Origin of the sequence: Kitasatospora sp. NPDC101447, assembly GCF_044767225.1 — a bacterium.
Lineage (GTDB): Bacteria > Actinomycetota > Actinomycetes > Streptomycetales > Streptomycetaceae > Kitasatospora.
Genome location: NZ_JBIWNL010000003.1, coordinates 1 through 112,649, shown reverse-complemented (window position 1 = coordinate 112,649; position 112,649 = coordinate 1). Strand labels below are relative to the sequence as shown.

The following is a 112,649-nucleotide window of genomic DNA, read 5'->3' as shown; positions in this document are numbered from 1 at the left end:
TCTACTGGCTGGTGATCGCCTCCACCCGCAAGGACACCGAGATCTTCGACTGGCCGCCCAAGCTGCTGCCCGGCGGGCACCTCGGTGAGAACCTCAGCCACCTCCAGCAGAAGATCGGCCTGCTCCGCGTGGTCGGCAACTCGCTGCTGGTGGCGGGGGTCCAGACGATCGGCGCCCTCGTCGTGGCGTTGCTGGCGGGGTACGCCTTCGCCAAGTTCCGTTTCCGCGGCCGGACCCTGCTCTTCGCACTGCTGCTGTCCACCCTCGTCGTGCCCGAACAGGTCATGCTGGTACCACTGTTCAAGATGATGATGGACTTCGGTCTGCTGGACACCTACCAGGCGCTGATCCTGCCCGGTCTGTGCGTGCCGTTCGCCGTGTTCCTGATGCGGCAGTCGCTGAGCAGTCTGCCGGACGAGCTCCTGGACGCCGCCCGGGTCGACGGCGCGGGCGAACTCCGGGTGCTGTTCAGCGTGGTCGTGCCGGTCATGCGGCCGGTGCTCGCGGCCCTGTCGATCTTCCTCTTCCTGGGGTCCTGGAACCAGTTCGTGTGGCCGCTGATCGCCCTGCGCAGTCCCGCGATGCACACCTTGCCCGTCGCGCTGGCGACCCTGCAGGGCAACAAGTCCAACACCGACTACGGCGCGATCCTCTCCGGCACCGCGCTGTCCACCCTGCCGATGATGGTCCTCTTCCTGGTCCTCCAACGGCAGTTCATCTCCGGCCTGCTGGCCGGCGCCACGAAGGGATGACGACCGTGACCGACATCTGGGAGCCGCACGCGCCCACCGCCGGCGGTCTGCGCCCGCTGCACGCCCAGGGCCTGGACCTGCGGGTCAGCGGCGCGGCCACGGCCCGGGAGATCGCCGACGGGGTGCTGGAGGTGAGCGCCGAGGGCGAGGGCGACGTCCGGATCGAGTGGCGGGTGCCCTGCGTGGACGCCAATGCGCTGTGGACGCCCGAGCCGCACGGCACCGGCCGGCTGCCCGCCGCCTGGAGCGCCCCGCAGCGCACCGGGCTGACCCGCGGCGCGCCGATCGCCGCACTCGTCGGCACCGGGGACGTCGCGCTGTGCGCCTTCGCCGCCGGACGCCCCGACGTGCTGGCCGGGGCCGGCGTGGTCGAGGAGAGCGGCGAGTTCCGGTTCTGGGCCCAGGCCACCGACCGGCTCACCGTCCGGATCGACACCTCGCGCCGGCACTACGCCCGCAGCCTGGCCGAACTCGCCGCCTGGTGGGGCGCCGACCACAAAGCCGACATCCCCGAGGCCGCCCGCCGCCCCGCCTACTCCACCTGGTACTCGATGCACCAGGACGTCTCGCCCGAAGGCGTCGAGACGCAGGCCGCGCTCGGCAAGGAACTCGGCCTGGACGTGATCATCGTGGACGACGGCTGGATGACCGCCGACCGCACCCGCGGCTACGCCCACTGCGGCGACTGGGAGCCCGTCTCGCTGCCCGACACCGCCGCCCACGTACGGCGCGTCCACGACCTCGGCGTGCGCTACCTGCTCTGGTACGCCCTGCCGTTCATCGGCAAGGACAGCGCCGCGTACCAGCGGATCGGCCGCCACGCGCTCGCCGACGCCGCCCACATGGGCGCGGTCGTCGCCGACCCGCGCTACCCCGAGGTCCGCGCCTTCCTCACCGACCGGCTCGCCCGCGCGGTCGAGGAGTGGGGCATGGACGGCCTCAAGGTCGACTTCGTCGACTGGTTCGCCCGGGACGCCGACGGCGCCCCGCCGGCCGGCCCCGAGGCGGACTGCGTGAGCGTGGACGAGGGCGTCGACCGGCTGCTCGCCGGGATCCGCCGCCGGATCACCGCCGCGAACCCCGACGCCATGATCGAGCACCGCCAGCCGTACGTCAGCCCGGGCCTGTGGCCGTACGTCACCATGATCCGCGCCACCGACTGCCCGCTCAGCCCGCAGGAGAACCGGCAGCGGACCATCGACGTGCGGCTCGCCGCCGGGCCCGTCCCCGTCCACGCCGACATGCTGATGTGGCACCCGGCCGAACCGCCGGAGCAGGTCGCCTGCCACCTGATCAACGTGCTGTTCTCCGTCCCGCAGATCTCCGTCGACCTCACCGCGCAGAGCGACGGGCAGCGCGAGGCGATCGCCTTCTGGCTCGGCGTGTTCCGCACACACACCGCGACCCTGCAACTCGGCGAACTGCTCCCGGCCCGCCCCGACCTCGGCTACCCGATGGTCACCGCGCGCGGCGCCGACACCGTCGCCGTCGCCCGCTACGCCGCACTGCCGGTGGACGCCTCCGGCGGCTGGCACACCCTGCTGGTGGCCAACGCCGACACCGACCCGGACGTCCGGCTCACCGGCGGCAGCGGGACGGCCACGATGACGGTGCAGGACGCCCGGGGGCGTATCGTCCGGCAGGGCGAGGTCGAGCTGGACCGTGCGGAACCGATCCCCGTGCCGCGCGGCGGACTGCTGACCCTGCACCGCAGCTGACCACGCCCGGAGCCACAGCCGACCACGCCCGGAGCCGCAGCCGACCACGCCTGGAGGAGACCGGATGCCCGAGGGACCGCAGCGACCGCGCCGCGGCGCCACCACGATCGAGGAGGTCGCCCGCGCGGCCGGGGTCTCCCGGCAGACCGTCTCCAACGCGCTCAACGCCCCGCAGCGGGTCCGCCCGGAGACCCTCGACCGGGTCACCACCGCGATCCGCGAACTCGGCTACCAGCCCGACCAGTCGGCGCGTTCGCTGCGCAGCGGCGCCCGGCGCACCCTCGGCTACCTCGCCCCGGTGGACGACCCGCTCGACCCCAACCCGCTGATGGCCGGCTTCCTGGAGGCCCTGGTCGACGCGGCCGGAGCCGAGGGGCAGCGGGTGCTGCTGTTCCGGCCCGCACCGCCGGCCGGGGACCCGGTGGCCGCGATCGACGAACTGGTGGCGGCCCGTCAGGTGGACGGGCTGGTCCTGGCGGACGTGCTGGCGCAGGACCCCCGGATCGCGCACGTCGCACGGCTCGGCGTCCCCTTCGTCAGCTTCGGCCGCACCGGCCCGGGGGAGCCGCAGCACTGGGTGGACATCGCCAACGACGCGGCGACGGCAGAGGTGGTGCGGCACCTCGCGGCGCTGGGCCACCGCCGGATCGGCTACCTCGGGGTCGACGAGCAGCTGCCCTGGATGGCGGCCCGCCGGGCGGGCTTCCTCGCCGAGGCCCGCCGGCTGGGCCTGTCCGCGGTGGCGCTCCCCGGGGCGGCGTTTCCCGGGGCGGCGGGGGAGAGACGGGAGGCGGCCGCGGCGCCTTCCGCGGTCGCCGCCGTCCGGGCGTTGCTGAGCGGGCCCGACCGGCCCACCGCCGTCGCGGCCGGCAGCGACCTGCTGGCGCTGGACGTGTACGAGGCGGTGCGGGCGGAGGGGCTGGCGGTCGGGCCCGGTGGGGTGGCCGTCACCGGCTTCCACGACACGCCGCTCTGCCGCCACCTCCACCCCGCCCTGACCTCCGTCCGGCTGCCGCTGCGCGCGATCGCCACGGCGCTGGTCGGCCGGCTGCTGGGCCGGGTGCGGGGGGAGGCGGTACCGGCGGCGGGCCTGGAGCTGCCCACCGAGCTGGTGGTGCGGGGGAGCAGCGCGTGACGACGGGACGACCGGCGCCCGTCTGACGCCCGGGCCGGTCAGCCCGAGGCCGTCGCCCGAGGCCGTTCAGCCGCGCCCGTTCGCCCGAGGCCGTCCGCCCGCGCCCGTCCGCCCGCCCCCGGCTCAGGCCCGGTGAGCCGCCGGGCGCTCCGGGGACGCCTCCGCGAGCGCCCGGGTCACGGCGTCGACGCCGGCCCGCAGCCCGTACACCGGGGTGGCCGGCTGCTGGCGCCAGGAGTCGTCGAGGCCGCCCGCGTCCACCGTGTCGAAGCCCAGCTCGTCGACCAGCGCCCGGACGACCTGCTTGGCCGCCTCGTCGTCCCCCGACACCGGTACGGCGAGGCGGTCCGGGTCGCCCGCCGGGAGCGGCCGCTCCAGCAGGTCCTGCGCGTAGGTGCCGTTGAACACCTTCACCACCGGGTGGCCGAGGTGCTGCTCCGTCCACCGGCTCTCGGTCAGCCCGCCGTCCTCGATCGCGTCGATCCGGCCGTCGCGCTCCTTCGGGTAGTAGTTGCCGGTGTCGATCACGACCACGCCGTCGGCGGCCTCGTCGAACAGCCCGGAGGGCAGGTCCGGCACGTTCTTCAACGGGACGGTCACGACCATCAGCTGCGCGCCCCGCGCCGCCTCGGCGACCGGCACCGCCGTCGCGCCCGTCTCCTCGACCAGGGCCTTCAGCGTCTCCGGGCCGCGCGAGTTGGCCACCGAGACGTCGTGCCCGAGCGCGGTCAGCCGCCGCGTCAGGTTGCCGCCGATGTTGCCCGCGCCGATGATGCCGATCTTCATGGGAAGCCCCTCGTCTGCGAGTTCTGCGATTCCTGCGAGTCCTGCGATTCCGCGAAGTCCGCGAGTTCCGTACTGGCTCGTCGCCTTGGCCCAACGACGTGCCGACCGCTCCGATTCCCCGCAACCGGGTGGTTTTCCGGAGGCCGGACCCGGCGGTCCCCGCGTGCCTGGTCCTGTCAGGGCCAGGCACGGGAGGGCGCGCCCGGGTGAGAATCACTCCCGTGAACCCGAGCAGCACCCTGAGCGAATTCCTGCGCACCCGCCGCGCCCGGCTGCGGCCCGAGGACGTCGACCTGCCCGACTACGGCGGCCGCCGCCGCGTCGCCGGGCTGCGCCGCGAGGAACTCGCCCACCTGGCGGGCGTCAGCGTGGACTACTACACCCGCCTGGAACAGGGCCGGGTCGGCAACCCCTCGCAAGCCGTCCTCGACGCCGTCGCCCGCGCCCTGCGCCTCGCCCCCGACGAGTCCGGCCACCTCCACCGGCTGGCCCGCCCCGTCACCCGACCCCGCCGGCCGACCGCCCGCCAGCAGCCCCGCCCCTCCCTGCTGCGCCTGCTGGAACAACTGGACCACACCCCGGCCGTCGTGATGGGCCACCGGATGGACGTCCTGGCCTGGAACCGGGCCGCCACCGCGCTGTTCGGCGACTACGGCGCCCTCCCGGTCGAGGAGCGCAACATCGCCCGCATCACCTTCCTGGACCCGGCCTCCCGCGAGCTCTACGGCGACTGGGCGACCTGCGCCCGGGAGAACGTCGCCTTCCTCCACCTGGAGGCCGGCCGCCGCCCCGACGACCCGCTGCTCGCCGAACTGGTCGGCCAACTCTGCCTCTCCAGCGAGGAGTTCCACCGCTTCTGGGCCGAACACCCGGTCGCCGACAAGACCTCGGGCCGCAAGCTCTTCCACCACCCCCTGGCCGGCGCCCTCGACCTCGCCTACGACACCCTCCGCCCCGCCGACGACCCCTCCCAGGCCCTCGTCACCTACACCGCCGACCCCGACACCCCCTCCGACGACGCCCTGCGGCTGCTGCTCTCCTGGGCGGCCTCCCGGTGAGTCCCGAGCGCCCGCCCGGCAGCCGGCTGCAGCACCTCCTCGCCGGCCTGCCCGCCGCCTTCGCGGCCGCGCCCCGGCCCGGCCGGATCGACGCCTGCCCCTGCTGCACCCCGCAGGCCGCCCTCGACACCCTGCTGCGCACACCCCGCGAACTGCTGGGGCCCGACGAACTGACGCGCTACGCCACGTCGGTGCTGAACACCGTCGGCTCCCCGGCGGATCTGCGGTACTTCACGCCCCGCATCCTCCGGCTCCTCCTCACCGGTGAACTCCTGCTCCCCGACCTGGAACCGTTCTGCGGCAAGCTCGACCGGGCGGCCTGGCGGGACTGGCCGGAGGCCCCGTACCTCGGCGAACTCCTCGACGCCCTCTGGACGGACGTCCTGACCGGCCCCGAGTGGTGGGACGCCGAAGCCGTCCTGTGCGCCCTCACCGCCGCTGACCCGGGGTGCGTCGACCGGCGGCTGGCGGAATGGGCCCGACTGGCGACACCGACCGCCGTCGAGCGCCTGCACGAGTTCCTCCTCGTCGGCCCCGGGCCCCGGAACGCCTTCTGGGACCGGACGAGCCCGTCCTACCGGGCCTTCACCGCATGGCTGCGCGGCCCCGTCCTGCTCGACGCCGTCGCCGACGCGTTCGACCGGACCGAGGAACCCGCTCACCTCGAACAACTCGCCACCGTCCATGACATCTTGGGGACTCTGCCGTACCGTCCGTCCATGTGACCCTCGACCAGGCGTACGTGAACCAGATCTTCCTCCCGGCGACCTACGCCGAGGGGGTTCCGTACGGGCTGTTCCGTGAGCTGCGCGCGTCCGCCCCGGTCTGCTGGGTGGAGGAGCCGGCCGTGGGGGAGTGGCCGGCCGGGCCGGGCTACTGGGCGGTGCTGCGGCACGCGGACGTGAAGCACGTGCTGCGCAGCCCGGAGGACTTCTCCTCGCACCTGGGCGCCACCCAGATCCGGGACCCGGACACCCCGGCCGACCTGGACTTCGCGCGGGCGATGATGCTCAACCAGGACCCGCCCGACCACTCCCGGCTGCGCCGGGCCGTCGCCGCCGCCTTCACCCCGCGGGCGCTCCGGGAGCTGACCGCCGCCATCGAGGCCCGCGCAGCCGAACTCGTCGCTGCCGTCCGCCCGCTGGGCGAAACCGACTTCGTGCCGCTCGCCGCCGACCTGCCGGTGTGGACGCTCGCCCGGATCCTCGGCGTGCCGGAGCGGGACCGGCAGTTGCTGGTCGACTGGTCGAACCGCGTCATCGGCTACCAGGACCCCGACCACGCCCACTCCAGCACCGCCGACCCGTCCCGGCTCACCGACCTGGGGCGTGCCGCGCTGGCCCACCGCCCGGAGGCCCGCACCACCCCCGACGGCCGGCCCGTCAACCCGCGCTCGCGGGCCGCACTCGCGGACATGTTCGCCTACGCGCACGCGCTGGCCGAGCAGCCGCCGCCCGGCAGCATCGTGGCCCGGATGCGGGAATCCGGGCTGAGCGTCGCGGAGTTCGAGACGATGTTCTTCCTCTTCGGAGTCGCCGGCAACGAGACTCTGCGCAACGGTCTGCCGGGTGGGCTGCATTCCCTGCTCACCCACGCCGACCAATATCGCCTGCTGTGCCGACGGCCGGATCTCGTCGCTTCGGCGGTGGACGAGCTGCTCCGATTCTGGCCGCCCGTACTGGAGTTCCGGCGCACGGCGACGCGGGACGTCGAGCTCGGTGGGCAGGTGATCCGCGGCGGCGACAAGGTGGTGGTGTACCACGCTTCCGCAAACCGCGACGAGTCGGTCTTCTCCGATCCGGATCGCCTGGACATCACCCGTACGCCGAACGATCACGTCAGCTTCGGTTTCGGCCCGCACTTCTGCGTCGGAGCGCAACTGGCCAGGATCCAGATGTCGGCGGTGCTCCGGCGGATCGTCACGGAGCTGCCGGAGCTGGAGCTCACTCCGGGCGCGCCGGCCACCCGGCTGGTCTCGAACTTCCAGAACGGCCTCAAGAGCCTGAGCGTCCGCTGGCGCTGACCCGCGCTGACCCGCGCTGACCCGCGAGCACCGGCCCGGCCCCGGCCGGCGCGAGGTCCGGTCGGCTCGCCGGAGAAGCCGAATGATCGTAAGCCCCGCACGGGACGGAAAGCCGGCGCACGCGGTTCTGCTCATGAACCCATAGGATTCCCCTAACCTTCCGTGAAGGTGAGGAAGCCTCCGATATCTCGTAATCCGGTGCCCCTTCTCCGCATTTCACCAAGGCCGCTACGGTGTGCGCCATGACGTCCGTCCTCGTCGTCGAAGACGACCCCGCAATCCGCGCTTCCCTCATAGAGGTGCTGACCAATCACCACCTCCTGGTGCGCAGTTCTCCGAACGGCTTCGGCGCGCTGCGCGAGATCACCCGGCGGCCGCCGGATGCGATCGTCCTCGACCTGGGACTGCCGGACCTGGACGGCGCCGACGCCCTGCGGATGATCCGCGGCCTGTCCCAGGTCCCCGTCCTGGTGGCGACGGCCCGGGACGACGAGCGGGAGATCATCAAGCTTCTCCATGCGGGAGCCGACGACTACCTGGTGAAGCCGTTCTCCGGTGGACAACTGGTGGCCCGCCTGATCGCCGTGCTGCGACGCTGCTCCGCTCCCGCCGCCTTCCCCGCGGCAGGTCCGGCGGCACCGGCGGGCCCGGTGCCCGGTGCGGACCGCGGTGCGATCGTCGTGGGCGACCTGTGCATCGAGCCGACGGCGCGGACGGCGCGTCTCGCCGGCGGGGATCTCCCCCTGACCAGGCGCGAGTTCGACCTCCTGGAGTTCCTCGCCCGGAACGCGGGACGGGTCGTCTCCCGGCAGGTGATCCTCGCCGAGGTCTGGCGCCAGCCGTACGTGGACGAGAAGACCGTCGACGTCCACCTGTCCTGTCTGCGCCGCAAGATGGGCGAGCGGGCCTCCCGGCCCCGCTACCTGCACACCGTCCGGGGAGTCGGCGTGAAGCTGGTGGCCCCCCAGTGAGATCCACCCTCGCCACCGTCGCCCTGGTGGCGACCTCCATGGTCGCCCTCTCCTTCCTGGTGCCGCTGGCCCTGCTCCTGCGCACCCAGGTGCAGACGCAGGCCATGCTGGCCGCCGAACAGCGGGCGGCCGCCCTGGTGCCCGCCACGGTGACCCTGGCGGCCCGGCCCGCGGACCTGGAGCTGGTGGTGGCCCGTCTGGAGCTGGCCGGTCGGCACAGCGTCCATCTGCCGGACGGCCGGACCGTCGGCACCGCGCACGCCCCCGCGGACCGGCTGGACCGGGTCGTGCGGGAGCGGCGGTCCTTCACCGGCGCGGTCCCCGGCGGCCGGGCCTACCTCCAGCCGGTGCCCCTGGAGGGGAGCCGGGTGGCCGTCGTGGAGGAGTTCGTACCGCAGGCCGAACTGAACCAGGGGGTGGCCCGGGCCTGGACGGTGATGGCCCTGCTCGCCGTGGGCCTCGTGATCGGCTCGGTCCTGCTGGCCGACCGTCTCGGCGCCCGCGTGGTGCGCGCCTCCCGCACCCTGTCCGACGCCTCGGCGGCGCTGGGCGCCGGCGACCTCGGGGCGCGGGTCGAACCGAGCGGGCCACCGGAGCTCCGGGCGGCCGGACTGGCGTTCAACAGCATGGCCGATCGCGTGACGCAGCTCCTCGAATCCGAGCGGGAGCTGGTCGCGGACCTCTCGCACCGGCTCAGGACCCCGCTGACGGCGTTGCGCCTCACCACCGAGCAGGTCGGCACGGTCGCGGGCTCCACGCGGGTGAGCGAGGCGATCGACCACCTCGAATCCGAACTGGACTCGATCATCGTCACGGCCCGCATGCCGCTGTCCGGCAGGCCGCTCGGTGCCAAGGACGGCACCGGTTCCCGTGCCCGGGGGGCCGGGCACCCCGGGCGGCGCTCCGCCGAACTGTGCCGGGTGTCGGAGCTGGCCGCGCACCGCGTCGGCTTCTGGTCGGTGCTCGCCGAGCAGGAGGGCCGGTGGTGCACCTTCGAGGCGACCGACGAACCCACGCCCGTGCTGCTGCCGGACGACCACCTGGCCGCCATGGTCGACGCCCTGGTCGGCAACGTCTTCCGGCACACCCCCGAGGGGACCGCCTTCGCGGTGAGCGTGCAGCGGACGGCCCAGAGCGTCGTGCTGGTCGTCGAGGACGGCGGCCCCGGCATCCAGGACCCGGGCAGTGCGCTGTCCCGGGGAGTCAGCAGCGGCGGGTCGACCGGCCTCGGGCTGGACATCGCCCGTACCGCAGCCGAGTCGACCCGGGGGCGCCTGTCGATCGGCCGCAGCACGCTGGGCGGGGCACGGGTGGAAGTGGCCCTCGGCCTCGCCCCGGACTCACGGTTCGCCCTCGGCCGGCCGTGGCGCCACCGCCGGCGGCGCGTCACGGAGGTCCTCCGGCGCAGCCGGCAGGACTGAGGCCCGTTCGCGGACGGGGCGTGTCCCGTCCGCCGTGCCGCCGTGCGCCGTGCCCGGTTCGTCGTGCCGCCGTGCGCCGTGCCGAGCAATTCGCAAAGGCGCCGGATCGTCGAGGACATGCAAATTCAGCGCGGATGTCGGTACGCCTTGTTGACGGATTGTCTTGCAAATATTTGAACGTTCTGAGTATTTGCGTGATCGGACCTTGACGTGGGAAGTTCCTCGCGGCCAAGATCCTCTACCGACGGGTAGGGAAGTCGCCACGGAATACCCAGGCGCCCGCCCGGCGAGCCGCCGAGCGCGATTCCGGCACTCACCACCGCCTCCGCAGCATTCATGTCCGTGGCGCTCCGGTCACGGCCTGCGATGCCCTCGCCCCGCCGACCGTCCGCGCGGTGACCGTTCGACGACAAACGCCCGCTGAGGCGCACGGAGGAGTAGAGATGTCGGATTCGGGGGCCGACGCGGCCGCGACGGACGCCGGACTGGCACGCCTGGTCCGCGACGGACAGGAACGGGACCGGTCCGCGGCGGAGGCGGACGCGTTCCTCCTGCGCGGGTTCCTCAGTCTGCCGGAGGACCGGCAGGCGGTGCTGTGGAGCTGCCTCGACGAGCCCGCCGGCCGATCGTCGACGCCCCTGCCGGAGCCGGACGCGCCGGGTCGTCAGATCCTGTACGACGCCTACCTCCAGACGTATGCCGCGCGGGTGCCCGATCGGTCGTGCCGTCACCTGATCGCCGCCCTGGCGGAGTTCGTCCGGCACGGCGCCACCGACGACACCGAGGGCCTCACCGGCCATCTCTCCCGATGCGACAGCTGTGGTCGCGCCCGGACGGAGCTGACCGCCATCGACCGCTGGCAGCGGCCGGTCCTGCGCCGGGGGTTGCTGCTGTGGACGGGAGAGCCCTCGGCCACCGCCTCGTCGGCGGCCGAGGCCGGCACCCCGTCGGCGGCCGAGGCCGGCATCCGCCCGGAGCCGGCAGCCGCACCGCGACCCGCCCCCCGCAGCCGCGCGCGCCCGCCGCACGACGGCGGCCGGCGCCCCGGCGGGCGGCGCGCGCTGACGTCCTTCGCCGCGGTCGGGGCCGGCGCGGTGTCGGCCCTGGCCCTCGCCGGGGTGGTGCTCACGATGGTGGACTCGGCAGGAACCCACCCCTCACCGGCCGGTGCGCTCACGCTGCCGGGCTCCGCCGAGCCGGCGTCCCCCGCGGGTTCCTGGAGCCCGGCTCCGTTGAGCGTCGCGGACTCGCCGTCGGCCACCGCACCGGTAAGCCCGTCGCCCACGGCCTCGACCGCCTCCGCCTCGGCCGGCCCGTCACGTGCCCGGCCGACCGAGTCGGCCGTCCCGTCCTCCACCCCGTCGAGCCCCGCACCGGCGACGGCGGCCGTGGCACCGCCCCCGAGCCGCCCGGTCGGCCTTCCGCTGGTGAACAGGGCCTCGGGGCTCTGCGTCGCTCCCACCGACCGGAGCGCCGAAAGCCCGCTGCAGCTCCAGCAGTGCACCGGCCAGGCCGCCCAGCGCTGGGAGCTCCTGGCGGCCGACCAGGGCGGCTACCAACTCCGCACCGCGGACACCGGACTGTGCCTGGACGGCACGACGTCGGGCGGGAACCTCGTCGCGGTCACCGTGCGGAGCTGCCGGTCCGACGCGCAACGCGCGGAGCAGCTGTGGAGGCTCGAACCGGACGCCAAGACCGGTGCCGTCCGTCTCTGGTTCGTACCGTCCGTCCCGTCGAGCGACGACGCCTCCCACCTGCTCGGCCCGGACAACTGGCCGAAGGCCGACCCGCCCCGGAGCGGATCGGCGCTCGTCCAGCTGCCCGACTACTACCACTCCGGCAGCTTCCTGTTCACCCTGGGATGACCGGCGAGCGGCCACCGGCGAGTGGCCACCGGCGACCGGCGATCCGCGGGCGTGGCCGAACGCTGCCCGGCCCGCGGCCAGGTCGAGGCGGGGCCCGGTCGGCGTGGTCATGGCCGACGTTCCGCCCGGCGCCGCCCCCGTCCCCGTGCCCGTCGTCGCCCCCGTCCCCGTGCCCGTCGCCGCCGGACCACCCGTCAGCCGGCCGCGCGGCACCGCCGGCCATGGGTTAAGCGGAACGTTAGGGCTTGGTTAACCGCGTCTTCGAGGACGGGTTTCGGCCACCGCACTGCTCCTACGATCAGCCGGGTACAGCGAGTGGTCCGCGAGTGCACCTCGGCCGTCCGCCCGTCACCGGAGCGGTACCGGTGGTGCCGAACTCCCGCTGTCCGCAGCGCTGTCCGAACCGCTGTCGGCCGCGACAGCGCTCGCCGTCCGGACCGGTCGGGGGGCCGTCCGGCGGCCTTCCGACAGCCGCCCGCACCGCATCCGCCCCACTGCCCGGGGCCGGGAACAAGCTGGCCCGACCCGGGCACGGAAGCAAGCCCGCCGCAGGCGCGGGCACCCCAGGGGGACACCCCCGGGCCCCGTACAAGGAAAGGAACGTGATGGGACACCGAAGCACCGAGCGTCGCCGTCGCCGGCAGAAGCGCTCGACCCGCACGACGGCACTCGTCAGCCTGGCGGTCGCCGCCGGGATGGTCGCCGGCGTCCTGGGCATCCAGACCGCGTTGGACGCGCCCTCGCGCGTCTCGGCCGCGGCGTCGGCCGACGATCTCGGCGCGAGCCAGACGGTCGGTCTGGTCACCGACGACGACGGCGAGACCGGCTCCGCCGAGAGCGGCACCAAGGCGCCGGCCGCGCCGAAGCGTGACGCCAAGGCGACGCCGCTCAAGGAGATACCCAAGGAGCAGCCTGACCGCGGTCTCGTCTACGCCGGTCTGAGCCTGCCCAGCGACGACCGCTGCGCCGGACAGCTGCAGGTCAGCGGCGGTACGCTCTGCAGCCACGGCCCCGACGCCCCGCCGCAGGGCGTCGACATCCACAAGGACGCCGCCCCGGTGGCCGCGGCCGCCGCCCAGCCGGCCGCGCTGACCCCGGCGGCGAACGCCCAGCCGCCGTCCGCCGCCGACCTGTTGAAGGGCGGCTCGCCGGTTCTGGACGCCGGGACCAAGGCCCTGGTCGGCGACGCGGCCGACGCCTCGCCGAAGAACCCGGCCGCCGGCGCGGCCGCGGGCGGCTCGGCCGTGGTCTGCGACGGCGACGGCACCAGCGGCAACCGCGTGCAGGTGGTGTACGTCCACGCCCCGGGCAAGGACCGGTTCGCCCAGTACCTGGCCTCGTTCAAGAAGTGGGCCGCGGACGTCGACACCATCTACGACGCCAGCGCCCAGGAGACCGGCGGCGACCGGCACGTCCGCTTCGTCACCGAGTCCGACTGCACCGCCGCGGTGCTGAACGTCCAGATCTCCGACGCGGACATCAGGGACTTCAACTCGCAGAACAACGCGCTGGCCAAGCAGGGGTTCAACCGCAAGGACCGCAAGTACATGATGTTCACCGACGCCCAGGTGTACTGCGGCATCGGGACCTTCGACGGTGACGAGCGCCCCGGCGCCGACAACCAGAGCAACTTCGGTCCCTCCTACGGCCGTTCCGACTCCGGCTGCTGGGACGGCGCCACCGCCGCGCACGAACTCGGCCACAACCTGGGCGCTGTCAACGACAGTGCGCCGAACTCCAGCAAGGCCGGCCACTGCGTCGACGAGTGGGACCTGATGTGCTACTCGGACGCCCCGAACTACCCGAAGATGAAGACCGTCTGCCCGGACAACAGTCACGACGACCGGCTGGACTGCCGCCACGACGACTACTACAACACCAACCCCGCGCCCGGCAGCTACCTGGCCACGCACTGGAACGTCGCCAACAACCGCTTCCTGATCGCGGGCGGCGGCACCGGCCCCAACCCGACCCCCACGCCGACCCCCACGCCGACCAAGACCGGCGGCCCGTCGCCCACGCCGACCAAGACCGGCGGTCCGTCGCCCACGCCGACCAGTACGGCGAGCCCGTCGCCCACGGCGACCGCCACGCCCACCAAGACCGCGTCCCCGAGCCCGACGGCCACCGGTACCTCCTCGCCCACCGCCACGCCGTCACCGACGGCCACCTCCACGACCGGCTCCACCGGTCCTGACGTGACGGTCAGTCAGGTCACCCAGAGCTCGGCCATGCTGAGCTGGCCGGCCGCCAACGGTGCCGCCGGCTACGACGTCCTGCTGAACGGACAGTCCGTCGGCACCGTCCACTCGACCGTGGTCGGCATGGTCCGGCTCGCCCCGGGCACCCAGTACAAGGTGGCCATCGCCTCCCGTGACGCCGCCGGCAAGGTCTCCAAGCCGGGTCGCACCGTGACCTTCAAGACCACCGCCGACTCCGGCACGCCGCAGCCCGGCACCCGCTACACCCTGGTGAACGGGCTCACCGGCCAGGCCGCCGACCTGTGGGGCAGCTCGATGAACGACGGCACCGTCGCCATCGCCTACCAGCGCACCGGCTACGCCAACCAGAAGTGGACCTTCGAGGACGCCGGGAACGGCACCCTGCGGATCAAGTCCGTGCGCTCCGACAAGTGCCTCCAGCTGGGCGGTGACGCGGTGGCCGGCCAGTACGTCGCCCAGCAGCCCTGCTCGGACGCGGCCGCACAGAAGTGGCAGGTGAACTCCGCCAACGGCGGCGTCACCATCACCGCCCAGGGCTCCTCGCTGGTCCTCGGCATCAGCAACCGCTGGTACTACGGCGGCTGGCTGCTGGAGCTCCAGCAGCCGAACGGCCAGGCCTTCCAGAACTGGTCGCTGCAGAAGACCTCCTGACCCCGGACCGGGCGGCCGGCCCCCCTCCGGCCGCCCGGGCAGGTCGGTCGGGCAGGCCGGTCGACCCCGGGCAGGACCGATCGGCCGGGTGCGGCCGCCGTGAACCGCGGCGGCCGCGCCCGGCCGTCCCACTCACCGTACGAGGAAGCAGCCCATGCGCATCCGTTCCATCGCCGCCGCCCTGGCCGTCGCCGGGGCGGCCGTTCTCGCGACTGCCTCAGTCCCCGCCTCCGCCCACGGCGACACCGTCCACCTGGAGATCACCGGCGCGGACAACGGTCACGTCGCCACCACTGCCACCTTCGAGAACGACCACGACCCGGTCACCGAGGGGTTCGCCGGCTCGCTCGCCGCGACCTCCTCCGACGGGCGCACGGTGGGCCCCTGGCGCCTGGTCGCCGTCCCGGGCCACCCCGGCAGCTACACCACCCGCGAGATCCTGCCGGCCGGCCACTGGAAGATCACCGTCGACTGCGCCTTCCCCGACCTCGGCCACGGCGAGCGCGAACTCGACGTGCAGGCCGCCGCCATCAGCGACCCGGTCGGCTCCGTGCCCACCACTGCGCCCACCTCCGGGCCGACCACTGCGCCCACCCCTGCCCCCACCTCCGGGCCGACCACCGTCCCGTCCCCGGTCGTCACCCTCGGCCCCACCGCCGACCCGACGGCCCCTGCCCCCACCGACCCGACCACCTCCGCTCCCGCAGGCACCTCCGCTCCCGCCACCGCTTCCGCCACCGCCTCCGCTTCCGCCACCGCGACGTCCGGTGCCCGGCCGAAGGACTCCGCGGACGACGACGGCTCGACCGCCGCCGCCTGGGCCGCCGTCGGCACCGCGGCCGTCGCCGTCGTGCTCGTCGTGCTCGGCTTCCGTCTGCGCCGCAAGGCCACCCGCGGTTGATCCACCCCCGGGGCGCGCCCTGCAGGCGGTGGTGCTGTCGGCCTGTCCGCGCAGTCGGAAGCGGACGGCCGGACCGCCGGGGGCCGCCGGAAGGATCAGCCCGCGCAGGTCGGGCAGAGGCCCCGGTAGGTGACCTCGGCCTGCGAGACGGTGAATCCGAAGCGCTGCTCCGTCGGGAGGTCGGCCAGCGGGTTGCCGAGCGGGTGGACGTCGCGGATGGCGCCGCAGCCGGTGCAGATCAGGTGCTGGTGCGGGCGGTGCGCGTTGGGGTCGTAGCGCTTGGCGCGCCCGTCGGTGGAGACCTCGATGACCTCGCCGAGGGTGACCAGCTCGCCGAGGGTGTTGTAGACCGTCGCCCGGGAGATCTCCGGGAGGCGCTCCGCCGCGCGGGCGTGCACCTCGTCCGCGGTCAGGTGCACGTGCTCGCCGTCCAGGACCTCGGCCACGACACGCCGCTGGGAGGTGAGGCGCCAGCCGCGCCCGCGCAGTCGCTCCAGCAGGTCACTCATATCGGTTCACCTATTCAGGTCAAGGGGAAGACCGGAGTTTACCAATACACATCCTGGGTCATCCGGATCCCGATCGGATATGGGTTTGGTGTCATTCTTGACTTGGATTCCGTCCATCGTAGGATCGGCTCCGGCGCTAGCCTAGGTACCAGCAGTAGATGTAGATGCCGTAGGTAGCACAGAAGACACCGTGATCCGCCTTGTGAGGGAAGGATTCCCATGTCTGACATCCACGATGCAACCGGCGTAGAGGCGAAGGCGGAGGGCTGCCCGGTGAACCACGGGCGCGCCGCGCACCCCACGCAGGGCGGTGGCAACCGCCAGTGGTGGCCGGAGCGGCTCAATCTCAAGATCCTCGCCAAGAACCCCGCCGTGGCCAATCCGCTCGGAGCGGAATTCGACTACCCGGCGGCTTTCGAGGCGCTCGACCTCCCGGCCGTCAAGCGGGACATCCAGGAGGTGCTCACCACCTCCCAGGACTGGTGGCCGGCCGACTACGGCAACTACGGCCCGTTCATGATCCGCATGGCCTGGCACAGCGCCGGCACCTACCGGATCAGCGACGGCCGCGGCGGCGCCGGCGGCGGCCAGCAGCGCTTCGCCCCGCTGAACAGCTGGCCCGACAACGCGAGCCTGGACAAGGCGCGCCGCCTGCTGTGGCCGGTGAAGAAGAAGTACGGCCGCAGCCTCTCCTGGGCCGACCTGATCGTCCTGGCCGGCAACGTCGCGCTGGAGGGCATGGGCTTCCGGACCTTCGGCTTCGGCGGCGGCCGGGTGGACGAGTGGGAGCCCGACGAGGACGTCTACTGGGGCCCGGAGACCACCTGGCTGGGCGACGAGCGCTACACCGGCGACCGCGAGCTGGAGAACCCGCTGGCCGCCGTCCAGATGGGCCTGATCTACGTCAACCCCGAGGGCCCCAACGGCAACCCGGACCCGATCGCCGCCGCCCGCGACATCCGCGAGACCTTCTACCGGATGGCGATGAACGACGAGGAGACCGTCGCGCTGATCGCCGGCGGCCACACCTTCGGCAAGACCCACGGCGCCGGCCCGGCGGACAACGTCGGCGCGGACCCCGAGGACGCGCCGATGGAGCAGCAGGGCATCGGCTGGAAGAGCGCCTTCCGCACCGGCGTCGGCGGGGACGCGATCACCAGCGGCCTGGAGGGCGCCTGGACGCCCACCCCGGTCACCTGGGACAACAGCTTCTTCGAGACGCTGTTCGGCTACGAGTGGGAGCTCACCAAGAGCCCGGCCGGCGCCCACCAGTGGAAGCCGAAGGACGGCGCGGGCGAGGGCACCGTCCCGGATGCCCACGACCCGAACAAGCGCCACGTCCCGATCATGCTCACCACCGACCTGTCGCTGCGCTTCGACCCGGTCTACGAGCCGATCTCCCGGCGCTTCCTGGAGGACCCGGCGGCGTTCGCCGACGCCTTCGCCCGCGCCTGGTACAAGCTGACCCACCGCGACATGGGCCCGGTCGTCCGCTACCGCGGCCCGGAGGTCCCGGCCGAGCACCTGCTCTGGCAGGACCCGCTGCCGACCGTCGACCACCGGCAGATCGGCGCGGCCGACGTGGCCGACCTCAAGCGGCGGATCAACGACACCGGCCTGTCGGTGGCCGAACTGGTCTCCACCGCCTGGGCGGCGGCCTCCTCCTTCCGCTCCAGCGACAAGCGCGGCGGTGCCAACGGCGGCCGGATCCGGCTGCAGCCGCAGATCGGCTGGGAGGTCAACGAGCCCGACCGGCTGGCCGCGGTGCTGCGCACCCTGGAGGGCGTGCAGCGGGACTTCAACGCGCAGGCGGGCGGCGGCACGCAGGTCTCGCTGGCCGACCTGGTGGTGCTGGCCGGCGGCGTCGGCGTCGAGCAGGCGGCCAAGGCGGCCGGCCTCGCCGTCGAGGTGCCGTTCGCGGCCGGCCGGGTGGACGCGCCGCAGGAGCTGACCGACACCGAGTCCTTCGCCGCGCTGGAGCCCAAGGCCGACGGCTTCCGCAACTGGGTCGGCAAGGGCAACCGCCTGCCGGCCGAGTACCTGCTGCTCGACAAGGCGAACCTGCTCGGCCTGAGCGCCCCGGAGCTGACCGTGCTGGTCGGCGGCCTGCGCGTGCTGGGCGCCAACCACGGGCAGTCCGCGCACGGCGTGCTCACCGAGACCCCCGGCGTGCTGACGAACGACTTCTTCGTCAACCTGCTGGACCTGGGCACCCGTTGGACGGCCACCTCGGAGGACTCGCACACCTTCGAGGGCCGGGACGCCTCCGGCAAGGTCAGGTGGAGCGGCACCCGGGCCGACCTGGTCTTCGGCTCGAACGCCGAACTCCGGGCCGTCGCCGAGGTGTACGCGAGCGACGACGCCAAGGAGAAGTTCGTGACGGACTTCGTCGCGGCCTGGGTCAAGGTCATGAACGCGGACCGCTTCGACCTCGTCTGATCCCCACGGCGGTGCGGGCGGGAGCCCGGGGCGATCGACCCCCGGGCTCCCGCCCGCGTCACGGCGCCCCGGCTCCCGCCCGCCTGCCGGGCCGCGTCGTCACGGCGCGTCGGGCGCGGCGCCCACGCTGACCAGCCCCGTCTCGTACGCCGCGACCACCACCTGTGCCCGGTCCCGCAGGCCCAGCTTGCCGAGGATCCGGGCCACGTGCGTCTTCACCGTCGCCTCCGACAGCTGCAGCCCGGCGGCGAGTTCGGCGTTGCTGAGGCCGCGCGCCAGCAGCGCCATCACCTCCAGCTCGCGCGGGGTGAGCGTGCCCAGCTCGCGGTGCGGCGCCGCGGTGGCGGCGCCGGCGTCCGGACGGGCGAAGCGCTCGACCAGCCGCCGGGTGATGGCGGGGGCAAGCAGCGCGTCCCCGGTGCGCACCAGCCGGACGGCGGCGGCCAGGTGCTCCGGGGTGACGTCCTTGAGCAGGAAGCCGCTCGCCCCGGCGGCCATCGCCGCGTAGACGTAGTGGTCGAGGTCGAAGGTGGTCAGCATGATGATCCGCGGCGGCTCCTGCGCCGGGGCGGCGAGGATCCGGCGGGTGGCCTCCAGGCCGTCCAGGCCGGGCATCCGGATGTCCATCAGGACCACGTCGGGCGCGGTCCGGCGGACGGCCGCGACGGCCTGCTCGCCGTCCTCGGCCTCCGCGACCACGTCGATCCCCTCGGACTCCAGGATCAGCCGGAACCCGGTGCGGACCAGGGCCTGGTCGTCGGCGACCACCACCCGCAGCGGCTGCGCGCTCATGAACTCTCCAAGGGGATCAGGGCCGTGACGCGGTAGCCGCCGCGCGGCCGGGGGCCGGTCTGCAGGGTGCCGCCGTAGACGGCGAGGCGTTCGCGCAGGCCGAGCAGGCCGCGCCCGTTGCCGGTGGAGGCGGCGCCGGTGGGGCGGCCGCCGGTGTCGGTGACCTGCACCTTCAGGTGGTCCGGGGCGTACTCGACGGCGACCGAGGCGTCGGCGCCGCCCGCGTGCTTGACGGTGTTGGTGAGGGCCTCCTGGACGACCCGGTAGGCGGCCAGTTCGATCCCGGGCGGGACGGCCCGGCGCTCGCCGGTGACGGTCAGCTCGACGGGCAGTCCGGCCTGCCGGACGCCGTCGACCAGGGCGTCCAGCCGGTCGAGGCCCGGCTGGGGGGCGAGGTCGGCGTCGGCGGCGGGATCGTCGCCGGCCGCCGAGTCGATGGTCAACAGGCCCATGACGTGCCGCAGTTCGGTCATCGCCGCGCGTCCGCCGGACTCCACGGCGGCCATCGCCTCGCGCGCCTTGTCCGGGGCGGTGTCCAGGATCTTGCGGGCGGCTCCGGCCTGGATCGTCATCATGCTCACGTTGTGGGTGACGACATCGTGCAACTCCCGCGCGATGCGGGCCCGTTCCAGTTCCACCGCGCGTCGCAGCGCGGCCAGCTGCTCGCCCTCCAGCGCGGAGAGCCGCTCCCGCCCCTCGTCCACCCGGTGGCGCCACATCCGCAGTTCGTAGGCGACCGCGAACACCGGCACCAGCACCAGGACGGCGATCACCCCGTTGGGGAAGTGCGGCAGCTTGGCGTCGTCGAAGAGCAGCACCAGCGCGGCGGTCGCGACCGGGAGGCTGAGCAGCACGGCCGGCGGACGGCGCTCGTACGCGGCCACGCTGTACGCGGCGACGATCACGACCACGCCCGCTGAGTACGCGATGTCCTGCGACTGGTGACGGACCAGCAGCGCGGTCGGCAGCACCGTCCAGAGCACAGCCAGCGGGAAGCGCCGGCGCAGCACCAGCGGCAGCGGCACCAGCGGGACCAGCAGCAACAGCCCGGTCACCGTGGTCACCTGCGGGTTGTCCGCGATGGTGGCGTAGCGACCGCTGCTGATGGCGAGGAAGAGGGCAAGGGCGACGTCGAAGGCCTGGCCGCGCCGGGTCGGCCGGGGCGGCGGGGCGTCCGGGCCGCCGGCCGGGCGGACCGCCGCGCGCAGCCGCCGCACCGTCGGATGGTTGATCACCGGGACATTGTGCGGGCCGGGGGCCGCCCGGCACAGCCCCGCGGGCGGCGGTGACCGGTACACCCGGCGACTACGTCGCAAGGATGACGCCGCGTCCGGTCCACCGGGCGCGGTACGGGAGTTGCCGCGGGCGGCGGACGCGACCGGGCGCCGCCCGTCCGTACCGTCGTGCCGACCACCAGGCACGACGTACGAGGAGCGGGGATGAGCGGAGTCCGAGGAGTGACCGGACCGGGGCCGGGCGGCGGCCCGGTGATCGAGCTGAACGGGGTGAGCCGCCACTACGCGGGAGCCCGGGCGGCGCTGGACGGAGTCACGCTGAGCGTGCGGGCAGGGGAGTCGGTGGCCGTGCTCGGGCCGTCCGGGAGCGGGAAGTCCACGCTGCTGAACCTGGTGGCCGGACTGGACCGGCCGAGCGCCGGGACGGTCACCGTGGCCGGGGTCCGCGTCGACCGGCTGGGCGAGGCGGCCTCGGCCCGCTACCGGCGCGCCACCGTCGGCATGGTGTTCCAGTTCTTCAACCTGCTGGACGACCTCACCGTCACCGACAACGTGGTGCTCGCCGGTGAACTGGCCGGCGTGCCGCGCGCCGAGGCCCGGCGCCGGGCCGGCGAGCTGCTGGAGTCGCTCGGCATCGACCGGCACGCCCGCGCCCACCCGGGCCGGCTCTCCGGCGGTGAGCGCCAACGCGTCGCGGTGGCCAGGGCGTTGATGAACCGGCCGACGCTGCTGCTCGCCGACGAGCCGACCGGTGCGCTGGACTCGGCTTCGGGCGAGGACGTCAAGGAGCTGTTCCGGGACCTGCACCAGGAGGGCCAGACCGTCCTGCTCGTCACCCACGATCTGGGCCTGGCCGAGGACTGCGCGACCCGCACGGTCCGGATGTGCGACGGCCGGGTCGAGGCGGACTCGGCGGTGACGGCGTGACCGCGCTCGGAGGGGTCGTGCGTGCCGGAGTCCGCAGGCGCCGGACCCAGTCGGTCGCGGTCGGGCTGGCCGCGATGGTGGCGACCACCTGTTCCGTCCTCGGCGGCTCGCTGCTGGTCGCCTCCCAGGCCCCCTTTGACCGGGCCTTCGACCGTCAGCACGGCGCCCACCTCACCGCGCGCTTCGACGGCACCAGGACGGACGCCGGGCAGCTCGCCGCCGCCGCGCACGCCGCCGGGGTGACGGTCGCCGCCGGGCCGTTCCGCACCGTCACCGTCGACCCCGAACCCGGCCCGGGGTCGAGCGTCCCGCCCGGGGTGACCATGGCGCCGATGACCGTCACGGGTCGCGCCTCCGCCACCGCGGACGTAGACAACGTGGAGATCCTGCAAGGCAGTTGGCCGAAGCGGTCGGGTGAGGTGGTGATCGACTCCGGGTACGGGAACCAGGAGGTGGACATCGGCGGCACGCTGCGCCTGCCCGGCCTGCCGGGAACACCGACGCTGAAGGTCGTCGGACTCGCCCGGTCCGTCAGCCGCACCTCCGACGCCTGGGTGACCCCCGACGCCGTCGCCGCCCTCACCGCGCCCGGCAGCACCCCCGGCTACGAACTGCTCTGCCGCTTCGCCCGGGCCGGCACCACCGGCGAGATGGCCGCCGACCGGGCCGCCGTGACCGCCGCCGCGCCCGCCGACTCGCTCACCGGCGCGCAGTCCTGGCTCACCGCCAAGCAGGGCTCCGACCGCAACACCGCGCTGTTCCTGCCCTTCATGGTCTCCTTCGGCCTGCTCGGCCTGGCGATGTCGGTGCTGGTGGCGGGCAACGTGGTGGCCGGCGCGGTCGGCACCGCGACCCGGCGGATCGGCGTCCTCAAGGCGCTCGGCTGCACCCCCGCCCAGGTGGTGCGGGCCTACGTCGCCCAGGCGCTGATCCCGGCCACGGCGGGCACCCTGCTCGGCGTGGCCGCCGGAAACCTGCTGACCGTCCCGGTGCTCGCCACCACCGGGCAGCTCTACGGCACCACCACCTCCGGCCTCGACCCCTGGGTCGACGCCGCGGTCGCGGGCGGCACCCTCGCCGCCGTCGCGCTGGTCGCCTGGGCCGCCGCCGCCCGCGCCGGACGGCTGCGCACGGTGGACGCACTCGCGGTCGGCCGCACGGCGGGCGGCACCCGGCGGGACGCCCTCGCCGCCCGCGCCGCCGCGCTGGCCGCCCGGCTGCCGCTGCCCCGGCCGCTGAGCCTCGGCCTCGCCCAGCCCTTCGCCCGCCCCGCCCGGGCCGCCGGAATGCTCGCGGCGGTGCTGTTCGGCACGACGGCGGCGGTCTTCGCGGTGGGCATGGGCGGGACGATGACCTGGGTGCAGCAGGCGAAGAACCACGACATCGCCGACATCCGGGTGCACCCCGAGCGGCCCGACGCCCCGGCCGCGGCCCGGTCGGCCCCCACGGCCGGTCCGGCCACGGCCGGTCCGGCCGCGGCCGATCCGGCCGCCGTCACCGCCGCCCTGACGGCCCAGCCGGGCACCGCGAGCCACTACGGCGCCGGCGTCGAGGACGTCACCGTGCCCGGGGTCGCCGGGAACACGACCGTGACCGCCTTCGCCGGCGACAGCAGCGGGGCCGGCTACCGGATGGTGTCAGGCCGTTGGTACCGGGGCCCGGGCGAGGCCGTCGCACCCGCCACCTTCCTGACCGAGGCCTCGGCGAAGATCGGCGACCCGGTGACCTTCACGACCCACGGCCGGGCGGTCACCGTCCGGATCGTCGGCGAGGTCTTCGACCCCCACGTGCAGACCAACGAGCTGTTCACCGACGCCGCCACCTTTCCCTCCGGGACGGACCCGAAGCCGGACGTCTGGTTCGTCACGCTGAAGCCCGGCACCGACCGCGTCGCCTACGCCACCGCCGTCGGCGCCGCGCTCGCCCCGGTCCACATGATCGCCGAGGCCGACGTGCCGCACGGCTCCAGCGACATGATCCTCACGATGCGATCCCTCACCGCGACACTGACCGCACTACTCGTCGCGGTCGCCGGGCTCGGCGTGTTCAACACCGTCGTCCTGGAAGCCCGGGACCGCCGGCGGGACACGGGCGTCACCAAGGCGATCGGCATGACCCCGGCGCAGACCGTGGGCGTGGTGCTCGCCCCGGTGCTCCTGGTCGGCGTCGTCGGCGGCGCGATCGGCCTGCCCGCCGGCCTCCTGCTGCACCGGGTCACGGTGCCCGCGATGGGCCACTCCGCCGGGCTGAACTTCCCGGACGCGGCACTGGACGTCCTCGGCACCCCGGTGCTGGTGCTGCTCGGGCTGGGCGGCGTACTCATCGCGGCGCTCGGCGCACTGCTCCCGGCCGTGCGGGCGGCCCGGGCGAGGACGGTGGATGCCCTGCGGGCGGAGTGACGGAGGGCGGCGGGGGTCCGGCGGGCGGGCGGTGGGCTCCGGGCGTGGGTGGCGCGGTCAGGCCTGGCCGGGCCTCCATCGTGATCCTGGGTGCAGGGCGCTGCCACAGGAAGGATGCGTTCAAACCTCGGCCGGGGTTCACAGCGTCGTAGTCGTCCGGCTTTCGGACAGGTGTGCGGCGGCCTGGGGGGCCCGGGCGCGCGAACGGGCCGGACGTGGCCTGGGGGAAAGGGGAGGAGAGCACCAGGTGGACGCTATTTCGATCCTGGCCGAAATCGGAACCGGCGATGCGTCGGCCCTGGTGTGACGGGTGGGCCGCTGTCAGGATCCCGACCCGGCACACCCCGTGCCAGACCGACCGCTTGGAGGAGGCACCATGCAGCCCACGGCTGAGCAGGTTCGCGCGCTCAAGGACGAGGACTTCCGGCTCACCCTCGGTCAGGGCCACCAGGTCCACCCGGCCGGCGAGCCGACGGACGAGCTCTACGTCACCGCCGCCGTGCAGGCGAGCACCTGCGGCGGCTGGTCGAGCTGCGGGCACGTCTGCAGCTTCTGACACCGGGGCCGACGCGGCCGCCGGTCGCACCGGCGGTCCGCGCCGGCCCGTGCCGCCCCCCCCCGGAGGCGGCCGTCCACCAGCGCAGCGCAGCGCAATGCAGCGCCGGGCAGTCCAGAGCAGAGAGGCGGCACCGCCCCGTGGCCGACGCGTCCGAACTCCTCCGGGCTGCCGCCCGAGCCGTCCCGCTGTCCGCCCGCGGCCCGGTGCCGGCGTGCGACGCCCCCGGACGGGAGGCCGTCGAACGCGCCGACCGGAAGCTGGAACGCTGGCGGGCCCAGGCGCCGTTCGACCGGGACGGCTGGTTCGAGCGCCGCCTCGCCGCCGACGGCCTCGACCCGGAGGCCCTGCGCGTTCTCCTGACCGAGCACCCGGACGCGCTCGCCGGGCGCCTCGGGGTGCCCCCGTGGGCCGAGCGGCTCGCCGCCGCGTTCCACCGCCAGGCCCCCGCCGCCGCCCCGGCTGTACCGGAGGCCCCGGTCGTACCGGACGTCCCGGCCGTCCCCGAGGACCACGCCTTCGCCCGGCTCGTCGCCCCCCTGCTCGCCGACGCCGGTGACCGGCTGCGCACCGGGATCGCCGCGCTGGACGCCCCCGCGCTCGGCACCCCCGAGGAGCTGGCCGCGCTCGCCCTCCCCGCGCTCACCGCGACCGTCCACGGCATGGCCACCCGGACCGTCATCACCGAACTCCATGTCGCCCGCCTCACCGGCGAGTTGACCGGCGACACCCCCGAACTGCGCTACCGCGACTTCCTCGACCGGCTCACCCGCCCCGAGCGGGCCCTGCACCTCCTGTCCGAGTACCCGGTCCTGGCGTTCCGCCTCGTCACCGCCGCCGAACAGTGGACGGACACCACCCTCACCCTGTTCCGCCGGCTCGCCGCCGACCTGCCCGCCCTCACCGCCACCTTCGCGGACGGCCGCCCGCTCGGCCGGCTCACCGCACTCACCACCGGTCTCGGCGACCCGCACCGGGGCGGCGCCACGGTCGGCTCCCTGCGCTTCGAGCACGACGTCCGGATCGTCCACAAGCCGCGCCCGTTCGGCGCCGAGACGCACTTCCAGCACCTCCTGCGGTGGCTCAACCCCCGGCTGCGGCTGCCCCTGCGCGACCTCGCCCACCTGCCCGGCGACGGTTACGGCTGGGTCGCCCACGTCACCGCCGAACCGGCGCGTGACGACACCGAGTTGAGCGACTTCTACCACCGGGCCGGAACCCTCGCGGCGCTGATGTACGTCCTGGACGCGGTCGACTGCCACGCCCAGAACCTGCTCGCCGTCCGCGACCAGCCCGTCCTCATCGACCTGGAGGCACTCCTCCACCCCGACCTGCACGAGCCGGCCAAGGACCTCTCCGAGTCCGAGCGCCTCGCCCGCCACCGGGCCCGGCACTCCGTCCTGCGCTCCGGCCTGCTCCCCGAACGCATGTGGGACGAGGGCAACGGCGGCACCGACCTCTCCGCCCTCGGCTGGGACCCGGCCAGCCTCCCGCCCCGGCCCGCCCCCGTCCTCGTCGGCCAGGGCACGGACGAACTGCGCCTGGAGTACCGGAGGCTGCCCGTCGAAGCGCCCGGAAGCCGCCCGGTCCCCGCCGGGCAGCCGCTGCGACTCGCCGACCACCTCGACGCCCTGGAAGCCGGATTCACCGAGGCCTACCGGCTGCTGGCCGCCGACAAGGACCGGCTCCGCACGCTGCTCCGGGCGTTCGCGGGGGACGAGACCCGGCTGCTGCGCCGCGACACCTTCGAGTACCGCAGCCTCCTCAACACCGCCTGCCACCCCGACCTGCTGCGCGACGCCCTCGACCAGGACCGCCACCTCGACCGGCTCTGGGCACTCGCCGCCTGGGAGGAGCACACCCTCGCCTTCGTCGCCCACGAACGCGCCGACCTGTGGCGCGGCGACGTGCCCGTCTTCACCGTCCGCCCGGACGGCGTCGACGCCCGCTCCGCCACCGGCGCCGTCATCCCCGGTGTCACCGACCGGCCGGCCCTGGACCTCGCGCTCGCCAAGGCGGACGGCCTCGGCGAGGAGGACCTCGCGCACCAACTCCAGCTCCTGCGCCTGTCGGTGACGACGGCCGACGGCGCGCGCGAGCCACGCCGGACGATCACCGCCGAGGCGCGCGACCTGCCCGCCGACGTGCGCGACCTACCCGCCGAGGACGGCGATCCCGGCGCGGCGCAAGCGCTCGCCGACCGCGCCGTCGCCAAGGCCGTCGAGGCCGGCGAGCACCTGCTCCGCGAGGCCCACCGGGGCAGCGCCGACCTCGCCTGGTCCGGCCCCAACTGGACGCCGCCCGGCCGCTGGGCCCCCGCCGAACTCGGTCCGGACCTCTACAGCGGCACGGCGGGCATTACGCTCTTCCTGCACCAGCTCGCCGTCGTCACCGGGGACCGCTCGCACGCTGAGGCCGCCCGCGCCGCCGAACTGACACTACGTCAGCAGATCCGCCGCCGGGTCGACCGGCTCGGCGGCGGGCTCGCCGGGACGGGCGGCGTGCTCTACGCCCTCGCACAGTTCGCCGCCCACCATCCCGACGCCGAACTCGACGACCTGGCCCGGCTGGTGATCGGCCGGATCGCCACCACCGCACCCGAGGACACCCTCCACGACCTGCTCTCCGGCAACGCGGGCACCATCGGCGGCCTGCTCGCCTGGGAGGCCGTCCGGCCTGGCCCGGCCGTCACCGCCGCCCTGGCCGCCTGCGCCGAACGCCTGGCCGGGGCCGCCTCCCCGCACCCCGACGGCGGCGTCGGCTGGCTCCCCGCCTCCCTCGCCGGGGCCGCCGACCGGCCCCTGGCCGGATTCGCCCACGGCGGCTCCGGCATCGCCTGGGCCCTCGCCCGCGCCGGCCACCGCCTCGGCGACCCGGCGCTGCCCGAACTCGCCCTCGCCGGCCTCGACTACGAGCGCACCCTGTTCGACCCGTCCGCCGCCAACTGGCGCGACGTCCGCGAGGACGACGGCCCGGACGGCCCCTCCTTCCCCGCCCTCTGGTGCCACGGCGCCTCCGGGATCGCCCTGGCCCGGGTCGAACTCGCCGAACTCCTGCCGGACCGGGCGGAGTCGCTGCGCAAGGAGCGGGACACCGCACTCGACACGGTGCGCCGCGAGGGCTTCGGCCTCAACTTCTCGCTCTGCCACGGCGACCTCGGCAACCTGGAGACCCTCCACCTCGCCGGCGCCCCCTGGCACGCCCGGGCCCGCACCACCCTGGCCGCCCTCGACACCCGCGGCTGGCTCTGCGGGCTCCCGCACGGCGTCCACAGCCCGTCCCTCATGGTCGGCCTCGCCGGCATCGGTCACGGCCTCCTCCGCCTCGCCGCCCCGGCCCGCGTGCCGTCCCTCCTCGCCCTCCACCCGCCGGTGGCTCCCTGACCCACGGGTCGGAACCCCTGGGGTCGGTCGAAGACCGGTCCGAGGTCCGGCGGGAGGTGTGCGACGACCAGGGCGACGGCCGCCTCCGGGCCGTCCGGAGTGCCGAGCACGTCGAGGCTGTACGGGCGCGGACGCGGTAGGTGCCGTTCCCCAGGGGGTCGGTGAACGGGACCCCCTCGGTCACCCACGGGAACGTCGTCGACAGGCTGAAGCCCAGGGTGTGGTGGCTCGTGAAGGGGTACGGCGGCGTCGACCCTGCTGAAGCTGCTCTCCGGCCTCTACCTGTCGCAGTCCGGCCGGATCACCTGGGACGGCGTGCCGGTGGAGGAACCGGACACCGACGGCACGTGGTCCCGGGTGGCCAGGGTGCCGCAGGAGTTCGCGCGCTGGCCGTTGGGCGCCGCGGAGAACGTCCACCTCGGCCATCTCACCGACGAGCTGATGGCGGACGTCGAACGGGCGGCGGCGCGGACCGGCTTCGACGAGGTCGGGCCGGCTCGCCGCACTCACCACGGGTCCCGGCGCCCAGGCGGTCCGTCTCCCCGGTGGCTCGTCTCCCCGGCGGTCCGGGGTCAGTCGGCGGCGCGTGCCGCGTCGCGCAGCCGGCGCCAGGTGCGGCCCACCGGGCCCGGCCCGCCGCGTCCGGCGCCGGGCCCGCCGTCGTGCCAGGCCCGGGCCGCCCCGGCGAAGGTCTCCGGCGCCGTCCCGGTGACGGAGTCCCTCCGCGCGGCCGGTTCCGCCGGCACGCCCGGTGCGGTCGGCACCGCCGGTTGCGCGGAGGAGGGCCGCGCCGCCCGGGCGGCGCGCAGCAGGTCCCCCGGTTCGAGGGCGTCGAGCCGCGTCCTGGCATGGCCGATCAGGGTGGCGCAGGCGTCGCCGATCGCGGCCTGGCCGAGCGGTCGGGCCGGGAGGTCCAGCCCCTCGGCGAGCCGGCCCGCGAGGGCCGTCCGCAGGTCGTCCAGGGAGAGGTCGCGGACGGTCAGCGACAGGTGGGCGGACAGCCCGCCGGCGCCCACCGCGCGGTGGGCGAAGCCGCGCGGGACGTAGAGCACTTCGCCGGGTTCGAGGACGTGGCGCAGGCGTTGCGGCGAGTGCTCGTCGTCCGGGAGTTCTCCCAGGGACCAGTCCGGCGCCGCCGGCGCGTCGTGGACGTACCAGGTCTTGCGTCCGGCGCTCTGGAGGACGAACACGTCGGCGTCGTCGCGGTGCACCGCGAGGCCCTGGGCGCCGGCGGGGGTGACGAAGAAGAACGCCTCCACGCGCCGGTCGAGTTCCTCCGACAGCCGGGCCACCAGCTCACCGGTCGGGCGGTGCCACTGGTCGACGCACCGCAGCAGCAGTGTCGCGCCGGCGCGCAGGCGGGCGAGGACCTTCGCCCGGTCGGCGAAGCCTTCGTACGTCACGCCGTTGACCACGCGCGGGGTGGTGAAGGCCCCGGCCGGGACGGTGATTTTGTCGGAGCGCACCATCTCCAGGTACGGGGTGCGCAGCAGCCCTCCATCGAAGGCGGCGTCCAACGCGTCGAGGCCGAACGGCGGGGCGGGGGCCTGTGGGGTGAAGACCGCGGGCTCGCGCTGCCACCGGTGGTCGGCGAAGCTCTCGACGTCACCGACCCAGTGGGCCAGCGTGGGCGATTCCATGGTGTGTCCCGTGGTGTCAGGGGGGTTCGGTCGGCGGTCGGCGGTTTCCGGCCCGGGGCCGCCGGGTCAGGCCGCCGTCGCCGCGTCGAACCGCACGGAGAGCAGGGAGCGCAGGGGGACGGGGGCGTCCCGGTGCGGTCCCCGGATGACCAGGCCGTTGTCGAAGGCGACGGTCAGCAGGCGTTCGGCCAGCGGGACGACCAGGTGCTTGGCCCAGCAGCGCGCGCCCTCGAACCCGAACGGCATGAAGCCGGGCGTCTTCTCGGGGTCCGCCACCCCGGTCCAGCGTTCGGGCCGGAACTCCATCGGGTCGGACCAGTGCTCCGGGTGGCGGTGCATCAGGAGCGGGAACAGCGCGATGTCGTCCCCGGGGCCGATCTCGGGGTGCATCGCGGTGTAGGCCTCCCCGCCCTTGCGCCACAGCATCCACGCGGGTGGGAGCAGCCGCAGGGTCTCCCACAGGGCGGCGGTGAGGTCGGAGGGGGCCGCGTCCCGTTCCCCGCCCTGCTGCTCCTGCCGCAGCAGCCACACGGCGTTGCCGGCCAGTGCGGCCACGCCGTCGCAGAGGGTGGCCGTCGCCCGCCGGTACATCGCGACGGCCTGCTTGCGGTCCAGGGGGTCGGAGGCTCCGCGGATCAGTTCGGCCAGGGCGGTCGACGTTCCGGCGGCCCCGGGGCCCGGCCAGGCGGTGACGGCGCGGTCGACGATCCGGGAGAGCGCGTCGGAGCGGGTGACGCCGCGTCTGGACAGCAGGGAGACCGGCAGCGGGTCGGACCCGAAGAGCCAGCGGCGCAGGTAGGAGGTGGACGCGTAGGGCCAGGCGCCGGCGAGTCCGCGGGCCGGGGGCGGCGGTGTCCGGATGCCGGCCATGACGTCCTGTCCGAGCGCGCGGATCGTCCGGGTCGCGCTGTCGTGGGGGATGTCGGCGCCCGCGGCCGGCTTGTAGACCGAGCGCTCGTCGGACCGCACGGGACGCGCCGCGACGATTTCGGCCAGGAGCCGGCAGTCGGCGACGCCCACCGTGGCCGGGTCGATCCGGAATACCTTTTCGGTCCGGTCCAGTAGGTCGCGGATTCTCGGGGCATAAACCAGGGAATGGTCGCGCGCGGCGGTCGGCGCCATTTCTTTCACGAGTTCCCTGCCTTTGTCGGAATATCGGAATTTAGGTGGCGCGTCTTAGCGCCGCGTCGTCGGGCGGGGGGCGCGGCTCGGCCGCGCCGCGTCCCCGCCGCCCGGCGGTGGTACGTCAGATGACGTGCAGGATCCAGGCGTTGGCGGCGAGGTCCTCGTCCTTCTTGAACTTCTTGACGATCGCCTTGATCATCTTCATGGCTGTCTCCGTTCTGTGGCGGTGGGCGGGACACATCGGGCGCGACACGGGACGCGCCCCGGCCGGGCGGCGGATACGGAATTCCGTCGAAGGATTCCGAACGCCCCGTCCGTTCTTGGACCATAACCGACCGTCCGACGTTCCGACACCCCTTTGACAGTCGCTATTCGAATCCTCGCGCAATGTTGACGGCCATTCGAAGGGCAAATTGTTATAACCCTGATCCGGAACGTCCGCGGGTGGGGGGAAGATGACGGTATGGAGCCGAGGACCGGGGCCATCGGCCTGCCCGTCCGCGCGCCGCCCGCGGGCCGCCGTCCGCCCGCCGCTGGTCGTCCGGTCGGCGGCCCGGGCGGGGACGGCGCGCGGACGGGAACGGCGGAGGGCCCCGCGTCGCCGCGGGGCCCTCCGGTGCGTGCAGGAGTGGTCAGTTGTAGGTCGTGGTGACGGTGACGCCGCCGAAGCCCTGCTGGCCGTAGAGGCTGAAGTACACCCAGCCGGACGGCGGGTTGGCGATGGTGAGGGTCTCGCCGTTGCCGCTGTTGGTGGACTTGGCCTGGTACGAGCCGGTGGTGGCCCAGGCGCCGCCGTTGTAGTAGAGGTCGGCGTTGCCGGTGCCGCCGCTGGTGGTGATGGTCAGCTGCTGCACGCCGGCCGGGAGGTAGAGGAAGCTGTAGCTGTAGTTCCCGGTGGTGGCGGCCGCGCCGTCGCGGCGGCAGTTCTTGTCGAACTGCCGGCTGTCGGCGGCGGTGCACAGCGGAGCCTGGGAGGCGGGCAGCGAACCGCAGTTGTCGGCGGCGCACTGCTTGAGCCAGGCGGCGAAGTCGGCGTCGTAGGCGGTGCCGATGGTGGACTTCAGCAGGGTGCGGGCGCCGTTCCAGTCGCCGACGCGGTACTTGGCGAGCAGCGCGTCGACGTCCTGCGGGTGCGACTGGAGCATGTAGCGGACGGCCAGGTAGCCCCAGTTGTAGATCCGGGTGGAGTCCGCGTTGGCGTAGGTGCTGTCGAACAGGGTGCTCAGCGCGTAGGTGCCCTTGCCGGCCTGGGCGACCGCGTCGTCGTAGTGGACGCCCCGGTAGCTGTAGGAGATGTACTCGGCGAGGCCCTCGACCCACCAGATGGTCGGGGTGGTCATCCCGGCGTCGAAGTCGCCGTAGAAGTCGTAGCGGCCGTCGAGGTAGTGGGTGTACTCGTGGTTGAGGTTCCAGATCTGGAACTGGGGGCGCAGCCAGGAGGCCTCGTGGGCGATGAAGCGGGCCTGGTTGCCGGCCTTGGCCGGGTCGCCCTCCTCGTACATGCCGCCGTTGTCGACGGCGATCTTGTACATCTCCCAGGCGTAGAGGCTGTAGTTGTAGTAGTCGTCGAAGACGACGACCTCCAGGCTGGTGTTGTTGTCGTTGGCGACCGGGCCGCCGTCCTTGACCACCTTGTGGAAGTAGGCGTCCTGGTTGACCAGGCTGGTGCAGGTGTCGGCGAGCTGCTGCGCGGTCATGTCCTGGGCGCGGATGCGCAGGTTGGCGTTGCAGGTGTGGTCGACGGTGAGCACCAGCGGGACGAGCTTGGCCGGGACGTCACAGGTGCCGTAGTAGGAGCAGTTGCCGCTGTCCTTGTTCTCCGCGAACCAGAGCAGGTTCATGGTGAGCGGTCCGGTGTTGCCGACCAGCGGGTAGCGGTTGACCAGGTCCTTGACGATCGGGCGGCCCTGGGCGCGCAGCGCGTCCTTGGCGACCAGGTTGCCGATCTGGATGCCGATCGAGGTGACCGGGTCGGAGCCGGTCAGCTGGGAGGCGTTGCGGGTGACGAAGCCCGCCATGCTGGTGGCGAAGGAGGGGTCGGCCTGCAGGGCGCCGACGAAGTCGGGCAGGTCGAAGCCGCGCTCGATGACGGTCTCGGTGTTGGCGACGGCGGCGGCCATGGAGCCGGTCCAGGCGCTGGAGTAGCCGTCCAGCAGGCGCTTGACGACGCCGGTGTAGCGGGCGTTCTCCTGGGCGCTGTCGATCAGGGTGACGGCTTCGGCGAGGGTGGCGCCGTTGGCCTCGGTGACGTCCTTGCTGTGCGGGGCGGCGAAGAAGCCGTCCAGCGCGCCGCGGACGGCGGTCTGCAGGGCGGTGCCGTACGGGCCGACGACGTCCTTGTTGTTCCACTGGACGTAGTAGCCGGCGCGCAGGAAGAGCACCAGCTGGCCGGCCGAGGTGGAGTCGTCGCCGGGGTAGGCGGCGGAGGCGTCGCGCAGGGCGTTGGCGACGCTGACCATCTGGGCCTCGTTGAACGCGGCCCTGGCGTTGTCGCCGGTCAGGGTGAACAGCGTGTTGACGCAGTCGAGGCCGGCGGCCTTGACCTGCTGGACCAGCGCGGCACCGGAGTTGCCGGTGAACGCGGACACGTCGCAGGCGTTGGCGGCGAGCTGCCGGGGCGCCTTGGCGTTCGTGCCGACGGTGCTGCCCGCCGTCGGGGCGTTGGCCTTGGCCCGCGCGTCCGAGGCGAGCGGCCGGGCGTCCCTGGGGGTGTCGGGCGACTTGGGCACGGGGATGGCGTGCGGCGCGGCGGGCTTGGCGGTGGGCGCGGTCGGCTTGCCCTGGGGAGTGGGGGCGGGCGCCGCGTGGGCCTGCGGTGCGAAGAGTCCGAGCGCGAGGAAGAAGGCGGCGCCGAGCGCAGGGAGTCTGCGCGCGTTCGCCTTCGCTATCCGGAAGGGACGCATGTGTGGGGGCCTCCGGGGCCGGTGGTGGCCGTGGTTGGGGACACGGCCGCTCCAATGTGTGACATGTAAAATGGCACACGGGTGGCGGCTGCGGGAAGCCCCGGGAGCGGAAAAGTTGTCAGACCCTGACGGGAGGCCCCCGATCGAGCGTCAAAGCCGAGGAATAAGCAGGAGCCCATGGTTCGTTCCTGCAAGTCATACGCAATAGTGTTGTCCCGGCACGATCAGCATCGCTCAACCCGCCGAAAGGGGCCGTGTCCTGATGGGCACCTACACGCTTCCCGACCTTCCGTACGACTACTCCGCGCTTGAGCGGGCGATGTCGGCCGAGATCCTGGAGCTGCACCACTCCAAGCACCACGCCGCCTACGTCAAGGGCGCCAACGACACCCTCGACCAGCTCGCCGAGGCGCGCGACAAGGACCAGTTCGGCGGCCTGGTCGGCCTTCAGAAGACCTTCGCCTTCCACCTGTCCGGCCACGTGCTGCACTCGCTGTTCTGGCAGAACCTCTCCCCGGAGGGCGGCGACCGCCCCGAGGGCGAGCTGGCCGACGCCATCACCGAGCACTTCGGCAGCTTCGAGGCCTTCAGGAAGCAGCTCACCACCGCCACCACCGGCGTCCAGGGCTCCGGCTGGGGCATCCTCTCCTGGGAGCCGCTCGGCAAGCGCCTGATCGTCGAGCAGGTCTACGACCACCACGGCAACGTCGGCCAGAACACCACGCCGCTGCTGGCCTTCGACGCCTGGGAGCACGCCTACTACCTGCAGTACCGCAACGTCCGCCCGGACTACGTCACCCGCCTGTGGGACGTCGTCAACTGGCAGGACGTCTCGGCCCGTTTCGCGGCCGTCACGGGCGCCTGACCTCGTTCGGGTGACGGGGAGGGCCCCGGACCGGTCGGGCGGTCCGGGGCCCTCCCTTCCCCTTCCGCTGCCCCTGTCCCTGCCTCGTTGCCGTCGCCTGGGCCGGGCCCGGGGCCGGGCCTCCTGAGGGCGGTCGACGATCAAGCCTTCACCTGCGATGACGGGGGATTTCGGGAACCCGTTCGACGGGGTTCACGTCATGAACCTCGGAGAGACCGCAGACAGGTGGGGGGCAGTCAGCCGATGGACCGCAAAGCACGGATGAAGGACCTGGCCGGCAGTCGGGTGGCGCTCGCGGTGGCGGCCGTCGCCCTGGCGGCGGGCGCCTGGGGGGTCGCCACCCTCGCCGGGCCGGACGGCGTCCCCCGGCAGGACATCGCACAGGAGCAGGGCACGTCCGCCGACGGCAGCGGCGGGGACGGCGCCAAGGGCGGCGACGGCGGCACGCAGCAGGGCAGCGGGATACCCGACGGCATCGCCCACGCCTCCGAGAGCGGGGGCAACGCCGTCAACATCACCATCGACGACGGCCCCGATCCGACCTGGACGCCGAAGGTCCTCGACGTCCTCAAGCGGCACGGCGTGAAGGCGACGTTCTGCATGATCGGACCGCAGGCCAAGGCCCACCCCGACCTGGTCAAGCGGGTCGTCGCGGAGGGCCACCGGCTCTGCGACCACACCGTGGACCACGACACCTCCATGGACAAGAAGCCCGTCGCGTACCAGGAGAAGGAGATCCTGGACGCGAAGAAGATGATCGAGGATGCCGCGGGCGGCGCCAAGGTGATGTACTACCGGGCTCCCGGCGGCTCGTTCACCCCCGACAGCCGGCGCATCGCCGCCGCGAACGGCATGCGTCCGCTCGGCTGGAACGTCGACTCGAAGGACTTCAACAAGCCCGGCACCGGCGCCATCGTGGACACCGTCAAGAAGGAGCTCCACCTCGGCCCGACCATCCTGTTCCACGACGGCGGCGGCGACCGCCAGCAGACCGTCGAAGCCCTCGACCAGGTGCTCACCTGGCTGAAGGCCCAGGGCCGCCCCACCGGCTACCCGGTCCAGACCACTCCGTGACGCGTCGCGTCACCCGGGCGGGGCGGTGCGGCGGTCGTGCCGCCACCGCCCCGCAACCGGTCGTCAGGGCGTGCCGAAGAAGCCGTCCAGGATGCGCTGGGCGGCCAGTCCGGCCGGGAGGGTGCCGGCGCGGACCCGGGCTTCCAGGTCGGGGGCCAGGCGCCGTACGTCGGGGTGCTCGTGCAGGCGGGCGTAGAGCTGGTCGTGGACCATCGCCCAGGTCCACTCGACCTGCTGGTCGCGGCGCTTGGCGGCCAGGGCGCCGGTGGCGTCGAGGACCTTGCGGTGCTGCTGGAGGCGCTCCCAGAGCACGTCGAGGCCGGCGTTCTCACGGCCGCTGCAGGTGAGGACGGGTGGGGTCCAGACCGCGTCGGGGGCCTGCAACAGCCGCAACGCGCCCGCGAGTTCGCGGGCCGCGGCGCGGGCGTCGGTCTCGTGCGGGCCGTCGGCCTTGTTGATCGCGATGACGTCGGCGAGTTCCAGGACGCCCTTCTTGATGCCCTGGAGCTGGTCGCCGGTCCGGGCGAGGCTGAGCAGGAGGAAGGTGTCCACCATGCCGGCCACCGCCGTCTCGGACTGGCCGACGCCGACCGTCTCGATCAGCACCACGTCGTAGCCGGCCGCCTCCATCACCACCATCGACTCGCGGGTGGCCTTGGCGACGCCGCCCAGGGTCCCCGAGGTGGGGGAGGGGCGGACGAAGGCCTGCGGGTCGACGGCCAGGCGCTCCATCCGGGTCTTGTCGCCCAGGATGGAGCCGCCGGTCCGGCTGGAGGTCGGGTCGACGGCGAGGACCGCGACCCGGTGGCCCTCCCCCGTCAGCATGGTGCCGAAGGAGTCGATGAAGGTCGACTTGCCGACACCGGGAACCCCGGTGATACCCACCCGGACCGCCCCGCCCGCGTGCGGCAGCAGCCGCTGGAGCAGCTGCTGCGCGAGCGCGCGGTGGTCGGGACGGGAGGACTCGACGAGGGTGACGGCGCGCGCGATCCAGGCGCGCGAGCCGTCGAGGACACCCGTCACGTAGCTGTCGAGGTCGATCGTCCGCGGAGGCATCGGCTCAGCGGCTCACAGCTCGTGGCCGAGCTCGGAGGCCAGGGCCGTCAGCAGGTCGTGCGCGGCGTCCGGGATGACCGTGCCCGGGCCGAACACCGCCGCCGCGCCCGCCTCGTACAGCGCGTCGAAGTCCTGCGGGGGGATGACCCCGCCGACCACGATGGTGATGTCCTCCCGGCCCGCCGCGGCGAGTTCGGCGCGCAGCGCGGGCACCAGGGTGAGGTGGCCGGCGGCCAGCGAGGAGACGCCGACGATGTGCACGTCCGCCTCGACGGCCTGCCGGGCGACCTCGGCCGGGGTCTGGAACAGCGGGCCGACGTCCACCGTGAAGCCGAGGTCGGCGAAGGCGGTGGCGATCACCTTCTGGCCGCGGTCGTGGCCGTCCTGGCCCATCTTGGCGACCAGGATGCGCGGCCGGCGGCCCTCGGCCTCCTCGAACCGCTCGACCAGGTCGCGGGTGCGCTGGAGGGCGGCCGACGGGCCCGCTTCGTCTCGGTACACACCGGAGATGGTACGGATCTGGCCGGAGTGGCGGCCGTACACCTTCTCCAGGGCGTCCGAGATCTCGCCGACGGTGGCCTTGGCCCGGGCCGCGTTGACGGCCAGGTGCAGCAGGTTGCCGTCGAGCGAGCCGCCGCGCTGCGGTCCGGCCTCGGCGGCCCGGGTGAGCGCGTTCAGCGCGTCCTGCGTGGCGGCCTCGTCGCGCTCGGCGCGCAGCCGGCGCAGCTTCTCGATCTGGCGGGCCCGCACCGCGGAGTTGTCGACCTTGAGGACGTCGATCTGCTCGTCGCTCTCCACCCGGTACTTGTTGACGCCGATCACCGGCTGGCGGCCGGAGTCGATGCGCGCCTGGGTGCGGGCGGCGGCCTCCTCGACGCGCATCTTGGGGATGCCGGCGTCGATCGCCTTGGCCATGCCGCCGGCGGCCTCGACCTCCTGGATGTGCTGCCAGGCGCGGGCCGCCAGGTCGTTGGTCAGCTTCTCGACGTACGCCGAGCCGCCCCACGGGTCGATGACCCGGCAGGTGCCCGACTCCTGCTGCAGCAGCAGCTGGGTGTTGCGGGCGATCCGGGCGGAGAAGTCGGTGGGCAGGGCGAGCGCCTCGTCGAGGGCGTTGGTGTGCAGCGACTGGGTGTGGCCCTGGGTGGCGGCCATCGCCTCCACGCACGTGCGGGTGACGTTGTTGAACACGTCCTGCGCGGTGAGCGACCAGCCGGAGGTCTGCGAATGGGTGCGCAGCGACAGCGACTTGGGGTTCTTCGGGTCGAACTGCTTGACCAGCTTGGCCCAGAGCAGCCGGGCCGCGCGCAGCTTGGCGACCTCCATGAAGAAGTTCATGCCGATCGCCCAGAAGAACGACAGCCGCGGCGCGAAGGCGTCCACGTCAAGCCCCACGTCCAGGCCCGCGCGCAGGTACTCCACCCCGTCGGCCAGGGTGTAGGCCAGCTCCAGGTCGGCGGTGGCCCCGGCCTCCTGGATGTGGTAGCCGGAGATGGAGATCGAGTTGTACCGGGGCATCTTCTGCGAGGTGTACGCGAAGATGTCCGAGATGATCCGCATCGACGGCTGCGGCGGGTAGATGTAGGTGTTGCGGACCATGAACTCCTTGAGGATGTCGTTCTGGATGGTCCCCGCCAGCTTCTCCGCCGGCACGCCCTGCTCCTCGGCGGCGACGATGTACAGCGCCAGCACCGGGAGGACGGCGCCGTTCATGGTCATCGACACCGACATCCGGTCCAGCGGGATGCCGTCGAACAGCTGGCGCATGTCGTAGATCGAGTCGATGGCGACGCCCGCCATGCCGACGTCGCCGGTGACGCGCGGGTGGTCGCTGTCGTAGCCGCGGTGGGTCGGCAGGTCGAAGGCGACCGAGAGGCCCTTCTGGCCGGCCGCCAGGTTGCGGCGGTAGAAGGCGTTGGACTCCTCGGCGGTGGAGAAGCCCGCGTACTGGCGGACGGTCCACGGCTGGTTGACGTACATGGTCGGGTACGGCCCGCGCAGGTACGGGGCGATGCCCGGGTAGGTCTCCAGGAAGTCCAGCCCGGCCAGGTCCGCCGCGGTGTACAGCGGCCTGACGCCGATGCCCTCGGGGGTGTCCCAGACCAGCTCGTCGACGTCCTTGCCGGTGGACTGCCGCCAGGCGGCCTGCCACTGGTCGTCCGAGACGTCGGCGGCGCCGCCGTCCAGCCCGATACCGGTGAAGTCGGGAATCATCGAGCCGCCTCGCTCTCGTCCTCGTCGGCGCCGCGCGCGCCGGTGATCTGGTCCAGCAGGGAGGTGAGGACGGCGACCGCGTCCCCGCCCGCGTGGATGAACCCGTCCACTCCGGCCGGGGCTTCGCCGAGCCGTCCGGCCAGCAGCACCTTCGCGGCGCCGGCCGCCTTCAGGGCGCCGGCGACGGCCTCGGCGTGCTCGCCGTACAGGGCGTCGCTGGAGCAGAGGCAGGCGACGGTGGCGCCGGAGGCGGTGAACGCCTCGGCGAACGCCGCCGGGTCGACGCCTTCGAGGGAGGTCGTCGCGATGCCGCCGGCCTGGAACAGGTTGGCCGCGAAGGTGGTGCGCGCGGTGTGCGCGGCGGCGGTGCCGATCGAGGCCAGGAACAGCTTCGGCCGCTCGCCGGTGGCCGCGAGCGCGGCGTCCGAGCGGTCCCGCAGCGCCTCGTACGCCTCGGCGCGGCGCACCTGCGGCAGGCCGCCGGCGAGCGCGGCCGGGGCCGGCTCGCGGACCAGCGGCTGCTCGTCCAGGTGCGGGAACTCGCTGACGCCGGTGACCGGTTCGCGCCGCTTGGCGAGCCTGACGGACCGCTCCGCCCAGGTCGCGGCGAGCCGCTCGCCGACCAGCCCGGAGCCGAGGGCGGCCTGCTGGCCGCCGGCCCGCTCGATCTCCTGGAACCAGGCCCAGGCGGCCCGGGCCAGCTCCTCGCCGAGCTGCTCGACGTACCAGGAGCCGCCGGCCGGGTCGATCACCCGGGCCAGGTGGGACTCCTCCAGCAGGATCGACTGGGTGTTGCGGGCGATCCGGCGGGCGAAGGCGTCCGGCTGGCCGAGCGCGCTGTCGAAGGGCAGCACGGTGACGGCGTCGGCGCCGCCGACCCCGGCGGCCAGGCAGGCGATGGTGGTGCGCAGCATGTTCACCCACGGGTCGCGGGCGGTCATCATCACCCGGGAGGTGACGGCGTGCTGACGCTGCGCCGAGGCCGCGGCGGACGCCCCGGACACCTCGGCGACGCGGGCCCAGAGGCGGCGTGCGGCACGGAACTTGGCGATCGTCAGGAACTGGTCGGCGTCGGCCGCGTAGCGGAACTCCAGCTGGCCGAGCGCGGCGTCGACCGACAGTCCGGCGGCCGTGAGCGCGCGCAGGTAGGCGACGCCGGTGGCGAGCGCGCAGCCCAGCTCCTGCGCGGGGGAGGCGCCGGCCTCGTGGTACGGCAGGGCGTCGACGGTCAGCGCCCGGACGTTCGGGTAGTCGGCGGCGCAGCGGGCCGCGAGCGCGGTGGCCTCGGCGAGCAGCTCGTCGGTGCGGGCGGTGTCGCCGGTGCGGGCCTGGAGGCCGAGCGGGTCGGCGCCGAGGTTGCCGGAGGCGTCGCCGGGGGAGACCTCGCGCTGCTCGTAGAGCTTGAACAACTGCTCGGCGGCGTCGGTGAATTCGGGTCCGGCGTCGAGTGCCACCGCGGCCAGGTCCAGGTACACGCCGGTCAGCGCCTCGGGCAGGGCGTCCACCGGGAGGGCCCCGCCGCCCAGTTCCAGCCAGAGCGAGCCGACGCCGTTCTCCAGGTCGGCCAGCACGGCCTCGTTGGCGCGCCGCCGGTCCGGGTCGGCGTGTCGCTGCCGCACGTCCCACCCGGCGACGGCCGAGCCCTGCGGCCGGCCGCCGCGGACGAACGGCGGGAAGCCCGGGTACCCGGGGTCGACCGCGGTGTCCTCGGCGGTGTACAGCGGGCGTGCACCGAGCCCGTCCTGGAGCTCGGTGGTGAGTGCCTGCTCGGCGGCGGCGCCGTCCTCGGGCTGGGCACCGGACTTGCGCAGCACGCCCTGGACGAGCTGCTGCCACTGCTCACGGTGCGCAGCCGGGAACTCGGCGGCGAGGGGGAGCCCTTCGGGCGGGACCTTCATGTGCGCAGGTTAGCGCCCGTTCGCGTACCCGCAGGAGGGGCGCCGTGTGTGACCTTTCCCTCGATTTGGCGCATTCTCAGCACTCCGCGGGGCGGGCCGTGCCATGGGCCGGCGATCACGGATCCGGCGGGGTCACCCGCGGCGGGAGCGGGGGAAGGAGCGCCGGCGGTCGGGCCGGGGTGAACCGGGGTGAACCGAGCTGAACCGCGGCCCCGGCGGCGCCCGTAGTCAATACCGATGGCACGGAACGCGATCGATGTCCCGTCATGGCCCCGAAACGTCATGATCAGGGGGATTGCGGAACCCCGCCCCTCATCTATTAAGTTACTTCGAAGAAGGTGGGCGGGGCAGCATCCCCCCGTTGCTCGCCCCGCCTGCCTTCGCCGTCCCCCGGCCCGTACGGGCCGGCCCCGGATTCCCCCGAAGGAGAGCCGACCGCCCATGGGAAAGCGCCGCAAGCCCAGCCCCCCCAGCCGGGCCCGTATGGCGGTCCTCACCACGGCCATGGCGGCCGGCGGCGCGGTCCTCGCCTCGGGCACCGCACACGCCGAGCCCGCGCCGACCCTCGCCTCCGTCAAGGAGCAGGTGGACAAGCTCAACGAGGAGGCCGAGCAGTCCATCGAGCGCTACAACGGCTTCCAGGCCCAGCAGCAGAAGCTCCAGGTCGACGCCAACCAGATCCAGGAGAAGGTGGTCCGGGGGCAGGAGGCGATGAACGAGCTGCGCACCCGGCTCGGGGCCGTCGCCGCCGACCAGTACCGGACCAACGGCATCGACGCGTCGGTCCAGCTGATGCTCGACTCCGACCCGTCCGGCTACCTGGAGCGCGCCGCGGTGCAGAACCAGGTCGCCGAATCCCAGGCGAACCTGCTGAAGCAGGCCCAGGACGAGCAGCGCAAGCTCGACCAGGACCGCGCCGAGGCCACCGCGACCCTCGCCTCGCTCGACGCGGTCGGCAAGCAGCTGGCGGAGCAGAAGAACGGCATCCAGACCAAGCTGGCGCAGGCGCAGGAGATGCTGAACAAGCTCAGCGCCGAGGACCGCGCCAGGATCAACGCCCAGCAGTCCGCGGAGAAGGCCAAGGCCGAGGCCAAGCAGGCCGCCGCCGCGGGCACCGCCGCCGCGGCGGACCGCGCCTCCCGCTCCGCCGATCGCCCCGACATGAACGCCCCGCTGCCGGCCGCCAGTGGCCGGGCCGCGGCCATCATCGCGTTCGCCCAGGCCCAGCTCGGCAAGCCGTACGGCTGGAGCAAGACCGGCCCGGACAGCTTCGACTGCTCCGGCCTCACCAGCCAGGCCTACCGCGCGGGGGGCCGCACGATCTCCCGGATGTCCCAGGACCAGTGGAACGACGGCCCGCACGTCGACCGCGCCAACCTGCAGCCCGGTGACCTGGTCTTCTTCTACGACGACCTGCACCACGTCGGGCTGTACATCGGCGACGGCAAGATGATCCACGCGCCGCGCACCGGCAAGAACATCGAGGTGCTCCCGATCTCCGTGATGCCGTACATGGGCGCCGTCCGGCCGGCCTGACCGCGCCCGCGGCGGCCCGGCCGCCGCACTGCCCACCGCAGGCCCGCTCCCGCTCCGGCGGCAGCGGGCCCGCGGCGTTCCGGGCCGGTCGCGGACGGCCCGCTGCGAGTGCTGCAGGTGCTACCGGCGTTACGGGTGCTGCAGGTGCCACCGGTGTTTCGGGTGCTACCGGTGCTACGGGTGCGGTGCGCAGGCCAGCAGGTACGGCAGCACCGGCAGCGCCAGCACCCCGAGCCGCCAGGCCGGCCGCCGTCGGCCGCCACCGGGGCGGGCCAGCCGCCGGACCCGGGCCAGCACCCCGGTGACGGCCACCCCCAGCGCCCCGCCGCCCGCCACCCCGCCGCCCGGGGACGGGACCCCGGCGGTCGCCAACGCGTAGAGCGCGGAGGCCAGTTCACCCCGGGACGCGTGCGCCAGCGCCGCGTCGTCGGCCGCCATCTCCAGCAGCAGCGCCACCTCCGAGCGCCCCAGCCGGGCCAGCGGCAGCGGTCCGAGGAGCAGCGCGAAGGTGTCCGCCGGCAGCCGGAACAGGTGGTGGCGGCCCCGGATGTGCCCGTGCTCGTGGGCGACGGCCGCGGCGAGCTGCCGTTCGTCCAGCAGCCGCAGCGTCCCGCGCGACAGCACCACCCGGGAGCGCCGTCCGGGCAGGCAGTACACGGTCGGGTGCGCGTGCTCCAGCACCAGTGCGTCCCAGCGCCCGTCCCGGACGGCGACCAGGTCCAGCACGGCCCGGTGCCGCCGCCGGGCCCGCCCGGTGCGGACGCCGACGGCGGTGACCAGGGCGGCGACCACCGCGCCGGCGGCGGCCAGCAGCCACCAGTCGTGGGTGTGCGGGAGGAGACCCCCGGCCGGCTCGGCGTGGGGGAGCAGGCCGAGCAGCCCGGCCGGCTCGTGGGCGAAGGGCTCCACCGCGTGGTGCGCCGCGAGCAGCAGGGCGACCGTGAACGAGGCCATCAGCGCGAGCCAGAGCCCCGCACCGGCCGCCGGACGGGCCTGGAGCCGCGCGGAGCCGGCCAGCCGCCGGGGCAGCAGCACCCCGGTCACCACCAGGTAGAGGACGAGCAGGGCGAGGGTCACTCCGGATCCCGGGACTTCACCTGTTCGAGGGCCGCGAGCAGGGCGGAGGCCTCGTCCCCGCTGATCCGGTCGATGAAGCGGAGCAGCGCGCCCGCCCGGTCGGGGGTGGTCTCCAGCGCCTGGTGCATCAGCCGGGCGGTGTACTCCTCGCGGGTGCAGGTCGGCTCGTACACCCAGGCGCGGCCGACCTTGTCACGGCGCAGCCAGCCCTTGGTGTGCAGGATGTCGGCGACCGTGGTGACGGTGGTGTACGCGACGGCGCGCTGCTGCTGCAGGTCGTCCACGACCTCGCGCACCGTGGCCGGTCGGCCCCAGGCCCAGAGCCGGTCCATGATCTCGGCCTCCAGATCGCCGAAGCCCCGTAGCACCGCCCTTGTCTCCCTCGCCGAGCCCACCGCCGGCGCCCTTCGCCCGCCGGAACGCGGCCCATGGTACGGCGAGCGCCGGGCGCCCGCCCCCGGCCTCCGGAGGCGGGCGCCCGGCGTCTTCCGGGTGGTGCCCAGGTGGTGTCCGAGCGGTGTCGACCGGTGCCCGGTACGTGTGCAACCGGTGATCGAACCCGACGGGCCGGGGTCAGGACAGCCGCCGCCCCAGCGGGATCCGGGACCGGGTGAACAGCGCGGCGAGCAGCCCCGCGACCACCGGCAGCACCAGCACCACCAGCAGCAGCTCGACCCACGGCGCGGTGATCAGCGCCGGCTTGGCCCCGAACCCGCTCGCCCGGGACTTCAGCAGCCCCACCGCCGGCACGAACCCGTTGGCCGCGCCGAGCAGCGCCCCCAGCAGGGCGATCAGCGCGCACTGCAGGCCCGCCATGCTCCGCCGGATCCGCGGCGGTGCGCCGACGGCGGCCAGGGTGGCCTGGTCCTGCCGGGAGTCGGCGGCCGCGAGGCCGGTGGCGATCCCGGCCGCGCCGAGCACGACCAGCCCGGCGAAGCCGGTGAGCGCCAGGGTGAGCGCGTCGCTCTTCGGCTGGAAACCGCGCTCGACCGACAGCGTGGCCATCCGGTCCAGCCGGATCGCAGCCGCTTCGGCGCGCTGCTGCGCCCGGCGGTCGGGCGGCGTGGCGGGCAGCCAGACCGAGCCGGTCGGCCGTGCGGAGAGCCCGAGGCGCGGCAGCGCGGAGGGCAGCACCATGCCCTGGGCGAAGCCCGCGGCGGCCTGGTTGTCGACCAGCACCGCGTCGATCGGGACCTCCTGGAGATCGGGCTTGGGCACCTCGCCCGGCTGCACCGCGCCGCTGCCGCCGCGCAGCATCAGCACGGCCTTCCCGTCGGCGCCCAGCAGGGCGCGGTCGAAGACCAGCAGCTTCCCCGCGGCCAGCGCCTGTTCGGCGGCCGGGTCGTGGACGGCGAACAGGTTGTGCAGCACGGTGGCGTCCCCGGCGGCCAGGTGCGGCGGGGCGCCGAGGCTGCGCCGGTTCACCGGGCCCTTGAGCTGGACGGTGCTGGAGCAGTTCTCGCAGAAGCGGTACATGACGTCGGCGAGGTCGCCGCGCGGGCCGAGGCCGGTCAGCTGCTCCTCCAGTTCGCCGCGCAGCCGGTCGAGCCGGGGCCCGTCGGTGGAGCTGGTGAGCTGGACGGCGCCGTACGGGGCCTGCGGCCGGTAGTCGCGCCGGTTCTCGGCGTCGGTGCTGGTGGTGTACACCCCGATGGCGACGGCGCCGGCCACCGCGGCCATCACCGCGGCCACCGCCGGTGCGGTGCGCGAGCGGTGCCGGGCGGAGTCGCGCAGCGCGAGCCGGGGCCCGAGCGGCAGCCTGCCGGCCGCCCGGCCGATCAGGGCGACCAGCATCGGGGTGCAGAGCAGCAGCCCGATCTCGGCGGTCACCGAGCCGCCGAGCACGGTGAGCGTCCGGGTGTCGTAGCCGCCGACGCCCGGCAGGTCGCGCTGCACGGCACCGGCGCCGTACACCGCGAGGACGCCGCCGAGGGCGACCAGCACCACGCCGCCGACGGTGACCGCGCGGCTGGGGCCGCGGACGGTGTCCCGGCCGGTGAGTCCGGCGGTGACGCTGCGGCGGGCGGCCTGCACGGCGGGCAGTGCGGCCGCGAGCAGGGCGGTGACCAGGCCGATCCCGGCGATCGCGAGCAGGTCCAGCGGCGGCAGGGCGAGGTGTCCGAACCGTGCGCCGCCGACCCGTTCGATCTGCGGCCGGAGCACGGCGACCAGCCCGGTGCCGAGCGACACCCCGGCCAGCGCCCCGGCCGCGCCGAGGACCAGCCCGCCGCCGAGGACCACCGCGCCGACGTGGGTGCGGCTGCCGCCGGCGGCGCCGAGCAGGGCGAGCTGGCGGCGGGAGCGGCGGGCGCCGACCGCGAAGGCGGGCCCGGCGAGCAGGGCGACCTCCAGCAGCGCCATGCCGGTGACGGTGGCGACGACGATCTCGGTGTTGTCGCCGGTCGACAGGTCGCCGAAGCGGTGCGCGTCGCGGTAGTAGGGCACGGCCTGCTCCGGCGGCGGGGCGAGCGCCACCGAGCGGGCGGTGAGCGTGAAGCCGTGGGCGTTGAACCGCTGCACCGCGGCCCAGTCGAGCGCGGTTCCGGACGGCAGCCGGACCAGCCAGGCGGCGCGCTCGGCCGGACGCTGCTCGGCGGCGGGCCGGCCGGTGGCCTGGGCGGCGGCCAGCTGGTCCAGCAACTCGCCTGGCCGGGCGACGAGTTCGACCCGGCCGAGCTCGTCCGGGTGCTCCACGACACCGGTGATGGTGAAGGTCGTCCCGTCCAGTCCCTGGACGGTGGTGGTGCCGCCCGGCCGGAGCCCGGAGCGGTCCAGGAACGCCCGGGTGACGGCCACCTCGCGCGGGGCGCTCGGGGCGCGGCCCTCGACCAGGTCGATCCGGCCGTGCCAGATCGGGTCGGCGAGGTTCGCCTCGGTGGTGAGCGTGCGGACCAGGCCCTCGGGTGAGGTCGCACCGCTCTCCGGCCCCGGACGGGCCGGGGTGAGCGCGCTGCCGGACGGCAGCAGCGAGCCGACCAGGCCGACCGGGTCGGCGGTCGCGCCCTTCTGCTGTTCGGCGGTGGGCTGCTCCCCCGGGCGGGGCTGGACGACGAGGACGCCGTCCTCCGCGACCGGCGCCTGTTCGACGGTGCGGCCCGGGTCGAGGGCGGTGACCAGGGCGTCCGCGCCGCCGACCACCCGCTCGACCCGCTCGGCCGGGGTGAGCTGCCCGCTGCGGTGGACCACGTCGGCGCCGGTGACGCCGAGCACGGGAAGGGCGATCATGGCGGCGATCAGGGCGCTGCGGCCCTTGGCCCGCAGGGCGTCGCGGCGGGCGATGCGCAGGGCGACCCGCCAGGCTCCGAGCCTCACCGCGTCACCCCGCCGATCGAGCCGGGGCGGTGGCCCGTCGTCGGACGGTCCGGGGAACGGTCGTACGCGGAACCGTCGTCGGTGGAAGGGCCGTACGGGGAACGGTCGTACGCGGAACCGGCGTCGGGGGAAGGGCTGTCGGCGGACCGGTGACCGGTGGACCGGTGGCGGGCGGATCGGGGGCCGCGGCTCTCGGAGTCGACCGCGCCGTCCCGGAGGTGGACCACCCGGTCCGCCCAGGCGGCGTGCGCGGCCTCGTGGGTGACCATCATCGCGGCCGCCCCGGCGTCGCAGCGGGCGCGCAGCACCCCGAGCACGGCCTCGCCGGTGGCGGAGTCGAGCGCGCCGGTCGGTTCGTCGGCGAGCACCAGGCGCCGCTCGCCGATCAGGGCGCGGGCGATCGCGACGCGCTGCTGCTGGCCGCCCGACATGTCGTCGGGGAAGCGGTCGGCCAGTTCGCCGATGCCCAGCTCCTCCAGCGCGGCCAGCGCCTCCCGGCGGGCCCGGCGCCCCGGGACGCCGTCGAGTTCGCGCGGCAGGGCGATGTTCTCGGCGGCGGTGAGCGCCGGGATCAGGTTGTAGTCCTGGAAGACGTACCCGATGGAGCGTCGCCGAAGGTCGGCGAGCCTGCCCCGGCCGAGCTTGCCGAGCGGGACCCCCTCCACCAGGACCTCGCCGTCGCTGGGCCGGTCCAGCCCGCCGGCCAGGGTCAGCAGGGTCGACTTGCCGGAGCCGGACGGCCCCATGACGGCGACGAACTCCCCGGGGTGGACGGCCAGGTCGATGCCGCGCAGGGCGTGCACCTCGGCGGCGCCCCGCCCGTGCACCCGGGTGACGTTGGCCAGTTGCAGGACGGGCCCCGGTCGGGCCGGATCGGTGGTGGACACACTTCCCCCTTGTGAGCTTCTCGACTGCATATGTCGGTGAACTATATATGCCGGGAGATGAAGTTCAAGGCGGACCCGCCGCGGGTCGGGCTCGGTCAAACTTCTACAAAGGTGTCGAAGAAGAGTCGGGAGGTGTCGGGGAGCCGAGGGGCGTGCGAGAGGCAGGGGTGCGGGAGGGGCGGGGAGAGGCGGGGAGAGACGGGGCAAGGCGCGGACGGCCGTGGTCCGAGCCGGGCGGCCCGGCGCCCGTCCGAGGGGGTAGAACGGAAGGACCGTCACATGAGCCGCCTGGGAGGCCCGATGCCGAGCCCCGATCCGAAGCACGGACCGTTGGTGCTGATGCTGCTGGTGCTGACCGTGGTCACCGGAGTGGTGGACGCGGTCAGCTACCTCGCACTCGGTCACGTCTTCGTCGCCAACATGACCGGCAACGTGGTGTTCCTCGGCTTCGCCATCGCCGGGGCGCCGAACCTCTCCGCCATCGCCTCGCTGGCCGCCCTGGCCGCGTTCCTCCTCGGCGCCCTGGCCGGCGGCCACCTCGCCCGCCGCCTGCCCGGCCACCGCGGCCGGCTGCTGACCACCGCCGTCGGCGTCCAGGCGGCGCTCGTCGCGACGGGTACCGTCCTGGCGGCGGTCGTCGGCCACACCTCCGACCCGGCCCGCTACACCCTGATCGGGCTGCTCGGCTTCGCCATGGGCGGCCAGAACGCGGTGGTCCGCGCACTGAAGATCCCCGACCTCACCACCACCGTGCTCACCATGACGATCACCGCCCTCGCCGCCGACCTCACCGGCCCCCGCCGCTTCGCCTCCGCGGTCTGGATGTTCGCCGGTGCCCTCCTCGGCGCGGTCCTCGTCCTGCACGCCGACGTCCCCGGCGCCCTCGGCCTGGCCCTCGCCCTCCTCCTCGCCGTCGCCGTGGTCACCCACCGGAGCGCCGGGTCCACCCCCGCCCCGGAGTGGACCAAGCCCTTGTGAGCGGGCGCGCGGCGGACCCCGCCCGCCCGTCCGGGGTCGTCGGGTGCGCCCGCCGGGCGGCCCCGGGCCCCGAGCCGGGTTCGTCCGCCAGGCGTTGCCGCCCCGCCGTGCCGGGCGGCTCAGTCCTCGTGGCGGTGCCCCGCGCGGCCGCTCCAGAGCGGTTCGAGCCGGGACCAGCCGTCCGTCCAGGCCGTTTCGGCGCGGCGGTCGAGGGCGTGCAGGCGCAGACGGAGGGCGAGGACGACGAGGGCGAGCAGAGTGAGGAGGGTGCCGGTGCCGGCGCAGGCCGCGGAGACGGCGAGGGCGGCGCGGTCGACCGGGGGAGGGGAGGCGTCGCCGGCCGCGTCGATCCAGATCGACACGCTGCTGCCGGCGGCGGCCGGGCGCAGGGCCTGGACGGTGCCGGCGTGCGCGGTGCCGTCGGGGGCGGTCCAGGTGGCCTCGACCTCGGTCCGGCTGTTGTGGCCCCCGGCGAACCGCCCGCCGCCGGCGGCGGTTTGGCCGGGGACGGTGCGGATCACGGCGTCGACCTGGTGCAGTCGCGCGCGTTCGATGTCGGCCTGGGGCGCGGTGATGCGGAACAGCAGCAGTGCACCGACGGTCGAGACCGCGAGGACGAGCGCCGCGCCGAGGGCGGCGAGCAGCCAGGCCCGGGCGCGGGAGCGGTCGAGCGGGCGGGCGAGGGGTTCGTGCCGGGCACCGAGGGCCCGCCGCAGCTGACGGCCGGTTCGCTGCGGGAGCGACGCGGGCCTGGCCGTGCGGGGTGTGTCGGACACGTTGACGGCTCCTCAGGGGCGCGGGGGAGTACGGCGGTTCGCCACCAATTTCCACCCGTCGGGCCCCGGGCACAAGAGTCGTGCGCGCTCGGAGGACCGCTGTCGCCGCGAGCCGGCCGCCACTTCCGTCGTTCGTTCCGCCGTCCGTCCCGCCAGTGCCGCTCGGCCCCGCAGCCGGGACGTTCGGCCCTCGGCAGCAGTGGCCCCGCCGGGGCAGGCTGGGTACCGGCGGCGCCCCCCGTGCCTGGGCGCGGCCGTGGCCCGGTTCGACCGTGGGGGTGCCGGGCCGAGGTACGGGGCAGGGGGTGGTCGCGCGGCCACCCCCTGCTTTCCGTGCGCGACTTCGCCTCCGGAACAGGTGTTTCCCCGGTCAGGGCCGCATTCTCGCCGATCGCCGGGCCGGCGGCGGCCCGCAATGGCTGAGCGCCGTCAGTGCCGGCATCGCAACGGCTGAGCGCCGTAACTGCTGGCGCCGCAACGGCCGGCACCGCAACGGCTGAGCGCCGTCACGGAGCCGACCACCGCGCCGGTCGCCCCGTCGCCCGCGCTCAGCGGACGACGGGGTAGCCGTGCGTCCCGTCCCGCCGCACGCCGTCCAGGCCGGGCAGCCAGCTGCCGAGGACCAGCGCGGACGGGTAGAACATCGGCTCCGGCAGCTCGTCCACCGCGAAGCGCTCCCAGCCGGCGCAGGCGTGCGGCTCGGTGACCACCGCCTCGGCCAGGCTGGGCGGGGCCAGGACGGCGGCGGTCAGCCGCGGCCGGCCGAGCTCGTGGTCGAGGTGCACGGCGAGCACCCGCATCCCCCCGGCCGGCAGCACGATGCCGGTCTCCTCGGCGAGTTCGCGGGCCGCGGTCTGTTCGAAGGACTCGCCCGGGTCGACCTTGCCGCCCGGCAGGCTCCAGGTGGGCGGCTCACCGGCGGTGGTGCGTCGGCCGACCAGCACCCGGCCGTCCCCGGTGGGCACGATGATCCCGGCGCCGAGCATCGGTGCGGTCGTCCCGGCCTGCGGTGGGGTGGTCAACTCGGGCTCTCCTTCGGATGGTTACCAGTTGGCGCGCTCGTAGTCCTTGAGGAAGCAGCCGTACAGGTCCTCGCCCTGCTCGCCGCGCACGATCGGGTCGTACACCCGGGCCGCGCCGTCGACCAGGTCGAGCGGGGCGTGGAAGCCCTCCTCGGCGAGGCGCATCTTGTCCGGGTGCGGCCGCTCGTCGGTGATCCAGCCGGTGTCGACGGCGGTCATCAGGATGCCGTCGCTCTGGAACATCTCCTGCGCGCTGGTGCGGGTGAGCATGTTGAGCGCGGCCTTGGCCATGTTGGTGTGCGGGTGGCCGGCGCCCTTGTAGCCGCGGGTGAAGACGCCCTCCATCGCGGAGACGTTGACCACGTACTTGCGGCGGGACGCGGACGCGGCCATCGCCGGGCGCAGTCGGCTGATCAGGATGAACGGCGCGGTGGAGTTGCAGAGCTGCACCTCCAGCAGTTCGACCGGGCCGACCTCGCTGACGGTCTGCACCCAGCTGTTGGTGTCCGCGAGGTCGGGCACCAGGCCGCCGGCGTCGATCGCGGTGCCGGCCTCGATCCGGGCGGGGGTGGCGGAGCCGGTGACCAGCGCGAGCGAGGTGACGTCCTCGGCGGCCAGCCGCTGCTCGCCGCCGGTCGCCTGGTGGGGGAGTTCGGGCAGGGCGACGCCGCCGCTGCCGAAGCGGCCGATGGTGGTGGCCTGCGGCAGCTCGCCGGCCGGCAGCGGGGCGGACTCGGCGTTGACCAGCTCGCGGTAGGACTCCGGCGGGCGGCGCACGGTCTGCGCGGCGTTGTTGATCAGGATGTCCAGCGGGCCGTCGGCGGCGACCTCGTCGGCGAGGGCCATGACCTGGGCCGGGTCGCGCAGGTCGATGCCGATGATCTTGAGGCGGTGGATCCAGTCGGCGCTGTCCGGCATCGCCTTGAAGCGGCGGATGGCGTCGTTGGGGAAGCGGGTGGTGATGGTGGTGTGGGCGCCGTCGCGCAGCAGCATCAGCGCGATGTACATGCCGATCTTGGCCCGGCCGCCGGTGAGCAGCGCACGCTTGCCGGTGAGGTCGGCGCGGGCGTCGCGGCGGGAGCGGTTGAGCACCGCGCACTTCTGGCAGAGGTTGTGGTAGAACGCGTCGACCTCGACGTACCGCTGCTTGCAGGTGTAGCAGGAGCGCGGGCGCTCCAGGATCCCGGCGATCTCGGTGGTGGTGACGGTGGTCAGGCCGAAGGCGCCGGCCGTCTCGTCGTCGATCCGGGTCGGCGCACCGGTGGCGGTGCGGGCGGTGACCGCGCGGTCGTTGGCGGTCTTGCGGGCCCGGGTCTCCTGGCGGCGGCGCTGCTTGAGGGTGCGGAATATGCCGCCCACGGCCTGCCGGACGGTGATCGCGTCCGGGTGGTCGACGTGCAGCTCGTCGAGCTCGGCGATCACGTCGAGGCAGAGCTTCAGCCGTTCGGGGTCGAGGCCGGGACCGTAGTCGATCTCCTCCTCGGTGCCCTCGTCCTGGCCGTGCTGGATGTCCGTCTGCCCGATGCCCACGCCTGCTGCCGCTTTCCCGTTCGCCTCGCCCATTACCGCGTGAATGCTACGGGAGTCGTCCCGACCGGGGCGAAAAGCCGACGTCGGAGGCAGTCTTTGGATGATCCTCCAGGTCTACGCGCGGAGCTTTGATCACGGTTTGTGCACAGCCCCAGCAATGTTCCTCGAACTGGCTTTTGCCCCCGCCCTCACGGAGAATCGAATGCTGGGTGCAGGGCGCCCGAGTGCGCCCCGACGGCATCGCCGCAACCGCACCCGAGGTGTAATTTCTCCCAGCCAGAGAGCCCCCTTCATGCGCTTCCTGAACGACCTCAAGCCCTCGTACGACCTCACGTACGACGACGTCTTCATGGTCCCCAGCCGTTCCGCCGTGGGCTCCCGGCAGGGCGTGGACCTCTCCTCGAACGACGGCACCGGCACCACCATCCCGCTGGTCGTGGCCAACATGACCGCCATCGCCGGCCGCCGGATGGCCGAGACCGTCGCCCGCCGCGGCGGACTGGTCGCCATCCCGCAGGACATCCCCACCGAGGTCATCGCCGAGGTCATCTCCTGGGTCAAGCAGCGCCACCTGGTGTTCGACACCCCGATCACCCTCGCCCCGGGCGCCACCGTCGCCGAGGCGCTCTCGCTGCTGCCCAAGCGCGCGCACGGCGCGCTCGTGGTCGTCGAGGACGGCAAGCCGGTCGGCGTGGTCACCGACTCCGACTGCCAGGGCGTGGACCGTTTCACCAGCCTCGCCGACATCATGTCCCGCGACCTGCTGCTGCTCGACGAGTCCATCGACCCGCGCGCCGCCTTCGAGAAGCTCACCGAGGGGCACCGCAAGCTCGCCCCGGTGGTCGACGGCGAGGGCCGCCTGGTCGGCATCCTCACCCGCAAGGGCGCGCTGCGCGCCACCCTGTACACCCCGGCCGTGGACGCGGCCGGCAAGCTGCGGATCGCCGCCACCGTCGGCATCAACGGCGACGTCGCGGGCAAGGCCAAGGCCCTGATCGAGGCCGGTGCCGACGTGCTGGTGGTCGACACCGCGCACGGCCACCAGGAGTCCATGATCAGCGCGCTGCGCGCGGTGCGCGGCCTGGACCCGCAGATCCCGATCGTGGCCGGCAACGTGGTCTCCGCCGCCGGTGTCCGCGACCTCGTCGAGGCGGGCGCCGACATCCTCAAGGTCGGCGTCGGCCCGGGCGCCATGTGCACCACCCGGATGATGACCGGCGTCGGCCGGCCGCAGTTCTCCGCCGTCCTGGAGTGCGCCGCCGAGGCGCGCCGGCTCGGCAAGCACGTGTGGGCGGACGGCGGCGTGCGGCACCCGCGCGACGTCGCGATGGCGCTGGCCGCCGGCGCCTCCAACGTGATGATCGGCTCCTGGTTCGCCGGGACGTACGAGTCCCCGGGCGACCTGCAGACCGCCGCCGACGGCCGCCAGTACAAGGAGAGCTTCGGCATGGCCTCGGCCCGCGCGGTCAGCAACCGCACCGCCCAGGACTCCTCGTACGACCGGGCCCGCAAGGCGCTGTTCGAGGAGGGCATCTCGCACTCCCGGATGTTCATCGACCCGGCTCGCCCGGGCGTCGAGGACCTGATCGACTCGATCATCGCCGGCGTGCGCAGCTCCTGCACCTACGCGGGCGCCAACAGCCTGGAGGAGTTCCACGAGAAGGCGATCGTGGGCGTCCAGAGCGCGGCCGGCTACGCCGAGGGCAAGCCGCTGCACTCCAGCTGGGCCTGATCGACCGCGGCCGCGGCCGCGGCGCAGACGCCCGCCGCCTCGGTGCCTGCTGCGTCGCTGCCCGGTCCACCACCGTCGGCTCCGCCACCGTCCGCTCCGGCGGATGATCCACCGGCCGGCCGGTTCCTCGCCTCGGGGAGCCGGCCGGCCGGCGCCGGTCCGGGGGCGTCCCGTCCGCCGCGCAGCCCCAGCGGGAGCAGCAGGGCGCGGCCGAGCAGGCCGACCGAGCCGTCCAGCGCGGTGGCGAAGGCCCGGGCCGCGCCGGGCAGGTGCCGCAGCTCCCAGAGCGCCTCGACGGCGGACCAGGCCCCCTCGCGGGCGGTCTCGACCGACCAGGTGCCGAGCAGGTGGGTGAGCGGCTCGGCGTGCTCCAGCAGGTCGGGCCCGGGCATCAGCCGCTCCCGGACGGCCGTCTCCACCTCGGCCAGCACCCCGTTGATCCGGTGGTAGTCCTCCTCGACCGCGGCCGGTCCGCAGCCCCGGCGGTGGCAGGTGTCCACGACGGCCAGCGGCAGGTCGTGCTGGATGTGGGCGTTCATCCCGGCCAGGGCGAACTGCAGCGGGTGCACGCCCGGGTGGGCGCGCAGCGCGAACAGGGCCCGCCAGCAGGCGGGCGGCTCCCGCCCGGCCGCGTCGGCGGCCACGGCCCGCAGGTACCGCCGGGCGAACAGCACGTCCAGCTCGGCCATCGCCGCGGGGTCGGCGAAGTACCCGCCGGCGAGCCGGTCGCGGACCGCCGCCGTGACATCGAGGTAGAGCCGGTTGAACACCGCCACGCCGTCGGCCTCGGGCAGCCCTGCCCCGATCTCCCGCAGTCGGCCGAGCACCTCCTCCACCGTGTCGGCCTCCGCGCGGGCGGATTCCTCCGTGGCCGTGCCGGTGGCCGTGGCCGTGGCCGTGGCTGTCCCTGTGCCGGTGGCCGCGTCGGCTGCCGTCGTACGATCCACCGCCGTGTCGGGCATGTGCCACCCTCCGATGTCGATCGTGCACTGATCGCATCATCGTGACAGTGCGGCCCGGCGCCGCACGGGCACGGCACGCCGGGGCCCGGCCGGGCGGCGCGCCTCAGCCCAGCTCGTACTCCAGGACGAAGGTGTGGGCGCCGGACTCGTCGACGGTCAGGTGGAACTCCCCGGTGATCCCGGCCAGCTCGCCCGCGCCCGTGCCCGGCACCACGCGTATCGTCGTGGCGGCGGTGTCCCAGGCCGCGTGCTGGAGCACGAACGAGCCCTTGCGGCCGTCCAGTTCACCCGTCACGTGCTCCACCGCGACGTACGACGCCGGGCCGCCGGAGGGGCCTCCGACGGAGAGCATCCGCACCTCGCTCGTCCCGCTCAGCGCGCCCGTGAAGGTCTTGGCGATCCGGATCCGCCCGAAGGACGCGCCCTCGCGCTCCTCCGTCTCCACCGGTTCGAACGCCGTCAGTTCGAACGACCCCTCGGCCCTGGACCCCATGGCACAGTCCCCTCGTCGATTGCGCAACACGTCCCGCCGGCGGGCTCCCCGCCGATCGCGTACCGAGCCTGGCACACGGCACTGACAATCGCGCCCGAGCGGCCGAGCGGCCGAGCACCCAAGGACCCAAGCACGAAAGGCCCGAGCGCCCGGCGCCGCCCGGCACGGCTCCCGGTCACGGCTCCCAGCGCACCGCCAGCACCGCCGCGTCGTCGGCCAGCCCGGAGTCCCCGACCCAGCCGCCGACGTCCGTCAGCACGGCGTCCAGCACGTCCGCCGGGCTCCCGCCGTGCAGTCCGGGCAGCCGCTGTGCCAGCGGGTAGAACCGCCCGCCGGCGTCCCGGGCCTCCGACACGCCGTCGGTGTGCAGGAGCAGCAGGTCGCCCGGCTCCGGGTCGAAGCGCCGCGTCGGATACTCCTCGCCGGTCAGCGAGAGCAGCCCCAGCGGCGGCGCCGGGAACGGGGGCTCCAGCTCGCTCACCCGGCCCGCCCGGCGCAGCAGCGGGGACGGGTGGCCGCAGTTCACCACCCGCACCGGCCCCCGGTCCGGCGCCACGTCGAGCAGCACCGCGGTGGCGAACCGGTCCCCGTCCGGGCGGGCCGTGAGCGCCGCGTCCAGCCGCTCCGCGAGCCGTCCGGGGTCGGGCTCGGTCCGCGCGGCCTCCCGGAACACCCCCAGGACGTCCGCGGCCGTCTCCACCGCGGGGAGCCCGTGCCCCTGGACGTCCCCGAGCAGGATCCGCACCCCGAAGCGGGTCTCCACCACGGCGTACAGGTCCCCGCCGATCCGCGCCTCGGCCGCGGCCGCGACGTAGCGCACCGCCACCCGCAGCGGCCCGATCCGCTCGGCCGGCGGCCGCAGCAGGGCCCGCTGCGCCGCCTCGGACACCGTCCGGACCTGGAACAGCTCCCGTTCGCGGGCCGCCACCAGGACGACGCTGGCGGCGCTGGCCAGCGTCGAGGCCAGCACCGTGACCGGCACGCTGATCCGGACGGAGAGCGGCAGCTGCGCGTTGGCCGACTCCAGCAGCCCGACCGCGAGCAGCGCCGCCGCGCCGACCAGCAGCGGCACCCGGGCCCGCCGGGTGGTGGCCCCGGCGAGGACGGGGGCCACCGCGAGCAGCGGCGCCAGGGTGGTCCCGGGGCCGATGGCCAGGGCGGCCACCACGGCGGCGACCAGCAGCAGGAGCGAGCCGTACAGCAGCATCCGGGTCCGTCGGGGCAGGTGCAGCGGCGGCACCCCGTCCGGGCCGTCGGCGGTCACGCGTCCTCCTGTGGTCCGTCGGAAGGTCCGACCGGGGTCCGGCAGACGGCCGGCGCGGGGCCGGCGGGGATGGGCGGATGGTCGGCGGCCCCCGGGGGTGCGGGGGCCACCGGTCCACTCTCCCCGCCCCGACCCGGGTCAGCACCTCGACCGGGTCCGGTCCGGCCCCCGGCCGCGGACGGCGGCGGCGCCCCTGCCTGCGAACGGAGGCAACCCCGCGCCCGCGAACGGAGGCAGCCTCGCCCGCCGGACGGCGGCAACCCCGCGCCCACGAACGGCGGCGCCCCGCCCGCCGGACGCGGCCGCACCTCGCCCGCGGCTCCGGCGGGGCCGCGCACTACGCTGGGCCGGGAGATGAGACGCAAGAGCCGCCGCCCGGCCTCCCCCCTCCCGCAGCGCCACGGCGTGGACCCGGTGCACCTCCGGCTGCCGCCGGAAGGCCCCTGGCCGACCGTGCGCGACCACCTGGTCGAGCGGCTGCCCGCCGTCCCGGCCGCGCGGATCGACGCCGCGCTGCGCGACGGCGAGATCGTCGGCGAGCACGGCCCGATCACCCCGGACGAACCGTTCCGCCCAGGTACGCACCTGTGGTTCCACCGGGACCTCCCGCCGGAGGTGCGCGTCCCCTTCGACCTGGTCGTGCTGCACCGCGACGAGCACCTGGTGGTCGTGGACAAGCCGCACTTCCTGGCCACCACCCCGCGCGGCAGCCACGTCACCGAGACGGCGCTCTCCCGGCTGCGGCACGCCCTGGAGCTGCCCGAGCTCAGCCCCGCGCACCGCCTGGACCGGCTCACCGCCGGCCTGGCCATGTTCGTGGTCCGCCCCGAGGACCGCGGCGCGTACCAGACGCTGTTCCGCGACCGCCTGGTGCGCAAGGAGTACCGGGCGATCGCCCCGTACGACCCGGAGCTGAGCCTGCCGCGCACCGTGCGCAGCCACATCGTCAAGGAGCGCGGGGTGATCGCCGCGCAGGAGATCGACGCGCCGCCGAACAGCGAGAGCCGGATCGACCTGCTGGAGCGCCGCAACGGCCTGGCCCGCTACCGGCTGCGCCCGCTCAGCGGACGCACGCACCAGCTGCGGCTGCACATGAGCGGCCTCGGACTGCCGATCCTCGGTGACCCGGTGTACCCGGTGGTGCTGCCGGAGACGGCCCCGGACGACTTCCGCCGCCCGCTGCAACTGCTCGCCTCGGCGGTCGAGTTCACCGACCCGCTGACCGGCCGCGAACGCCGCTTCGAGAGCCGCCGCACCCTGGCGGCCTGGACCGACCCGCAGGCGTGGGCCGAAGGCCCCGGCGTCGGGCCCGCCGGGGAGCCGGTCGGGGAGCCGGTCGGGGAGCCCGCCGGGCGGTCCGTCGGAGAGCCGTCCCGGGAGCCCGTCCGGAAGGCCGTCCGGGAGCCCGTCGGGGAGTCCTAGGACCGTCCGGCGGACTAGTCCCAACGTCCGACCCGGTCCCGGTCCCGGTGGCCGATCCGCCGCCCGCCCGGCGGCGGGATGGTTGCCGCATGAACGCCGCACAGCGCACCGCCGCACCGCACACCGCCCCCGTCGCTCTGGTCACCGGCGCCTCCCGGGGCCTCGGCCTGGCCCTCGCGCACGCCCTCGCCGCCGACGGCTGGCAGCTGGTGATCACCGCCAGGGGCGCGGCCGGACTCGCCGCCGCCGAGGCGGACCTGGCCGCCGTCACCAAGGTCGTCGCGCTGCCCGGCAGCGTCGTCGACGACGACCACCGCGCCCGCCTCGCCGAGGCCGCCGAGCGCCTCGGCGGCGCGAGCCTGCTGGTCAACAACGCCGGCACGCTCAACGGCGCCGCCGCCCCCGGATCCGAGCCGCTGCCCCGGCTGGCCGACCACCCGCTGCCGGACCTGCTGGAGACCTTCGAGGTGAACGCGCTCGCCCCGATCGCCCTCACCCAGCTCGTCCTGCCCCAGCTGCGCGGGCACGCCGGCGCCGTCCTCAACATCAGCTCCGACGCCGCGGTGGAGGCCTACGCCGGCTGGGGCGGCTACGGCGCCAGCAAGGCCGCGCTCGACCTCGCCACCGCCGTCCTCGCCCGGGAGGAGCCGGAGTTGCGGGTCTGGGCGGTCGACCCGGGCAGCATGCGCACCCGGATGCTCCAGGAGGCGAGCCCGGGCGACGACATCTCCGGTGAGCCACTGCCCGAGCAGGTGGCGCCGCTCCTGCTCGGCCTGCTCCGCGACCGCGCCCCGTCCGGCCGCTACCGGGCCGAGGACCTGGCCGTCCCGGTGGCGGACCCGGCCGTCCCGGCAGCCGACCGGGGTGGGCGATGACCGCGACCACCGACTTCGGCTCCGGGTCCGACTCCGGGATCGACGGGTTCGACGGGATCGACGGGTTCGACGGGTTCGACTCCGGCCTCACCGTCCCGCCCGAGTTGTCCGCCCGGGCGCCGGCGGAGGCACGCGGCACGGCCCGGGACGGCGTGCGGATGCTGGTCGGCCGGCGTACCACCGGCGCCGTCGAGCACCACCGCTTCACCGACCTGCCCGAGGTGCTGGGCCCGGGGGACCTGCTGGTGGTCAACAACTCGGCGACCCTGCCGGCCGCGCTGCCCGGGCGGCTGCCCGACGGCACACCCGTCGCGGTGCACCTCTCCTCCGCCCAGCCGGACCGGCACGGCGCCCACCTGGTCGAGCTGCGCCGCGTCGTGCCCGGGCAGGCGGCGGCGTACTACCCGCCGGAGGAGTCCCCGGCCCGCGCGGGCCTGCGGGTCGCCCTGCCCGCGGGTGGTGCGGCGGTGCTGACCCGGGCCCTCACCGCCCGCCTCTGGTACGCCGAACTCGCCCTTCCGGCCCAGCTGTTGCCGTATCTGGCGGCGCACGGCCGGGCGATCCGCTACGGCTACGTGGACCGCGAGTGGCCGATCGACGCCTACCAGACGGTCTTCGCGACCGTCCCCGGCAGCAGCGAGATGCCCAGCGCGGCCCGCCCGTTCACCGCCGAGGTGGTGGCCCGGCTGGCCGCCCGGGGGGTGCTGGTCGCGCCGGTCACCCTGCACACCGGGGTGGCCTCGCCCGAGGCGCACGAGGCCCCGTACGCCGAACGCTTCCACGTCCCCGCCGCCACCGCCCGCCTGGCCGGCCACGTCCGGGCCGACGGCGGCCGGGTGATCGCCGTCGGGACCACCGTGGTCCGCGCCCTGGAGTCCGCCGCGGCAGCGGACGGCTCGCTCCGGGAGGCCGACGGCTGGACGGAGTTGGTGATCACCCCCGAGCGCGGCGTGCGCGCCGTCGACGGCCTGCTCACCGGCTGGCACGAACCGCGCGCCTCCCACCTCCTGATGCTCGCCGCCGTCGCCGGCCGCCCCCTCCTCGCCGCCTGCTACCGGGAGGCCGTCCGGCACCGCTACCTGTGGCACGAGTTCGGCGACGTCAACCTCCTGCTGCCGGACTGAGCCCGGCCCGGACCCGGCGCGCTCCCGGCCCGGGCCCCGCCACGTCACGCCCCGCCATGCCATGCCACGCCATGCCATGCCCCGTCACGCCAGCAGGGTGCGGGCGACGTGGTCGGTGTCCAGGTACTCGCGGACGGCGGTGATCCGGCCGTCCTCGACGGTGAAGACGCCCAGGCAGTGGTTCTCGTACGGCTCGCCGTTCGCGGCCGTGCCGACGGTGGTCCACTCGGCGACCGCCTGCGGGCCGTCGGCGAGGACGTGGGTGAGGGTGATGACGGGCAGGCCGTCGGCGGCGAAGTAGTCGCCGATCCGGCCGAGGAAGTCGCCGAAGATCTCCTGCTTGCCGCGCCAGGTGCGGGAGATGGCGAGCCGGCCCGGGTAGGTCCAGGTGGCGTCCTCGGCGAACAGGGCGATCGCGGCTTCGCGGTCGCCGCCCGCGATGAGGGTGACGTAGTCGGTGACGACGGTGCGGGCGTCGGGGTGCTGCATGGTGGCTCCTCTGGTCGGTCCGGTCGGGGCTGTCCCGCCGTGGCACCAGGTAACCGCCCGGGCCCGCCGACGGGCCAACAACCGTGGCGGCGGCCCGACAACCGTCCGTTGTTCATGCAGCCGAGGAGGCCCCCGGAGGCAGCTCCAGCTCGAACCAGACCACCTTGCCGTCGGCGGTCCGACGGCTGCCCCAGCGGTGCGCGAGCTCGTTGACCAGGTGGATGCCCCGGCCGCCCTCGTCCTCGGAGCGGGCGCGGCGGATCCGGGGCGTCTCGGCCTCCTGGTCGGCGACCTCGACGGTGAGCACCCGGTTGCAGAACAGCCGCAGCTGGGTGGGGGACCCTGCGTGCACCAGGGCGTTGGTGATCAGCTCGCTGGTGAGCAGTTCGGCCCAGTCGGCGAGCGCGCCGAGCCCCCAGGCCTCCAGCGTCTCGCGGGTGAAGCGGCGCGAGTGCGCGACCATCGCGCGGTCGCCGGTGAGCGGCAGGGTGGCGATCCGGTCCGCGCCGTGCGGGCGGACCTGCGCCATGATGACGGCGATGTCGTCCTCGCTGGTGCGGCCGGTGAGCCGGGTCAGCACGGCGTCGCAGGTCTGCTCCAGCGAACGCTGCCGGTCGGCGACCGTGCGGCGGAGCAACTGCAGACCCTCGTCGAGGTCGCGGCCCCGGCGCTCGACCAGGCCGTCGGTGTAGAGCACCAGGATGCCCTCCTCGGGGAGGGTGAACTCGGCGCTCTCGAAGGGGACTCCGCCGACGCCCAACGGGGTGCCGGTGGGCAGCTCGATCAGCTGCGCCCGGCCCTCGGTGTCGGCGACCACGGGCGGCAGGTGCCCGGCGCTGGCCGCGGTGCAGTGGCGGTCCACCGGGTCGTAGACCACGCAGACGCAGGTGGCGAACTGCCCTTCGCCGACGGCCGTGGTGGCCTCGTCCAGCCGGTGCAGCACCCGCGCCGGGTCCAGGTCCAGCGTGATCAACGTCCGTGCCGCCGTCCGCAGTTGGCCCATGGTCGCGGCGGCCCGGATGCCGTGGCCCATGACGTCGCCGACGATCAGGGCGACCCGTCCGGAGGAGAGCGGCACCACGTCGAACCAGTCGCCGCCGACCTCGCTGACCACGCTGCTGGGCAGGTAGCGGTAGGCGATCTCCAGGCCGAGGGTGCGGTGCACCTCCTGCGGCAGCAGACTGCGCTGCAGCATCAGCGCGGTGTCCCGCTCCCGGCGATAGAGCCGGCTGTTGTCGATCGCGAGCGCGGTGCGCGCGGCCAGCTCCTCGGCCAGCGAGCGGTCCGCCGGGCCGAACGGCGCCGGGTTGCGGGTCCGGACGAACTCCGCGCCGCCCAGCACGTGCCCGCGCGCCACCAGCGGCACCATCAGGTACGAGTGCAACCCGGCGTCCAGCCCCGGCTGCACCCGGTCGGGGGAGGCGACGATCCGGCGCAGCTCGTCCTCGGTCACCTCGGACACCAGGATCGAGCGGCGGGTGCGCAGGCTCTGCGCGTACAGCCGGGCGGACTGGGAGGTCTCGCCCACCTGGTCGGCGGCCTCCGTCATGCTGCCCTCCTCGGTCACCTCGCCGACCGCCACCGCGCGCATCAGCACCCGCCCCTCCGGCGGGACGGCCCCGGGCTCCTCGCCGCTGAGCACGGCGTCGCGCAGGTCCACGGTGACGAAGTCGGCGAAGCGCGGGATCACCACCTCCACCAACTCCTGGGCGGTGCGGTGCAGATCGAGCGTGGTGCCGATCCGGTTGCTGGCCTCGTTCAGCAGCGACAGCCGCTGCTGGGCGGCCCACGCCTCGTCCAGGGCCCGCTGCCGGGCGGCCGCCGCGTCGCGTTCGCGGGTGAACAGCAGCGCGTTGTCGATGGAGACGGCGGCCCGTACCGCCAACTCCCCGGCCAGCGCGAGGTCGTCGTCCCCGTACGGCCGCTCGACGAGGGTCCGGTAGAAGCCCGCGACACCGACCGGGGTGCCGCGCGCGATCAGCGGGACCACCATCAGCGAGCGCACGTTCTGCTCCCGGATGGCGGCGGTGCGCACCGGGTCCTCGGCGAACCAGGCCAGGCCCTCCTCGTCCATCCGCGGCACCAGCACCGGTTCGCGGTGCGCCAGGCTCCAGGCGTACGGCGAGCCGGACGGGAAACGGTGCACGTTGCCGGTGCGGGCGATCGGCTGCAGGGTCGAGCCGTGCACCGAGTGGAAGGCCATCCGCTGCAGCAGCGCCGAACCGTCTGCCGGGGCGCGGGCCTCGCGCTCGCCGCGCACCAGGTCGTCCAGCACCTCCACCACCACCGTGTCGGCCAGCCTGGGCGTCGCCACCTCGGCCAACTCCTGCGCGGTCTGGGCGAGATCGAGCGTGGTGCCGATCCGGGTGGAGGCCACGTTGACCAGCGCGAGGCGTTCCTGCGCGGCCTTGGCCTCGCGCAGCGCCTGCTGGCGGGCCAGCACCGTCTGGTGCTGGCGCAGGTACAGCCGGGCGTTGTCGATCGCGACGGCGGCCCGCGAGGCCAGCTCGTCGCCGAGCGTGATGTCGGCTTCCGCGAAGGACTCGCGCTCACCGCGCCGCGAGTACACGACCATGCCGAGGGTGGTGCCGCGCGCCACCAGCGGGGTGATCCGCACCGTGCGCGGCCGGTCGCCGAGGAAGGCCTGCCGACGGCTCTCGTTGATGCCCTCGCTCAGCATCGGCAGTTCCCAGGACGGGATGACCACCGTCCGCCCGGTGGTCAGCGCGCGGGCGTACGGGGAGTCCGCCGGCAGCTCGTAGACGGTGTCCACCGGCAGCGCGTCCGACGGGTAGAGCGGGTCCGCGGTGGCCAGCGCCAGCCGGCGCACCAGCTGCGGGGCGTCCAGGGCGGGCGGCTCGACGTTGCGGCCGGCCACCAGCGCCTCCAGGGCGAACACCCCGCTGATGTCGGAGAGTCTGGGCACCATCGCGTCGGCCAGCTCCCGGGCGGTCTGCCGCAGGTCGAGGGTGGTGCCGATGGACGCGGTCGCGTCGACCAGCAGGGCCAGCCGCTCCTGGGCGCGGGCCGCCCGGGCGTCGGCCCGGAACCGCTCGGTGACGTCGATGACGGTCGAACTCACGCCGAGCACCCGCCCGCTGCGGTCCTCCAGGCGGAAGTAGGAGGCCGACCAGGCGTGGTCGTGCTGCGGGTCGCCCGGGGTCCGGCCGTGCGAGCGGGCGTCCACCACGGGCTCGCCGCTCTCCAGCACCCGGCGCATCACCGCCTCGGACTCCGCGCCGTTGATCCCGGGCAGTACCTCGCTGAGCCGGTGCCCCACGTGCTCCTCGGGGGACAGGCCGTTGGCCCGGGCCAACGCCTCGTTCAGCCGGATGAACCGCAGCTCGGTGTCGTACACGGCCATGCCGACCGGGGCCTGCGTGAAGAAACCGTCCAGCACGGCGAGGTCCGCCTGGATCCGGCGCAGCGTGGTCACCTCGGAGGCCACCGCCAGCACCAGCGGCTCACCGCCGGGCCCGCGGATCGGGTGGGTGCGGAACTCCAGGTTCACCATGTGCCCGTCGCGGTGGCGCACCGGGAACACGCCGGTCCAGGCCCGGCCCGCGAGGATCCGCTGGAACAGCTGGAGGACCTCGGGCCGCTCCTCGTCGGTGGTCAGCAGCTTGGCCGCCTTCGTCCCGACCGCCTCTTCCACGGGGTGACCGAGCAGCGCCTCCGCGTCGCTGCTCCAGTGCAGGATCCGCCCGTCGGCGGCGATCAGCGCCGTGGCGATCGGAACCATCAGCAGGGCGTCCTGCCGCGGCTCCGCCCCGCGCTGCGCGTTGTCGTTCACCATGGCCAGAGAACCGTCCCAGAACCGTCCGGAGATCGTTCCCACCAGCCCTGCCATCTTCGCACGCGGCCCCGGGCCGCCGCTCACCGTGGCAGCAGGCGCTCCAGGTGGAACTCCTCCCAGCGCTCGGGCTCGGCCTTCAGCGACCGGACCAGGTACCGCCCGGGCGGCAGGTCGACGGTCAGGTACTCGCTGCTCTCCAGGGCGTCCGGGCCGTCGTGGAACACATCGGTGAGCAGGTACCGCCCGGCGGTCAGCTCCAGGACCGGCCCGTCCTCCCACGTCCCCGACCGCAGAGCCTCGCGTACCAGCGGCCGGACGTCGTCCGAGCAGTCGAAGAGGAGGGGCCGGACGAACACCCGCTCCTCCGGCAGCCAGCCGATCGGCAGCGGCTCCCCGCCCAGCACCAGCACGGCCTCCCGCCCGGGCACCGGGTGGGCGGCGGCGTAGTCCCCGGCCGTCTCCACCACGGCCTCCTGGCAACCCTCCCAGCCCTCGACGGCCTCCTCGGCGAGCAGCACGAAGAGCCCCGAGTCGGTTCCGTCCAGCCAGCCCCGCGCCGCGGTGATCATGTGGGAATCCTCGCACGTCGGACGGGGTGCGGCGGTCCCGCGGGGGTGCTCCGGCGGTCCCGCCGCGGGGTTCGAACCGGCCGCCGCGCCGACGGGGCCGCCGGCCGGGTGCCGGCTGCCCCGCTCACGGGCGGGTGCCCGGGAGCCCTCAGGAGTGCCCGGAGCCGTCGAACCGCACCTCCGGGTCGGCGGCGGTCGGCCCGTCGAGCAGCGGCTGCTCGATGCCCTTCAGCTGCAGGTCGAAGAAGGCGCCGACGTACCGGCGGGTCAGCTCGATGCCGCGCAGGCCGGACAGCGTGGTGCCCGGGTCCTGGGGGAGGCCCAGCTTCTCCATGAACAGCGGGAAGTCGGTGAAGCTGCCGTGGTTGGAGCCGTCGACGGTCAGCCAGCGCTTCCAGCCGTCCAGGTTGGGCCAGCTCTGGACCCAGCTGCTGTCCTCGGCGCCGCCGGGCAGCGGGTGCCCCATCATCAGGTACGGCTTGCCGCCGATCCCGGAGGCGGGCACCAGGACGTCCATGCTGCCGTCCAGGTCCGCCCCGGCCTGGATCCGGTCGTCGGTGAGCAGGGCCGGGACGGTGGCCGCGCCGCCCGCCGAGTGCCCGGCCATGCCGATCCGGTCGCGGTCGATCATGCGGGCGTAGCGCCAGGCCGGGTGCGGGCGGTCGGTCAGGCGGTCGAGGACGAAGGACACGTCCTTCGCGCGGCTCTCGTCGACCTTCGACCAGTCCTTGGGGCGGCCGCACATCACGCAGGGCAGCGTCTGCCCGTCCGGGAAGGTCGTGCCGGTGTTCTCGTAGGTGTGGTCGATCAGCGCGACGACGTACCCGCGGCTGGTCAGGTCCTCGGCGAGGCCGGTCAGCGAGGTCCGCGGCATGGTGAAGCCGGGCGACAGCACGATGAGCGGGTAGTGGCCGCCCTGGGGGCGCGCGCCGGACTCCGCCCACGTCCGGGCGCCGGTGATCGCCTCGGTCGGGATGGTGTTGCCCGGCACCTTGGTGTCCAGCAGGGCGCGGGCGGCACCGTCGGTCATGTACGGCGTCGGGCTGCCCGTCCCGGCGTGTGCGGGGTAGTACATCGAGACCATCAGCTGGCGCGGACCGGCGGAGGGCACCCACGGGTCCGGACGGTTCTGGTCCACCAGGTGCAGGACCTCCTGCCCGACCGCGTACGGCCCGGTCGGGCGGGGGAGTTCGATGTGGACGGCGGCCGGGGTGGTGGTCGGAGCGGTGGCGGTGGCGGTCCCGGCTGGGGCCGGGGCGGTGGGCGCGGCCAGGGCCGGCACGGCGGCGGCTACGGACAGCGGCAGCGCGAGCAGCAGGGCTGCCGCGGCGGCAGTGGTGCGAAGTCGGCTCATATCGGCGACGGTAGGCTTCCGGCAAGGGAATTGACGTCCACTCAGCGGCGTACTGATCCCCTCCGGGAAGAGCCCTTCGCGTCCCCTAGGGGGCCGCAGCCCGGAGTTCCTCCAGGAAGTCCGCCGCCGCTCGGGCGTTGGGTGCCGGGAAGGTGAGCGGCAGGCCGGCCGAGTGCGTCCGGATCTCCAGCTCTCCGAGGTCGGACGCGCGGGCCGACTCCACCTCCGCCCAGCGGTAGGCCTCCGTCGCCGCGAGCGGGTGCGGCGGCCGGTGCACCAGGCCGCCGGCCGTCACCGTCAGTCGCCCCCGGGCGAACCGGACGCTCCCCTCGGTGCCCAGCGACTCGTGCAGCGCGGCCCGCAGCCCGGGGGAGAGGCGCACCTCCAGCTCCCGGAACAACCGGCCCAGCCCGCGCAGGTGCTCCAGCACCACCGGCTCGTCCGCGCCGGCCGGCCATATTCGCCCCTGCTCGCGGACCCCGCGCCGCCCGCCGGGAACGTACTCGGTGGCCTCCACCGCGCTCCACGGCAGCGTGCGCTCGCCGCCGTCCGCCGCGACGAGCACCAGCCCGCCCTCGTGGACGCGCACCGCCCGCGGCCCGGCCACCGGCCGCAGCCACCCGAAGGTGCTCGCCGCCACCACCGCGACGGCCCCCACCACGGGCGCGGGCCACCACTGCCCGAGCGCAAGGCAGGCCACCACCGCGACGACGGCCGCGCAGACGTCCACCCACGCCCGCGCCCGCCGAGGGACCGGCCGGAAACGCCGGTGCACCCGCACCACCGGGCCGAGCCGGTCGCCCGGCCCGCCGAGCCCGGTCGGCCCGGCCGCTCCGGCCTGCACGACCGGGCGGACGGCCCGCGCCCGCGTCGGCGACCACACCACCGCCACGTCGGCCCCTTTCTCTCGGCGGCCTCCCGTCGGAACCGCATCTGCCGGATCACCAGCATCGACCGTCCGCCGTACCCGGCAACAGTGCCAATCAGCACGTTTTGGCCTGAAACGACCCCGTCATCATCGCCTCCCGCCCGGAGCTCACCGCGACCGGGGGTGCACATCGGCAGGGGTCGCCGTCCGGCGCCGGGTGAACGTCCATCGGCGGCACCGGATCGGGACGGCCCGCCCGCCCGGCGGCCGGGCCCCGCGGCCGGGCACCGGGGTCAGGCGGACCGGCCGGCGGGAGCGACGCGGCCGTTCGTCGTCCGCCCCGCTGATCCCGGGCCGCCGTCCACGCTCCCGAGCGGCCCGCGCCCGCCGGCCCCCGGTCACCCCGCCGTCGCGAAGTCCTGCTGCAGGCGGCGCAGCAGCGCCGTGCCCGCCGGGTCGGCCGACCGGCGGGTGTTGGCCAGCACCACCACCCCCACCTGCTTCTCCGGGTCGAAGGCCACGAACGAACGGAAGCCGCCCGTACCGCCGTTGTGCCAGATCTGCAGGTGGCCGCCCTGCTGGGAGTGCAGCCGGTGGCCGAGCCAGCCCAGGTGCATCCAGGCGAACGGGTTGACCCGGTGCCTGGTCTCCCGGGTGAGCGTGATCGCGGGCGCCAGTGGCGCGTCGGGCTCGCGCTCGGCGGTCAGCTGGGCCCGCAGCAGCACCGCGAGGTCGGCGGCGGTCGACCGCAGCCCGCCCATGCCCGGCACGGCCGCCAGGTCCCAGTACGGTACCGGCCGTCCGCCCGTCGTGTGCCCGTGCGCGAGCCGCCCGGAGCGCTCGGCGTCCGACCGCACGTGGGTGTCCGTCAGTCCCAGCGGTTCGCAGACCTCGCGCGCCACCAGCTCCTCGTACCCGGTGCCGGCCCGGTGTGCGAGGGCCAGGCCGAGCAGCCCGGCGCCGAGGTTGGAGTAGCGGAAGCTGTGTCCGGGTGCGGCCCGCAGGCGGGTCCGGGCGAGCCCGTCCAGCACGTACTCGGCCGTGCAACCGGCGTACGGATCAGGGTCGTTGGGCCTGAGCAGGGCCTTCGACAGCATGCCCCGGGGCAGTCGGGGGAGCCCCGCGGTGTGGGTGGCCAGGTGTCGCAGGGTGATCGGGCGGCCGCCCCGGCCGGGGACGACGACCCGGCTGCCGCCGCGCGCGTCGGCGAGCACCTCGGCGAGCGGTTCGTCGAGCCGCACCGCGTCGTCGAGCGCCAGCCGCGCGAGCACGAGCGAGGTGAACACCTTGGTGACGGATCCGATCTCGAAGACGGTGTCCGGCCCCGGCGTGCTTCCACCGGGCCCCGTCCGCCCGGCACCGCGGATCTCCGTGTCACCGCCGGCCAGCCCGGCGACCACCGCGCCGACGTGCCGGTCCGCGAGCCGATCGACCGTCTGCTGCACGACGCGCGCGAGTTCGTTCATGGCAGTGAGCCTAGGCGGGCCGACCTGCCGGATCGTCAGCCCCGGAAACGATTTCGGCCGCCCCCGATGATCCTCCGGGTGTACGTCCGGCCGCGTTCCGCACGCTAGGAGCCCGCGCGGCGGGACCCCGCGCGGCGGGACCCCGTGCGGGACCCCGTGCGGCGCGCCTCGGCACCTGACGGCACCTCACCGCACACCGCGGCACCTCACGGCGCACCTCGGCGCGGCGCTCATCCGGCCGGTGCCGCCAGAGCCGCCCGCAACCGGGCCGCGACCTCCGCCGCCCCCGCCTCGTCCGGGTACTTCCCCCGCGGCCAGAAGAACCCGCGCAGCCCGTCCTTCGGATTGCGCGGAACCACGTGGACGTGCAGGTGGGGCACGGACTGGCTGATCCGGTTGTTCGCCGCCACGAAGCTGCCCGCCGCGCCCAGCCCGCGCTCGACGGCCGCGGCCACCCGCTGCACGCGCAGGAAGAACGGCCCCACCTCGTCCGCCGGCAGGTCCGCCAGGGTCCGGTGGTGGGCGCGTGGCACGACCAGGACGTGGCCGGGGAACAGCGGCCGGCGGTCCAGGAAGGCGACCGCCGCCTCGTCGTCCAGCACCCGGTGCGCGGGCTCCGCGCCCGCCACCACCGCACAGAAGACGCAGTCCATCCGTCCATTCAAGCCACCGGTGGTCCCCCCGGCACCCCGGCAAACCCCCACGGCTGAGCCTTCACCCGACCGGGTGCCGACCGGGTGCGCCCGCCCCGCCGCCGGGCGCACGGTGCTGCAGGGGGCCGATCAGCGCGCGTCCCGCGCGCCCCACGAGGAGGTACCCGGATGTCGGGCAAGTTCGAGGTCTACGAGGACTCCGGTGGCAAGTACCGGTTCCGGCTCAAGGCGGGCAACGGCGAGATCGTCGCCACCGGCCAGGGCTACGCCAGCAAGGAGGCCGCCCACAAGGGCGTCGACGCCGTCCAACGGGCCGCCGACGGCGCGGCCGTGGTGGACGTCCCCAAGGCCGCCTGAGCGCCCGGAGCCCGGAGCGCGGAGCCCGGCGGGCGCGGGCACACCCGCCCACCGGGCACGTCGCCCCCCGGCACCCGCAACGCTCCCGGCACCCCCACCCGCCGCAACGCGGCCGGACCTCACTCGTACCGGTACAGCAACGCCTCCCGCTCGTTCTGCTCGATCATCGCGATGGTCAGCGACTCGTCCCGCAGGTGCGAGAGCGTGATCTCCGCCGAGGTCGGCTGGGTGTCCTCGGCCAGCCAGTTCTCCGGCTTCCACGCCGAGGCGCGCAGGAGCGACTTCGGGCAGTGCGCGTACACCTCCTCCACCGCGACGACGATCGCGCTGCGCGGCGGCTTGCCGACGGCGGTCAGCTGGCGCAGCAGCTCCGGGTCGGTGGAGACGCAGGCCCGACCGTTCACCCGCAGCGTGGTGTCGCGGCCCGGGACGACGAAGAGCAGGCCGACCCGGCCGGTCTCCAGGATGTTGTGCAGGGTGTCCAACCGCTTGTTGCCGGTGGCGTCCGGGATGGCCAGGGTGTACTCGTCGAGCACCGAGACCACTCCGGCCGGCCCGCCGCGCGGGGAGACGTCGCACCGCCCGGCGGCGTCGGCGCTGGCGACGAAGACCAGCGAGGAGCACGCGATCAGGCGCTGCGCGACCTCGTGCAGGTGGTCGACCTGCTTGCGGCGCGCGTGGTCGCCGGGCTGCTCGTAGATCTCGCGCAGCTGGGCGGCGTCGCGGAGGGCCCCCGCGCGGAGGGCCTCGAACAGGCCGCCCGGCCGGTCCGGACTGGTGCTTGACGGAACGACAGCTTCCGGTGTGGTGGTCATACCGGGAATGTAGTGCAGGCCCTGCGGCACGCCAGTGGCAGATCGTTCCGGAACCCCCGGCCGAAGCTCGGCTCCACCCCTCGCCACCAGCGGTTTTACGCCCATAATGGGGCCAGGGACTCCAGCCAGCCGGAGGTGGTGGTCGTGATCGTCAGAATCTGGGCCGGGCAGGTGCTCGCCGGTCGCATCGAGGAGTTCTGCGCTCACCTGACCGCCCAGGTGATCCCGCAGCTGGGGCGGACGGACGGCTGCCTCGGCGGCGAACTGCTGCGCTCGGTGTCGGAGGAGAACGGGCACCGCGTGCTGGTGGTCAGTCGCTGGCGGGACGAGGACGCCCTGCGCGGGTACGCGGGGCCGATGTGGCGGATCCGGCCGGTGTGGTCGGAGGGCGAGCTGCGCTACCTCGCCCACCCTCCGGAGGTCACCCACTTCCTGCAGATCGGCACGCCCGCCACGCTCTGAACCGCGCGAAGCCCGAACCGCCCGAAGCGGAGACCCGGGCTCACACCGACAACGGCACCGGGTGGATCTCGTCCGCCGGGTGACCGGTACGGCTGTGCACCCGCTGCACGGCCTCCTTGGAGGGCGCGTCGGAGAGGCAGTACACCGTGCCCGACTCCGGGTCCGCCCACGCCTGCTCGAACTGGACGCCCTCGTCTCCCTGGGCCGCCAGGTCGGCCGCATGGGCCTGCCTGAGCTGCTCGGCCGTGATCCCGGCCATCCCGTGGTGGACGTCCATGAACTTCGCCATGTCCCTCGCCTCCGTTGCCTCGGTGCGTCACCGGCAGGGCCCCCACCTCAAGCCTCACCCCCGCCGCCCGCCTCCGCCACCAGACCGGCCCCGACGCGGCCGACGAAGCCCCACGACGCGGCCCGCTCCACGAGGCCCGCCCGGCGAAGCCCGCTCCACGAGGCCCGCCCACAGCGCGTAGCACCCCGACGCGCATTCCCCGCAAGTCCGTGAAACAGACCACAGCGGAAGGCACTCCCTGGCCTTGCGTCGGCCGTGGCAGAATGACCGCAACAGCAGTGACGTTCAGCGCACTCCGGGGTCGGTGAAAATCCGAACCGGCGGTTACAGTCCGCGACCCGTCCGCAGCCAGCGGCCGGTTGACCAGGTGAAATTCCTGGACCGACGGTTAAAGTCCGGATGGGAGGCGTGCGCGGGCGGACGAAGAGCAGTACCCGTGGTCCGTCGTTACCGGACCGGACCGCGGTCAGGTGTACGGCGGGAGCGGTGTCTCCCGGGCCGGGCGAGCGATCTCCCGGCGGCCTCGGCATCCCGGCGACGGGTCGTGCCGCGGGTTCGCGCACCGGTGCCCGTCCGTGTCATCTCCCATGCCGCCCCGGAGTCCGCGCCCCAAGCGCGAGGAGAACCCGGGTGTTCACCGGCATCATCGAAGAGCTCGGCGAGGTCGTGTCGATCGAGGAGATCGGCGACTCCTCGCGGATCCGCCTGCGCGGCCCGGTGGTCTGTGCGGACGCGGGCCACGGTGACTCCATCGCGGTCAACGGCGTCTGCCTGACGGTCGTCGACAGCCCGGAGGAACTGGCCGCGGGCACCGGTGAGTTCAGCGCCGACGTGATGGCCGAGACGCTGCACCGCTCCAGCCTCGGCGAGCTGAAGCCCGGCTCCCGGGTCAACCTGGAGCGCGCCATGGCGCTCGGTGCCCGCCTCGGCGGCCACCTCGTGCAGGGCCATGTCGACGCCACCGGGCGGCTGTTGAGCCGCGAGCCCGGCGAGCGCGACGCGAACGGCGAACTGCGCTGGGAGGTCCTGCGGTTCTCGCTGCCCGACACCATCTCTCGCTACCTGGTGGAGAAGGGCTCGATCACGGTCGACGGCGTCAGCCTCACCGTGGTGGAGGCCGCCCGGGACAGCTTCACCGTGAGCCTCATCCCGGCCACCCTCGCGCTGACCACGCTCGGCGCCAAGACCGTCGGCGAGAGCGTCAACCTGGAGGTGGACGTGCTGGCCAAGTACGTCGAGCGCCTGCTGGAGTCCCGCACCCTGCCGAACCTGCCGAACCTGCCCGGCCTGTCCGGCCCGCAGGGCGCGTCGACCGACGAGACCCCGGAGGAGTCCCGGTGAGCTGGCTCAGTGGAGAGGCGTTCACCGTCCTCGGTGAGCACGTGAAGTGGGCCGACATGATCGGCAACCTGCTCGGTTTCGGCGGCCTCGCGCTCGGCTGGCGCCGTTCGGTGTGGAGCTGGCCGGTCCAGCTGCTGTCCGGCGTGGTGCTGATCAGCGCCTACCTCGGGGGCCACGTCCCCGGCCTGATCGGCAAGCAGCTGATCGTGATCGCCACCGCCGCCTGGGGCTGGGCGCAGTGGCGGCGGGGCCGCCGGGACACCGGCACGATCGCCGTACGGTTCGCCACCTGGCCCGAGCGGGCCGCCCTGGTGGCGGGGACCGCGGCCGGGACCATCGCGCTGGCCCTGCTCTTCACCTCCTTCCCCAGCCTGTCCTGGAGCCCGTGGTCGGACGCCTACATCTTCGTGGGCACGCTGGCCGCGATGGTCGCCCAGGCCCGCGGCTGGCTGGAGTTCTGGTTCGCCTGGATCGCGGTCGACGTGGTCGGCGTCCCGCTCGCCTTCAACAGCGGCTACTCCTTCTCCGGCCTCACCTACTCCGTCTACTTCGTCCTGGTGCTGCTCGGCCTGCGCTCCTGGTGGCTGAGCACCCGTGAGCCGCGCACCAAGTCCGCCACCGTCCCGCAGGGAGCCACGGCATGACCGAGAACCAGTCCGACAAGGGCACCGCCGGGGTCGAGCTCGTGCTCGACCCGGTCGAGCGGGCGATCGCCGACATCGCCCTCGGCCGTGCCGTGATCGTGGTCGACGACGAGGACCGCGAGAACGAGGGCGACATCGTCTTCGCCGCCTCCGCGGCCACCCCCGAGCTGATGGCCTTCACCATCCGCTACAGCTCGGGCGTGATCTGCACCCCGATGACCGGCGAGGAGCTGGACCGCCTCAAGCTCCCGCCGATGACCCACGTCAACGAGGACCGCAAGGGCACCGCGTACACCGTCTCGGTGGACGCCCGCGACGGGGTCGACACCGGGATCTCCGCCGCCGACCGCGCCCGCACCGTCCGGCTGCTGTCCTCCGCCGGCACCGAGCCCGGGGACCTCACCCGCCCCGGGCACGTCTTCCCGCTGCGCGCCGTCGAGGGCGGCGTGCTGGTCCGCCCCGGCCACACCGAGGCCGCCGTCGACCTGGCCCGGCTGGCCGGGCTGCCGCCGGCGGGCGCGATCGCCGAGGTCGTCAACGACGACGGCACCATGGCCCGGCTGCCCGAGCTGGTCGCCTTCGCCCGCGAGCACGGCCTCGCGATCATCTCCATCGAGGACCTGATCGCCTACCGCCGCCGCACCGAGCTGCACGTCGACCGGGCCGCCGTGACCGCCCTGCCCACCGTGCACGGCGAGTTCACCGCCGTCGGCTACAAGGGCACCCTCGACGGCGTCGAGCACATCGCGCTGGTGGCCGGCGGCCTGGACGCCGACGGACGGCTGCCGGGCGGCGAGGACGTCCTGGTGCGGGTCCACTCCGAGTGCCTGACCGGCGACGTGCTCGGCTCGCTGCGCTGCGACTGCGGCCCGCAGTTGGAGGCCTCGCTGCAGCGGGTCGCCGAGGCCGGCCGCGGCGTGGTGCTCTACCTGCGCGGGCACGAGGGGCGGGGGATCGGCCTGGCCCACAAGCTGCGCGCGTACGAGCTGCAGGAGCAGGGGCGCGACACCGTCGACGCCAACCTGGACCTCGGCCTGCCCGCCGACGCCCGCGACTACAGCATCGCGGCACAGATGCTGGTGGACCTCGGCGTCCGCTCGCTCACCCTGCTCACCAACAACCCGCAGAAGCTGACCGCGCTCACCGAGCACGGCCTGAAGGTCAAGGGGCGCGAGGCGGTCGAGATCGCGCCCGGCGAGCACAACCTGCGCTACCTGCAGACCAAGCGCGACCGGATGGGCCACGACCTGCCCGGCCTCGGCTCCTGAACCCACCCCACCCGCACGCCCCACCCGCACGCCCCACACGACAGATCGGACGAAGAACATGAGCGGCCACGGAGCCCCCGAGCTGACCATCGAAGGCGCCGCCGACCTCAAGGTCGCCGTCGTCGCCGCCCAGTGGCACGACGTGGTGATGAACGGCCTGCTGGACGGCGCCCACCGCGCGCTCAAGGAGCTGGGCATCGCCGAGCCGACCGTGCTGCGCGTCCCCGGCACCTTCGAACTGCCGGTCGCCGCCAAGCGCCTCGCCGAGCGCGGCTACGACGCCGTCGTCGCCCTCGGCGTGGTCGTCCGCGGCGGCACCCCGCACTTCGACTACGTCTGCCAGGCGGCCACCACCGGCCTGACCCAGGTCAGCGTCGACACCGGGGTCCCGGTCGGCTTCGGCGTGCTGACCTGCGACAACGAGGAGCAGGCGCTCGACCGCGCCGGGCTGCCGGGCTCCGCCGAGGACAAGGGACACGAGGCCGTCACCGCCGCCGTCGCCACCGCCGCGGTGCTGCGCGCCGCGCTCTGAGCACCCGCCCGTACGGTCCCGGACCGTGGACGTCCACCGGACTGTCCACGGTCCGGGACCGTTTACCGTCCGCTCGCCCGCACGCCGTATGGTGGGCCCATCATGGCTTCGAAGACATTCGAGGAGCTCTTCGCCGAGCTCCAGCAGAAGGCCGCCACCGGCGACCCCTCGTCCTCCCGTACCGCGCAGCTCGTCCAGCAGGGCGTCCATGCGATCGGCAAGAAGGTCGTCGAGGAGGCCGCCGAGGTCTGGATGGCCGCCGAGTTCCAGTCGGACGAGCAGACGGCGGAGGAGATCTCCCAGCTCCTCTACCACCTTCAGGTGATGATGATCGCCCGCGGGCTGACGCTCGACGACGTCTACAAGTACCTCTAGACGACCGTCTGCACGTACCCCCCGAAGACGTCGACACGTACCCCCGAACCGGTCCGTACCGCACACCCCTCCCAACAGGTAAGGAAGCAACCTCCCATGCTGCGCATCGCCGTCCCCAACAAGGGTTCTCTCTCGGGTCCCGCGGCGGAGATGCTCCATGAGGCCGGCTACCGGCAGCGGAAGGATCCCAAGGAGCTCGTCCTCGTCGACCCGAACAACGAGGTCGAGTTCTTCTTCCTCCGCCCGCGCGACATCGCCGTCTACGTCGGCTCCGGCCGCCTGGACGTCGGCATCACCGGCCGCGACCTGCTGCTGGACTCGCACTCCAACGCCGAGGAGGTGCTCGCCCTCGGCTTCGCCGGGTCGACCTTCCGCTTCGCGCGCCCCGAGGGCGTGGCGGTCGAGGACGTCAAGGGCCTGGAGGGCCTGCGGATCGCGACCTCGTACACCGGCCTGGTCGAGCAGCACCTCGCCGACCACGGCGTGAAGGCGACGGTCACCAAGCTGGACGGCGCGGTCGAGACCGCGGTGCAGCTGGGCGTCGCCGACGTGATCGCCGACGTGGTGGAGACCGGCACCAGCCTGCGCAACGCGGGCCTGGAGGTGTTCGGCGAGCCGATCCTGATCTCGGACGCCGTGGTGATCCGCCCCAAGGGCGCGGGCGAGGACTCGCGGGTGGAGCAGTTCCTGCGCCGCCTCCAGGGCGTGCTGGTGGCCCGCCGCTACGTGCTGATGGACTACGACATCCGCGCCGAGAACGTCAGCGCCGCCGTGGCGCTCACCCCCGGTCTGGAGTCGCCGACCGTCTCCCCGCTGCACACCGAGGGCTGGGTCGCGGTCCGCTCGATGGTGCTCCGCAAGGAGGCCCAGCGGATCATGGACGACCTGTGGGGCATCGGCGCCCGGGCCATCCTGGTCACCAACATCCACGCCTGCCGCCTCTGACCCGCTCGCGGGCCGGTCGGTTGACCCGCTCGCACACTCGCGGGTAAAGAACGCTTCAATGGGGCGGGGACGCCGGTCGGCGCCCCCGCCCCGTCGCGCTGTCGCCACCAGAACCACCCCGGAGACCCACGTGTCCACGCCGCCCGTCGAGTTCCCCGTCACCTGGGCGCCGCGCCGCACCCGCGTCGTGCTGCTGCCGGTCTGCGTCCTGCTGGTGGTGCTGTTCGCCGTGCTGGCCGTGCTGCTCCCGGAGAACTGGCAGTTCAACGACCGGATCATGATGGTGGCAAGCGGCGTGCTGTTCGCCGCCGTCGGCCTGATGCTGGCCCGCCCCCGGGTGAGCGCCGACGCGGACGGCGTGACGGTGGTCAACTTCGTGCGCACGCGCCGGCTCGCCTGGGCCGAGATCGTCCGGGTCAACTTCCGCCAGGGCGACCCGTGGGCCACCCTCGACCTCGCCGACGGCACCTCGCTCGCCGCGGTCGGCATCCAGCCCGGTGTCGGCAAGGCGCAGGCGATCGCGGACGCCCGCGCGCTGCGCGACCTCGTCGAGCACTACGCCGCGGTCTGAGCCCGCCGGCACTCGCCGCCACTCGCCGCCACCGCGTCGGCACCCCCCGGCCGCCCGCCGCCACCGCGTCGCATCCGTGGCCCCGCGACCTGCGGTTCCGGGGCCCGGCGGGCCCGAACACCCTTCCTACGTCCGTCCGGCTATGGTCTACGCTGGTAAAAGCAGGGCAAAGTGCGCCCTGCGCTGAAGCGCGCGCGAGAAGCGCCGCCCGTACCGACCTGAGGAGTGACACTCCCCCTCGATGGACGATCCGTCCGGTAGTACCTGCGCCGCCTCACTTCCGATCGCCGGAAGGCAGGCGGCACTGTGATCACCGCCTGGCTGCTGTTGTTCGCAGCCGTTCTCCTGATCCTCGCCAACGGCCTGTTCGTGGCCGCCGAGTTCGCCTTCGTGACCGTCGAGCGCGGGGCGGTGGAACGCTCCGCGAAGGCGGGTGACGTGCAGTCCCGCCGGGTCTCCAGGGCCCTGCGGCACCTCTCCTTCGAGCTCTCCGGCGCCCAGCTCGGCATCACCGTCACCTCGCTGGTGGTCGGCATGCTCGCCGAGCCGGCCCTGTCGACGCTGCTCGCACCCGTGATGTCCGGCCTCGGCGTGCCCGACGCGGCCGCCCGCGGCGTCGCCGTGGTCGTCGGCATGGTGATGGCCACCGTCGTCCAGATGGTGGTCGGCGAGCTGGTTCCGAAGAACTGGGCGATCTCCCGCCCGCTGCAGGTGGCCCGCGCGGTGGCCGCCCCGCACATGGCCTTCTCCTTCGTCTGCCGCCCGCTGATCAGCTTCCTCAACGGCGCCGCCGACCGTACGGTCCGCGCCTTCGGCGTCGAGCCGCAGGAGGAGCTGGGCCACGCCCGGACCCCGGCCGAGCTGGTCTCGCTGGCCCGGCACTCGGCCAGGGCCGGGGCGATAGACGAGGAGTCGGCGACGCTGTTCGTCCGCACCCTGGGCCTGGGTGAGCTGACCGCCGAGTCCGTGATGACCCCGCGGGTCGACGTGTCCGCGCTCCAGCGCGACGCCACCGCCTCCGACGTCGTCAACCTCACCCGGGCCACCGGCCTGTCCCGCTTCCCGGTCTACGCCGACAGCCTGGACGAGGTCACCGGCATCGTGACGCTCAAGGACGCGCTCGCCGTTCCGGCCGCCCAGCGCGGCCTGGTGCGGGTCGCCGAGCTGTCCTCGCCGCCGCTGCTGGTGCCCGAGACCCTGCCCGCCGAGACGCTGCTGGAGCGGCTGCGCCGGCTCCAGCCGATGGCCATCGTGGTCGACGAGTACGGCGGCACCGCCGGCGTCGTGACCGTCGAGGACATCGTCGAGGAGATCGTCGGCGAGGTGCAGGACGAGCACGACCCCGACGACCACCCCGACCTGTTCGCGCTGCCGCCCGTCAACGGCCTGCCGGTCTGGGAGGCCGACGGCCGCGCCCGGATCGACCAGCTGGAGGGCATCGGCCTGAACGCCCCGGACGGCCCGTACGAGACGCTGGCCGGCCTGGTCGCCGACCTGCTCGGCAAGCTCCCCGAGGTGGGCGAGCAGGCCGAGCTGCCCGGCTGGCGGTTGACCGTGACCGGTGTCGACCGCCACCGCACCAGCCGGGTCCGGGTGGAGCGCACCGTCGGGCCCGCGTCGTTCGGCGAGGACGGGGAGGACGTCCGATGACGGTGCTCCAACTGGCCGTCGCACTCCTGCTCCTGCTCGGCAACGCCTTCTTCGTCGGCGCCGAGTTCGCCGTGGTGTCCGTGCGCCGCAGCCAGATCGAGCCGCTCGCGGAGGCCGGGCACAAGCGCGCCCGCACCGTGCTGCACGCGCTGTCCAACGTCTCCGCGATGCTGGCCGCCGCCCAGCTCGGCATCACCGTCTGCTCGCTGGGCCTCGGTGCGCTCGCCGAGCCGACCATCGCCTCCCTGCTGGAGGGCCCCTTCCACGCGCTCGGCGTGCCGGCCGGCCTGATGCACCCGCTCTCGTACGGGATCTCGCTCGCCGTCGTGGTGTTCCTGCACATGGTGATGGGCGAGATGGTGCCGAAGAACATGGCCATGGCCGGCCCGGAGAAGGCCGCGCTGTGGCTCGGACCGCCGCTGGACCGGCTGGCCCGCTGGCTCGCCCCGGTGATCCGGATGCTGAACGCCTTCGCCAACGGCATCCTGAGGCTGTTCCGGGTCGACGCCAAGGACGAGGTCGAGTCGGTCTTCACCACCGAGCAGCTGATGTACCTGCTGGCCGACTCGCGGGACGCCGGACTGCTCGACGAGGAGCGCCAGGAGCGTCTGGAGGACGCCCTGGAGCTGGGCCGCCGCCCGGTCACCGAGGTGCTGCTCAAGCCCGAGCAGCTGGTCACCGTGGACACCAAGGCGACCGCCGCCGAGGTCGAGGAGCTCGCCCTGCGCACCGGCTTCTCGCGCTTCCCGGTCACCGACGGCGACCCGGCCGGCCACGGCTACCTCGGGTACCTGCACCTCAAGGACATCCTCGACGTGGACGACCCGTCGGCGCCCGTCCCGGCCCGCCTGTGGCGGCCGATCACGGTGCTGCGCGGCGGCCTCCCGCTGGACGACGCCCTCGGCGCGATGCGCCGCGCGGCCTGCCACCTGGCCGCGGTGCTGGACCAGGACGGCCGCACGCTCGGTGTGGTCATGCTGGAGGACGTCCTGGAGGAGCTGATCGGCGAGATGCACGACCCGGACCACCGCGCCACCGCCTAGCCACTTCCCGGCTCCTGGCGGCCCGGCCCCCGGCCCCCGGTTCCCGACATCGGGAGCCGGGGGCCCCGGCGTTCCCGGGTTCGCCGAGGGCGTGTCCGCTCCCGGCGATTCTGCCCAGAGCATGCAGCCGTTCCGTGCCGGCCACCCCCGGGGGAGAGTGGTCGGCATGAGACTTCTCCTGCTGGGTGGAACCAGGTTCGTCGGACGGGTCGTCGCCGAGGAGGCGCTGGCCCGGGGCTGGGAGGTGACGGTCCTCAACCGCGGCACGCAGCCCGCACCCGAGGGCGTCCGGGTGCTGAAGGGCGACCGCACGGCCGAGGACGGGCTCGCGGCGCTCGGCGCGGGGGAGTGGGACGCGGTGGTGGACACCTGGTCCTGGGCCCCGGCCGCGGTGCGCGACAGCGCCCGGGCGCTGAAGGGCCGGGTCGGCCACTACGCGTACGTCTCCAGCCGCTCGGTGTACGACTACCCGCTGGTGGCCGGCGGCGGCGAGTCGGCGCCCGTGGTGGCCTCCTCGCCGGACCTCACCGGGGAGGTGCCCTACGCCGAGGCCAAGCGGGGCGCCGAGCTGGCCCTGGAGGCGGAGTACGGCGGACAGGCCCTGCTGGCCCGCGCCGGGCTGATCCTCGGACCGTACGAGGACATCGGCCGACTGCCCTGGTGGCTCAACCGGATCGCCGAGGGCGGCCCGGTGCTCGCCCCCGGGCCGCGCGACCTGGCCCTGCAGTACATCGACGTCCGCGACCTCGCCGTCTGGACCCTGGACGCGGTGGTGGCCCGCCTCGGCGGCCCGTACAACCTGGTCAGCCCGTCCGGGCACGCCACCATGGGGGAACTGCTGGAGGCCTGCGTCCGCGTCACCGGCGCGGGGGCCGAGCTGCGCTGGACGGACCCCGAGCGGATCCTGGCGGCGGGCGTCGAGCCGTGGACGGAACTGCCGATCTGGCTGGCTCCCGGCCCGCTGTACGACTTCCTGCACACCGGATCGGTCGACCGCGCCGTCGGCGCCGGTCTGCGCTGCCGCCCGGTCGCGGAGACGGTCGGGGACACCTGGGCCTGGCTGCGGGCGATCGGCGGCACCGCGCCGCAGCGCTCGGACCGGGTCACGGTCGGGCTCGACCGGGAGCGGGAGGCGGCGCTGCTCAAGGGCTGAGCCGCCGGCCGACGGCCGGGGGTGGTTCCGGTGGTTCCGAGCGGCCCGGCCCCGGAAGCCGATCAGCCCCGGCCGTCGATCAGCTCCCCGTACGCCTGGACGAGGTCCGGCAGCCGCAGCGTGGCCAGGTCCTCCCGGCCCGGCGACTCGCGCAGCAGCGACAGCCGCAGGTCCCGGTAGGCGCAGGACTTCTCGTACAGGGTGCGGATGAACCGGCCGTTGCCCAGCTCGTCGATCCAGCCCTCGCGGACGACGTGGGTGCAGATGCTGGCCAGCTCCTCGGCGGCGTCCTCGTCCCAGCCGTCGCCGTCCCGGCCGGCCAGCGCCGCGCCGATCGCGGTCAGCTCGCCGGGGCGGTAGCTCGGGAAGTCGACCCGGGTGGTGAAGCGGGAGTTGAGGCCGGGGTTGGTGGCGAGCAGCCGGTTCATGCCCTCGGGGTAGCCGGCCAGGATCACCACCAGCCGGTCCCGGTTGTCCTCGGCGCGCTTGAGCAGCACCTGCAGCGCCTCGTCGCCGTACGCGTCGCCCTTGGTGTAGCCGGAGTTGGAGAGGCTGTAGGCCTCGTCGATGAACAGCACGCCGTCCAGCGCGGAGTCGATCAGTTCGTTCGCCTTGACCGCGGTCTGGCCGAGGAACTCGCCCACCAGGTCGGCGCGCTGGGCCTCCACGAGGTGGTCGCCGGAGAGCAGGCCGAGGGCGTGGAAGACCCGGCCGAGGATGCGGGCCACGGTGGTCTTGCCGGTGCCGGAGGGGCCGGAGAAGACGAAGTGGCGCTTGGGCGGCTGGACCGGCAGGCCCTGCTCGGCCCGGAGCCGGGACATTCTCAACTGGGCCGACAGTGCGCGCACTTGGCGCTTGACCGGCTCCATGCCGACCATCAGCGAGAGCTCGGCCAGGGCGGCGTCCAACTCGCGCTCGTCACCGTCCGGCCGGGGTGCGGGCCCGGCGGCGGTCCGGGGCTGCGTCTGGCCGCGGACGGGCAGCGGCGGCGCGGCCGGGGCGGCCGGGGCGCCCGAACCGGACCGCTCCCCGGCGGCCTGCGGGGCGCCGTCCGGCAACGCCCCGTCGAGCGGGCCGCCGTCGAGCGGGGCTCCGCCGGGCAGTAACCCGGCCCCGGCCCCGGCGCCGGCGTCCGTCGGCACGCCGTCCGGCGCGGGCCCGTCCACCAGGCCGGCATCCACCAGACCGCAGTCGACCGGGCCGGCGTCCATCAGTCCGGCGTCCGCCAGTCCGGCGTCCACGAGGGGCCCGCCGCCCAGCACCCCGTCGCCGGAGACGGTCGCGCCGCCCTGCCCGGCCCCGGGCTCCTCGCCGTACCCCGGACCGGGCCCGTACCCGACGTCGTCCAGGAACCCCGCCTCGACGTCCGGCCCGCCGTCGCCACCCGCCTCGCCCCCGCCGCCGGCCGGGCTCCCGCCCGCCAGCAGCCCGTCCGCGAGCGCGTCCTCGGCCGCGATGGCGGCCAGCCGGGTCGCGGTGTCCATGAACGCCGGGTCCGCTCGGTGTACCGCCCGGTAGAGCGGCAGCGCCGCCGCGCTGCGCCCGGCGCCCTCGTACGCCCGGGCCAGCCAGTACCGCAGCTCCTTGCGCTGCGGCTGCTCGGAGCGGCAGCGGGCCAGCGAGGCGGCCAGCGGCGCCTGGGCCTGTGCGCACATGTCGAGGCGCACCCGCGCCATGCCCGCGAACAGCCCGGACTCGATGCCGAGCAGCGGGTCGTCCAGCAGCCGGTCGGTGTCCCGGATCAGCTGCTCCCAGTCCTTGAGCAGGTAGGAGCGGCAGGCGTACAGGAACCGGGCGGACGGGTCCTCGCTGGGGGCCGGGCACTGCTCCAACGCCCGGTCCAGCTCGGCGAGATGGCGGCCGTCCAGCCAGTGCGAGGCGTGCGCCAGCGCGAGGTCGCGGGCGTCCTCCAGGACGGGCTGCACCCACCAGCCCAGCCAGTACCAGGAGCTGAGCGGCCGTCCGTGCAGGCGCCGCTGCTCGCCGAACCGCTTCTGGTGGCGGTACATCGCCAGCAGGGCCGCCGAGGTGTCGCTGCGCAGCGCGTGCAGGCCGAGCCAGGCGTCGGCCATGCCGGGGTCCAGCCGGACGGCCGCCCGGAACTCCTCCTCGGCCCGCGCGTACGCACCGGCCGTGTAGGCGTCCATGGCGCGCAGCCAGGCCCGGTCGGCGAGTCGGTCCGGGCCGCCCGCCGTGCTGTCGGAACTGTCCAGCGTCGTCACTCACGCCCCCCGCGGTGTGGCCCGGGGCTCGGCCGGCGAGTCGCGTGCGTACAGCCTGGCCGGTGGTCGTCGAGCCCCTGCGGCGCATATGCGCCTGCCAGGAATCGTACCGGCGCCGGGCTGATCCGGAAGGGTGCCGCACGGGGTCAAATACGATCGCGCGCGCGGTCGTTGAGCGCTCGGGCGCCGAAACGGGCGGCGGGGGAGCGAGATTCGGAAGGGGACCGGACGGCGCCCCCGGCTCACGGGGGAACAAGCCGGGGACGCCGGGTCCGATGCGGCCGGACGCTTTCGTTCCGGCGGCTGAGGAGAACCTAGATCCTGGTGATGTCGCAGGTCAAGGCGCTTGTTGAAGGTTCACCGACGGTGCCCGGCGCGATCCGGCCGGTCACCCCGTCGACCCGCGTCACGGCGTACGGGCGGCTCGGGTCGGTGGCGAAATGCGCCGATTCGGCCCGCGCCCAGCCCGCCCAGAACTCGGCCAGATCCGGACCGTCCCGCTCCTCGCCGCGCCGACGGGCCGCGTCGGCGTCCAGCTCCATCCAGATCACCCGGGCCAGCCACGGCCGCACCGCCCGCCGCCCCGCGCCGACCCCCTCGACCAGCACCACCGGGGCGGCCGGCACCTCGGCCGTGCCCGCGAAGCGCCGCAGCGTCCAGTCGTACACCCGGTACGCGGTGTCCCGCCCGGCCGCCAGCGGCTCCAGCACCTGCTCGCGCAGCCGCCCGGTCCACCCGAAGGGCTCCTCGTGGGTGGCCAGGTCGTCGAGGTGGACCACCGGAGCCCCGCCGAGCACCCCCGCCAGCCGCCCGGCGAAGGTCGTCTTGCCGGAGCCCGCGTGCCCGTCCACCGCGACCAGCCGCACCGGCCCGCAGGACGGCGGCAGCGCGCGCAGCTCCGCCGCGAGCGCGCTCAGCGCGTCGCCGGGAGTGCACCGGGCATGGGTGGGGAGGGTTCCGGAAGCAGCCACATCGTCAACCCTACGGTGCCGTAGCCCACCACTGCGGACAGTTCATCTGTGCAGGTCGTGACGGCAGCGCGGGTTTGGGGCATACTCGCCTTCGCCATGACTGTGAACGGCCGTTCACCGCAACCCGGTGCCGGTCGGTCCGACCTGCCCCACCCGCGCCGGACCCGCCAAACCTCGGCCCGGCGCCCGATCGAGGAGGCGACCGCCGCCATGACCCCGTCCCCTGTGAAAGCCGTGGAGCGCCAGCTGCCCAGTGACGAGGCGCGCGAGCTGCTGAGCCTCACCCGGGACCTGGTGCAGCGCGAGCTGCAGCCGCGCGCGGCGGAGGACGAGGCCGCCGGCCGCTTCCCGCGGGAGGTCTTCCGCACCCTCGGCGAGGCCGGCCTGCTCTCCCTCCCGTACGACGAGAAGTACGGCGGCGGCGAGCAGCCCTACGAGGTGTACCTGCAGGTCCTGGAGGAGCTCTCGGCCGGCTGGCTGGCCGTCGGCCTCGGCGTCAGCGTGCACACCCTCTCCTGCCACGCGCTGGCCACCTTCGGCACCGACGAGCAGCGCGACAAGTGGCTGCCCGGCATGCTCTCCGGCGAGCAGCTCGGCGCCTACTGCCTCTCCGAGCCGCAGTCCGGCTCGGACGCGGCCGCGCTGCGCACCCGCGCCGACCTCGACGGCGAGGCGTACGTGGTGAACGGCACCAAGGCGTGGATCACCCACGGCGGGCAGGCCGACTTCTACAGCGCCCTGGTGCGCACCGGCGTCGACGGCCCCAAGGGGATCAGCTGCCTGCTGGTCCCGGGCGCCCAGCAGGGCCTGTCGTCGGCCCCGCCGGAGCACAAGATGGGCATGCGCTCCTCGCCGACCGCCCAGCTGCACTTCGACGGCGCCCGGGTCCCCCGCGAGCGGCTGGTCGGCGAGGAGGGCCAGGGCTTCCAGATCGCGCTCGCCGCGCTGGACTCCGGCCGCCTCGGCATCGCCGCCTGCGCGATCGGCGTCGCCCAGGCCGCGCTCGACCTCGCCGTCGACTACGCGCGCACCCGGCGCCAGTTCGGCCGTTCGATCGCCGAGTTCCAGGGCCTGTCCTTCATGCTCGCCGACATGGCCACCCAGATCGAGGCGGGCCGCGCGCTCTACCTGTCCGCCGCGCGCCTGAAGGACGCCGGCCGGCCGTTCTCCAAGGAGGCGGCGATGGCCAAGCTGTTCTGCACCGACACGGTGATGCGGGTGACCACCGACGCCGTCCAGGTGCTCGGCGGCTACGGCTACACGCAGGACTTCCCGGCCGAGCGCTTCATGCGCGAGGCCAAGGTGCTGCAGATCGTCGAGGGCACCAACCAGATCCAGCGCCTGGTGATCGGCCGCCACCTCACCAAGGGCTGACGTCCGGCCGCAGGACGCCCGACCGCGGGGTGTCGCCCGACCGCAGGGCGACACCCGTCGAGGGCGGACGCCCGACGAAGGCCCGCTGCCGGGGACGGCCCGGGTCTTCCCCCCAACGGCCTCCGGCCGTCACTCCAGGGTGCGGAGTGACGACCGGAGGCATTCGACTTTTCTGACGGAGAATCAACTCCCCTGCGCGGGGCGGGCGGTCAGCGCCGGACGAGACGGCGGCGCTGCTCCGGGATCGAGCGGAGCGCGGCGACGGTCGGGGCCGAGGGCACGGGCGGCACGGACTGGCCGATGGCCGCGATTCGCACCGGGCAGTGCGCCACCGCGTGCGAGAACGGCTGGGTGCGCCAGTCCAGCCCGTTCGGGAGGCTGAACAGCGCGTCGAACCCGGTCGGTTCGGTGTCCTCCGGGGCCTCCACCTCCGCCAGGTCGTCGGTGGGCGCGCCCGAACCCGGGCAGATCGCGGGGGCGAAGGGGTTCCAGGCGGTCGGCAGCAGGGCGTGCTGCGGCAGCCGCTCCTCGTCCGCCACCAGGGCGATCGGACGGCGGCACTCGGGGCAGTGGACCCGGAAGATCTCCCAGGTCTCGGCCTCGCCAGGATCGGTGCCCGGCGCGTGGTCGACCGCGAGGTCGTCGCGGCCGGTCGTATCGTCGGTCTCGTCGGCGCCCAGCACGCGCTGGTCAGTAGCAGGCATGAGGATCCCCCTAGGATCGGGCCCGGCGTGGTCATCCAGGGCCACAACCAGCACTTCCCTGTGACACGGACTCATAACCCTGCGGTGCCGTGCACCGCGATGCACCGGGTGTGTCCTTGGCCACACCGGCTGCCACATGCACCCGGCACGTGCCCGCGCAGTACCTGCGATCTCCCTCCGTGCCACCGCGTGCGCCCCCCGTGCACCCGACCGGGTAGGTTTGCCGACTGTGGAGGATCTAGACCAACGCATCGTCCAGCTGCTCCTTGAGGACGGCCGGATGAGCTACACGGACCTGGGCAAGGCCACCGGCCTGTCCACCTCGGCGGTGCACCAGCGCGTGCGCCGCCTCGAACAGCGCGGGGTGATCCGCGGCTACACCGCGATCGTCGACCCCGACGCCGTCGACCTGGCGCTGACCGCGTTCATCTCGGTCAAGCCCTTCGACCCCAGCGCCCCGGACGACACCCCCGAACGCCTCGCCGGCCTGCCCGAGATCGAGGCCTGCCACAGCGTCGCCGGCGACGAGAACTACATCCTCAAGGTGCGCGTCGGCGCCCCCGGCGACCTGGAGGACCTGCTCGCCCGCATCCGCAGCGCCGCCGGGGTCTCCACCCGCACCACCGTCGTGCTCTCCACGCCGTACGAGGCACGACCCCCGAAGCTCTGAGCCCGAACGGGCGAGGTGCAGACTTGGCCGCATGACCGAACGCACCCTCCCTCCTGGCCCGACCTCGGGCAGGAGGGGCCCCCGAACCGTCCTGCTGCGCGGCGGCGCCGTCTACAGCCCCGCCGACCCGTTCGCCACCGCGATGCTCGTCGAGGGCGAGCACATCGCCTGGGTCGGCAGCGACGGCGCCGCCGAGGCGTACGCCGCGACCGCCGACGAGATCGTCGAGCTGGCCGGTGCCCTGGTCACCCCCGCCTTCGTCGACGCCCACGTGCACGCCACCGCCACCGGACTGGCGCTCACCGGCCTCGACCTCACCGGCAGCCCCTCGCTGGCCGCCACCCTGGAGGCCGTCAGCGCCTTCGTCGACGCCCGGGCCGAGTCCGGCGGGGTCCTGATCGGCCACGGCTGGGACGAGACCGGCTGGCCCGAGGGCCGCCCGCCGACGCTCGCCGAACTCGACGCCGCCGCCCGGGGCGCCGCGCTCTACCTCTCCCGCACCGACGTGCACTCCGCGCTCGCCACCAGTGCGCTGCGCACCCTCACCGAGGGCCTCGCCGAGCGGCCCGGGTACGCCCCCGAGGGCCCGCTGACCAAGGACGCGCACCACGCCGTCCGGCAGACCGCGCTCGCCCGCCTCACCCCCGAGCAGCGCCGCCGCGCCCAGCACGCCACCCTGGCCCGCGCCGCCGAACTCGGCATCGGCGCCCTGCACGAGTGCGCCGGCCCGGAGATCTCCTCCGAACAGGACCTGACCGCCCTCCTGGCCCTGGCCGCCGAGGGCGAGGGGCCCGAGGTCTTCGGCTACTGGGGCGAGTCGGGCGGGGTCGAGACGGCCCGCCGGCTCGGCGCGGTGGGCGCCGGCGGCGACCTCTTCGTGGACGGCGCGCTCGGCTCGCGCACCGCCTGCCTGCACAGCCCGTACGCCGACGCCGAGCACACCGGCACCGCCTACCTGACCGCCGGTCAGGTGGCCGACCACGTCGCCGCCTGCACCGAGGCCGGGCTGCAGGCCGGCTTCCACGCGATCGGCGACGCCGCTGTGGCAGCGGTCATCGAGGGCGTCCGGGCGGCCGGCGAGCGGGTCGGCGCCGACCGGGTCAGGGCCCTGCGCCACCGCGTCGAGCACGCCGAGGCGCTGGACGACGAGTCCATCAAGGCCTTCGGTGAACTCGGCCTCACCGCCTCCGTGCAGCCCGCCTTCGACGCCGCCTGGGGCGGCCCGGAGGGCATGTACGTCCAGCGCCTGGGCGCCGAGCGGGCCGCCGCGCTCAACCCCTTCGCCGCCCTGCTGCGGGCCGGCGTCCCGCTGGCCTTCGGCTCGGACGCCCCGGTCACCCCGCTCGACCCCTGGGGCACCGTACGGGCGGCGGCCTTCCACCGGACCCCGGAGCACCGGATCTCGGTGCGCGCCGCCTTCACCGCCCACACCCGCGGCGGCTGGCGTGCGATCGGCCGCGACCAGGACGGCGTCCTGGTGCCCGGGGCCGTCGCCAGCTACGCGATCTGGGCCGCCGGGGACCTGGTCGTCCAGGCCCCCGACTCGCGGGTGGCCGGCTGGTCCACCGACCCGCGCTCCGGCACCCCCGGCCTGCCCGACCTCACCCCGGGCCACCCGCTGCCGACGTGCCTGCGCACGGTGGTCCGCGGCCGCACCGTCCACCAGCGCTGAACCCGGGCGTCCGCGCCGGACGGGCACCGGCGCCGAACCGGGCGCCGGCGTCCGACCGGATGCGGTGCCCGACCGGATGCGGCGCTTAACCGGGTGAGGACGCGGCGCACCGGCCCGTAGGTTGACCACCATGACGACCGACCCGCTGGTGCCCGCCGACTTCGCCGTCCCCCACGAGCTGCTCGCCCCGGAGTTCCGCCTGGAGCCCCTGGGCGAGCAGCACAACGCCTCCGACCACGCCGCCTGGACCGGCAGCATCGGGCACATCCGCGCCACCCCCGGCTTCGTCGGCGGCAACTGGCCGCCCGTGGACGGGATGCCGCCGGAGGAGAACCTGGCCGACCTGCGCCGCCACGCCGCCGACTTCGCCGCCCGCACCGGCTTCACCTACACCGTCCTGGAGCCGGCGGGCGGCGAGGTGATCGGCTGCGTCTACATCTACCCGGACCGCGAGGACCCGTCGGTGGTCGCCGTCAGCTCCTGGGTCCGGGCCGACCGCGCCGAGCTGGACGCCCCGCTCCACCGCGCCGTCTCCGACTGGCTCGCCGAGCACTGGCCGCTGGGCCCGATCCGCTACGCCGAGCGCTGACCACCGGGAAGCCCCGGGCCCCTACCACCCTCACCTCACGTCGCACCGACGTTCCGGGGTACCTTCTTCGCACAGCGTCCGAACAGCAAGCCCCCAGGAAGATGGTGCGCCGGTGGCCATTCCCGTCACCCAGGAGCGGTCCGGGACCGCGCCCGCGTCCGAGGAGCCGGCGCCCCGACCGGGCCGCGGTGCCCGTGCGCTCGCCAAGGTCCGTGCCGGGCTGCCCCGGACCGGCCTGGCGGCGCTGGCCGGCCTGCTGCTCGCCCTCGCCTTCCCGCCGTACGACCTCTGGCCGCTGTCCCTGCTCGGCGTCGCCGCGCTGTCGCTGCTCACCCGGGGCCGCACCTTCCGCCAGGGCCTGTGGACGGGCTTCGCCTTCGGCCTGCCGTTCTTCCTGATGCTGCTCAGCTGGCTGCGGGTGGTCGGCTGGGACGCCACGGTCGGCCTGTCCGTCGTCGAGGCGCTGTTCCTGGCCCTCCTCGGCGGCGCCCTGGCCGTCACCTCCCGGCTGCCCGGCTGGCCGCTCTGGGCGGCCTGCCTGTGGATCACCCAGGAGTGGGCCCGTGACCGGCTGCCGCTCGGCGGCTTCCCCTGGGGCCGGCTCGCCTTCGCCAACACCGCCACCCCGTACACCCCGCTCGCCGCGCTCGGGGGCGCGCCGCTGGTGACCTTCGCGGTCGCCCTCTCCGGTGCCCTGCTCGCCTGGGCCGCGCTGCGCCTGCGGGGCCCGCGCAGGGCCCCGAGGGCAGCCGCGCTGGCGGCGCTCGGCGCGGTCGCCGCGCTGCTCGCCGGCTACGTCGTCCCGGTGCCCACCGCCGCGGCCGACACGGTGAAGGTCGCCATCGTCCAGGGCAACGTGCCCAACCCCGGCATGGACTTCCTCGGCCGCCCGATGATGGTGCTCAACAACCACGCCTCGGCCACCGAGCGCCTGGCCGCCGACATCGCCGCCGGCAACGTGCAGCGCCCCGACGTCGTGATCTGGCCGGAGAACTCCTCCGACCTCGACCCGTTCAGCGACCCGCTGGCCTACGAGCGCATCGACGAGGCCGTCAAGGCGATCGGCGTGCCCACCCTGGTCGGCACCCTGGTGGACGGCCCGGACGCGCAGCACGTCCAGAACGAGGGCATCGTCTGGGACCCGCGGAGCGGCCCCGGTGCCTCCTACACCAAGCAGCACCCCGTGCCGTTCGGCGAGTACGTGCCCTTCCGCGCCCAGCTGATGAAGGTGATCACCCGCCTCCAGCGGGTCGCCCGGGACTTCTACCCCGGCGACCACAACGGCGTGATGCAGCTCGGCCCGGCCCGGATCGGCGACGTCATCTGCTTCGAGGTGGCCTACGACGAGATCGTCCGCGACACCGTGGACAGCGGCGCCCGCGTCCTGGTGGTCCAGACCAACAACGCGACGTACGCCAAGACCGGCCAGCCCGAGCAGCAGCTCGCGATGAGCCGGCTGCGGGCCGTCGAGCACGGCCGGGCGGTGCTGATCGCCGCCACCAGCGGCATCAGCGCGGTGATCTCCCCGGACGGCACCGTCGAGCAGCGCACCCAGGAGCTGACGCCCGCCGAGCTGTCGGCGACCGTCCCGCTGCGCGACGGCACCACGGTGGCCGACCGGGTCGGCGCCGCCCCGGAGTGGACCCTGGCCATCGGCGGCCTGCTGGCCTGCGGTGCCGCGGTGCTGGTCGGACGCCGTCGGAAGGCCACCGGCGGAACACCGGCCGGGCAGGATTCGTTGGACCAGGTGGTGCCGTAGCCGGCCCGGATCTCCCGTGCGGCGCGCAGAGCACCGCTTGGAGTGGATTCGTACCGTGACGCAGCAAGCTACCCCCACCCGTCCGGCCCCGCGCGGCAGGCTCCGCCGGGTGCTGCCGCTGCTGATCACCGTCTGGCTGGTGCTGGAGATCTGGCTGCTGGTCCAGGTCGGCTCGTGGCTGGGCGGGTTCACCGTCCTGCTGCTGCTCGTCGCGGGCGCCCTGATCGGTGGCTCGCTGATCAAGCGGGCCGGGCTGAAGGCGTTCTCGGCGGCGGTCGAGCAGAGCAAGAACCCGCAGTCCCAGCAGCCGCAGACCGGCACCAGCATGACGGTGCTGGCGGGCGTCCTGCTGATCGTCCCCGGGTTCCTGTCGGACCTGCTGGCCCTGACCCTGCTGTTCCCGCCGACCCGGGCACTGTGGCGGGCGGCCGGGCGCCGGCTCGCCGACAAGGCGCTGCGCAGCGCCGGCGCCGTCGGCGCCGACCCGTTCGCGGACGCGATGCGGCTGCAGGAGCAGCTGCGCATCCACCGTCCGGACGGCAAGGTGATCCAGGGCGAGGTCGTCGAGCCCGAGGCGGGCCCGCGCGGCCCGCAGGGCCCGGACACCACCTACCGCCCGCCGATCGCGGGCTGACCGCCCGACCACCGGCCCGGGGCCCGCAGGCCCCGGGCCGAGCCGCATGCCTCTCCGGGACCCCGGAGGACGTGACCCGACCGGCCCCGGACAGCGCGAAAGGGACCCTGGAAACCAGGGCCCCTTTTCGCGTCCTCCCGCACTGGGCGGGAGCGAGGTCAGGCGCTCTTACGGGTGTCCCGCGGGTGCACCGCGAGGTTCATCCCTCCGGAGCGGAGCACGGCCAGCCGCTCGGCCAGCACCTCCTCCAGCTCCTCGCGCGTCCGGCGCTCCATCAGCATGTCCCAATGGGTGCGCGTCGGCTTGGTCTTCTTCTCCTCCGGCTCGTCACCGTCGAGAAGTGCCGCCTCCTGGCCACAGAAGCGACATTCCCAGGTCGGGGGGATCTCCGCCTCGACCGAGAAAGGAACCTCGAATCGGTGTCCGTTCTGACATGCGTACTCGACGGTCTGGCGGGGAGCCAGATCGATACCACGGTCGGTCTCGTAGCTAGTGGCCCCGAGTCGCGTGCCGCGGAGAGCTCGCTCGCTCATGAATCGTGCCTCCCGGGCTTATGGCCCACAGGACTAGTGGTCGCTGTTCTTCGTCGTTCGGTCAACGCTCGGCTTCCGACGAAGATTCCCGTCCCGGGACATGCGTCGTCTGTCGTGCCGCCCCTGTTTGTACCCACCTGCGCCCGATTTGTCACATCTGGCCGCTGATATCACCCCAGGTGTCACCTATTTCACATCTGGTGATCGTGGGGACTTTCTGTGTCGAGCGTACCGGGACGGGTTCCGACAGCGTCCGTCGGCCCCGTCCCGGCGCTGCGAGGGGTCAGGAGATCGGGCGCGATCGGATCATCGGCTCGCCCTTGGCGAGGTCGACCGGCCGGGCCTGCGGGGCCGGGTCGACCGGTGCGCCCAGCGGCGGGCGCTCCGGGCGGGGCGGCACGCCGGCGGCCGCCTCGGTGCGGGTGTCGCGGTGCGGCAGCAGGGCGATCACGGCGTCCCGCAGCGCGGCCGGGGCCTCGTCGTCCAGCGGGTCGACGGTCGCCGGCACCTGCAGCCGGGCCGGGGCGCCGTTGCCGATCCGGGCGTAGCCGCGGCCGACCGGGGCGTGCGCGGCGGGCACGATGTCCAGCGGCGCGCCGAGCGCGGCCCGGGCCTCGTCCGGCCCGGCCGGGCCGAGCACCACGCGGGCCCGGGTGGTGGAGCGGACGGTCGGGGTGATCCGGTCCCGGGCCTCGACGTCCTCGGCGATCACGACGGTGACCCGGGCGGCCCGGCCGTGCCGCAGCGGGAGCTCCAGCAGGTCCTGCGGGTCGGGGCGGCCCTCGGCCTGGGCGAGCTCGCTCAGCTCGGTCGGGTGGTCCAGCAGCAGCCACAGCGGCCGGGTGGCGTCCTCGGGCGGGGTGGAGCCGGCGCGCCGGGCGGCGTTGAGCGCGGTGAGCCGGCGTTCGGTCTCCTGGGCCGCCCACTCCAGGGCGGCCAGGGCGCCGTGCAGGCTGGTCTCCACGGTGTGCACGCCGGGCCGGTTCACCAGGCAGGCGTGCTCGCCGGTGCCCGCGCCGTCGACGACCACCAGGTCGGCGTACGGGAGGGCCTGCAGCGCGATCGAGCGGAGCAGGCTGGAGGTGCCGTAGCCGGCGACGCCGAGCGCCAGCAGGTGCGGCTCGGAGGAGCGCGGGCCGGTGCGCCAGACCACCGGCGGCTGCTGGACGGTCGTGCCGCCCTGGGTGACGGGGATCGTCCGGGCGGTGCCGTCCTCGTCGGTGAAGCCCAGCACGATCTCGCCGGGGGCGGCCACGAACCGCTGGGCGACGACGTCGGTGGGCAGCGGGGCGAGCGCGGTGATCCGCAGCCGGTTGGACTCCTCGTCCCAGTCGAAGCGGTACTCCCGGGCCCGGCCGGCCTTGCCCTGGACGACCTGCTCGATCCGGGCCCGGGCGGCCGGCTCGGTGTCGGTGAAGTACGCGGGGTAGCCGAGTTCGAGCCGGGAGAGCCGGCCCTCGCCGTCGAACTCCCAGGAGCCGAAGACGTCCTTGTAGCTGCCCTCGAAGTGGTACATCGGGTTGGCGTCGTCGGGGCCGCACAGGTACGGGGTGAGGGCGGCGTAGAGGGCGCCGAGCTTGACGTCGGCGACGTCCGGCGCGGCCGGGGCGGACGGCGCCTTGGGCGCCCGGCCGGCCCAGGCGGCGCTGGCCATCAGGCCGACCAGGGCGAACAGCAGGCCGTGCGGCAGCAGGTAGATGCCGACCAGCATCGCGGCGGTCAGGAACAGCGTCGGGCCGCGGCGCTCCTTGGGGGTGGTCTGCCAGCGCCCCTTGGCCCAGGCGGCGTGGTGGCGCATGCCGCGGCCGATGACCGAGAGCGGGGCGAACATGTCGGAGGCGTGGTCCCCGGCGGTCCGGGCGATCTCGCGGCCCTTGCTGAGGTGGCGGTGCAGCGGCAACATTCCTTGACTCCCCGGGCGGGTGGGACGAACGGGTGGGGTGCGGAGGTGGGGTACGACGGGGCCCGGGGCGGTGGGATCCGCGCCCGGGCCGTTACGGGGTGGTGGCGGCTAGAACCTGATGCCGCTGAGCAGGCTCGCGAGGCTGGCGCCGCCCGCGGTGATGCTGGGGGCGATCGACGAGCCGGCGATGTAGAAGCCGAGCAGGGCGCAGACGATGGCGTGGGAGACCTTTAGCCCGTCCCTGCGGAAGAAGAGAAAGGCGATGGTGCCGAACAGGACGATGCCGGAAATCGAGAGGATCACGTTCCGCTCCTCGGGAGGGGGGACAAGCGGGGTGGGTGTTACGGAAAGTGCATTAATCGTGACAAAAAGTAATAGATGATGGAACGGGGCAAACGGGTGGTTCTGCCGTTCAATGCCGTTCCGGAAGCCGGATGGCGGTGTGCGAACCGGCCGGGGTGGGGCCGGTCGCCGCGGGGAAGCCCCGGGGATTCGGTGCGCCCAGGCATTCCCGGGGGGCGGTCGGGAAGTTTCCGGGGGGTCCGGAAAGTTCGCTCGAATGGCTGTGCCACCCGCTCGGACGCGCGTCCGCGCCGGCCCGGGCCGTCATCCGGATCACGGACACCGGCTGGTCCGCTCCGGCGCCGGCCGCTACCGTGCCCTGGGCGCAGCCGCGTGACCGCCCGACGACCCGACCGGAAAGGCCGCCCGCCATGACCGACGCCGCCAGCCAGCAGCCCGCCGACGCCCCCGACGCCGAGGTGATCGCGCTGGCCGGGAAGCTCTTCGACGCCGCCCGCGCGGGGGACACCGACACCCTGGCCGCCTACCTGGGCGCCGGCGCCCCGGCCGACCTCACCAACGACCGCGGCGACACCCTCGTCATGCTCGCCGCGTACCACGGCCACGCCGCCACCGTCGAGGCCCTGCTCCGGCACGGCGCCGACCCGAACCTCGCCAACGACCGCGGCCAGACCCCGCTGGCCGGCGCCGTCTTCAAGGGCGCCGAGGACGTGCTCGCCGCCCTGCTGGCCGGCGGCGCCGACCCGCACGCCGGCACCCCGAGCGCCCTCGACACCGCCCGGATGTTCGGCAAGGAGGACCTGGTCGCCCGGTTCGAGGCCCGCTGAGCGGGGATCGTAGGCTTTTCAACCATGGACACCATCGCCACCGAGGACACCGGAACCGTCGACTTCCGCATCACCGGCTACGCGCACCCCGACGCCCAGGCCCTGTCGGCCGAGGTCCAGCAGGAGTACGTCCGCCGCTACGGCGACCCCGACTTCACCGAGATGAACGCCGAGGACTTCGACGCGCCGGCCGGACTGTTCCTGATCGCCTACCTGGACGGCCGCCCGGTCGCCTGCGGCGGCTGGCGGGCCAAGGAGGCCGGCGGGCCGGACCGGCTGCTCGACGGCGACGCCGAGCTGAAGCGGATGTTCGTGGTCCCGGACGCCCGCGGCCGCGGCCTGGCCCGGGCGGTGCTGCGCCACCTGGAGCGGACCGCGGTCGAGGCCGGCCGCACCAGGTTCATCCTGGAGACCGGCACCCAGCAGCCCGAGGCCATCGCGCTCTACGGGTCCGAGGGCTACGTCGCGATCACCAAGTTCGGGTACTACAAGGACCACCCGCTGGCGGTCTGCCTCGGCAAGGAGCTCGTCGCGGCGGTCTGAGCGGCCGCCCCGCCGGGTAGGCTCCCGTCGCCCTGACGATAGCCCCTGGGGGACGGGATGAGCCAGCGAGGGACGAGCCACCGAGCACCCGGAGCCGACCGGCTCCCCGCCCTGGCCGCGCCCGGCGGGGAGCTGGACCGGCTGGTCCGGGCGGGCGTGCGCAGCGTCGGGGCGGGCGCCGTCTGGGCCGTCGGCGACGCCGGGGGCACGCTCGGCGGCGGCGGCCACGGCCCGCTCGGGCAGGGCCCGTACGCGCGGCTCGCACCCGGGCCGGACACGCTGTACGACCTCGCCAGCCTCACCAAGATCGTCGCGCTCTGGCCCTGCGCCGGGGCGCTGTGGCAGTCCGGGCTGCTGCCGCTGGACGAGCCGCTCGGCCGCTGGTGGCCGCCGGCCGCCGGCCGGCCCGCGGGCGCGGTGACGGCCCGGCACCTCCTCGCCCACACCGCCGGGATGCTCCCGTACACCCGCTTCGAGCAGCTCTACGGGCGCGACCGCGCGGCGATCCGGGCCGGGGTGGTCGCGGCGGCGCTGCACCGCGCGCCCGGCACCGCCGTCGAGTACACCGACCGCGCGGCCGTGCTGCTCACCCACCTGGTCGAGGACCTCGCCGGCGAACCGCTGGACGCCCTCGCCGCGCGCCGGGCCTGGCAGCCGCTCGGCATGGCCGACACCCGGTACGGGCCGCTCGACGCCGCGCTCGCCGAGCGTGCGGCGCCCACCGAGTACGACGAGCGGACCGGCACCCACCTGCGCGGCGTCGTCCACGACCCGTCCGCCCGGCTGCTCGGCGGCGTCTCCGGCAACGCCGGCGCCTTCTCCACCGCCCGCGACCTCGCCCGCTTCCTCACCGCGGTGCTCGCCCCGCCGCCCGGACTCGCCTGGGGCGGGGCGTGGATCGAGGAGTCGCTGCGCGAGCAGACCGGCGGACTGCGGCCCGCCCGGGGCCTGTCCTGGCTGTACGCCCCCGGCACCGAGCCCGCCGACGCCACCTTCGTCCACTACGGCTTCACCGGGACCGGCTTCTGGGTCTCCCGGCGGCTCGGCCGCTGGGCGCTGCTGCTCACCAACAAGGTGCACTACGACCGGGTCACCCAGCCGCTGACCGACCTGCGCAACGCCTACCGGCGGCTGGTGTTCGGCTGAGGGCCGACGGCACTCGTTCGGGTGATCGAGTGCGAACCGCGTGACGAACGGTCAGAGGAGCGTGCTCCAGTAGTACCAGAACCGGTTGAGCACCAGCAGCGCGATCACCGCGGCCCACAGCACCGGCAGCGCCCAGTGGTAGCGGGCCGCCTCCCGCACGACCGCCTGCAGCCGCGGGCCCACCGGTATCACCCCGGTGCGCACGTTGTGCAGCGTGGTGTACCAGAACAGCACCACCACCGTCGCCCACACCACCATGCAGTACGGGCACAGCGCGCCGATGTCGTACAGCGCCTGGTCGACCAGCCAGTGCACGAACACCACGCCCAGCGCGGTGCCCGCGTGCAGGCCCAGCCAGAACCAGCGCCGGTACGCGGCACCGGCGAGCAAGCCCGCCCCGATCGCGGCCAGGGCACCGAAGGCGGCCAGGCCGAGCAGCGGGTTCGGGAAGCCGAACACCTCCGCCTGCTCGGTGCGCATCACCGAGCCGCAGCTGATCACCGGATTGATGTTGCAGCTGGGGACGTAGGAGGGGTTCTCCAGGATGCGGAGCTTGTCGAAGGTCAGGACGGCCGAGGCCGCCAGACCGATCAGCCCGCCGAGGAACAGCAGGACCGCGTAGGCCCGGCCCGCCCCGATCGGGGCCCGGCCGGCGGCGTCGGGAGCGGGACGGGACGGGTGCACGGTGGTGGCGGAGGACATGGCAGCACACTCCGGTGGCTGGCTGGGAGGAGCCGGCCCGGCCGGGACATCGGCCGGGCCGGTGGTGCCGTGCGGGGGAGCGGGCCGGCCTACTGCAGGCCGGCGGCCTGCTTGACCTGGGCGGTGAACTGCTCCGGCGGGACGACGGCGTTGCCCGCGAACAGGGTCACCGGCTTGCCGTCCACCTTGACGGTCGGCGTGCCGGTCACCCCGCTGTCGTTGAACGCGTCGGCCACCTTCGCCGCCCACGGCGCGTAGGTCCGGTCGGTGACGGCCTTCACGAAGGCGTCGGTCTTCAGCCCGGGCACCTGGCCCGCCAGGTCCAGGAGGTGGTTCACGTCGCCGAAGCCGTCCTGGCGCTCGTCCGGCTGGTTGGCGTACAGCACGTCGTGGAACTGCTTGAACTTGTCCACGCCCTCGTTCAGCGCGGCGCCGGCGGCGGCCAGCGCGGTGCGCGAGCCCTTGCCGCCGAGGTTCTTGTCCAGGAAGGCCGCCAGGTGGAACTCCACCTTGATCTGGCCGTCCTCCGTCAGCTTCTTGACGGTCTCGCCGTTCGCCGCCTCGAAGTGCTTGCAGACCGGGCAGCGGAAGTCCTCGTAGACCTCCATGGTGTGCGGCGCGTCGGCCTTGCCGTAGGTGATCACCGTGCCGTCCGGGCCCCCGGCGTTCGCCGGGACGACCAGCGGGGCGGAGGTGGCGGCCGCGGCGGCCTTGTCGTCCTTCTTCGAGGCCGAGCCGATCGCGACCGCGGCGCCGCCCGCGAGGGCGAGCACGGCGACCGCGGAAACGGTCACGACGATCCGCTGACGGCGCTTGGCGGCCTGCTGCTCGCGGCGCTGCGCCTCCTGGATCCGCTCACGGACACTGGTGCGGTTGGCCTGCTGCTTGCTGGGGGCCTGAGCCATGGGAAGTCAACTCCTGTACGCGGCGCGCGGGTGCGCGCGGGGAACCGCACCGGGTGCGGCGGGGTCGGGGAAACGCGGGAGTCGTGCGCACTGCCTGCGGGCGTACCGCGTCCGTCGTCCTGACGGGGCCACGGAAAGGTGATCGGTGTCCGGGGAGTGCCCGGTACGGAAGCGATCAGCAGGCAGGCGCGAAGGCCGGCGGGCCGCGCCGGGGCGCCGGGCTGAGCACCACGTCCTCGCGGCGCGGCCGCGCGTGGTCCGACACCGGCAGCGGCACCCGCAGCACCGGGCGAGCCGGGGCCGGGACCAGCAGGACGAGCAGGGCGCGCAGCGGCCGGGCCACCGACTGGCGCAGCGCGCGCAGCGCCCGGGCCAGGCCCGACAGGGCCGAGTCGCCCAGCCGCAGCCAGGCGGCGGCCGCCAGCGCGATCACCAGGTGCACCAGCAGGAGCAGCAGTTGGGTCATGACCGGCGCCAACTGCCCGGCGTGGCCCAGCGGGCCCGAGAGCAGCGACCCGTCCATCGAACCGCCGCCGCAGACCAGCAGGTTCACCCCGCGGGCGGGGGACTGGCCGGAGAGCACCGGCCCACAAGCGGTCTGGCCCAGGTTGAACGTGGTGTTGAGCAGCAGCTCGACCGGCACCATCACGGCGGAGATGTGCAGCATCCGCCGCTCCCCGCCGGCCAGCGCGGCCGCGACCAGGAAGACGACGGCGCACGCGGAGGCCACCAGCGACAGCGGCAGCGGACGGCCCGTGATGACCACCTGGCCCAACGCGGCCATCGGCACGGCGAGCGCGGTGAACACCGCGGCCCGCAGGGCCCTGGTCGCATGGGTCGAGGTCGTCACGCTCCGGAGTATGCCATGAGGCTCACACCCGGGACGAGGGCGCATGGACCCTTGCGCTTTCGCCTGACACGCCCTCAACGGGACGCGGGGTCGACAGCGGCCGCGGCCGGACTAGCCTGGAATCGTTCCCGGCGACCCCGACGAGGGGACGGACCCCGACGAGGGGATGAAGGCGCATGGCGAAACCCGAGACCACGGTGGGGCAGGTGCTGCTGGCCCGCGTCGAGGCCCAGGTGGCCGTACTGGCCGGACTGGACGACGCCGTCCGGGCCGACGAACCGGACGCGGTGCACCGGATGCGGGTCGCCTGCCGGCGGCTGCGCAGCGCCCTGCGGACCTTCCGCCGGCTGTTCACCCCCGGCGCGACGGACCAGCTGGTCACGGAACTGCGCTGGCTCGGCGCCGCCCTCGGCGGCGCGCGCGACCTTGAGGTGCTGGCCGAGCGGCTGGCGGCCCAGGCCCGCGAGCTGCCGGCCGCGTGCGGCCCGGAGCGGGTCGCCGCCGCACTGGAGCAGTGGGGCGAGCGTGAGTACCGGCGGGTGCGGCCCGAGGTGGTCGCCGCCCTCGACAGCCCCCGCCGCCGCGCCCTCGGCGACGCCCTCGCCACCCTGCTCGCCGACCCGCCGCTGCGCCGCCGCGCCACCCGCCCGGCCCTGCCCGAGCTGTCCCGCATCGCCGCCCGCGAACAGGAACGCACCGCCGGCCGCGTCCGGACGGCCCTGGCCGCGGCGGCCGACGAACGCGACCACGCCCTCCACGAGGCCCGCAAGGCCGCCAAGCGCGCCCGCTACGCCGGGGAGACGGCCGCTCCGGCGGCCGGCGCGCGGGCCGAGCGCTTCACGGCACGGATGAAGGCCGTCCAGGAGGTCCTGGGCGAGCACCAGGACGCGGTGGTCGCCGCGGCCACCCTCGCGGCCCAGCCGGTGGCCGCCGCCGAGCCCTTCGGCTACGGCGCCCTGTACGGCCGGCAGCTGGCCGCCGAGGCCGCGGCCCGCGAGCGGCTGCCGGGCGTGTGGCAGCGGGCGGGCAAGCGGAAGCTGACGCGGTTCGGGTAGCGGTCCCGCGGCGTCGGGGGCTTGACGACGGGCCCTACCGCGGGTCGAGCCCCGCCGAGCGGGCCGCGTCGCGCAGCAGGTCGCGGAGCATCGTGGTGGTCAGACGGCCGGTGTTCGTGTTGCGCGGGCTCACGTGGTAGCAGCCCCGCAGGCGCAGCGGCGGGCCGCCGTCACGGGCGGGGAGGTCGACCAGCGCGGCGTGGCCGAAGACCGGCTGCGGGCGGGGGACCTGCCAGCCGGCGTCCGCGATCACCGGGAGCAGGGCCTGCCAGGCGAAGCCGCCGAGGGCGACCACGGTCCGTACGGTCGGGCGCATCAGCTGCAGTTCGCGGGTGATCCAGGGGCGGCAGGTGTCGCGTTCGGCGGTGCTCGGCTTGTTGTCGGGCGGGGCACAGCGGACCGGGTCGGTGATCCGCACGCCGTACAGCTCCAGGCCGTCGCCGTGCCGGACGGAGTGCGGGCGGTTGGCGAGCCCGAGGTCGTGCAGGGTCGCGTAGAGCAGGTCGCCGGAGGGGTCGCCGGTGAAGATCCGGCCGGTGCGGTTGGCGCCGTGGGCGGCGGGGGCGAGCCCGACCAGGACGAGCGGGGCGTCGGGCGGGCCGAAGCCGGGGACGGGGCGGGCCCAGTAGTCCCAGTCCCGGTAGGCGCGGCGCTTGGTGCGGGCAGTCTCCTCGCGCCACTCGACCAGGCGCGGACAGGCCCGGCAGCCGGTGACCACGCGGTCCAGCGCGGTGAGTCCGTCGGCGCGGGCGGCGGCTTCGGCGGGGTGGCGCGGGTGGCCGGGGTCGTCGGCGGGGGACGGCGGCGGGGCCGTGATCGGCATGGCCCCGATCCTAGGTGGGCAGCGCCCGCCCCGGTGCTTGCGGTTTGCCCGGTTCCGTCCCGGTCCGGTCGGGTTCGATCCGGTCGTGGCCGGGCAGACGTAGCGTGGAAGCAGTTGCTCCGGCGCCGCCGCCTGTCCGGGCGGGCGGTGGTCGGAGGCGCCGGTGGGCGCAGGCCGCGAGGAGGCCGCGATGATCGTCGATGCGGTGCTGGGGGCTCTCGGAGGGCTGGCGGCCCTGGGAACGATCTGGGCGGCCATGAGCATCAGGGTGGTCCAGCAGTTCCAGAAGGGCGTGGTGTTCCGCTTCGGGAAGGTGCGCGACGAGGTGCGTGAACCCGGGCTGGTGGCGCTGATGCCGGTCGCGGACCGGCTGCGCCGGGTGAACGTGCAGATCGTGACGATGCCGATCCCGGCGCAGGAGGGCATCACCCGGGACAACGTGACCGTACGGGTGGACGCGGTGGTCTACTTCCGCGTGGTGGACCCGGTGAAGGCGACGGTCAACGTGCAGGACTACAACTTCGCGATCTCCCAGGTCGCGCAGACCTCGCTGCGCTCGATCATCGGCAAGAGCGAGCTGGACGACCTGCTGGCCAACCGGGAACCGATCAACCAGGGGCTGGAGTTGATGATCGACAGCCCGGCACTGGGCTGGGGTGTCGAGATCGACCGGGTGGAGATCAAGGACGTCGCGCTGCCGGAGTCGATGAAGCGCTCGATCGCCCGCCAGGCCGAGGCCGAGCGGGAGCGGCGCGCGCGGATCATCACGGCGGACGGCGAGTACCAGGCCTCGGAGCGGCTGTCGGACGCCGCCGCGGTGATGAGCGCGACCCCGTCCGCGCTCCAACTGCGGCTGCTGCAGACCGTGGTGGAGGTGGCGGCGGAGAAGAACTCGACCCTGGTGCTGCCCTTCCCGGTGGAGCTGCTGCGCTTCCTGGAGAGCGCGACCGAGGCCCAGCAGCGGAACCTGCTGACGGCGGCCGCCGCGGCCGTCGGGGCGAAGGCCGCGGAGCGGGCCGTGGAGAGCGGGGAGGTCTCCGAGGAGGAAGTGGAAGCCGAGCCGCCCCGGCACGAAATCCCGCCGCTTGAGGAGCTGTTGGAGCACTCGCCGCTGGATGAGCCGAGCTCGCCGGACGGGCGGCCCGGGCGGGGCACAGGCACTCCGGCGGATCCGGAGCGCTGAGCGGCGGCCCGGTGGCGGCGGCCCTGGGCCCGGACCACGATGGACAGGGGGAGGAAGCCAGGTCAGGAGGCGGACCATGACCATAGCCAGCGACATCATGCACCCGGGCGCGGAGTGCATCCGCGAGCACGAGACGCTCGCGGCCGCCGCCCGGATCATGCGGGAACGGAACGTGGGCGCCCTGCCCATCTGCGGCCCGGGCGACAAGCTGCTGGGCATCGTGACCGACCGCGACATCGTGCTGCGCTGCGTCGCCGAGGGCCGTGACCCGGCTGCGGTGACGGCGGGCGAGCTGGCGCAGGGGCGGCCCATGACGGTGGAGGCCGACGAGGACTGCGAGCAGGTGCTGCGGGTGATGGAGCAGTACCAGGTGCGCCGCCTGCCGGTGATCAACCACCCGGAGCACAAGCTGGTCGGCATGATCAGTGAGGCGGACATCGCGCGCGGCATGCCGCAGGCGCGGGTGGCCGAGTTCGTGTCGGCGGTCTGCGCGGAGGAGGCGCCGACGAAGGCCGCGCTGAGCTGACGCCGCCGTACGTACGCGGGCTGCTGACGCCCCCACCCCGCCGGGGTGGGGGCGCTCCACGCCGCGGTGGACGGGTGGGTCAGCCCAGGGCGTAGACGGCGGTGGCGTGGGCGGCGGGTTCGTCGGTGCCCTCGGCGGTGAGGGTGATGTCGAGGAAGGCGATCCGGCGGCCGAGCTTGGTGATCCGGGCGTGCACCAGGACGTCCCGGCCGACGACCGCGCGCTGGAAGCTCGTGGACTGCTGGACGGTGGTCATCGGGCCGAAGCCGCCGTTCGCGGCCGAGACCGCGACCACGCACGCGGTGTCGGCGGCGGCCATCAGCGCCTGGCCGGACATCCCGCCGCCCTCGCGGGCGAGCCGGTCGGACCAGGGGAGGCGCAGGACGGCGTGGCGCTCGCCGGTCTCGGCGGTGGACAGGCCGAGGGCCTGCACCCAGGGGGCGAAGTGGTCGGCCAGGAGCTTGTCCGCCTCGGCGGTGGTGAGGGTCATCGCGCCATTGTGGCGGGGGTGTCGGCGCGCTGTCAGGAGATCGGTGCGGTTGTCCGGAGACCGGGGCGGTGGTCAGGAGGCCGGTGCGGCCAGGGTGTCCAGGTGGCGGTGGAGCACCGCGCGCAGCTCGTCCGGGCCGACCAGGTCGGGGTGCTGGACGGCCTGCAGGGTGAGGCCGTCCAGCAGTGCGGAGAGCCGGCGGGTCTCGACGTCGAGGTCCAGGCCCAAAGCGAGGCCGCCGGTGCGCCCGGCCTCGACCAGGACGCGCCGGACCAGGGCGTCCAGTCCGGCCTGCATCTCGGCGGCGCGGGGCCGTAGTTCGGGCCGGGTGCGGGCGGCGGTGACGAAGGAGAGCCAGAGCGCGGACTCCTCCCTGCGCTCGGCGTCCAGCGGGAGGATCTCGGCGAGCAGCCGGGCGGTCCGCGCCTGCCGGTCGTCGTCGGGGGCGGCGTCCGGGTCGAGCAGCGCCCGGGCGTGGACGCGGACGCGGGCGTCGATCCGGCGGCCCAGTTCCTGCATCGCGAAGATCATCAGTTCGGAGCCGCCGGCGAAGTAGTGCCGCACCGAGCCGATCGCCAGCCCCGCCTCGTCGGCCACGTTGCGCAGCGAGGCGTGCTCCAGGCCCTCCCGGGCGGCGACGCGCAGGACGGCGTCCGCGACGGCCTGACGGCGTTCCACGGGGTCGACGATCTTCGGCATGTTGCCGTTATAGCACGGTCGAGCTAAATTGTTTATTTAGCACGGTCGAGCCATAAAAACAGGGGAGTGGGACATGGACAGCAGGGTGCACCTGGTGCTGATCGCCGTCGTGATCATCGTGGTGGTGGTCCGACGGCTGCGCGGTGAACCGCTCAATGCTCGGGACCTCTTGGCGCCGCCGGTGGTGCTCACCGGCCTCGGCGGTTGGGCGCTGCTGCAGCGGCACGGCCTCGGCGCGGGTGACTACGCCTGGGTGGCGGCCGGGGCCGGGCTCGGCGTCGCCCTCGGGGCGGCGCGCGGCGCCACCATCCGGGTCTACGAACGCGCGGGGGTGCTGTGGCAGCGCTACACCGGCCGGACCTTTCTGGTCGCGGCGCTCTCGCTGGCGGTGATGGCCGGCTTCGCCGTGTTCGCCGAGCGCGGCGGTCTCGCCCCGGATGCCCGGCCGGTGCAGCTGTCGATCGGCGTCGGCTTCCTGGGGGAGGCCCTGGTGGTCGGCTGTCGCGGGCTCTCCTCCGGGATCCCGTTCGCGCCCGAGCAGCGGAGTTCCGGGATCCGGTGGGGCTCGGACCGGCCCGGTCGGTAACTTTGGTTGTCAAGCGCAGGTTTGACAACTAGAGTTGTCGGCATGACGATCGTGGAGATCACCCCGGAGCAGCAGGCGGAACTGGCCAAGGCCCTGCTCGACGCGCTCGACCCCCTCGCCGCCGCCGTACGCTCGCGCGCGTCCGGCGACCTGCCCGAGGAGCGGATGTGGGCCGCGGAGCCGGTCGAGGTCACGCTCTCGGTGCTGTCCGCCTGGAAGCTGGTGGACGCCGAGGTCAAGCGGCTCACCGCGCTCGCGGCCGCCACCGCCGGTTCCTACGGCGCCAGTTACGAGCAGCTCGGGGCGGCCTGGGGCATCACCCGGCAGGGCGCCCGCAAGAAGTGGCCGGACGCGGTGGTCCGCCTGGCGCCCCGGCCCGGATCGCTCGAACTGTTCGGCGGTGCAGCAGAGTTGGACGAGGCGGTGGACGGCTGGCGCTGGACGGCCACCGGCGCCGACGGCGCGGTGGGGGAGGCGGCCGCCGGCTACCCGACCCGGGAGGAGGCGGCGGCGCACGCCGGGGCCTTCCTCGCCGGGCACGCGGTGTCAGCCTGAGCGTCGCAGCGGGCACACGGTGTCAGTCTGAGCGCCGCAGATGGGTGGCGATCAGCTCCGCCAGGTGCAACGCCTGCCGCCCATCGGCGAGTTGGGCGATCTGGGTGCGGCAGCTGAAGCCGTCGGCCAGGACCACCGTCCCCGGTGCGGCGGCCCGGAGCTCGGGCAGCAGGACGCGTTCGGCGATCGCCTCGGACACCTCGAAGTGGCCCTGCTCGAAGCCGAAGTTGCCCGCCAGGCCGCAGCAGCCGGAGTCCAGCACCCGGTTGTCCAGGCCGAGTCGGGCCTCCACCCGGCGGTCGGCGGCGCTGCCGAGCACGGCGTGCTGGTGGCAGTGGGTCTGGGTGACGGCCTCCAGCGGGACCCGGGGGAGCGGGGCGTCGGGGGCGTACTCGTCGATGAACTCGGCGAAGGTGCGGGTGCGTTCGGCGAGCGGGCGGCCGTCCGCGCCGAGCAGGCGGGGCAGGTCCTCGCGCAGGGTGGCGGTGCAGCTCGGGTCCAGGCCGACCACGGGGGTGTCGGCCGGGAGCCCGTCGGCCGCCAGCGTCCGCAGGCTGCGCCGCAACACCCGCCGGGCGGTGCCGAGTTGGCCGGTGGAGTGCCAGGTGAGGCCGCAGCAGACCGGGCCCGAGGGCAGCCGGACGTCGAAGCCCAGGTGCTCCAGCACCTCGACGGCCGAGCGCAGCACGCCCGGCTGCAGGTGGTCGGAGAAGGTGTCCGGCCACAGCAGCACCGGGCGGGCGCCGGCCGGGGCCGGATGCGCGGCGCGGTGCCGCCGGTACCAGGCGGTGAAGGTCTCCGGCGGGAACACCGGCAGCACCCGGCGCGGGTCGATCCCGCCGAGCCGCTTGAGCAGCCCGCCGAACGGTGAGCGGGCCAGCGTGTTGGCGGCCCCGGGGGCGAGCGCGACGGCCCGCAGCCAGAGCGGCAGCCAGCCCATCGAGTAGTGCGAGCGCGGGCGCGGCCGGTGCCGGTAGTGCTGGTACAGGAACTCGGCCTTGTAGGTCGCCATGTCGACGTGCACCGGGCAGTCGCTCGCGCAGCCCTTGCAGCTCAGGCAGAGGTCCAGCGCCTCGCGGACCTCCTCGGACCGCCAGCCGTCGGGGATCGCCCCGTCGGTCCGGCGGCCCGGGGGCGCGCCCAGCCCGCGCAGCATCTCGGCGAGCAGCCGCGCCCGCCCCCGGGTGGAGTGCCGCTCCTCGCCGGTGGCCATGTAGCTCGGGCACATCACCCCGGTGGTCGGGTCCACGCACTTGGCGACGCCCACGCAGCGGTGCACCGCCCTGGCCAGGCTGCCGCCGTCCTGCTCGTACGGCAGGACCAGCGGCAGCGGGCGGAGCGGCGCGGTGACGAAGCGCAGGTCGGCGTCGAGCGGGCGGGGGTCGACCAGCGCGCCCGGGTTGAGCAGGTTCTCCGGGTCCCAGATCCGCTTGAACCCGCGGAACAGGTCGATGATCTCGGGCGGGTACATGCGCGGCAGCAGTTCGGCGCGGGCCTGCCCGTCGCCGTGCTCGCCGGAGAGCGAGCCGCCGTACGAGACCACCAGGTCCGCCGCCTGCTCCAGGAACTCCCGGAAGGCCAGCACCCCGTAGGGCTCGTCCAGCGGGAAGTCGATCCGCAGGTGCACGCAGCCCTCGCCGAAGTGCCCGTACGGGACGCCGCGCAGGCCGTGCCGGCGCAGCAGGGCGCGGAGGGCCCGCAGGTAGTCGCCGAGCCGCTCGGGCGGGACGGCGGAGTCCTCCCAGCCCGGCCAGGCCTCCCCTCCGTCGGGCAGCCGGGTGACGATCCCGGCACCGGCCTCCCGTACGGCCCACAGCCCGCGCTGCTCCGCGGGGTCGGTGACCAGCGCGACGGTGGCCGAGCGCTCCCGGCGCACCGCGTCGGCCAGTCGGCGGGCGGCCTGGTAGGCCTCCAGCGGGGTGGCGCCGCCGGTCTCCAGGAACAGCCAGCACTCGCCGGCGGGCAGCCGGTCCAGCGCGGGCGGGCGCGGGCCGGCCGCGAGCAGTGCGGCGATCAGGTCGGCCGCCATGCCCTCGGCGGTCAGCGGGCCGAACGGCAGCAGCGCGGGGATCGCGTCGGCGGCGGCGCCCTCGTCGGGGTAGCCGGCCACCACCAGGGCGCGGGCGGGCGGGTCCTCGACGAGGCGGACGGTGGCGCCGAGCAGCAGCGCGCAGGTGCCCTCGGTGCCGGTCAGCGCCCGGGCGAGGTCGTGGCCGTGCTCGGGCAGCAGCGCGTCCAGCGGGTAGCCGGAGGTGCGGCGCGGCAGCTGCGGCATCCCCTGCCGGATGGTGGCGAGGTTGCGGTCGGTGAACTCCTGGAGCTGCCGGTGGAGTTCACCGGGCCGCCCGGGCAGGTCACGCAGTGCCGTGCGCTCCCGGCCGCCGAGCCGCCCGCCGACGGTCAGCTCGGTGCCGTCGGCGAGCAGCAGCTCCAGCCGCTCCACGTTGTCGGCGGTGCGCCCCCAGGCCAGCGAGTGCGAGCCGCAGGAGTCGTTGCCGATCATGCCGCCGATGGTGCAGCGGCTGTGCGTGGACGGGTCCGGGCCGAAGCGCAGCCCGTACGGCCGGGCGGCGCGCTGGAGGTCGTCCAGCACGGTGCCGGGCCGGACGCGCGCGGTGCGGGCCCCGGGGTCGATCTCCAGCACCTCCCCGAGGTGGCGACGGAAGTCCAGCACGACCGCGCCCGGGCCGATCGCCTGCCCGCCGATGCTGGTCCCGGCCCCGCGCGCCACCACCGGCACGCGGTGCTCGCGGCACAGCGCCAGCGTCGTGCGCACGTCGTCCGGGTCGGCCGGCTTGACCACGCCGAGCGGCAACTGCCGGTAGTTCGAGGCGTCGTGGCCGTACACGGTCCGCTCGGCGGCGCCGAAGCGGACCTCCCCGCGCAGCACGGCGGCCAGTTCGCGGGCCAGCTCGGCCCCAGGGGCTGCGGACGGACGGCTCACCAGGGACCTCCCGGGCGGTGCGGCGACACGGCTCCGCCGATGATCGCAGCCAGGGCGCCGCCCGGGTACCGGGCGCGACGGGGGTACCGCCGACGGGGTGTCATGTGGCAGTCTCGGCACTCATGATCACCGACTCCGCCGCCGACTCCACCGCGGGCGCCCCGGACGGCTCCCCGGCCGATCCCGCGGCCGGCGGGCGCGCCGACGAGCAGGCCCACGACCCGGCCGGGGCCGCCGCCTACCTCGCCCGCCTCCCGATCGGCGAGCCGCTGCCCTTCCCGGCGGACGGCGCGCCGTCCTGGGAGATCTTCCCGTACGAGGGCGAGCTGAGCGTCCGGCGGCTGCGCGCCCCCGAACTGCCCGAGCCGCCCCGCCAGGGCGAGGACGGCCCGGAGAGCTGCAAGCAGTGCGCCCGCCCGGACTCCGACTTCCTCTGGACCGACGAGCACTGGCGCCTCAGCGGCCCCGACGAGCCGACCGGGCTGCCCGCCGTCCTGCTGCTCCAGCCCCGCGCCCACCACGACCTGCTGGACCTGCCGGCCGAGCTGTCCGCGCGGCTCGGCCCGGTGCTGCAGAGGGTGGAGCGGGCCGTGCTGTCGCTCGGCGGCATCGGCCGGGTCCACGTGAACCGGTGGGGCGACGGCGCCGCGCACCTGCACCTGTGGCTGATCGGGCGGCCCGCGGGGATGCCGCAGCTGCGCGGCTCCACCCTGCCCCTGTGGATGGACGTGCTGCCGCCGCTGCCCGCCGGGGTGACGGCCGAGCGCGCCCGCCGGATCGCCGCCGCGATGGCCGCGGACGGCGGCACCGCGCACGCCTGAGGCGGGTCACTTGCGCCCGGTGAGCGTGCCCTTCGCGATGTGGGACAGCTTGGCGACCTCGAACGCCGGGTAGGCGCCGCCGGCCAGCAGCGAGAACTTGATCCCCTCGCGGCCGCCCGGCCGGCGGTGGCCCGGCGGCTGGAAGCGGCGGTGGTGCTCGGCGGCCCGGTGGAAGAACTGCGGCCGCTCGGACCGGGAGACGCAGCCGGCGAGGTCGAAGACGAACAGGTAGTGCCGGACCATCCGGATGAACAGCGCCTCGCGCACCGCGTACAGGTGCGGCTGGTCCTCCAGGAGCGCGAAGCTGCGCTCGTACTGGTCGAACAGGTCGAAGACGCTGCTGCCGGGGCCACCAGCCGGGTGGACGGTCTCCCGGCGGCGCAGCTGGACGCACTCGCGCGCCAGCACGGCGACCTTCTGCGCGCCGAGCAGGGCCGCGTGCACCACGGGGACCTCCTCGTAGCGGCCGTCCGGGAAGGCGAGCCCCAGCTCCTCCCAGTGGCCGCGGCGGATCAGCCGGTCCCAGATCAGCGGCGGCGCGCCGAACAGCTCGGGCCGGTCGAAGGGGCCGGACACCTCCGGGCCGGCCTCGGCGAGCAGCGCCTCGGCTCCGCCCGGCCAGTCCCGGTCCTTGTGCCGGCGGGAGTGGCCGAACAGCAGGAGGTCCACCGGGCCGGTCTGCTTGAGCCGGTCGGCGAGCGTCTGGAGCGCGTCCCGGGGCAGCAGGTGGTCGGCGTCGAGGAACAGCAGGTACTCGCCGGACGCCCGCGCCGCCCCCGCGTTCCGGCTCACCCCGACCCCGACCGCCGCGTTCAGGTGCAGCGTCGAGACCCGCGGATGCCGCGCGGCGTACGCGTCGGCGAGTCCGCCCGCGGTCTCGGGGGAGCGGTCGGCGACCACGATCACCTCGACGTCCGCCAGGGACTGCGCGAGCAGCGAGTCGAGGCAGTCGGCGAGCTGTTCGTGCTGGTCGTAGGCGGGGAGTACGACGCTGATCAAGGGTGAGGGCATGACGCCGGAGCGTAAGAGGGCGCGCGAACCGTGGCAAAGCCCTGACGGTCCGTAATTCCGAGCAATTAGCAGCAAATCGTACGACCGTACGCCAGATCTTCACGTCGTCTTCCGGACGCGTCCACGTCAGGTTCGGAAGCGGCGGGCCCGCGTCGTTCGTGGCCGGAACGTGCCGGGGCCCGCGACGCGGCGGTGCGTCGCGGGCCCCGGGGGCGCCGAGCGGGCGGGTCGATCCCTGGCGGGTCGGCCTAGTACCAGTGGTGCGCCTGCCAGAACGACCAGGCGGCGCAGGGGCTGCCGTAGCGGGTGTTCATGTAGTTCAGGCCCCACTTGATCTGGGTGGCCGGGTTGGTGCGCCAGTCGGCGCCCGCCGAGGCCATCTTGGAGCCCGGCAGGGCCTGCACCAGGCCGTAGGCGCCGGAGGAGGCGTTGACGGCCAGCGGGTTCCAGCTGCTCTCGCGGAACACGATGTTGCTGAAGCACTGCAGCTGGCCGGCCGGGACGATCTGCGCGGCGATCTGCTGCGGGGTGCCGGAGTAGGTGGCGGCCAGGCTCGGGCGCTCCTGGGAGCGGGAGGCGGCGGCCGCGGCGTCGGCCTTGGCCTTGGCGTCCGCCTGGGCCTTCGCGTCGGCTTCGGCCTGAGCCTGAGCCTGAGCCTGCGCCTGGGCCTGCGCCTGGGCCGCCGCCTGGGCGTCCGCCTCGGCCTTGGCCTGGGAGGCCTGGGCGGCCTGCTGGGCAGCGGCAGCGGTGTCAGCCTGGGCCTGGTCGGCGACCGGCTTGCCGTCCACCGAGACGGCGGCCGCGGGGGCGGCGGCCTCGACGGTGTTCCCGGCCTGCGGGATGGCGAGCGCGGCGGTGGCGGCGCTCGCGACCACGAGGGTGGCGACGCCGGTGATCAGGGAGTTTCGGCGGGCATGGCTGAGCTGCAAGGCGGGCGTTCCTTCTCCGTCGGGGGCCGTGCCGGTGGTGCCGGACACGGGGCATCGCGCGGGCTCCGGGTGAGCGGGGCCCGCGCGGCCGTCCGGGACGGCCGTGGCGCCCCGGCGGAAGCGGCGGGGCGGGCGGGCTGCGCGGCGGATCCGGTGCGGACCGGCCGGGCTGCCTGGCGACAGGCCATTCTTGGCAGGGCTCGCGACGGGCGGCAAAGGCACTTGCTACTACGCACCGTAGTGGTCACGAAGAGGGCGCAGCGGGGTCGAGTGGTGGATTTGATGGCATTTGTCCGAATTGCGCTTCCGAGGGTTACGCACGGGTGACATCGGAGGAACGCAGGGGCGACACGCGCGGTGGCCTGCGTTCTTCAGGCCGGAAACCGCCGGGTCCGGCTCGGGAGGTGCGGGGCGCCGGGGCCCGGCCGGAGCCCGCCGGGCACCCGTCCACTACCGGGAGTCGTAGACGCCGATCCCCCTGTGGGCGGCCTCACACGTTTGCCCGCGCGAGGTCGGCGCAGGGTGACCGGACGGTCACGGCTCAGGGGGTCGCGTACGGGTTCCCGGGGACGGGCTGCGCTGCGGGAGCGGCAGGAGCGGCGGGGCGAGCGCCCGGCTCCGGCCCCTCCGCAGCGTCCCCCTCCTTCGCGGCGGCCTCCTCCGCGGGCGGGACGAGGTCGCGGGCCAGCAGGGTGGCGCCGGCGACGGCCCCCGGCATGGCGAGCACCGTCACCAGCGGCACCAGGAAGGCGAGCACCAGCGGCGTGCCGAAGCCCAGCGCGAGCCCGAGCCGGGAGCGCAGCAGCCGGATCCGCTCGGGCTGCGGCACCCGGCGCCGCTGCAGGGCGACGGCCGTCAGCTCGACGGTCAGGAAGAAGCCGGACACCAGGAAACCGAGCGCCGGGACCACCGTCTGGCCGAGCACCGGGATGAACCCGCAGGCGAACAGCACCACGCCGAACGCGGCCACCCGGACGAGGACGTACACGCTGTCGCGCACCGCGATCAGCAGCTCGCGCCAGAGCGGGGTGTCCGGCGGCGTGGGCGCCCCGCCCTCGGTCTCGTCGACCTTGGCGCAGAGCGCCTCGTAGAAGGGCTGTCCGACCAGCAGGGTGACGGCGGTGAAGGTGAGCAGGGAGAGCAGCAGGCCGCCGCCGAAGACGATCGCGGCGAGCGCGTCGCGCAGCAGGCCCTGCCAGGGCGAGGACCAGTGGTCGGCGAACGGGGTGGCCCAGTCCGCGAGGTCCACGGACCGGGCGGCGAGGAAGGCGAGCGCGACGACGTAGCCGATCAGGGCGAGCAGGGCCGGCAGCATGCCGAAACCCCACCACCGGCCGCGCCGGGCGACCCACTTCTGGCCCTCGATCAGGTACTTCGTCCCCGCCACAAGATCACGCATGGGCGACCACCCTATCGGCCCGGGTCGGGCCCCGCGCCCGTCGCACTCCGGGCCCCGCGCCCGTCGCACCCCGAGCCCCGCGGCCTCCGCACCCGGAACCTCGGGTTGCCGTGTTCCTGCCAGATTCGACCGGCAAGGTCGGCCCCCTCCTGCCGCGCCTCCGGCCGGGCCACTCTCGGTGTTCCCCCACCTGCAAGGAGGAACCTGATGAAGCGTCAACTCGGCAGAGCCTTCAGCCTGCTGGCCGGTCTGGTGCTCGGCGCCGGCGCGCTCGTGCTGCCGGCCGCCGCCTCGCCCGCGCCGTCGCCGACCGTGGTCGGCGGCACGCGTGCGGCGCAGGGCGAGTTCCCGTTCATGGTGCGGCTCTCGATGGGCTGCGGCGGCGCGCTCTACACCTCGCAGATCGTGCTCACCGCCGCCCACTGCGTCGACGGCACCGGCGCCGACAGCAGCATCACCGCCACCGTCGGCGCGGTCGACCTGCGCAGCGGAAGCGCGGTCAAGGTCCGCTCCTCGTACGTCTACCAGGCGCCGGCCTTCACGGGCGCGGAGAACGGCAACGACTGGGCGCTGATCAAGCTGGCCTCCCCGGTGAGCAGCGGTCAGGTCACCACCCTGCCGATCGCCACCTCCGCCGCGTACGACAGCGGCACCTTCACCATCATGGGCTGGGGCGCCGCGCGCGAGGGTGGCGCCCAGCAGCGCTACCTGCTCAAGGCCACCGTGCCGTTCGTCGACGACGCGGCCTGCGCCGACGCCTACCCGGGCCTGAACACCGCCGGCTCGCTCTGCGCCGGGTACGTCGCCCAGGGCGGCGTCGACACCTGTCAGGGTGACTCCGGTGGCCCGATGGTCCGCAAGGACGCGGCGGGCCGCTGGGTCCAGGTCGGCATCGTCAGCTGGGGCAACGGCTGTGCCCGCGCGGGCTACCCGGGCGTCTACACCCAGGTGAGCACCTACGCGGCGGACATCGCCGCCGCGGCTGCCGGTCTCTGAGCCGGCCGGTAGCGCCGCTCGGACCGGTCGGGGGGGGGGGGGGGGGGGGGGGGGGGGGGGGGGGGGGGGGGGGGGGGGCGGGTCTCCGTAGTCATGTCCGTCATGATCGCCACGGCGCTATCCTGACCGCCAAAGATTCGAACATGCCTGAATCCACGGGGGTGGGGGCTTGGCGGC

General features: G+C 74.5%; 97 protein-coding genes, 2 pseudogenes and 1 riboswitch (1 of these 100 running past the window's edge). Of the genes and pseudogenes, 52 read left to right on the top strand and 47 right to left on the bottom strand.

Annotated features, from left to right (window positions below; genetic code table 11):
• The 3 genes from ACIRST_RS05485 to ACIRST_RS05475 all read left to right on the top strand — a co-directional run.
• On the top strand, nucleotides 1–752 hold the 3' portion of the coding sequence (locus tag ACIRST_RS05485; RefSeq protein WP_350521103.1) for a carbohydrate ABC transporter permease. 76 nt of this gene lie to the left of the window's left edge; only the last 752 of its 828 coding nucleotides appear in the window; its start codon lies off the left edge, out of view; it ends in the stop codon at nucleotides 750–752.
• Nucleotides 749–2,470 carry a glycoside hydrolase family 36 protein gene (locus ACIRST_RS05480; protein ID WP_402800276.1) on the top strand — a complete coding sequence of 574 codons (1,722 nt, stop codon included), beginning with the start codon at nucleotides 749–751 and terminating at the stop codon, nucleotides 2,468–2,470. Before ACIRST_RS05485 ends, ACIRST_RS05480 begins: the two co-directional genes overlap by 4 nt.
• A gap of 64 nt (nucleotides 2,471–2,534) precedes the next feature.
• A complete protein-coding gene (locus ACIRST_RS05475; RefSeq protein ID WP_402800274.1) occupies nucleotides 2,535–3,605 on the top strand; it encodes a LacI family DNA-binding transcriptional regulator in 1,071 nt (356 codons plus the stop codon).
• A gap of 123 nt (nucleotides 3,606–3,728) precedes the next feature.
• Here the strand turns inward: ACIRST_RS05475 and ACIRST_RS05470 are convergent, their stop codons facing one another.
• Entirely contained in the window at nucleotides 3,729–4,391 is a 663-nt protein-coding gene (locus ACIRST_RS05470) for an NADPH-dependent F420 reductase (protein ID WP_402800272.1), read from the bottom strand.
• A gap of 221 nt (nucleotides 4,392–4,612) precedes the next feature.
• Between ACIRST_RS05470 and ACIRST_RS05465 the strand changes: the two genes are divergently transcribed.
• The 8 genes from ACIRST_RS05465 to ACIRST_RS05430 all read left to right on the top strand — a co-directional run bounded on the left by ACIRST_RS05465 (nucleotide 4,613) and on the right by ACIRST_RS05430 (nucleotide 15,503).
• A complete protein-coding gene (locus tag ACIRST_RS05465) occupies nucleotides 4,613–5,449 on the top strand; it encodes a helix-turn-helix domain-containing protein (protein ID WP_402800271.1) in 837 nt (278 codons plus the stop codon).
• Nucleotides 5,446–6,174, top strand: a complete 729-nt coding sequence (locus ACIRST_RS05460; RefSeq protein WP_402800268.1) for a hypothetical protein — start codon at nucleotides 5,446–5,448, stop codon at nucleotides 6,172–6,174. The genes ACIRST_RS05465 and ACIRST_RS05460 overlap by 4 nt, the downstream gene beginning before the upstream one ends.
• Nucleotides 6,171–7,472 carry a cytochrome P450 gene (locus ACIRST_RS05455; protein WP_402800266.1) on the top strand — a complete coding sequence of 434 codons (1,302 nt, stop codon included), beginning with the start codon at nucleotides 6,171–6,173 and terminating at the stop codon, nucleotides 7,470–7,472. The genes ACIRST_RS05460 and ACIRST_RS05455 overlap by 4 nt, the downstream gene beginning before the upstream one ends.
• A 242-nt stretch (nucleotides 7,473–7,714) precedes the next feature.
• Nucleotides 7,715–8,443: a response regulator transcription factor gene (locus ACIRST_RS05450; protein WP_402800264.1), complete on the top strand. Its 729-nt coding sequence runs from the start codon at nucleotides 7,715–7,717 to the stop codon at nucleotides 8,441–8,443.
• Nucleotides 8,440–9,864, top strand: coding sequence for a HAMP domain-containing sensor histidine kinase (locus tag ACIRST_RS05445; protein ID WP_350521095.1), 1,425 nt, complete (start codon nucleotides 8,440–8,442; stop codon nucleotides 9,862–9,864). Before ACIRST_RS05450 ends, ACIRST_RS05445 begins: the two co-directional genes overlap by 4 nt.
• 443 nt (nucleotides 9,865–10,307) lie before the next feature.
• Nucleotides 10,308–11,729: an RICIN domain-containing protein gene (locus tag ACIRST_RS05440; protein WP_402800261.1), complete on the top strand. Its 1,422-nt coding sequence runs from the start codon at nucleotides 10,308–10,310 to the stop codon at nucleotides 11,727–11,729.
• 605 nt (nucleotides 11,730–12,334) lie between these two features.
• A complete protein-coding gene (locus ACIRST_RS05435; RefSeq protein ID WP_402800260.1) occupies nucleotides 12,335–14,602 on the top strand; it encodes an RICIN domain-containing protein in 2,268 nt (755 codons plus the stop codon).
• Between the two features lie 154 nt (nucleotides 14,603–14,756).
• Entirely contained in the window at nucleotides 14,757–15,503 is a 747-nt protein-coding gene (locus ACIRST_RS05430) for a hypothetical protein (protein ID WP_402800257.1), read from the top strand.
• A 95-nt stretch (nucleotides 15,504–15,598) separates the two neighbouring features.
• Here the strand turns inward: ACIRST_RS05430 and ACIRST_RS05425 are convergent, their stop codons facing one another.
• Entirely contained in the window at nucleotides 15,599–16,012 is a 414-nt protein-coding gene (locus ACIRST_RS05425) for a Fur family transcriptional regulator (RefSeq protein WP_350521088.1), read from the bottom strand.
• 219 nt (nucleotides 16,013–16,231) lie between these two features.
• Between ACIRST_RS05425 and katG the strand changes: the two genes are divergently transcribed.
• Nucleotides 16,232–18,451 carry a catalase/peroxidase HPI gene (katG, locus tag ACIRST_RS05420; protein WP_402800254.1) on the top strand — a complete coding sequence of 740 codons (2,220 nt, stop codon included), beginning with the start codon at nucleotides 16,232–16,234 and terminating at the stop codon, nucleotides 18,449–18,451.
• Nucleotides 18,452–18,550: 99 nt separating this feature from the next.
• On the opposite strand, the gene ACIRST_RS05415 is transcribed toward katG, so the two are convergent.
• Nucleotides 18,551–19,243, bottom strand: a complete 693-nt coding sequence (locus tag ACIRST_RS05415; RefSeq protein WP_396547148.1) for a response regulator — start codon at nucleotides 19,241–19,243, stop codon at nucleotides 18,551–18,553.
• Nucleotides 19,240–20,478 (bottom strand): sensor histidine kinase, encoded by a 1,239-nt coding sequence (locus ACIRST_RS05410; RefSeq protein WP_402800253.1) that lies wholly within the window; start codon nucleotides 20,476–20,478, stop codon nucleotides 19,240–19,242. Before ACIRST_RS05410 ends, ACIRST_RS05415 begins: the two co-directional genes overlap by 4 nt.
• Nucleotides 20,479–20,682: 204 nt before the next feature.
• On the opposite strand from ACIRST_RS05410, the gene ACIRST_RS05405 reads away from it, so the two are divergent.
• The 4 genes from ACIRST_RS05405 to ACIRST_RS05390 all read left to right on the top strand — a co-directional run bounded on the left by ACIRST_RS05405 (nucleotide 20,683) and on the right by ACIRST_RS05390 (nucleotide 27,743).
• Nucleotides 20,683–21,405, top strand: a complete 723-nt coding sequence (locus tag ACIRST_RS05405) for an ABC transporter ATP-binding protein (protein WP_350525038.1) — start codon at nucleotides 20,683–20,685, stop codon at nucleotides 21,403–21,405.
• A gap of 17 nt (nucleotides 21,406–21,422) precedes the next feature.
• On the top strand, nucleotides 21,423–23,804 hold the full coding sequence (locus ACIRST_RS05400; protein WP_402800251.1) for an FtsX-like permease family protein: 2,382 nt from the start codon (nucleotides 21,423–21,425) through the stop codon (nucleotides 23,802–23,804).
• 376 nt (nucleotides 23,805–24,180) lie between these two features.
• Nucleotides 24,181–24,360, top strand: coding sequence for a hypothetical protein (locus tag ACIRST_RS05395; protein WP_350525036.1), 180 nt, complete (start codon nucleotides 24,181–24,183; stop codon nucleotides 24,358–24,360).
• A 140-nt stretch (nucleotides 24,361–24,500) separates the two neighbouring features.
• Nucleotides 24,501–27,743 carry a type 2 lanthipeptide synthetase LanM family protein gene (locus ACIRST_RS05390; RefSeq protein ID WP_402800248.1) on the top strand — a complete coding sequence of 1,081 codons (3,243 nt, stop codon included), beginning with the start codon at nucleotides 24,501–24,503 and terminating at the stop codon, nucleotides 27,741–27,743.
• Here the strand turns inward: ACIRST_RS05390 and ACIRST_RS05385 are convergent.
• The 5 genes and pseudogenes from ACIRST_RS05385 to ACIRST_RS05365 all read right to left on the bottom strand — a co-directional run.
• Nucleotides 27,643–27,972, bottom strand: a pseudogene (locus ACIRST_RS05385) (hypothetical protein); the annotation flags it as partial. The gene ACIRST_RS05390 and the pseudogene ACIRST_RS05385 sit on opposite strands and share 101 nt — an antisense overlap.
• A 343-nt stretch (nucleotides 27,973–28,315) precedes the next feature.
• Nucleotides 28,316–29,383 (bottom strand): JmjC domain-containing protein, encoded by a 1,068-nt coding sequence (locus ACIRST_RS05380; protein ID WP_350525034.1) that lies wholly within the window; start codon nucleotides 29,381–29,383, stop codon nucleotides 28,316–28,318.
• A gap of 66 nt (nucleotides 29,384–29,449) precedes the next feature.
• Entirely contained in the window at nucleotides 29,450–30,352 is a 903-nt protein-coding gene (locus tag ACIRST_RS05375; protein ID WP_350525033.1) for a cytochrome P450, read from the bottom strand.
• A gap of 277 nt (nucleotides 30,353–30,629) precedes the next feature.
• Nucleotides 30,630–30,761, bottom strand: coding sequence for a hypothetical protein (locus ACIRST_RS05370; RefSeq protein WP_402800245.1), 132 nt, complete (start codon nucleotides 30,759–30,761; stop codon nucleotides 30,630–30,632).
• Nucleotides 30,762–31,140: 379 nt separating this feature from the next.
• Nucleotides 31,141–33,411, bottom strand: coding sequence for a M9 family metallopeptidase (locus ACIRST_RS05365; RefSeq protein WP_402800243.1), 2,271 nt, complete (start codon nucleotides 33,409–33,411; stop codon nucleotides 31,141–31,143).
• A 262-nt stretch (nucleotides 33,412–33,673) separates the two neighbouring features.
• On the opposite strand from ACIRST_RS05365, the gene ACIRST_RS05360 reads away from it, so the two are divergent.
• Both ACIRST_RS05360 and ACIRST_RS05355 read left to right on the top strand, forming a co-directional pair.
• Nucleotides 33,674–34,276: a superoxide dismutase gene (locus tag ACIRST_RS05360; protein WP_350525031.1), complete on the top strand. Its 603-nt coding sequence runs from the start codon at nucleotides 33,674–33,676 to the stop codon at nucleotides 34,274–34,276.
• A 243-nt stretch (nucleotides 34,277–34,519) separates the two neighbouring features.
• Complete coding sequence (locus ACIRST_RS05355) at nucleotides 34,520–35,350, top strand: polysaccharide deacetylase family protein (RefSeq protein ID WP_350525030.1); 831 nt, start codon at nucleotides 34,520–34,522, stop codon at nucleotides 35,348–35,350.
• Nucleotides 35,351–35,413: 63 nt separating this feature from the next.
• Here ACIRST_RS05355 and meaB read toward each other — a convergent pair whose 3' ends face one another.
• The 3 genes from meaB to ACIRST_RS05340 are packed head-to-tail and all read right to left on the bottom strand — an operon-like array spanning nucleotide 35,414 to nucleotide 40,518.
• Entirely contained in the window at nucleotides 35,414–36,406 is a 993-nt protein-coding gene (meaB, locus tag ACIRST_RS05350) for a methylmalonyl Co-A mutase-associated GTPase MeaB (RefSeq protein WP_402800240.1), read from the bottom strand.
• A gap of 12 nt (nucleotides 36,407–36,418) precedes the next feature.
• Nucleotides 36,419–38,620 (bottom strand): methylmalonyl-CoA mutase, encoded by a 2,202-nt coding sequence (gene scpA, locus ACIRST_RS05345; RefSeq protein WP_402800238.1) that lies wholly within the window; start codon nucleotides 38,618–38,620, stop codon nucleotides 36,419–36,421.
• Nucleotides 38,617–40,518 carry a methylmalonyl-CoA mutase subunit beta gene (locus ACIRST_RS05340; protein WP_402800237.1) on the bottom strand — a complete coding sequence of 634 codons (1,902 nt, stop codon included), beginning with the start codon at nucleotides 40,516–40,518 and terminating at the stop codon, nucleotides 38,617–38,619. Before ACIRST_RS05340 ends, scpA begins: the two co-directional genes overlap by 4 nt.
• Before the next feature lie 441 nt (nucleotides 40,519–40,959).
• On the opposite strand from ACIRST_RS05340, the gene ACIRST_RS05335 reads away from it, so the two are divergent.
• Nucleotides 40,960–42,054, top strand: coding sequence for an NlpC/P60 family protein (locus ACIRST_RS05335; RefSeq protein WP_350525026.1), 1,095 nt, complete (start codon nucleotides 40,960–40,962; stop codon nucleotides 42,052–42,054).
• A 174-nt stretch (nucleotides 42,055–42,228) separates the two neighbouring features.
• Here the strand turns inward: ACIRST_RS05335 and ACIRST_RS05330 are convergent, their stop codons facing one another.
• The 4 genes and pseudogenes from ACIRST_RS05330 to ACIRST_RS05315 form a co-directional block, all read right to left on the bottom strand.
• Nucleotides 42,229–43,131, bottom strand: coding sequence for a M48 family metalloprotease (locus ACIRST_RS05330; RefSeq protein WP_402800234.1), 903 nt, complete (start codon nucleotides 43,129–43,131; stop codon nucleotides 42,229–42,231).
• Complete coding sequence (locus ACIRST_RS05325; protein ID WP_350525024.1) at nucleotides 43,128–43,499, bottom strand: BlaI/MecI/CopY family transcriptional regulator; 372 nt, start codon at nucleotides 43,497–43,499, stop codon at nucleotides 43,128–43,130. Before ACIRST_RS05325 ends, ACIRST_RS05330 begins: the two co-directional genes overlap by 4 nt.
• Before the next feature lie 205 nt (nucleotides 43,500–43,704).
• Nucleotides 43,705–46,443: an FtsX-like permease family protein gene (locus tag ACIRST_RS05320; RefSeq protein WP_402800232.1), complete on the bottom strand. Its 2,739-nt coding sequence runs from the start codon at nucleotides 46,441–46,443 to the stop codon at nucleotides 43,705–43,707.
• A 200-nt stretch (nucleotides 46,444–46,643) separates the two neighbouring features.
• A pseudogene (locus ACIRST_RS05315) lies at nucleotides 46,644–47,360 on the bottom strand (ABC transporter ATP-binding protein); the annotation flags it as partial.
• Nucleotides 47,361–47,609: 249 nt separating this feature from the next.
• Between ACIRST_RS05315 and ACIRST_RS05310 the strand changes: the two are divergent.
• On the top strand, nucleotides 47,610–48,308 hold the full coding sequence (locus ACIRST_RS05310) for a YoaK family protein (protein ID WP_402800230.1): 699 nt from the start codon (nucleotides 47,610–47,612) through the stop codon (nucleotides 48,306–48,308).
• Nucleotides 48,309–48,427: 119 nt separating this feature from the next.
• On the opposite strand, the gene ACIRST_RS05305 is transcribed toward ACIRST_RS05310, so the two are convergent.
• The 3 genes from ACIRST_RS05305 to ACIRST_RS05295 all read right to left on the bottom strand — a co-directional run bounded on the left by ACIRST_RS05305 (nucleotide 48,428) and on the right by ACIRST_RS05295 (nucleotide 51,669).
• Entirely contained in the window at nucleotides 48,428–49,084 is a 657-nt protein-coding gene (locus ACIRST_RS05305) for a hypothetical protein (protein ID WP_402800227.1), read from the bottom strand.
• 548 nt (nucleotides 49,085–49,632) lie between these two features.
• Nucleotides 49,633–50,106 carry an NUDIX hydrolase gene (locus ACIRST_RS05300; RefSeq protein WP_402800224.1) on the bottom strand — a complete coding sequence of 158 codons (474 nt, stop codon included), beginning with the start codon at nucleotides 50,104–50,106 and terminating at the stop codon, nucleotides 49,633–49,635.
• Between the two features lie 21 nt (nucleotides 50,107–50,127).
• Nucleotides 50,128–51,669 carry an SDR family NAD(P)-dependent oxidoreductase gene (locus ACIRST_RS05295; RefSeq protein ID WP_402800222.1) on the bottom strand — a complete coding sequence of 514 codons (1,542 nt, stop codon included), beginning with the start codon at nucleotides 51,667–51,669 and terminating at the stop codon, nucleotides 50,128–50,130.
• 259 nt (nucleotides 51,670–51,928) lie between these two features.
• Here ACIRST_RS05295 and ACIRST_RS05290 point away from each other — a divergent pair, with 259 nt between their 5' ends.
• Nucleotides 51,929–53,368 carry a GuaB1 family IMP dehydrogenase-related protein gene (locus ACIRST_RS05290; RefSeq protein ID WP_350525018.1) on the top strand — a complete coding sequence of 480 codons (1,440 nt, stop codon included), beginning with the start codon at nucleotides 51,929–51,931 and terminating at the stop codon, nucleotides 53,366–53,368.
• Here ACIRST_RS05290 and ACIRST_RS05285 read toward each other — a convergent pair.
• The 3 genes from ACIRST_RS05285 to ACIRST_RS05275 all read right to left on the bottom strand — a co-directional run bounded on the left by ACIRST_RS05285 (nucleotide 53,329) and on the right by ACIRST_RS05275 (nucleotide 56,087).
• Nucleotides 53,329–54,330: a DUF5995 family protein gene (locus ACIRST_RS05285; RefSeq protein ID WP_402800220.1), complete on the bottom strand. Its 1,002-nt coding sequence runs from the start codon at nucleotides 54,328–54,330 to the stop codon at nucleotides 53,329–53,331. The two genes, ACIRST_RS05290 and ACIRST_RS05285, sit on opposite strands and share 40 nt — an antisense overlap.
• Before the next feature lie 103 nt (nucleotides 54,331–54,433).
• A complete protein-coding gene (locus tag ACIRST_RS05280; RefSeq protein ID WP_402800219.1) occupies nucleotides 54,434–54,823 on the bottom strand; it encodes a DUF3224 domain-containing protein in 390 nt (129 codons plus the stop codon).
• Nucleotides 54,824–54,998: 175 nt separating this feature from the next.
• A complete protein-coding gene (locus ACIRST_RS05275; RefSeq protein WP_350525015.1) occupies nucleotides 54,999–56,087 on the bottom strand; it encodes a PP2C family protein-serine/threonine phosphatase in 1,089 nt (362 codons plus the stop codon).
• A gap of 354 nt (nucleotides 56,088–56,441) precedes the next feature.
• Here ACIRST_RS05275 and ACIRST_RS05270 point away from each other — a divergent pair, with 354 nt between their 5' ends.
• The 3 genes from ACIRST_RS05270 (at nucleotide 56,442) to ACIRST_RS05260 (ending at nucleotide 59,508) form a co-directional block, all read left to right on the top strand.
• Entirely contained in the window at nucleotides 56,442–57,509 is a 1,068-nt protein-coding gene (locus tag ACIRST_RS05270) for a pseudouridine synthase (protein ID WP_402800216.1), read from the top strand.
• Nucleotides 57,510–57,598: 89 nt separating this feature from the next.
• Nucleotides 57,599–58,384, top strand: coding sequence for an SDR family NAD(P)-dependent oxidoreductase (locus tag ACIRST_RS05265; protein WP_402800214.1), 786 nt, complete (start codon nucleotides 57,599–57,601; stop codon nucleotides 58,382–58,384).
• Nucleotides 58,381–59,508, top strand: a complete 1,128-nt coding sequence (locus ACIRST_RS05260; RefSeq protein ID WP_402800212.1) for an S-adenosylmethionine:tRNA ribosyltransferase-isomerase — start codon at nucleotides 58,381–58,383, stop codon at nucleotides 59,506–59,508. Before ACIRST_RS05265 ends, ACIRST_RS05260 begins: the two co-directional genes overlap by 4 nt.
• Before the next feature lie 84 nt (nucleotides 59,509–59,592).
• Here ACIRST_RS05260 and ACIRST_RS05255 read toward each other — a convergent pair whose 3' ends face one another.
• From ACIRST_RS05255 to ACIRST_RS05225, 7 genes are all read right to left on the bottom strand, one after another.
• Entirely contained in the window at nucleotides 59,593–59,997 is a 405-nt protein-coding gene (locus tag ACIRST_RS05255) for a nuclear transport factor 2 family protein (RefSeq protein ID WP_402800211.1), read from the bottom strand.
• A 112-nt stretch (nucleotides 59,998–60,109) separates the two neighbouring features.
• Nucleotides 60,110–63,835 (bottom strand): SpoIIE family protein phosphatase, encoded by a 3,726-nt coding sequence (locus ACIRST_RS05250; protein ID WP_402800209.1) that lies wholly within the window; start codon nucleotides 63,833–63,835, stop codon nucleotides 60,110–60,112.
• A 38-nt stretch (nucleotides 63,836–63,873) separates the two neighbouring features.
• Nucleotides 63,874–64,362 carry an Imm21 family immunity protein gene (locus tag ACIRST_RS05245; RefSeq protein ID WP_350525009.1) on the bottom strand — a complete coding sequence of 163 codons (489 nt, stop codon included), beginning with the start codon at nucleotides 64,360–64,362 and terminating at the stop codon, nucleotides 63,874–63,876.
• Nucleotides 64,363–64,510: 148 nt separating this feature from the next.
• Nucleotides 64,511–65,716: an alpha/beta hydrolase family protein gene (locus tag ACIRST_RS05240; RefSeq protein WP_402800207.1), complete on the bottom strand. Its 1,206-nt coding sequence runs from the start codon at nucleotides 65,714–65,716 to the stop codon at nucleotides 64,511–64,513.
• 85 nt (nucleotides 65,717–65,801) lie between these two features.
• Nucleotides 65,802–66,608, bottom strand: a complete 807-nt coding sequence (locus ACIRST_RS05235; protein WP_402800206.1) for a hypothetical protein — start codon at nucleotides 66,606–66,608, stop codon at nucleotides 65,802–65,804.
• 374 nt (nucleotides 66,609–66,982) lie between these two features.
• Nucleotides 66,983–68,050, bottom strand: a complete 1,068-nt coding sequence (locus tag ACIRST_RS05230) for a serine hydrolase domain-containing protein (protein WP_402800205.1) — start codon at nucleotides 68,048–68,050, stop codon at nucleotides 66,983–66,985.
• A gap of 230 nt (nucleotides 68,051–68,280) precedes the next feature.
• Nucleotides 68,281–68,703: an HIT family protein gene (locus ACIRST_RS05225; RefSeq protein ID WP_396547093.1), complete on the bottom strand. Its 423-nt coding sequence runs from the start codon at nucleotides 68,701–68,703 to the stop codon at nucleotides 68,281–68,283.
• 168 nt (nucleotides 68,704–68,871) lie between these two features.
• Here ACIRST_RS05225 and ACIRST_RS05220 point away from each other — a divergent pair, with 168 nt between their 5' ends.
• A complete protein-coding gene (locus ACIRST_RS05220) occupies nucleotides 68,872–69,060 on the top strand; it encodes a YegP family protein (RefSeq protein ID WP_396547091.1) in 189 nt (62 codons plus the stop codon).
• Between the two features lie 119 nt (nucleotides 69,061–69,179).
• Here the strand turns inward: ACIRST_RS05220 and ACIRST_RS05215 are convergent, their stop codons facing one another.
• The gene (locus tag ACIRST_RS05215) at nucleotides 69,180–69,875 is read right to left on the bottom strand and encodes an MSMEG_1061 family FMN-dependent PPOX-type flavoprotein (RefSeq protein WP_350525003.1); all 696 of its coding nucleotides are present in this window, start codon (nucleotides 69,873–69,875) and stop codon (nucleotides 69,180–69,182) included.
• Between the two features lie 144 nt (nucleotides 69,876–70,019).
• Between ACIRST_RS05215 and ACIRST_RS05210 the strand changes: the two genes are divergently transcribed.
• Nucleotides 70,020–70,337, top strand: coding sequence for an antibiotic biosynthesis monooxygenase (locus ACIRST_RS05210; RefSeq protein WP_350525002.1), 318 nt, complete (start codon nucleotides 70,020–70,022; stop codon nucleotides 70,335–70,337).
• Nucleotides 70,338–70,377: 40 nt separating this feature from the next.
• Here ACIRST_RS05210 and ACIRST_RS05205 read toward each other — a convergent pair whose 3' ends face one another.
• Nucleotides 70,378–70,626: an SCO4226 family nickel-binding protein gene (locus tag ACIRST_RS05205; RefSeq protein ID WP_350525001.1), complete on the bottom strand. Its 249-nt coding sequence runs from the start codon at nucleotides 70,624–70,626 to the stop codon at nucleotides 70,378–70,380.
• A gap of 287 nt (nucleotides 70,627–70,913) precedes the next feature.
• Nucleotides 70,914–71,041: riboswitch (FMN riboswitch) on the top strand.
• Nucleotides 71,042–71,256: 215 nt separating this feature from the next.
• Between ACIRST_RS05205 and ACIRST_RS05200 the strand changes: the two genes are divergently transcribed.
• The 10 genes from ACIRST_RS05200 (at nucleotide 71,257) to ACIRST_RS05155 (ending at nucleotide 80,148) form a co-directional block, all read left to right on the top strand.
• Nucleotides 71,257–71,967, top strand: a complete 711-nt coding sequence (locus ACIRST_RS05200; RefSeq protein ID WP_350525000.1) for a riboflavin synthase — start codon at nucleotides 71,257–71,259, stop codon at nucleotides 71,965–71,967.
• On the top strand, nucleotides 71,964–72,611 hold the full coding sequence (locus ACIRST_RS05195) for a nicotinamide mononucleotide transporter family protein (RefSeq protein WP_350524999.1): 648 nt from the start codon (nucleotides 71,964–71,966) through the stop codon (nucleotides 72,609–72,611). The genes ACIRST_RS05200 and ACIRST_RS05195 overlap by 4 nt, the downstream gene beginning before the upstream one ends.
• Complete coding sequence (locus ACIRST_RS05190; protein WP_402800201.1) at nucleotides 72,608–73,879, top strand: bifunctional 3,4-dihydroxy-2-butanone-4-phosphate synthase/GTP cyclohydrolase II; 1,272 nt, start codon at nucleotides 72,608–72,610, stop codon at nucleotides 73,877–73,879. Before ACIRST_RS05195 ends, ACIRST_RS05190 begins: the two co-directional genes overlap by 4 nt.
• 58 nt (nucleotides 73,880–73,937) lie before the next feature.
• On the top strand, nucleotides 73,938–74,411 hold the full coding sequence (gene ribH, locus ACIRST_RS05185) for a 6,7-dimethyl-8-ribityllumazine synthase (RefSeq protein ID WP_402800199.1): 474 nt from the start codon (nucleotides 73,938–73,940) through the stop codon (nucleotides 74,409–74,411).
• Between the two features lie 102 nt (nucleotides 74,412–74,513).
• The gene (locus ACIRST_RS05180; RefSeq protein WP_097238956.1) at nucleotides 74,514–74,786 is read left to right on the top strand and encodes a phosphoribosyl-ATP diphosphatase; all 273 of its coding nucleotides are present in this window, start codon (nucleotides 74,514–74,516) and stop codon (nucleotides 74,784–74,786) included.
• A 96-nt stretch (nucleotides 74,787–74,882) separates the two neighbouring features.
• Nucleotides 74,883–75,731 (top strand): ATP phosphoribosyltransferase, encoded by an 849-nt coding sequence (gene hisG / locus ACIRST_RS05175; RefSeq protein WP_350524996.1) that lies wholly within the window; start codon nucleotides 74,883–74,885, stop codon nucleotides 75,729–75,731.
• 130 nt (nucleotides 75,732–75,861) lie between these two features.
• Nucleotides 75,862–76,302 carry a PH domain-containing protein gene (locus ACIRST_RS05170; RefSeq protein WP_350524995.1) on the top strand — a complete coding sequence of 147 codons (441 nt, stop codon included), beginning with the start codon at nucleotides 75,862–75,864 and terminating at the stop codon, nucleotides 76,300–76,302.
• Between the two features lie 306 nt (nucleotides 76,303–76,608).
• Nucleotides 76,609–77,952, top strand: a complete 1,344-nt coding sequence (locus ACIRST_RS05165) for a hemolysin family protein (RefSeq protein ID WP_350524994.1) — start codon at nucleotides 76,609–76,611, stop codon at nucleotides 77,950–77,952.
• Nucleotides 77,949–78,995, top strand: a complete 1,047-nt coding sequence (locus tag ACIRST_RS05160) for a hemolysin family protein (protein WP_350524993.1) — start codon at nucleotides 77,949–77,951, stop codon at nucleotides 78,993–78,995. The genes ACIRST_RS05165 and ACIRST_RS05160 overlap by 4 nt, the downstream gene beginning before the upstream one ends.
• A 166-nt stretch (nucleotides 78,996–79,161) precedes the next feature.
• Nucleotides 79,162–80,148, top strand: coding sequence for an NAD-dependent epimerase/dehydratase family protein (locus tag ACIRST_RS05155; protein WP_402800198.1), 987 nt, complete (start codon nucleotides 79,162–79,164; stop codon nucleotides 80,146–80,148).
• Nucleotides 80,149–80,210: 62 nt separating this feature from the next.
• On the opposite strand, the gene ACIRST_RS05150 is transcribed toward ACIRST_RS05155, so the two are convergent.
• Together ACIRST_RS05150 and ACIRST_RS05145 are read right to left on the bottom strand one after the other, a co-directional pair.
• Complete coding sequence (locus ACIRST_RS05150; RefSeq protein WP_402800621.1) at nucleotides 80,211–82,295, bottom strand: AAA family ATPase; 2,085 nt, start codon at nucleotides 82,293–82,295, stop codon at nucleotides 80,211–80,213.
• 389 nt (nucleotides 82,296–82,684) lie between these two features.
• On the bottom strand, nucleotides 82,685–83,341 hold the full coding sequence (locus ACIRST_RS05145) for a uridine kinase (RefSeq protein ID WP_402800197.1): 657 nt from the start codon (nucleotides 83,339–83,341) through the stop codon (nucleotides 82,685–82,687).
• Nucleotides 83,342–83,551: 210 nt separating this feature from the next.
• Here ACIRST_RS05145 and ACIRST_RS05140 point away from each other — a divergent pair, with 210 nt between their 5' ends.
• Nucleotides 83,552–84,715: an acyl-CoA dehydrogenase family protein gene (locus ACIRST_RS05140; protein WP_402800196.1), complete on the top strand. Its 1,164-nt coding sequence runs from the start codon at nucleotides 83,552–83,554 to the stop codon at nucleotides 84,713–84,715.
• A gap of 209 nt (nucleotides 84,716–84,924) precedes the next feature.
• On the opposite strand, the gene ACIRST_RS05135 is transcribed toward ACIRST_RS05140, so the two are convergent.
• On the bottom strand, nucleotides 84,925–85,419 hold the full coding sequence (locus ACIRST_RS05135; protein WP_350524990.1) for a hypothetical protein: 495 nt from the start codon (nucleotides 85,417–85,419) through the stop codon (nucleotides 84,925–84,927).
• A gap of 229 nt (nucleotides 85,420–85,648) precedes the next feature.
• Between ACIRST_RS05135 and ACIRST_RS05130 the strand changes: the two genes are divergently transcribed.
• From ACIRST_RS05130 to fxsA, 5 genes are all read left to right on the top strand, one after another.
• Entirely contained in the window at nucleotides 85,649–86,089 is a 441-nt protein-coding gene (locus tag ACIRST_RS05130) for an Lrp/AsnC family transcriptional regulator (protein ID WP_350524989.1), read from the top strand.
• A gap of 31 nt (nucleotides 86,090–86,120) precedes the next feature.
• Nucleotides 86,121–87,761, top strand: coding sequence for an amidohydrolase (locus tag ACIRST_RS05125; protein WP_402800194.1), 1,641 nt, complete (start codon nucleotides 86,121–86,123; stop codon nucleotides 87,759–87,761).
• A gap of 130 nt (nucleotides 87,762–87,891) precedes the next feature.
• The gene (locus ACIRST_RS05120) at nucleotides 87,892–88,350 is read left to right on the top strand and encodes an N-acetyltransferase (protein ID WP_402800193.1); all 459 of its coding nucleotides are present in this window, start codon (nucleotides 87,892–87,894) and stop codon (nucleotides 88,348–88,350) included.
• Between the two features lie 112 nt (nucleotides 88,351–88,462).
• The gene (gene lnt, locus ACIRST_RS05115) at nucleotides 88,463–90,109 is read left to right on the top strand and encodes an apolipoprotein N-acyltransferase (RefSeq protein ID WP_402800192.1); all 1,647 of its coding nucleotides are present in this window, start codon (nucleotides 88,463–88,465) and stop codon (nucleotides 90,107–90,109) included.
• A 55-nt stretch (nucleotides 90,110–90,164) separates the two neighbouring features.
• Nucleotides 90,165–90,743, top strand: a complete 579-nt coding sequence (gene fxsA / locus ACIRST_RS05110; protein WP_350524985.1) for an FxsA family membrane protein — start codon at nucleotides 90,165–90,167, stop codon at nucleotides 90,741–90,743.
• A 158-nt stretch (nucleotides 90,744–90,901) separates the two neighbouring features.
• Here fxsA and ACIRST_RS05105 read toward each other — a convergent pair whose 3' ends face one another.
• From ACIRST_RS05105 to ACIRST_RS05095, 3 genes are all read right to left on the bottom strand, one after another.
• A complete protein-coding gene (locus ACIRST_RS05105; RefSeq protein WP_196949106.1) occupies nucleotides 90,902–91,276 on the bottom strand; it encodes an RNA polymerase-binding protein RbpA in 375 nt (124 codons plus the stop codon).
• Nucleotides 91,277–91,559: 283 nt separating this feature from the next.
• Entirely contained in the window at nucleotides 91,560–93,179 is a 1,620-nt protein-coding gene (locus tag ACIRST_RS05100) for a hypothetical protein (protein ID WP_402800190.1), read from the bottom strand.
• Nucleotides 93,180–93,287: 108 nt separating this feature from the next.
• Nucleotides 93,288–93,482 (bottom strand): hypothetical protein, encoded by a 195-nt coding sequence (locus tag ACIRST_RS05095; protein WP_188300502.1) that lies wholly within the window; start codon nucleotides 93,480–93,482, stop codon nucleotides 93,288–93,290.
• Between the two features lie 410 nt (nucleotides 93,483–93,892).
• On the opposite strand from ACIRST_RS05095, the gene ACIRST_RS05090 reads away from it, so the two are divergent.
• The 3 genes from ACIRST_RS05090 to ACIRST_RS05080 are packed head-to-tail and all read left to right on the top strand — an operon-like array spanning nucleotide 93,893 to nucleotide 95,998.
• Nucleotides 93,893–94,309 (top strand): ankyrin repeat domain-containing protein, encoded by a 417-nt coding sequence (locus ACIRST_RS05090; protein ID WP_402800187.1) that lies wholly within the window; start codon nucleotides 93,893–93,895, stop codon nucleotides 94,307–94,309.
• 24 nt (nucleotides 94,310–94,333) lie between these two features.
• Nucleotides 94,334–94,852: a GNAT family N-acetyltransferase gene (locus tag ACIRST_RS05085; RefSeq protein WP_350524982.1), complete on the top strand. Its 519-nt coding sequence runs from the start codon at nucleotides 94,334–94,336 to the stop codon at nucleotides 94,850–94,852.
• Nucleotides 94,853–94,909: 57 nt separating this feature from the next.
• On the top strand, nucleotides 94,910–95,998 hold the full coding sequence (locus ACIRST_RS05080) for a serine hydrolase domain-containing protein (protein ID WP_402800184.1): 1,089 nt from the start codon (nucleotides 94,910–94,912) through the stop codon (nucleotides 95,996–95,998).
• Between the two features lie 51 nt (nucleotides 95,999–96,049).
• Here ACIRST_RS05080 and ACIRST_RS05075 read toward each other — a convergent pair whose 3' ends face one another.
• From ACIRST_RS05075 to ACIRST_RS05065, 3 genes are all read right to left on the bottom strand, one after another.
• Nucleotides 96,050–96,700, bottom strand: coding sequence for a vitamin K epoxide reductase family protein (locus tag ACIRST_RS05075; protein ID WP_350524980.1), 651 nt, complete (start codon nucleotides 96,698–96,700; stop codon nucleotides 96,050–96,052).
• A gap of 89 nt (nucleotides 96,701–96,789) precedes the next feature.
• Nucleotides 96,790–97,605 carry a DsbA family protein gene (locus tag ACIRST_RS05070; RefSeq protein ID WP_396547050.1) on the bottom strand — a complete coding sequence of 272 codons (816 nt, stop codon included), beginning with the start codon at nucleotides 97,603–97,605 and terminating at the stop codon, nucleotides 96,790–96,792.
• A gap of 175 nt (nucleotides 97,606–97,780) precedes the next feature.
• Nucleotides 97,781–98,455: a hypothetical protein gene (locus tag ACIRST_RS05065; protein ID WP_350524978.1), complete on the bottom strand. Its 675-nt coding sequence runs from the start codon at nucleotides 98,453–98,455 to the stop codon at nucleotides 97,781–97,783.
• Nucleotides 98,456–98,631: 176 nt separating this feature from the next.
• Between ACIRST_RS05065 and ACIRST_RS05060 the strand changes: the two genes are divergently transcribed.
• Nucleotides 98,632–99,510 carry a CHAD domain-containing protein gene (locus tag ACIRST_RS05060; protein ID WP_402800182.1) on the top strand — a complete coding sequence of 293 codons (879 nt, stop codon included), beginning with the start codon at nucleotides 98,632–98,634 and terminating at the stop codon, nucleotides 99,508–99,510.
• 34 nt (nucleotides 99,511–99,544) lie between these two features.
• Here the strand turns inward: ACIRST_RS05060 and ACIRST_RS05055 are convergent, their stop codons facing one another.
• Nucleotides 99,545–100,333: a uracil-DNA glycosylase gene (locus ACIRST_RS05055; protein WP_402800180.1), complete on the bottom strand. Its 789-nt coding sequence runs from the start codon at nucleotides 100,331–100,333 to the stop codon at nucleotides 99,545–99,547.
• 190 nt (nucleotides 100,334–100,523) lie between these two features.
• Between ACIRST_RS05055 and ACIRST_RS05050 the strand changes: the two genes are divergently transcribed.
• Both ACIRST_RS05050 and ACIRST_RS05045 read left to right on the top strand, forming a co-directional pair.
• Nucleotides 100,524–101,516: a slipin family protein gene (locus tag ACIRST_RS05050; RefSeq protein ID WP_402800178.1), complete on the top strand. Its 993-nt coding sequence runs from the start codon at nucleotides 100,524–100,526 to the stop codon at nucleotides 101,514–101,516.
• A gap of 76 nt (nucleotides 101,517–101,592) precedes the next feature.
• Nucleotides 101,593–102,042 carry a CBS domain-containing protein gene (locus tag ACIRST_RS05045; RefSeq protein ID WP_402800176.1) on the top strand — a complete coding sequence of 150 codons (450 nt, stop codon included), beginning with the start codon at nucleotides 101,593–101,595 and terminating at the stop codon, nucleotides 102,040–102,042.
• A 79-nt stretch (nucleotides 102,043–102,121) separates the two neighbouring features.
• Here ACIRST_RS05045 and ACIRST_RS05040 read toward each other — a convergent pair whose 3' ends face one another.
• Nucleotides 102,122–102,532 (bottom strand): PaaI family thioesterase, encoded by a 411-nt coding sequence (locus tag ACIRST_RS05040; RefSeq protein ID WP_350524973.1) that lies wholly within the window; start codon nucleotides 102,530–102,532, stop codon nucleotides 102,122–102,124.
• A gap of 72 nt (nucleotides 102,533–102,604) precedes the next feature.
• Nucleotides 102,605–103,231 carry a TetR/AcrR family transcriptional regulator gene (locus tag ACIRST_RS05035; protein ID WP_402800174.1) on the bottom strand — a complete coding sequence of 209 codons (627 nt, stop codon included), beginning with the start codon at nucleotides 103,229–103,231 and terminating at the stop codon, nucleotides 102,605–102,607.
• Between the two features lie 73 nt (nucleotides 103,232–103,304).
• On the opposite strand from ACIRST_RS05035, the gene ACIRST_RS05030 reads away from it, so the two are divergent.
• Together ACIRST_RS05030 and ACIRST_RS05025 are read left to right on the top strand one after the other, a co-directional pair.
• Nucleotides 103,305–103,817, top strand: a complete 513-nt coding sequence (locus tag ACIRST_RS05030) for a DUF1453 domain-containing protein (RefSeq protein ID WP_402800172.1) — start codon at nucleotides 103,305–103,307, stop codon at nucleotides 103,815–103,817.
• Between the two features lie 42 nt (nucleotides 103,818–103,859).
• On the top strand, nucleotides 103,860–104,372 hold the full coding sequence (locus tag ACIRST_RS05025; protein WP_402800170.1) for a hypothetical protein: 513 nt from the start codon (nucleotides 103,860–103,862) through the stop codon (nucleotides 104,370–104,372).
• Nucleotides 104,373–104,394: 22 nt separating this feature from the next.
• On the opposite strand, the gene ACIRST_RS05020 is transcribed toward ACIRST_RS05025, so the two are convergent.
• On the bottom strand, nucleotides 104,395–107,316 hold the full coding sequence (locus ACIRST_RS05020; RefSeq protein ID WP_402800168.1) for an FAD-binding and (Fe-S)-binding domain-containing protein: 2,922 nt from the start codon (nucleotides 107,314–107,316) through the stop codon (nucleotides 104,395–104,397).
• 122 nt (nucleotides 107,317–107,438) lie between these two features.
• Here ACIRST_RS05020 and ACIRST_RS05015 point away from each other — a divergent pair, with 122 nt between their 5' ends.
• Nucleotides 107,439–108,137: a hypothetical protein gene (locus tag ACIRST_RS05015; RefSeq protein WP_350524968.1), complete on the top strand. Its 699-nt coding sequence runs from the start codon at nucleotides 107,439–107,441 to the stop codon at nucleotides 108,135–108,137.
• Between the two features lie 6 nt (nucleotides 108,138–108,143).
• Here ACIRST_RS05015 and ACIRST_RS05010 read toward each other — a convergent pair whose 3' ends face one another.
• From ACIRST_RS05010 to ACIRST_RS05000, 3 genes are all read right to left on the bottom strand, one after another.
• A complete protein-coding gene (locus ACIRST_RS05010; protein WP_402800166.1) occupies nucleotides 108,144–109,148 on the bottom strand; it encodes a glycosyltransferase family 2 protein in 1,005 nt (334 codons plus the stop codon).
• Nucleotides 109,149–109,396: 248 nt separating this feature from the next.
• Nucleotides 109,397–110,077, bottom strand: a complete 681-nt coding sequence (locus ACIRST_RS05005; protein WP_402800164.1) for a transglycosylase SLT domain-containing protein — start codon at nucleotides 110,075–110,077, stop codon at nucleotides 109,397–109,399.
• A gap of 541 nt (nucleotides 110,078–110,618) precedes the next feature.
• The gene (locus tag ACIRST_RS05000; RefSeq protein WP_402800162.1) at nucleotides 110,619–111,476 is read right to left on the bottom strand and encodes an EI24 domain-containing protein; all 858 of its coding nucleotides are present in this window, start codon (nucleotides 111,474–111,476) and stop codon (nucleotides 110,619–110,621) included.
• 207 nt (nucleotides 111,477–111,683) lie between these two features.
• On the opposite strand from ACIRST_RS05000, the gene ACIRST_RS04995 reads away from it, so the two are divergent.
• The gene (locus ACIRST_RS04995) at nucleotides 111,684–112,472 is read left to right on the top strand and encodes a S1 family peptidase (RefSeq protein WP_402800160.1); all 789 of its coding nucleotides are present in this window, start codon (nucleotides 111,684–111,686) and stop codon (nucleotides 112,470–112,472) included.
• Nucleotides 112,473–112,649: the final 177 nt, after the last annotated feature.

Bases quoted from the DNA above. Each gene is read 5' to 3' on its own strand.
- ACIRST_RS05480 (WP_402800276.1), top strand. From the start codon at position 749: ATGACGACCGTGACCGACATCTGGGAGCCGCACGCGCCCACCGCCGGC.
- ACIRST_RS05475 (WP_402800274.1), top strand. From the start codon at position 2,535: ATGCCCGAGGGACCGCAGCGACCGCGCCGCGGCGCCACCACGATCGAG.
- ACIRST_RS05470 (WP_402800272.1), bottom strand. From the start codon at position 4,391: ATGAAGATCGGCATCATCGGCGCGGGCAACATCGGCGGCAACCTGACG.
- ACIRST_RS05450 (WP_402800264.1), top strand. From the start codon at position 7,715: ATGACGTCCGTCCTCGTCGTCGAAGACGACCCCGCAATCCGCGCTTCC.
- ACIRST_RS05440 (WP_402800261.1), top strand. From the start codon at position 10,308: ATGTCGGATTCGGGGGCCGACGCGGCCGCGACGGACGCCGGACTGGCA.
- ACIRST_RS05435 (WP_402800260.1), top strand. From the start codon at position 12,335: ATGGGACACCGAAGCACCGAGCGTCGCCGTCGCCGGCAGAAGCGCTCG.
- ACIRST_RS05430 (WP_402800257.1), top strand. From the start codon at position 14,757: ATGCGCATCCGTTCCATCGCCGCCGCCCTGGCCGTCGCCGGGGCGGCC.
- ACIRST_RS05425 (WP_350521088.1), bottom strand. From the start codon at position 16,012: ATGAGTGACCTGCTGGAGCGACTGCGCGGGCGCGGCTGGCGCCTCACC.
- katG (WP_402800254.1), top strand. From the start codon at position 16,232: ATGTCTGACATCCACGATGCAACCGGCGTAGAGGCGAAGGCGGAGGGC.
- ACIRST_RS05415 (WP_396547148.1), bottom strand. From the start codon at position 19,243: ATGAGCGCGCAGCCGCTGCGGGTGGTGGTCGCCGACGACCAGGCCCTG.
- ACIRST_RS05405 (WP_350525038.1), top strand. From the start codon at position 20,683: ATGAGCGGAGTCCGAGGAGTGACCGGACCGGGGCCGGGCGGCGGCCCG.
- ACIRST_RS05395 (WP_350525036.1), top strand. From the start codon at position 24,181: ATGCAGCCCACGGCTGAGCAGGTTCGCGCGCTCAAGGACGAGGACTTC.
- ACIRST_RS05380 (WP_350525034.1), bottom strand. From the start codon at position 29,383: ATGGAATCGCCCACGCTGGCCCACTGGGTCGGTGACGTCGAGAGCTTC.
- ACIRST_RS05365 (WP_402800243.1), bottom strand. From the start codon at position 33,411: ATGCGTCCCTTCCGGATAGCGAAGGCGAACGCGCGCAGACTCCCTGCG.
- ACIRST_RS05360 (WP_350525031.1), top strand. From the start codon at position 33,674: ATGGGCACCTACACGCTTCCCGACCTTCCGTACGACTACTCCGCGCTT.
- ACIRST_RS05355 (WP_350525030.1), top strand. From the start codon at position 34,520: ATGGACCGCAAAGCACGGATGAAGGACCTGGCCGGCAGTCGGGTGGCG.
- meaB (WP_402800240.1), bottom strand. From the start codon at position 36,406: ATGCCTCCGCGGACGATCGACCTCGACAGCTACGTGACGGGTGTCCTC.
- scpA (WP_402800238.1), bottom strand. From the start codon at position 38,620: ATGATTCCCGACTTCACCGGTATCGGGCTGGACGGCGGCGCCGCCGAC.
- ACIRST_RS05340 (WP_402800237.1), bottom strand. From the start codon at position 40,518: ATGAAGGTCCCGCCCGAAGGGCTCCCCCTCGCCGCCGAGTTCCCGGCT.
- ACIRST_RS05335 (WP_350525026.1), top strand. From the start codon at position 40,960: ATGGGAAAGCGCCGCAAGCCCAGCCCCCCCAGCCGGGCCCGTATGGCG.
- ACIRST_RS05310 (WP_402800230.1), top strand. From the start codon at position 47,610: ATGAGCCGCCTGGGAGGCCCGATGCCGAGCCCCGATCCGAAGCACGGA.
- ACIRST_RS05295 (WP_402800222.1), bottom strand. From the start codon at position 51,669: ATGGGCGAGGCGAACGGGAAAGCGGCAGCAGGCGTGGGCATCGGGCAG.
- ACIRST_RS05290 (WP_350525018.1), top strand. From the start codon at position 51,929: ATGCGCTTCCTGAACGACCTCAAGCCCTCGTACGACCTCACGTACGAC.
- ACIRST_RS05285 (WP_402800220.1), bottom strand. From the start codon at position 54,330: ATGCCCGACACGGCGGTGGATCGTACGACGGCAGCCGACGCGGCCACC.
- ACIRST_RS05280 (WP_402800219.1), bottom strand. From the start codon at position 54,823: ATGGGGTCCAGGGCCGAGGGGTCGTTCGAACTGACGGCGTTCGAACCG.
- ACIRST_RS05270 (WP_402800216.1), top strand. From the start codon at position 56,442: ATGAGACGCAAGAGCCGCCGCCCGGCCTCCCCCCTCCCGCAGCGCCAC.
- ACIRST_RS05265 (WP_402800214.1), top strand. From the start codon at position 57,599: ATGAACGCCGCACAGCGCACCGCCGCACCGCACACCGCCCCCGTCGCT.
- ACIRST_RS05260 (WP_402800212.1), top strand. From the start codon at position 58,381: ATGACCGCGACCACCGACTTCGGCTCCGGGTCCGACTCCGGGATCGAC.
- ACIRST_RS05255 (WP_402800211.1), bottom strand. From the start codon at position 59,997: ATGCAGCACCCCGACGCCCGCACCGTCGTCACCGACTACGTCACCCTC.
- ACIRST_RS05245 (WP_350525009.1), bottom strand. From the start codon at position 64,362: ATGATCACCGCGGCGCGGGGCTGGCTGGACGGAACCGACTCGGGGCTC.
- ACIRST_RS05240 (WP_402800207.1), bottom strand. From the start codon at position 65,716: ATGAGCCGACTTCGCACCACTGCCGCCGCGGCAGCCCTGCTGCTCGCG.
- ACIRST_RS05230 (WP_402800205.1), bottom strand. From the start codon at position 68,050: ATGAACGAACTCGCGCGCGTCGTGCAGCAGACGGTCGATCGGCTCGCG.
- ACIRST_RS05225 (WP_396547093.1), bottom strand. From the start codon at position 68,703: ATGGACTGCGTCTTCTGTGCGGTGGTGGCGGGCGCGGAGCCCGCGCAC.
- ACIRST_RS05220 (WP_396547091.1), top strand. From the start codon at position 68,872: ATGTCGGGCAAGTTCGAGGTCTACGAGGACTCCGGTGGCAAGTACCGG.
- ACIRST_RS05215 (WP_350525003.1), bottom strand. From the start codon at position 69,875: ATGACCACCACACCGGAAGCTGTCGTTCCGTCAAGCACCAGTCCGGAC.
- ACIRST_RS05205 (WP_350525001.1), bottom strand. From the start codon at position 70,626: ATGGCGAAGTTCATGGACGTCCACCACGGGATGGCCGGGATCACGGCC.
- ACIRST_RS05190 (WP_402800201.1), top strand. From the start codon at position 72,608: ATGACCGAGAACCAGTCCGACAAGGGCACCGCCGGGGTCGAGCTCGTG.
- ribH (WP_402800199.1), top strand. From the start codon at position 73,938: ATGAGCGGCCACGGAGCCCCCGAGCTGACCATCGAAGGCGCCGCCGAC.
- ACIRST_RS05180 (WP_097238956.1), top strand. From the start codon at position 74,514: ATGGCTTCGAAGACATTCGAGGAGCTCTTCGCCGAGCTCCAGCAGAAG.
- hisG (WP_350524996.1), top strand. From the start codon at position 74,883: ATGCTGCGCATCGCCGTCCCCAACAAGGGTTCTCTCTCGGGTCCCGCG.
- ACIRST_RS05160 (WP_350524993.1), top strand. From the start codon at position 77,949: ATGACGGTGCTCCAACTGGCCGTCGCACTCCTGCTCCTGCTCGGCAAC.
- ACIRST_RS05155 (WP_402800198.1), top strand. From the start codon at position 79,162: ATGAGACTTCTCCTGCTGGGTGGAACCAGGTTCGTCGGACGGGTCGTC.
- ACIRST_RS05150 (WP_402800621.1), bottom strand. From the start codon at position 82,295: ATGGACGCCTACACGGCCGGTGCGTACGCGCGGGCCGAGGAGGAGTTC.
- ACIRST_RS05140 (WP_402800196.1), top strand. From the start codon at position 83,552: ATGACCCCGTCCCCTGTGAAAGCCGTGGAGCGCCAGCTGCCCAGTGAC.
- ACIRST_RS05135 (WP_350524990.1), bottom strand. From the start codon at position 85,419: ATGCCTGCTACTGACCAGCGCGTGCTGGGCGCCGACGAGACCGACGAT.
- ACIRST_RS05125 (WP_402800194.1), top strand. From the start codon at position 86,121: ATGACCGAACGCACCCTCCCTCCTGGCCCGACCTCGGGCAGGAGGGGC.
- ACIRST_RS05120 (WP_402800193.1), top strand. From the start codon at position 87,892: ATGACGACCGACCCGCTGGTGCCCGCCGACTTCGCCGTCCCCCACGAG.
- ACIRST_RS05105 (WP_196949106.1), bottom strand. From the start codon at position 91,276: ATGAGCGAGCGAGCTCTCCGCGGCACGCGACTCGGGGCCACTAGCTAC.
- ACIRST_RS05100 (WP_402800190.1), bottom strand. From the start codon at position 93,179: ATGTTGCCGCTGCACCGCCACCTCAGCAAGGGCCGCGAGATCGCCCGG.
- ACIRST_RS05090 (WP_402800187.1), top strand. From the start codon at position 93,893: ATGACCGACGCCGCCAGCCAGCAGCCCGCCGACGCCCCCGACGCCGAG.
- ACIRST_RS05085 (WP_350524982.1), top strand. From the start codon at position 94,334: ATGGACACCATCGCCACCGAGGACACCGGAACCGTCGACTTCCGCATC.
- ACIRST_RS05080 (WP_402800184.1), top strand. From the start codon at position 94,910: ATGAGCCAGCGAGGGACGAGCCACCGAGCACCCGGAGCCGACCGGCTC.
- ACIRST_RS05075 (WP_350524980.1), bottom strand. From the start codon at position 96,700: ATGTCCTCCGCCACCACCGTGCACCCGTCCCGTCCCGCTCCCGACGCC.
- ACIRST_RS05070 (WP_396547050.1), bottom strand. From the start codon at position 97,605: ATGGCTCAGGCCCCCAGCAAGCAGCAGGCCAACCGCACCAGTGTCCGT.
- ACIRST_RS05060 (WP_402800182.1), top strand. From the start codon at position 98,632: ATGGCGAAACCCGAGACCACGGTGGGGCAGGTGCTGCTGGCCCGCGTC.
- ACIRST_RS05055 (WP_402800180.1), bottom strand. From the start codon at position 100,333: ATGCCGATCACGGCCCCGCCGCCGTCCCCCGCCGACGACCCCGGCCAC.
- ACIRST_RS05050 (WP_402800178.1), top strand. From the start codon at position 100,524: ATGATCGTCGATGCGGTGCTGGGGGCTCTCGGAGGGCTGGCGGCCCTG.
- ACIRST_RS05045 (WP_402800176.1), top strand. From the start codon at position 101,593: ATGACCATAGCCAGCGACATCATGCACCCGGGCGCGGAGTGCATCCGC.
- ACIRST_RS05040 (WP_350524973.1), bottom strand. From the start codon at position 102,532: ATGACCCTCACCACCGCCGAGGCGGACAAGCTCCTGGCCGACCACTTC.
- ACIRST_RS05035 (WP_402800174.1), bottom strand. From the start codon at position 103,231: ATGCCGAAGATCGTCGACCCCGTGGAACGCCGTCAGGCCGTCGCGGAC.
- ACIRST_RS05030 (WP_402800172.1), top strand. From the start codon at position 103,305: ATGGACAGCAGGGTGCACCTGGTGCTGATCGCCGTCGTGATCATCGTG.
- ACIRST_RS05025 (WP_402800170.1), top strand. From the start codon at position 103,860: ATGACGATCGTGGAGATCACCCCGGAGCAGCAGGCGGAACTGGCCAAG.
- ACIRST_RS05015 (WP_350524968.1), top strand. From the start codon at position 107,439: ATGATCACCGACTCCGCCGCCGACTCCACCGCGGGCGCCCCGGACGGC.
- ACIRST_RS05010 (WP_402800166.1), bottom strand. From the start codon at position 109,148: ATGCCCTCACCCTTGATCAGCGTCGTACTCCCCGCCTACGACCAGCAC.
- ACIRST_RS05000 (WP_402800162.1), bottom strand. From the start codon at position 111,476: ATGCGTGATCTTGTGGCGGGGACGAAGTACCTGATCGAGGGCCAGAAG.
- ACIRST_RS04995 (WP_402800160.1), top strand. From the start codon at position 111,684: ATGAAGCGTCAACTCGGCAGAGCCTTCAGCCTGCTGGCCGGTCTGGTG.